Origin of the sequence: Collimonas sp. NPDC087041, from assembly GCF_044745265.1 — a bacterium.
GTDB lineage: Bacteria > Pseudomonadota > Gammaproteobacteria > Burkholderiales > Burkholderiaceae_D > Collimonas.
In genome coordinates this window covers 57,672-170,842 of sequence record NZ_JBIUZX010000002.1, presented here as the reverse complement: position 1 = coordinate 170,842, position 113,171 = coordinate 57,672, and the positions used below count along the sequence as shown (strand labels likewise).

At 58.2% G+C, this 113,171-nt stretch carries 111 protein-coding genes, 1 tRNA gene and 1 other RNA gene (1 of these 113 only partly in view); 50 read left to right on the top strand and 63 right to left on the bottom strand.

The window, feature by feature from the left end; translation table 11 throughout:
• Nucleotides 1–21: 21 nt before the first annotated feature.
• Nucleotides 22–1,308, top strand: coding sequence for a M12 family metallo-peptidase (locus ACIPF8_RS03860; RefSeq protein WP_400417262.1), 1,287 nt, complete (start codon nt 22–24; stop codon nt 1,306–1,308).
• A 71-nt stretch (nt 1,309–1,379) separates the two neighbouring features.
• Here the strand turns inward: ACIPF8_RS03860 and ACIPF8_RS03855 are convergent, their stop codons facing one another.
• Together ACIPF8_RS03855 and ACIPF8_RS03850 are read right to left on the bottom strand one after the other, a co-directional pair.
• Nucleotides 1,380–2,066, bottom strand: a complete 687-nt coding sequence (locus ACIPF8_RS03855) for a DUF2461 domain-containing protein (protein WP_400417259.1) — start codon at nt 2,064–2,066, stop codon at nt 1,380–1,382.
• 12 nt (nt 2,067–2,078) lie between these two features.
• On the bottom strand, nt 2,079–3,254 hold the full coding sequence (locus tag ACIPF8_RS03850; RefSeq protein ID WP_400417256.1) for a S1C family serine protease: 1,176 nt from the start codon (nt 3,252–3,254) through the stop codon (nt 2,079–2,081).
• A 15-nt stretch (nt 3,255–3,269) separates the two neighbouring features.
• Between ACIPF8_RS03850 and ACIPF8_RS03845 the strand changes: the two genes are divergently transcribed.
• From ACIPF8_RS03845 to ACIPF8_RS03795, 11 genes are all read left to right on the top strand, one after another.
• The gene (locus ACIPF8_RS03845) at nt 3,270–4,037 is read left to right on the top strand and encodes a Nif3-like dinuclear metal center hexameric protein (protein ID WP_400417253.1); all 768 of its coding nucleotides are present in this window, start codon (nt 3,270–3,272) and stop codon (nt 4,035–4,037) included.
• Between the two features lie 22 nt (nt 4,038–4,059).
• Nucleotides 4,060–4,482 (top strand): RNA-binding S4 domain-containing protein, encoded by a 423-nt coding sequence (locus ACIPF8_RS03840; protein ID WP_400417251.1) that lies wholly within the window; start codon nt 4,060–4,062, stop codon nt 4,480–4,482.
• Nucleotides 4,483–4,804: 322 nt separating this feature from the next.
• Complete coding sequence (locus ACIPF8_RS03835; protein ID WP_400418173.1) at nt 4,805–5,473, top strand: TetR/AcrR family transcriptional regulator; 669 nt, start codon at nt 4,805–4,807, stop codon at nt 5,471–5,473.
• Nucleotides 5,474–5,498: 25 nt separating this feature from the next.
• The gene (locus ACIPF8_RS03830; protein ID WP_400417249.1) at nt 5,499–7,289 is read left to right on the top strand and encodes an acyl-CoA dehydrogenase C-terminal domain-containing protein; all 1,791 of its coding nucleotides are present in this window, start codon (nt 5,499–5,501) and stop codon (nt 7,287–7,289) included.
• Nucleotides 7,290–7,375: 86 nt separating this feature from the next.
• Complete coding sequence (locus ACIPF8_RS03825; protein WP_400417246.1) at nt 7,376–9,763, top strand: 3-hydroxyacyl-CoA dehydrogenase/enoyl-CoA hydratase family protein; 2,388 nt, start codon at nt 7,376–7,378, stop codon at nt 9,761–9,763.
• Between the two features lie 143 nt (nt 9,764–9,906).
• Entirely contained in the window at nt 9,907–11,103 is a 1,197-nt protein-coding gene (locus tag ACIPF8_RS03820) for an acetyl-CoA C-acyltransferase (protein WP_061532136.1), read from the top strand.
• Between the two features lie 242 nt (nt 11,104–11,345).
• Nucleotides 11,346–12,110, top strand: coding sequence for an enoyl-CoA hydratase (locus ACIPF8_RS03815; protein ID WP_400417242.1), 765 nt, complete (start codon nt 11,346–11,348; stop codon nt 12,108–12,110).
• A gap of 646 nt (nt 12,111–12,756) precedes the next feature.
• Nucleotides 12,757–13,197: a hypothetical protein gene (locus ACIPF8_RS03810; RefSeq protein ID WP_400417240.1), complete on the top strand. Its 441-nt coding sequence runs from the start codon at nt 12,757–12,759 to the stop codon at nt 13,195–13,197.
• Between the two features lie 185 nt (nt 13,198–13,382).
• Nucleotides 13,383–13,961, top strand: a complete 579-nt coding sequence (locus ACIPF8_RS03805; protein WP_400417239.1) for a class I SAM-dependent methyltransferase — start codon at nt 13,383–13,385, stop codon at nt 13,959–13,961.
• A gap of 124 nt (nt 13,962–14,085) precedes the next feature.
• The gene (locus ACIPF8_RS03800; protein WP_400417237.1) at nt 14,086–14,367 is read left to right on the top strand and encodes a hypothetical protein; all 282 of its coding nucleotides are present in this window, start codon (nt 14,086–14,088) and stop codon (nt 14,365–14,367) included.
• Nucleotides 14,368–14,429: 62 nt separating this feature from the next.
• Nucleotides 14,430–14,816 carry a hypothetical protein gene (locus tag ACIPF8_RS03795; protein WP_400417235.1) on the top strand — a complete coding sequence of 129 codons (387 nt, stop codon included), beginning with the start codon at nt 14,430–14,432 and terminating at the stop codon, nt 14,814–14,816.
• An 834-nt stretch (nt 14,817–15,650) separates the two neighbouring features.
• Here ACIPF8_RS03795 and ACIPF8_RS03790 read toward each other — a convergent pair.
• The 8 genes from ACIPF8_RS03790 to ACIPF8_RS03755 form a co-directional block, all read right to left on the bottom strand.
• Nucleotides 15,651–16,301: a glutathione S-transferase family protein gene (locus ACIPF8_RS03790; protein ID WP_400417233.1), complete on the bottom strand. Its 651-nt coding sequence runs from the start codon at nt 16,299–16,301 to the stop codon at nt 15,651–15,653.
• 39 nt (nt 16,302–16,340) lie between these two features.
• Nucleotides 16,341–16,820 carry an SRPBCC domain-containing protein gene (locus ACIPF8_RS03785; RefSeq protein WP_400417231.1) on the bottom strand — a complete coding sequence of 160 codons (480 nt, stop codon included), beginning with the start codon at nt 16,818–16,820 and terminating at the stop codon, nt 16,341–16,343.
• Nucleotides 16,817–17,173 carry an ArsR/SmtB family transcription factor gene (locus tag ACIPF8_RS03780; RefSeq protein ID WP_400417229.1) on the bottom strand — a complete coding sequence of 119 codons (357 nt, stop codon included), beginning with the start codon at nt 17,171–17,173 and terminating at the stop codon, nt 16,817–16,819. Before ACIPF8_RS03780 ends, ACIPF8_RS03785 begins: the two co-directional genes overlap by 4 nt.
• Before the next feature lie 272 nt (nt 17,174–17,445).
• Complete coding sequence (locus tag ACIPF8_RS03775) at nt 17,446–18,162, bottom strand: hypothetical protein (RefSeq protein ID WP_400417228.1); 717 nt, start codon at nt 18,160–18,162, stop codon at nt 17,446–17,448.
• Nucleotides 18,163–18,347: 185 nt separating this feature from the next.
• The gene (locus tag ACIPF8_RS03770; protein ID WP_400418170.1) at nt 18,348–18,467 is read right to left on the bottom strand and encodes an entericidin A/B family lipoprotein; all 120 of its coding nucleotides are present in this window, start codon (nt 18,465–18,467) and stop codon (nt 18,348–18,350) included.
• A 174-nt stretch (nt 18,468–18,641) separates the two neighbouring features.
• Nucleotides 18,642–19,313 (bottom strand): MarC family protein, encoded by a 672-nt coding sequence (locus ACIPF8_RS03765; RefSeq protein ID WP_400417226.1) that lies wholly within the window; start codon nt 19,311–19,313, stop codon nt 18,642–18,644.
• A 149-nt stretch (nt 19,314–19,462) separates the two neighbouring features.
• Nucleotides 19,463–20,380 carry an ornithine cyclodeaminase family protein gene (locus tag ACIPF8_RS03760; protein ID WP_400417224.1) on the bottom strand — a complete coding sequence of 306 codons (918 nt, stop codon included), beginning with the start codon at nt 20,378–20,380 and terminating at the stop codon, nt 19,463–19,465.
• 10 nt (nt 20,381–20,390) lie between these two features.
• A complete protein-coding gene (locus tag ACIPF8_RS03755) occupies nt 20,391–21,659 on the bottom strand; it encodes a D-amino acid dehydrogenase (RefSeq protein WP_400417222.1) in 1,269 nt (422 codons plus the stop codon).
• Nucleotides 21,660–21,895: 236 nt separating this feature from the next.
• On the opposite strand from ACIPF8_RS03755, the gene rnpB reads away from it, so the two are divergent.
• The 12 genes from rnpB to ACIPF8_RS03695 all read left to right on the top strand — a co-directional run bounded on the left by rnpB (nt 21,896) and on the right by ACIPF8_RS03695 (nt 32,389).
• An RNA gene (gene rnpB / locus ACIPF8_RS03750) (RNase P RNA component class A) lies at nt 21,896–22,221 on the top strand.
• 148 nt (nt 22,222–22,369) lie between these two features.
• Nucleotides 22,370–22,924 (top strand): fasciclin domain-containing protein, encoded by a 555-nt coding sequence (locus ACIPF8_RS03745; RefSeq protein WP_400417220.1) that lies wholly within the window; start codon nt 22,370–22,372, stop codon nt 22,922–22,924.
• Between the two features lie 213 nt (nt 22,925–23,137).
• Nucleotides 23,138–24,298: an acyl-CoA dehydrogenase family protein gene (locus tag ACIPF8_RS03740; protein ID WP_400417218.1), complete on the top strand. Its 1,161-nt coding sequence runs from the start codon at nt 23,138–23,140 to the stop codon at nt 24,296–24,298.
• Nucleotides 24,295–25,083, top strand: coding sequence for an enoyl-CoA hydratase (locus ACIPF8_RS03735; RefSeq protein ID WP_400417216.1), 789 nt, complete (start codon nt 24,295–24,297; stop codon nt 25,081–25,083). Before ACIPF8_RS03740 ends, ACIPF8_RS03735 begins: the two co-directional genes overlap by 4 nt.
• Entirely contained in the window at nt 25,083–26,255 is a 1,173-nt protein-coding gene (locus ACIPF8_RS03730) for an enoyl-CoA hydratase/isomerase family protein (RefSeq protein ID WP_400417214.1), read from the top strand. Before ACIPF8_RS03735 ends, ACIPF8_RS03730 begins: the two co-directional genes overlap by 1 nt.
• A gap of 68 nt (nt 26,256–26,323) precedes the next feature.
• The gene (locus tag ACIPF8_RS03725) at nt 26,324–26,773 is read left to right on the top strand and encodes a DsrE family protein (protein WP_400417212.1); all 450 of its coding nucleotides are present in this window, start codon (nt 26,324–26,326) and stop codon (nt 26,771–26,773) included.
• Nucleotides 26,774–27,105: 332 nt separating this feature from the next.
• Nucleotides 27,106–27,645 carry a DUF2244 domain-containing protein gene (locus tag ACIPF8_RS03720; protein ID WP_400417210.1) on the top strand — a complete coding sequence of 180 codons (540 nt, stop codon included), beginning with the start codon at nt 27,106–27,108 and terminating at the stop codon, nt 27,643–27,645.
• Nucleotides 27,646–27,677: 32 nt separating this feature from the next.
• Entirely contained in the window at nt 27,678–28,850 is a 1,173-nt protein-coding gene (gene coxB, locus ACIPF8_RS03715) for a cytochrome c oxidase subunit II (protein ID WP_400417209.1), read from the top strand.
• A gap of 16 nt (nt 28,851–28,866) precedes the next feature.
• Entirely contained in the window at nt 28,867–30,477 is a 1,611-nt protein-coding gene (gene ctaD / locus ACIPF8_RS03710; protein ID WP_400417208.1) for a cytochrome c oxidase subunit I, read from the top strand.
• A 159-nt stretch (nt 30,478–30,636) separates the two neighbouring features.
• Nucleotides 30,637–31,221: a cytochrome c oxidase assembly protein gene (locus tag ACIPF8_RS03705; RefSeq protein ID WP_400417206.1), complete on the top strand. Its 585-nt coding sequence runs from the start codon at nt 30,637–30,639 to the stop codon at nt 31,219–31,221.
• Nucleotides 31,222–31,248: 27 nt separating this feature from the next.
• Nucleotides 31,249–31,464: a DUF2970 domain-containing protein gene (locus tag ACIPF8_RS03700; protein ID WP_400417204.1), complete on the top strand. Its 216-nt coding sequence runs from the start codon at nt 31,249–31,251 to the stop codon at nt 31,462–31,464.
• A 58-nt stretch (nt 31,465–31,522) separates the two neighbouring features.
• The gene (locus ACIPF8_RS03695; RefSeq protein ID WP_400417202.1) at nt 31,523–32,389 is read left to right on the top strand and encodes a cytochrome c oxidase subunit 3; all 867 of its coding nucleotides are present in this window, start codon (nt 31,523–31,525) and stop codon (nt 32,387–32,389) included.
• 96 nt (nt 32,390–32,485) lie between these two features.
• Here ACIPF8_RS03695 and ACIPF8_RS03690 read toward each other — a convergent pair whose 3' ends face one another.
• Complete coding sequence (locus tag ACIPF8_RS03690) at nt 32,486–32,686, bottom strand: twin transmembrane helix small protein (protein WP_061532147.1); 201 nt, start codon at nt 32,684–32,686, stop codon at nt 32,486–32,488.
• Between the two features lie 43 nt (nt 32,687–32,729).
• Here ACIPF8_RS03690 and ACIPF8_RS03685 point away from each other — a divergent pair, with 43 nt between their 5' ends.
• From ACIPF8_RS03685 to ACIPF8_RS03665, 5 genes are read left to right on the top strand one after another with little or no spacing between them, the layout of a single operon-like run.
• Complete coding sequence (locus ACIPF8_RS03685; protein WP_400417201.1) at nt 32,730–33,491, top strand: SURF1 family protein; 762 nt, start codon at nt 32,730–32,732, stop codon at nt 33,489–33,491.
• A complete protein-coding gene (locus ACIPF8_RS03680; protein WP_400417199.1) occupies nt 33,445–34,104 on the top strand; it encodes an SCO family protein in 660 nt (219 codons plus the stop codon). The genes ACIPF8_RS03685 and ACIPF8_RS03680 overlap by 47 nt, the downstream gene beginning before the upstream one ends.
• A gap of 7 nt (nt 34,105–34,111) precedes the next feature.
• Nucleotides 34,112–35,266: a heme A synthase gene (locus tag ACIPF8_RS03675; protein ID WP_400417197.1), complete on the top strand. Its 1,155-nt coding sequence runs from the start codon at nt 34,112–34,114 to the stop codon at nt 35,264–35,266.
• Nucleotides 35,263–36,147 carry a heme o synthase gene (gene cyoE / locus ACIPF8_RS03670; protein WP_400417195.1) on the top strand — a complete coding sequence of 295 codons (885 nt, stop codon included), beginning with the start codon at nt 35,263–35,265 and terminating at the stop codon, nt 36,145–36,147. The genes ACIPF8_RS03675 and cyoE overlap by 4 nt, the downstream gene beginning before the upstream one ends.
• An 8-nt stretch (nt 36,148–36,155) precedes the next feature.
• Nucleotides 36,156–36,788, top strand: coding sequence for an SCO family protein (locus ACIPF8_RS03665; RefSeq protein ID WP_400417193.1), 633 nt, complete (start codon nt 36,156–36,158; stop codon nt 36,786–36,788).
• A gap of 107 nt (nt 36,789–36,895) precedes the next feature.
• On the opposite strand, the gene rpoH is transcribed toward ACIPF8_RS03665, so the two are convergent.
• From rpoH to ACIPF8_RS03620, 9 genes are all read right to left on the bottom strand, one after another.
• On the bottom strand, nt 36,896–37,795 hold the full coding sequence (gene rpoH, locus ACIPF8_RS03660) for an RNA polymerase sigma factor RpoH (protein ID WP_400417191.1): 900 nt from the start codon (nt 37,793–37,795) through the stop codon (nt 36,896–36,898).
• A 241-nt stretch (nt 37,796–38,036) separates the two neighbouring features.
• On the bottom strand, nt 38,037–38,414 hold the full coding sequence (locus ACIPF8_RS03655; RefSeq protein ID WP_400417189.1) for a GTPase: 378 nt from the start codon (nt 38,412–38,414) through the stop codon (nt 38,037–38,039).
• The gene (locus tag ACIPF8_RS03650; RefSeq protein ID WP_400417187.1) at nt 38,411–39,133 is read right to left on the bottom strand and encodes a response regulator; all 723 of its coding nucleotides are present in this window, start codon (nt 39,131–39,133) and stop codon (nt 38,411–38,413) included. The genes ACIPF8_RS03655 and ACIPF8_RS03650 overlap by 4 nt, the downstream gene beginning before the upstream one ends.
• A gap of 157 nt (nt 39,134–39,290) precedes the next feature.
• Nucleotides 39,291–41,588 carry an ATP-binding protein gene (locus ACIPF8_RS03645; protein WP_400417185.1) on the bottom strand — a complete coding sequence of 766 codons (2,298 nt, stop codon included), beginning with the start codon at nt 41,586–41,588 and terminating at the stop codon, nt 39,291–39,293.
• A gap of 2 nt (nt 41,589–41,590) precedes the next feature.
• Nucleotides 41,591–42,121: a DUF4390 domain-containing protein gene (locus tag ACIPF8_RS03640; RefSeq protein ID WP_400418167.1), complete on the bottom strand. Its 531-nt coding sequence runs from the start codon at nt 42,119–42,121 to the stop codon at nt 41,591–41,593.
• 88 nt (nt 42,122–42,209) lie between these two features.
• Nucleotides 42,210–43,523: a 16S rRNA (cytosine(967)-C(5))-methyltransferase RsmB gene (gene rsmB, locus ACIPF8_RS03635; protein ID WP_400417183.1), complete on the bottom strand. Its 1,314-nt coding sequence runs from the start codon at nt 43,521–43,523 to the stop codon at nt 42,210–42,212.
• Between the two features lie 48 nt (nt 43,524–43,571).
• Complete coding sequence (locus tag ACIPF8_RS03630; RefSeq protein ID WP_400418164.1) at nt 43,572–44,210, bottom strand: LysE family translocator; 639 nt, start codon at nt 44,208–44,210, stop codon at nt 43,572–43,574.
• Between the two features lie 185 nt (nt 44,211–44,395).
• A complete protein-coding gene (locus ACIPF8_RS03625; protein ID WP_400417181.1) occupies nt 44,396–45,301 on the bottom strand; it encodes a lysophospholipase in 906 nt (301 codons plus the stop codon).
• Nucleotides 45,302–45,303: 2 nt separating this feature from the next.
• Nucleotides 45,304–45,648, bottom strand: coding sequence for a DUF1840 domain-containing protein (locus ACIPF8_RS03620; RefSeq protein WP_400417180.1), 345 nt, complete (start codon nt 45,646–45,648; stop codon nt 45,304–45,306).
• Between ACIPF8_RS03620 and ACIPF8_RS03615 the strand changes: the two genes are divergently transcribed.
• Complete coding sequence (locus tag ACIPF8_RS03615; protein WP_400418221.1) at nt 45,605–45,805, top strand: hypothetical protein; 201 nt, start codon at nt 45,605–45,607, stop codon at nt 45,803–45,805. The genes ACIPF8_RS03620 and ACIPF8_RS03615 overlap by 44 nt on opposite strands.
• Here the strand turns inward: ACIPF8_RS03615 and ACIPF8_RS03610 are convergent.
• The 6 genes from ACIPF8_RS03610 to ftsY all read right to left on the bottom strand — a co-directional run bounded on the left by ACIPF8_RS03610 (nt 45,802) and on the right by ftsY (nt 51,239).
• Complete coding sequence (locus ACIPF8_RS03610) at nt 45,802–46,347, bottom strand: hypothetical protein (protein ID WP_400417178.1); 546 nt, start codon at nt 46,345–46,347, stop codon at nt 45,802–45,804. The genes ACIPF8_RS03615 and ACIPF8_RS03610 overlap by 4 nt on opposite strands.
• A 37-nt stretch (nt 46,348–46,384) precedes the next feature.
• The gene (locus ACIPF8_RS03605) at nt 46,385–47,350 is read right to left on the bottom strand and encodes a DMT family transporter (RefSeq protein WP_400417176.1); all 966 of its coding nucleotides are present in this window, start codon (nt 47,348–47,350) and stop codon (nt 46,385–46,387) included.
• A 171-nt stretch (nt 47,351–47,521) separates the two neighbouring features.
• A complete protein-coding gene (locus ACIPF8_RS03600; protein WP_400417175.1) occupies nt 47,522–48,358 on the bottom strand; it encodes an AraC family transcriptional regulator in 837 nt (278 codons plus the stop codon).
• Between the two features lie 28 nt (nt 48,359–48,386).
• Nucleotides 48,387–49,313 (bottom strand): permease-like cell division protein FtsX, encoded by a 927-nt coding sequence (ftsX, locus tag ACIPF8_RS03595; protein ID WP_400417173.1) that lies wholly within the window; start codon nt 49,311–49,313, stop codon nt 48,387–48,389.
• Entirely contained in the window at nt 49,310–50,002 is a 693-nt protein-coding gene (locus tag ACIPF8_RS03590) for a cell division ATP-binding protein FtsE (RefSeq protein WP_400417171.1), read from the bottom strand. The genes ftsX and ACIPF8_RS03590 overlap by 4 nt, the downstream gene beginning before the upstream one ends.
• A gap of 79 nt (nt 50,003–50,081) precedes the next feature.
• A complete protein-coding gene (gene ftsY, locus ACIPF8_RS03585; protein ID WP_400417169.1) occupies nt 50,082–51,239 on the bottom strand; it encodes a signal recognition particle-docking protein FtsY in 1,158 nt (385 codons plus the stop codon).
• 214 nt (nt 51,240–51,453) lie between these two features.
• Here ftsY and rsmD point away from each other — a divergent pair, with 214 nt between their 5' ends.
• From rsmD to ACIPF8_RS03570, 3 genes are all read left to right on the top strand, one after another.
• Nucleotides 51,454–52,080, top strand: coding sequence for a 16S rRNA (guanine(966)-N(2))-methyltransferase RsmD (gene rsmD / locus ACIPF8_RS03580; RefSeq protein WP_400417167.1), 627 nt, complete (start codon nt 51,454–51,456; stop codon nt 52,078–52,080).
• 77 nt (nt 52,081–52,157) lie between these two features.
• Nucleotides 52,158–52,646, top strand: coding sequence for a pantetheine-phosphate adenylyltransferase (gene coaD / locus ACIPF8_RS03575; protein WP_061535139.1), 489 nt, complete (start codon nt 52,158–52,160; stop codon nt 52,644–52,646).
• An 85-nt stretch (nt 52,647–52,731) separates the two neighbouring features.
• A complete protein-coding gene (locus ACIPF8_RS03570; protein WP_400417165.1) occupies nt 52,732–53,010 on the top strand; it encodes a YfhL family 4Fe-4S dicluster ferredoxin in 279 nt (92 codons plus the stop codon).
• A 1-nt stretch (nt 53,011) separates the two neighbouring features.
• Here the strand turns inward: ACIPF8_RS03570 and ACIPF8_RS03565 are convergent, their stop codons facing one another.
• Together ACIPF8_RS03565 and gcvA are read right to left on the bottom strand one after the other, a co-directional pair.
• Nucleotides 53,012–53,860 (bottom strand): MOSC domain-containing protein, encoded by an 849-nt coding sequence (locus tag ACIPF8_RS03565; RefSeq protein ID WP_400418161.1) that lies wholly within the window; start codon nt 53,858–53,860, stop codon nt 53,012–53,014.
• A gap of 24 nt (nt 53,861–53,884) precedes the next feature.
• Nucleotides 53,885–54,775, bottom strand: coding sequence for a transcriptional regulator GcvA (gene gcvA / locus ACIPF8_RS03560; RefSeq protein WP_400417163.1), 891 nt, complete (start codon nt 54,773–54,775; stop codon nt 53,885–53,887).
• A 123-nt stretch (nt 54,776–54,898) separates the two neighbouring features.
• On the opposite strand from gcvA, the gene ACIPF8_RS03555 reads away from it, so the two are divergent.
• Nucleotides 54,899–56,134 carry a nitrate/nitrite transporter gene (locus ACIPF8_RS03555; RefSeq protein WP_400417161.1) on the top strand — a complete coding sequence of 412 codons (1,236 nt, stop codon included), beginning with the start codon at nt 54,899–54,901 and terminating at the stop codon, nt 56,132–56,134.
• Here ACIPF8_RS03555 and ACIPF8_RS03550 read toward each other — a convergent pair.
• The 8 genes from ACIPF8_RS03550 to ACIPF8_RS03515 form a co-directional block, all read right to left on the bottom strand.
• Complete coding sequence (locus ACIPF8_RS03550; RefSeq protein WP_400417160.1) at nt 56,121–56,939, bottom strand: M55 family metallopeptidase; 819 nt, start codon at nt 56,937–56,939, stop codon at nt 56,121–56,123. The two genes, ACIPF8_RS03555 and ACIPF8_RS03550, sit on opposite strands and share 14 nt — an antisense overlap.
• A gap of 20 nt (nt 56,940–56,959) precedes the next feature.
• Nucleotides 56,960–57,994: a P1 family peptidase gene (locus ACIPF8_RS03545; RefSeq protein WP_400417158.1), complete on the bottom strand. Its 1,035-nt coding sequence runs from the start codon at nt 57,992–57,994 to the stop codon at nt 56,960–56,962.
• Entirely contained in the window at nt 57,994–58,908 is a 915-nt protein-coding gene (gene gsiD / locus ACIPF8_RS03540) for a glutathione ABC transporter permease GsiD (protein ID WP_400417156.1), read from the bottom strand. The genes ACIPF8_RS03545 and gsiD overlap by 1 nt, the downstream gene beginning before the upstream one ends.
• 8 nt (nt 58,909–58,916) lie before the next feature.
• Nucleotides 58,917–59,837 (bottom strand): glutathione ABC transporter permease GsiC, encoded by a 921-nt coding sequence (gene gsiC, locus ACIPF8_RS03535; protein WP_400417154.1) that lies wholly within the window; start codon nt 59,835–59,837, stop codon nt 58,917–58,919.
• A 215-nt stretch (nt 59,838–60,052) separates the two neighbouring features.
• Nucleotides 60,053–61,606 (bottom strand): glutathione ABC transporter substrate-binding protein GsiB, encoded by a 1,554-nt coding sequence (gsiB, locus tag ACIPF8_RS03530; protein WP_400417152.1) that lies wholly within the window; start codon nt 61,604–61,606, stop codon nt 60,053–60,055.
• A 63-nt stretch (nt 61,607–61,669) separates the two neighbouring features.
• Nucleotides 61,670–63,532 carry a dipeptide ABC transporter ATP-binding protein gene (locus tag ACIPF8_RS03525; RefSeq protein WP_400417150.1) on the bottom strand — a complete coding sequence of 621 codons (1,863 nt, stop codon included), beginning with the start codon at nt 63,530–63,532 and terminating at the stop codon, nt 61,670–61,672.
• Between the two features lie 50 nt (nt 63,533–63,582).
• Complete coding sequence (locus ACIPF8_RS03520) at nt 63,583–64,572, bottom strand: isoaspartyl peptidase/L-asparaginase family protein (RefSeq protein ID WP_400417148.1); 990 nt, start codon at nt 64,570–64,572, stop codon at nt 63,583–63,585.
• Nucleotide 64,573: 1 nt separating this feature from the next.
• Nucleotides 64,574–65,578 (bottom strand): MurR/RpiR family transcriptional regulator, encoded by a 1,005-nt coding sequence (locus ACIPF8_RS03515; protein WP_400417146.1) that lies wholly within the window; start codon nt 65,576–65,578, stop codon nt 64,574–64,576.
• Between the two features lie 347 nt (nt 65,579–65,925).
• Here ACIPF8_RS03515 and ACIPF8_RS03510 point away from each other — a divergent pair, with 347 nt between their 5' ends.
• Nucleotides 65,926–66,429: a cupin domain-containing protein gene (locus tag ACIPF8_RS03510; RefSeq protein ID WP_400417144.1), complete on the top strand. Its 504-nt coding sequence runs from the start codon at nt 65,926–65,928 to the stop codon at nt 66,427–66,429.
• A 93-nt stretch (nt 66,430–66,522) separates the two neighbouring features.
• Here the strand turns inward: ACIPF8_RS03510 and ACIPF8_RS03505 are convergent, their stop codons facing one another.
• From ACIPF8_RS03505 to ACIPF8_RS03495, 3 genes are all read right to left on the bottom strand, one after another.
• Entirely contained in the window at nt 66,523–67,800 is a 1,278-nt protein-coding gene (locus ACIPF8_RS03505) for a dicarboxylate/amino acid:cation symporter (protein ID WP_400417142.1), read from the bottom strand.
• Between the two features lie 184 nt (nt 67,801–67,984).
• Nucleotides 67,985–69,073 carry an exo-alpha-sialidase gene (locus ACIPF8_RS03500; protein ID WP_400417140.1) on the bottom strand — a complete coding sequence of 363 codons (1,089 nt, stop codon included), beginning with the start codon at nt 69,071–69,073 and terminating at the stop codon, nt 67,985–67,987.
• A gap of 2 nt (nt 69,074–69,075) precedes the next feature.
• Nucleotides 69,076–69,345: a MoaD/ThiS family protein gene (locus ACIPF8_RS03495; protein ID WP_400417138.1), complete on the bottom strand. Its 270-nt coding sequence runs from the start codon at nt 69,343–69,345 to the stop codon at nt 69,076–69,078.
• A gap of 338 nt (nt 69,346–69,683) precedes the next feature.
• Between ACIPF8_RS03495 and ACIPF8_RS03490 the strand changes: the two genes are divergently transcribed.
• Nucleotides 69,684–71,276, top strand: a complete 1,593-nt coding sequence (locus tag ACIPF8_RS03490; protein WP_400417136.1) for an AbgT family transporter — start codon at nt 69,684–69,686, stop codon at nt 71,274–71,276.
• A gap of 92 nt (nt 71,277–71,368) precedes the next feature.
• On the top strand, nt 71,369–72,844 hold the full coding sequence (locus ACIPF8_RS03485; RefSeq protein ID WP_400417134.1) for a PLP-dependent aminotransferase family protein: 1,476 nt from the start codon (nt 71,369–71,371) through the stop codon (nt 72,842–72,844).
• Nucleotides 72,845–72,873: 29 nt separating this feature from the next.
• On the opposite strand, the gene ACIPF8_RS03480 is transcribed toward ACIPF8_RS03485, so the two are convergent.
• The 7 genes from ACIPF8_RS03480 to pcaH all read right to left on the bottom strand — a co-directional run bounded on the left by ACIPF8_RS03480 (nt 72,874) and on the right by pcaH (nt 82,701).
• A complete protein-coding gene (locus ACIPF8_RS03480; protein ID WP_400418159.1) occupies nt 72,874–73,167 on the bottom strand; it encodes a helix-turn-helix domain-containing protein in 294 nt (97 codons plus the stop codon).
• A gap of 13 nt (nt 73,168–73,180) precedes the next feature.
• On the bottom strand, nt 73,181–75,484 hold the full coding sequence (locus ACIPF8_RS03475; RefSeq protein ID WP_400417133.1) for an FdhF/YdeP family oxidoreductase: 2,304 nt from the start codon (nt 75,482–75,484) through the stop codon (nt 73,181–73,183).
• 267 nt (nt 75,485–75,751) lie between these two features.
• A complete protein-coding gene (locus tag ACIPF8_RS03470; RefSeq protein WP_400417131.1) occupies nt 75,752–78,442 on the bottom strand; it encodes a TonB-dependent receptor in 2,691 nt (896 codons plus the stop codon).
• 253 nt (nt 78,443–78,695) lie between these two features.
• The gene (pcaD, locus tag ACIPF8_RS03465) at nt 78,696–79,958 is read right to left on the bottom strand and encodes a 3-oxoadipate enol-lactonase (protein ID WP_400417129.1); all 1,263 of its coding nucleotides are present in this window, start codon (nt 79,956–79,958) and stop codon (nt 78,696–78,698) included.
• A 55-nt stretch (nt 79,959–80,013) separates the two neighbouring features.
• Nucleotides 80,014–81,405 (bottom strand): lyase family protein, encoded by a 1,392-nt coding sequence (locus ACIPF8_RS03460; protein WP_400417127.1) that lies wholly within the window; start codon nt 81,403–81,405, stop codon nt 80,014–80,016.
• Nucleotides 81,406–81,452: 47 nt separating this feature from the next.
• Nucleotides 81,453–81,971, bottom strand: coding sequence for a protocatechuate 3,4-dioxygenase (locus ACIPF8_RS03455; protein WP_400417125.1), 519 nt, complete (start codon nt 81,969–81,971; stop codon nt 81,453–81,455).
• A gap of 37 nt (nt 81,972–82,008) precedes the next feature.
• Nucleotides 82,009–82,701 (bottom strand): protocatechuate 3,4-dioxygenase subunit beta, encoded by a 693-nt coding sequence (pcaH, locus tag ACIPF8_RS03450; RefSeq protein ID WP_400417123.1) that lies wholly within the window; start codon nt 82,699–82,701, stop codon nt 82,009–82,011.
• A gap of 340 nt (nt 82,702–83,041) precedes the next feature.
• Between pcaH and ACIPF8_RS03445 the strand changes: the two genes are divergently transcribed.
• Nucleotides 83,042–83,791 carry an IclR family transcriptional regulator C-terminal domain-containing protein gene (locus ACIPF8_RS03445; RefSeq protein ID WP_400417121.1) on the top strand — a complete coding sequence of 250 codons (750 nt, stop codon included), beginning with the start codon at nt 83,042–83,044 and terminating at the stop codon, nt 83,789–83,791.
• A gap of 58 nt (nt 83,792–83,849) precedes the next feature.
• Here the strand turns inward: ACIPF8_RS03445 and ACIPF8_RS03440 are convergent, their stop codons facing one another.
• Nucleotides 83,850–84,635, bottom strand: a complete 786-nt coding sequence (locus tag ACIPF8_RS03440; protein WP_400417119.1) for an IclR family transcriptional regulator C-terminal domain-containing protein — start codon at nt 84,633–84,635, stop codon at nt 83,850–83,852.
• Between the two features lie 127 nt (nt 84,636–84,762).
• On the opposite strand from ACIPF8_RS03440, the gene ACIPF8_RS03435 reads away from it, so the two are divergent.
• From ACIPF8_RS03435 to shiA, 7 genes are all read left to right on the top strand, one after another.
• Nucleotides 84,763–85,647 carry a 4-hydroxyphenylpyruvate dioxygenase gene (locus tag ACIPF8_RS03435; protein ID WP_400417117.1) on the top strand — a complete coding sequence of 295 codons (885 nt, stop codon included), beginning with the start codon at nt 84,763–84,765 and terminating at the stop codon, nt 85,645–85,647.
• On the top strand, nt 85,640–86,488 hold the full coding sequence (locus ACIPF8_RS03430; RefSeq protein ID WP_400417115.1) for a shikimate dehydrogenase family protein: 849 nt from the start codon (nt 85,640–85,642) through the stop codon (nt 86,486–86,488). Before ACIPF8_RS03435 ends, ACIPF8_RS03430 begins: the two co-directional genes overlap by 8 nt.
• Complete coding sequence (locus ACIPF8_RS03425) at nt 86,485–87,372, top strand: sugar phosphate isomerase/epimerase family protein (RefSeq protein WP_400417113.1); 888 nt, start codon at nt 86,485–86,487, stop codon at nt 87,370–87,372. Before ACIPF8_RS03430 ends, ACIPF8_RS03425 begins: the two co-directional genes overlap by 4 nt.
• 76 nt (nt 87,373–87,448) lie before the next feature.
• Nucleotides 87,449–87,922: a type II 3-dehydroquinate dehydratase gene (gene aroQ / locus ACIPF8_RS03420; protein WP_400417111.1), complete on the top strand. Its 474-nt coding sequence runs from the start codon at nt 87,449–87,451 to the stop codon at nt 87,920–87,922.
• 104 nt (nt 87,923–88,026) lie between these two features.
• Complete coding sequence (locus ACIPF8_RS03415; protein ID WP_400417109.1) at nt 88,027–89,148, top strand: porin; 1,122 nt, start codon at nt 88,027–88,029, stop codon at nt 89,146–89,148.
• An 81-nt stretch (nt 89,149–89,229) separates the two neighbouring features.
• Complete coding sequence (locus ACIPF8_RS03410) at nt 89,230–90,576, top strand: MFS transporter (protein WP_400417107.1); 1,347 nt, start codon at nt 89,230–89,232, stop codon at nt 90,574–90,576.
• A gap of 112 nt (nt 90,577–90,688) precedes the next feature.
• A complete protein-coding gene (shiA, locus tag ACIPF8_RS03405; protein ID WP_400417106.1) occupies nt 90,689–92,050 on the top strand; it encodes a shikimate transporter in 1,362 nt (453 codons plus the stop codon).
• Between the two features lie 81 nt (nt 92,051–92,131).
• Here the strand turns inward: shiA and ychF are convergent, their stop codons facing one another.
• Both ychF and ACIPF8_RS03395 read right to left on the bottom strand, forming a co-directional pair.
• Nucleotides 92,132–93,223: a redox-regulated ATPase YchF gene (ychF, locus tag ACIPF8_RS03400; RefSeq protein ID WP_400417104.1), complete on the bottom strand. Its 1,092-nt coding sequence runs from the start codon at nt 93,221–93,223 to the stop codon at nt 92,132–92,134.
• Between the two features lie 263 nt (nt 93,224–93,486).
• The gene (locus tag ACIPF8_RS03395) at nt 93,487–94,917 is read right to left on the bottom strand and encodes a DUF6056 family protein (protein ID WP_400417102.1); all 1,431 of its coding nucleotides are present in this window, start codon (nt 94,915–94,917) and stop codon (nt 93,487–93,489) included.
• A 249-nt stretch (nt 94,918–95,166) separates the two neighbouring features.
• Between ACIPF8_RS03395 and ACIPF8_RS03390 the strand changes: the two genes are divergently transcribed.
• Together ACIPF8_RS03390 and ACIPF8_RS03385 are read left to right on the top strand one after the other, a co-directional pair.
• Complete coding sequence (locus tag ACIPF8_RS03390; RefSeq protein ID WP_400417100.1) at nt 95,167–96,156, top strand: glycosyltransferase family 2 protein; 990 nt, start codon at nt 95,167–95,169, stop codon at nt 96,154–96,156.
• Entirely contained in the window at nt 96,098–96,577 is a 480-nt protein-coding gene (locus ACIPF8_RS03385) for a GtrA family protein (protein WP_400417098.1), read from the top strand. The genes ACIPF8_RS03390 and ACIPF8_RS03385 overlap by 59 nt, the downstream gene beginning before the upstream one ends.
• A 40-nt stretch (nt 96,578–96,617) precedes the next feature.
• On the opposite strand, the gene pth is transcribed toward ACIPF8_RS03385, so the two are convergent.
• The 7 genes from pth to ACIPF8_RS03350 all read right to left on the bottom strand — a co-directional run bounded on the left by pth (nt 96,618) and on the right by ACIPF8_RS03350 (nt 102,805).
• Nucleotides 96,618–97,205: an aminoacyl-tRNA hydrolase gene (gene pth, locus ACIPF8_RS03380; RefSeq protein WP_400417096.1), complete on the bottom strand. Its 588-nt coding sequence runs from the start codon at nt 97,203–97,205 to the stop codon at nt 96,618–96,620.
• A gap of 206 nt (nt 97,206–97,411) precedes the next feature.
• The gene (locus ACIPF8_RS03375; protein WP_400417095.1) at nt 97,412–98,032 is read right to left on the bottom strand and encodes a 50S ribosomal protein L25/general stress protein Ctc; all 621 of its coding nucleotides are present in this window, start codon (nt 98,030–98,032) and stop codon (nt 97,412–97,414) included.
• Between the two features lie 126 nt (nt 98,033–98,158).
• Nucleotides 98,159–99,109 carry a ribose-phosphate pyrophosphokinase gene (locus ACIPF8_RS03370; RefSeq protein WP_061532195.1) on the bottom strand — a complete coding sequence of 317 codons (951 nt, stop codon included), beginning with the start codon at nt 99,107–99,109 and terminating at the stop codon, nt 98,159–98,161.
• A gap of 173 nt (nt 99,110–99,282) precedes the next feature.
• Nucleotides 99,283–99,359 (bottom strand) — tRNA-Gln (locus tag ACIPF8_RS03365).
• A gap of 81 nt (nt 99,360–99,440) precedes the next feature.
• Nucleotides 99,441–100,319, bottom strand: a complete 879-nt coding sequence (gene ispE, locus ACIPF8_RS03360; RefSeq protein ID WP_400417093.1) for a 4-(cytidine 5'-diphospho)-2-C-methyl-D-erythritol kinase — start codon at nt 100,317–100,319, stop codon at nt 99,441–99,443.
• Between the two features lie 6 nt (nt 100,320–100,325).
• On the bottom strand, nt 100,326–100,961 hold the full coding sequence (locus ACIPF8_RS03355; protein ID WP_400417091.1) for a lipoprotein insertase outer membrane protein LolB: 636 nt from the start codon (nt 100,959–100,961) through the stop codon (nt 100,326–100,328).
• A gap of 17 nt (nt 100,962–100,978) precedes the next feature.
• Nucleotides 100,979–102,805 (bottom strand): tetratricopeptide repeat protein, encoded by a 1,827-nt coding sequence (locus tag ACIPF8_RS03350; RefSeq protein ID WP_400417089.1) that lies wholly within the window; start codon nt 102,803–102,805, stop codon nt 100,979–100,981.
• A gap of 380 nt (nt 102,806–103,185) precedes the next feature.
• Here ACIPF8_RS03350 and mutM point away from each other — a divergent pair, with 380 nt between their 5' ends.
• The 3 genes from mutM to mutY all read left to right on the top strand — a co-directional run bounded on the left by mutM (nt 103,186) and on the right by mutY (nt 107,141).
• Nucleotides 103,186–104,007: a bifunctional DNA-formamidopyrimidine glycosylase/DNA-(apurinic or apyrimidinic site) lyase gene (mutM, locus tag ACIPF8_RS03345; RefSeq protein WP_400417088.1), complete on the top strand. Its 822-nt coding sequence runs from the start codon at nt 103,186–103,188 to the stop codon at nt 104,005–104,007.
• Nucleotides 104,008–104,035: 28 nt separating this feature from the next.
• Entirely contained in the window at nt 104,036–105,970 is a 1,935-nt protein-coding gene (locus ACIPF8_RS03340) for a dynamin family protein (protein ID WP_400417086.1), read from the top strand.
• A 64-nt stretch (nt 105,971–106,034) separates the two neighbouring features.
• The gene (mutY, locus tag ACIPF8_RS03335) at nt 106,035–107,141 is read left to right on the top strand and encodes an A/G-specific adenine glycosylase (RefSeq protein WP_400418156.1); all 1,107 of its coding nucleotides are present in this window, start codon (nt 106,035–106,037) and stop codon (nt 107,139–107,141) included.
• An 8-nt stretch (nt 107,142–107,149) separates the two neighbouring features.
• Here mutY and ACIPF8_RS03330 read toward each other — a convergent pair whose 3' ends face one another.
• From ACIPF8_RS03330 to ilvA, 7 genes are all read right to left on the bottom strand, one after another.
• The gene (locus ACIPF8_RS03330) at nt 107,150–107,776 is read right to left on the bottom strand and encodes an LON peptidase substrate-binding domain-containing protein (RefSeq protein ID WP_400417084.1); all 627 of its coding nucleotides are present in this window, start codon (nt 107,774–107,776) and stop codon (nt 107,150–107,152) included.
• A 59-nt stretch (nt 107,777–107,835) separates the two neighbouring features.
• Nucleotides 107,836–108,699 (bottom strand): RNase adapter RapZ, encoded by an 864-nt coding sequence (gene rapZ / locus ACIPF8_RS03325; RefSeq protein ID WP_400417082.1) that lies wholly within the window; start codon nt 108,697–108,699, stop codon nt 107,836–107,838.
• 163 nt (nt 108,700–108,862) lie between these two features.
• The gene (hprK, locus tag ACIPF8_RS03320; RefSeq protein ID WP_061536943.1) at nt 108,863–109,810 is read right to left on the bottom strand and encodes an HPr(Ser) kinase/phosphatase; all 948 of its coding nucleotides are present in this window, start codon (nt 109,808–109,810) and stop codon (nt 108,863–108,865) included.
• A 90-nt stretch (nt 109,811–109,900) separates the two neighbouring features.
• Nucleotides 109,901–110,377, bottom strand: a complete 477-nt coding sequence (locus tag ACIPF8_RS03315) for a PTS sugar transporter subunit IIA (RefSeq protein ID WP_061532204.1) — start codon at nt 110,375–110,377, stop codon at nt 109,901–109,903.
• A gap of 364 nt (nt 110,378–110,741) precedes the next feature.
• On the bottom strand, nt 110,742–111,353 hold the full coding sequence (locus ACIPF8_RS03310) for a hypothetical protein (RefSeq protein ID WP_400417080.1): 612 nt from the start codon (nt 111,351–111,353) through the stop codon (nt 110,742–110,744).
• A gap of 136 nt (nt 111,354–111,489) precedes the next feature.
• Nucleotides 111,490–112,329: an NADPH-dependent 7-cyano-7-deazaguanine reductase QueF gene (gene queF / locus ACIPF8_RS03305; RefSeq protein WP_400417078.1), complete on the bottom strand. Its 840-nt coding sequence runs from the start codon at nt 112,327–112,329 to the stop codon at nt 111,490–111,492.
• Between the two features lie 145 nt (nt 112,330–112,474).
• Nucleotides 112,475–113,171, bottom strand: the final stretch of a protein-coding gene (gene ilvA / locus ACIPF8_RS03300) for a threonine ammonia-lyase, biosynthetic (RefSeq protein WP_400417076.1). Its footprint extends 830 nt past the window's final position; the window shows 697 of its 1,527 coding nt (coding positions 831–1,527); the start codon falls outside the window, past its right edge — the gene reads right to left on this strand; the stop codon is at nt 112,475–112,477.

The following is a 113,171-nucleotide window of genomic DNA, read 5'->3' as shown; positions in this document are numbered from 1 at the left end:
TAACATCATTGGAAAATCATCATGAAAATTTTTCGGTCACTGTCAGATGAAGATTTACGATTTACGCTCAAGCCGGTGGTTGCCCTGCTTGTCACCGCCTCGTTTGCCGCCATAGTCCCGGCGCATGCGGATCAGAGCAATCAGTTGTTCTCTCTTGAACCTGTTGTCCAGCGCCAAAAGATGCAGGCGCAAGCCTTCGGTCGGCTTGCCAAGATGCTGTCCGAGCCGACCAGCGCGGAGCTGCGTCTGGTTAGCGTCCGGTCATCCGTCATCGAGAAAACCATGCAGGAAATTACGGTACCGATTGCCGACAACAAGACCGCCACGTTTCGTCAGCGCAAATTTGAATCCACAAACGGTGGCTTGTTGGTTTGGAGCGGCGATGCACCGTCCAACAGAAAAGACCGTTATAAATGGCCCAATGAGGTGGACTTCGATCCACTCAATAATGCGACGTTTGTACGCGACGGCAGTAAACTGACCGGGACCTTAAGGGTCGATGGCCAGTTATACAGTCTCAAAGCCCTGGAAAACGGCAGGCATGTGATCATCAAGATGGATGAGTCCAAATTTCTGCCTGAGGCGAAACCGATCTTGAGCGGGGCGCCTGGCCAGGAGAGCACGGCGGGCCGGATTACGGCGGCCCACAGTACCATACGCGTGATGATTGTGACCACGAATCAAGCCAGGGCTGAGGACCCGAACTTAAACGCCAGCATTACGCAGGCATTAACTGTGGCCAATCAGGCCAACGCCAGCAGTGGGGCTGACATCACATTCGAACTTGCCGCCGTGGTCGATCAGAACTATAACGAGAGCGGTGAGCAAACCGACATGCTTGGCCAGATCAGGGATCTGACTGATTCGGGGCTCGGGGCTCCGGTTGCGCAGGCACGAGATTTATATCGGGCGGACCTGGTGGTCATGATTCTTGCTACCAGTGGGGCTTGCGGGACGGGCTATCTTAATGCAACCAAGGCCAATGCATTCTCAGTCGTGAACTATAGTTGCCTCGACGCGAAATCGCTACCGCATGAAATGGGGCATAACATCGGCCTGCAACATAATTGGGAGGAGGGAAATGCAATTCCAACGCCTTCTTACCGGCATGGATATCGCCAGCAAGTCGCCAATCCCAAATTCCGTACCATCATGTCTTATAACTGCACCGGCGGCTGCCCGCGCTTAGACTACTGGTCAAATCCCAATCGAACCTATCAGGGTCTGCCTATGGGTACAGCGCAATATCACGACGCTGTTCGCCGCATCAATGAGCGCCGCGAGATTGTTGAAAATTTTTATCCTTAACGGCGATTGGGGCGCACTGGAACTGTAGATGTTCGGCGTTGAAGCCTGAGCGGCAAAGCCGCCGCTCGGGCTTACTCTGTGATCGGGGTTTTGATCTGCCTTAGCCAGCTGACCAGCGGAAACGCATCCTTGAAGCTGGTCACCAGTTCTTTTTCCAGGGCATCGGACAGCATTTTCTTCAAGGGCTGTTCTTTCCAGACGATGAAATTTTTCAGCTTGATGTATTCGATGTGCGGCAGGTCCGCATCGAAGCCCTTGGGTGGGCGCGTCAGTTGGCCTTCCGTTTGCAGGTCGCCGTAAGTTCCCATCAGTTTCTTGTTTTTCAGCAGCTTGCCGAAACCGCTGGCGTCATCAACGATGTGGCGGCGAATCGCGCGCAGCCGATCCGATGGCGGCATGTACTCGCCGCCCGCGACCAGCAGGGTGCCGCTAGCGTCGATATGGAAGTAATACGACGGCCCACCACCCTGGCTTGGCTTCTTCAGGCCGCTGGCCGTGATGGATGCCGAGAAGTGCGTCTTGTATGGGCTCTTGTCGTGCGAAAAGCGCATGTCGCGATTGATCCGGAACAGCGCCTTCTTTGGATTGCAGCTGGCGATTGCGGGATCGAACTTGCTGATTTCCGCAATCAGGCGGACCACCAGTTCGAGGAACTCGGCGCGCAGGATATCGTAACGCGGCTTGTTCATGACGAACCAGGCGCGGTTGTTGTTTTCCGATAGTTCGGCAAGGTATTGCGTGAGGTCGCGTACGTGCATTGCGTTGTTCCCTTATTCCGACTCAGCCTGGCGTTTCACCGGCGGCCGTTTGCCGATGACCGCTTCCAGCGTTGATTCCTGCGTCTTGCGCAATACGGTCAGCTTGGCCTTGGTGCCAGGCTGCAGTTGGGCGATCTGATTCATCATGTCGGTGGTGTCGGCAATCGGCTTGCCTTCGACGGCAACCAGGATGTCGCCCGGCTTCAGGCCTGCCTTGTCGGCCGGGCCGTTTTTCAGCACGCCGGCAATGATGGCGCCGGTCTTGCGGGTCAGGCCAAAGCTTTCCGCCAGTTCCGGCGTGATGTCCTGCGGCTCGACGCCGAGGTAGCCGCGCACTACGTGGCCGGTATTGATGATTGATTCCATCACGGTCTTGGCAGTTGTCATCGGAATCGCAAAGCCGATCCCGAGCGAGCCGCCGGTGCGTGAATAGATCGCGGTGTTGATGCCGAGCAGGTTGCCGTTGGTGTCGACCAGCGCGCCGCCGGAGTTGCCGGGGTTGATCGCGGCATCGGTCTGGATGAAGTTCTCGAATGTATTGATGCCGAGATGGTTGCGGCCAAGCGCGGAAATGATCCCCATGGTCACGGTCTGGCCGACGCCGAATGGATTGCCGATCGCCAGCACCACATCGCCGACGCTGGCCTGGTCGGCGTGACCGAGCGTGATCGCAGGCAGGTTCGGCAGATCGATCTTGATCACGGCCAGATCGGTTTCCGGATCTGCGCCAACCACTTTGGCAGTTGCGGTGCGGCCGTCGGCCAAAGCCACTTCGATTTCATCCGCTGATTCAATCACATGATTATTGGTCAGGATGTAGCCTTGCGAACTGACCACCACGCCCGAGCCAAGGCTGGATTGCTTGTCATCCGAGTCGTCGCCGCGGTCGCCGAAGAATTTTCTGAGCAGCGGGTCTTCCAGTACCTGCGGCGGAGTGCTCGGCTTGGCATCCTTGCTGGTGAAGATGTTCACCACCGATGGCATCGCCCGATGCGAGGCGTCACGGTAGGAGCCTGGTGTCGGCGTTCCTGGCGCCACCTCCTGCAACGGCACCTTCGATGCCGCGATATGCAGAGGCGAGCTTGTCAGCGATCCGGTTGCCCAGTCGGGCTTCAAGGTCGTTACAATGAACCAGATCGCTAAACCGATGGTTACGGTTTGCGCAAATAACAGCCAGAAACGTCGCATAGTGGGAGTCTTTAAATGAGTCAAAAGTCGGTAAATCGCACCGAACTGGCAAAATATCTTGCCGAAGCATTAAATATTACACAGTTCCGAGATTATTGCCCAAATGGCTTGCAGGTGGAAGGACGCACTGAAATTAGCCGGCTGGTGACGGGCGTCACCGCCAGCCAGGCGTTGCTGGAAGCCGCGCTGGACAGCGGTGCCGACGCAATCCTGGTGCATCACGGTTATTTCTGGCGCGGTGAGGATGCGCGTGTGATCGGCACCAAATACAAGCGCCTGAAGTTGCTGTTGACGCACGACATCAATATGTTCGCCTATCACCTGCCGCTCGATGCGCATCCGCTCTTCGGCAACAATGTCCAACTGGCGCAGCAACTCGGCTTGACGCCGACTGGTCGCTTCGGTGACGACAACCTGGGCTGGCTCGGCAACGTCAGCGATGCCGGGGTGCGTACGGTCGGCGACCTGGCCACGGTGATCGAACGCCAATTGCAGCGGACTCCGGTGCTGATCGGCGATCCGGATCAGCCGCTGGCGCAAGTGGCCTGGTGTACCGGCGCTGCCCAAAGTCTGCTGGGTGACGCCATTGCGGCCGGAGCCGGCGTATTTATCAGCGGTGAAATCTCTGAACCGACCGTGCATCTGGCGCGGGAAAGCGGCGTCGCCTACCTGGCGGCGGGGCATCACGCGACCGAGCGTTACGGCGTTCAGGCGCTGGGCAGCCATCTGGCCGAGCATTTCGGTTTACAGCACCAGTTCATCGATATCGACAACCCTGTGTAATTGCGCAGCGGCAAATCAACGTATGAGTAAAACAGTCAGCAAAACGGCAGGCAAGGCAGTGAGCAAGACCGTGGACGCGGTACGCATCGACAAATGGCTCTGGGCAGCGCGGTTTTTCAAGACCCGCACCTTGGCCAGCGATGCCGTCGATAACGGCAAGGTCCGCTTGAACGACGAACGCACCAAGCCGGCGCGCAATGTGAAGGCCGGCGACATGCTGGCGATCGACAATGGCGCCGGCATCTGGGAAGTCGAGGTGCTGCTATTGAGCGATACGCGCAGTGCGGCGGCGATTGCACAGACGCTTTACCGCGAAACCGAGGAAAGTGTTGCCTTGCGTGGAAAACTCGCCGAAGACCGCAAGTTCTTCCGCGAGCCGACCATCGAAATCAAGGGCCGGCCGACCAAGCGCGACCGCCGCTTGCTGGACAAGGCGCAATCCTGATGCGCCCAAATTCGATGGTAATTTGATATCGCATACACCTGTTTTTCCGGGTAGCGTGAGAGTGCCCAGAGGATTTTCCAAGCGCGCAGCGACCAGCAATTCTGACGCCTGGCGGTGTAAACCGACGTGCAATAAATTTCGAATGAGTTCTCGGTAGAACTTGCGCTCTAAGTCGCTGTTTGACATTTTGATTCTGGTGCATAATAGTACGAGCGTTCGCATTCTTGCAGGCAGCTGTCATCAAGCGAGCAAACGCCAATACCAACCAGACAGAGACAGGACTATCGTGGCACATCCGATCACTGACACGCCGCCGAAATTCATGCGTAAAGGCGAAATGACGCGCGCAGCGATTCTCGACGTCGCCATTACTCTGGCAAGCCGTGACGGCCTTGAAGGTTTGACGATTGGCCTGCTGGCCGAAAAAATGAACATGAGCAAATCCGGCGTGTTCGCGCATTTCGGCTCGCGTGAGGATCTGCAGATCGAAGTGGTGAAGTTGTACCACCGCCAATTCGAGCAGGAAGTATTCTATCCCAGCATCAAGGAAGCACGCGGCTTGCCACGCCTGGAAGCCATGTATGCGCGCTGGATCCGGCAGGTGACGATTGAAATCGCCTCGGGTTGCATCTACATCAGCGGCGCCGTCGAATACGACGACCGTCCTGGTGAAATCCGCGAGCAATTGGTCAGCATGGTGCGCACCTGGCAGCAGGCGCTGCATCGCTGCGCGTTGCAAGCCATTGAAGCAGGTCACCTGCGAGACGATACCGATGCCGATCAGCTGGTCTACGAAATGTACGGCCTGATTCTCGGGCTGCATCACGACGCTCGCTTCCTGAAGAAGGTCGGCAGCGTCGAACGTGCGCAAAAGGGCTTCGATCGCCTGATTGACAGTTACCGCAATACCGCGCAGGTTTCCAAGCCGGTTACAGCGGCAAAGAAATCCACGCAAACGAATCAAAAAATCTCTGCCAAGACGGCAGCTTGAAAAATTTAATCATCAGGAGAGCACCATGGGTCAATACGTCGCGCCACTGCGGGATATGCAATTCGTCATGCACGAGTTACTGCATGTAGAAGATGAGTTGAAACAATTGCCGAAGCATGCCGAGATCGATGCCGACATCATCAATCAGGTGCTGGAAGAGGGCGGGAAATTTACCTCCCAGGTATTGTTCCCGCTGAACCATTCCGGCGACCGCGAAGGCTGCCACCACGACAAGACTACGCACACCGTCACTGCACCAAAAGGCTTCAAGGAAGCCTACAAGCAGTACGTTGAAGCCGGCTGGCCTGCGCTCTCCTGTGATCCAGAATTCGGCGGCCAGGGCCTGCCGCTGGTGATCAACAATTCGTTCTACGAAATGATGAATTCGGCCAACCAGGCCTGGACCATGTACCCGGGCCTGTCGCACGGCGCCTACGAGTGCTTGCACGCACACGGTACGCCGGAACAGCAAGCGCTGTACCTGCCTAAACTGGTTTCCGGCGAATGGACCGGCACCATGTGCCTGACCGAATCGCATTGCGGCACCGACCTCGGCATGCTGCGCTCGAAAGCCGAGCCGCAAGCCGACGGTTCTTACAGCATCACCGGCAGCAAGATTTTCATTTCGGCCGGCGAGCACGACATGTCGGAAAACATCATCCACCTGGTGCTGGCGCGCCTGCCTGGCGCACCGGAAGGTTCCAAGGGCATCTCGCTGTTCCTGGTGCCGAAATTCCTGCCGAATGCAGATGGTTCGCTGGGTGCACGCAATCCAATCACTTGCGGCGCCATCGAAGAAAAAATGGGCATCCACGGCAATTCGACCTGCCAGATGAATCTGGACGGCGCGACCGGCTGGCTCATCGGTGCTCCGCACAAGGGTTTGAACGCGATGTTCGTGTTCATGAACGCCGCCCGCCTGGGCGTCGGCATGCAAGGCCTGGGTTTGACTGAAGTGGCTTACCAAAACGCTTTGGTGTATGCGAAAGACCGTATCCAGATGCGCAGCCTGTCGGGCATCAAGGCGCCGGACCGGCCAGCCGATCCGATCATCGTCCATCCAGACGTGCGTCGCATGCTGTTGACCGCAAAGGCGTATGCTGAAGGCGCGCGCGCTTTCTGTTCTTACGTGGCGCTGCAGCTGGACAAGGAACTGAACCACCCGGATGAGCAAGTGCGCAAGGATTGCGCTGATGAAGTCGCTCTGCTGACACCAGTGGTCAAGGCTTTCATTACCGACAATGCGTGGACTTCGACATCGGAATGTATGCAGGTGTACGGCGGCCACGGTTTCATCGCCGAGTGGGGCATGGAGCAATATGTGCGCGATGCCCGCATCAACATGATCTACGAAGGCACCAACACCATCCAGTCGCTCGATCTGCTGGGCCGCAAGGTGTTGATGGACAACGGCGCCAAGCTGAAGAAATTCGGCGCCAAGGTGCAGGCGTTCATCGAAGAGAACGGCGCCGACGAAGCGCTGTCGGAATTCATTACGCCGCTGGCCGACCTCGGCGACAAGGTCAGCAAGCTGACCATGGAAATCGGCATGAAGGCTTTCCAGAATCCTGACGAAGCCGGCGCAGCAGCAGTGCCTTATCTGCGCGTAGTTGGCCATCTGGTGTACGCCTACTTCTTTGCGCAAATGGCAAAGATCGCTTTGGCCAAGCAAGATTCAGGCGACACGTTCTACGTTTCCAAACTGGCGACCGCACGTTTCTACTTCGCCCGCCTGCTGCCGGAAACTGCAATGTTGATTCGTCAGGCACGTTCCGGTTCGGGCAGCCTGATGGCGCTGGAAGCAGATTTGTTCTAATGGATTTGTTCTAAATAAGCCGTAGGGTGGGCCTGGCGCGATCAGCGCGGGTCCACGCTCCCAACAGACTGACCAAGGAGAAACAAGTGTCGAATTTCATCGTTAAAAAAGTCGCCGTGCTCGGCGCCGGCGTGATGGGTGCGCAAATCGCCGCCCACTGCCTGAACGCCAAAGTTCCGGTGGTGCTGTTCGATCTGCCGGCCAAGGAAGGCCCGAAGAACGGCATCGTCCTGCGCGCTATCGAAAACCTGAAGAAGCTCAGCCCTGCGCCGCTCGGCAACAAGGATGACGCTTCGCTGATCGAAGTCGCCAACTACGAAGACAATCTGGATGTGCTGGCTGGTTGCGATCTGATCATCGAAGCCATCGCCGAACGCATGGACTGGAAGCATGACCTGTACAAGAAGGTCGCACCGCACATTGCGCCAAACGCGATTTTTGCATCCAACACATCCGGCCTGTCGATCACTGCATTGTCGGAAGGCTTCGACGCCGAACTGAAAGCACGCTTCTGCGGCGTCCACTTCTTCAACCCACCGCGCTACATGCACCTGGTGGAACTGATCCCGACCGCCACCACCAAGCCAGAGATCCTCGATCAGCTGGAAGGCTTCCTGGCGACCACGCTGGGCAAGGGCGTGGTCCGCGCTAAAGATACCCCTAACTTCATCGCCAACCGCGTAGGCGTGTTCGGTATCCTGTCGACGGTTCATCAAGCTGAAAAATTCGGCTTGTCGGTGGATGTTGTCGATGACCTGACCGGCGCCAAGCTGGGCCGCGCCAAGTCCGGTACTTTCCGTACTGCTGACGTGGTCGGCCTGGACACCATGGGTCATGTCATCAAGACCATGCAGGACAACCTGAAGGACGATCCTTTCTACGGCGTGTACGCAACGCCGCCGCTGCTGGCCAAGCTGGTCGAGCAGGGCGCGCTGGGGCAGAAGGCCGGCGCCGGCTTCTACAAGAAGGTTGGCAAGGACATCCTGCGCATCGACGCCGCCAAGGGCGAGTACGTGACCGGTGGTGGCAAGGCCGACGAGCTGGTGGCGCGCATCCTGAAAGACAAGGACCCGGTCAAGCGCATGAAAACCCTGCGCGAATCGACCAATCCGCAAGCGCAGTTCCTGTGGGCCATTTTCCGTGACGGCTTCCACTACATCGCCGTCCACATGGAATCGATTGCCGACAATGCACGCGACATCGATTTCGCCATGCGCTGGGGCTTCGGCTGGAGCGTAGGTCCATTCGAAATCTGGCAAGCCGCCGACTGGAAGCAGATCGCCGGCTGGGTCAAGGAAGACATCGACGCCGGCAAGGCGCTGTGCAATGCACCGCTGCCAGCCTGGGTCTTCGACGGCCGCACCGGTGTGCACGCTGCCGACGGTTCCTTCTCGCCAGCGAAGAAGGCGAACGTTGCCCGCTCCACTCTGCCAGTCTACGAGCGCCAGGTATTCCGTGCGCCGCTGCTGGGTGAAGGCGTGGCTGACGGCAAGACTGCCGGCACTACCGTTTTCGAAGACGACTCGGTACGCGCATGGCACCAGAACGACGACGTCCTGGTCCTGTCGTTCAAGACCAAGATGCACGTGATCGGACCTGGCGTTATCGCCGGCCTGAACAAGGCAGTCGCTGAAGCCGAAAAGAACTACAAGGGCCTGGTCCTGTGGCACGCGGATGCAGCCGAAGGCGGCGCATTCTCCGCTGGCGCCGATCTGCAATCGATGCTGCCGTTGTTCATGTCGGGTGGCGCCAAGGCGATCGAGCCGATGGTCGCCGAATTGCAGCAAGCCTTCATGGGCCTCAAGTACGCCAGCGTACCGGTAGTGGCTGCAGTGGCCGGCCTGGCGCTGGGCGGTGGTTGCGAGCTGGCCTTGCACACAGCCAAGCGTGTGGCATCGATCGAATCGTATATCGGCCTGGTTGAAGTTGGCGTTGGCCTGATTCCTGCCGGCGGCGGTTTGAAGGAAGCGGCAGTGCGCGCGGCCAACGACGCCAAGGGCAACGACATCCTGCAATTTCTGAAGACCTCCTTCATGAATGCGGCGACTGCCAACGTCTCGAAATCGGCGTTGCAAGCCAAGAGCATGGGCTACCTGAAAGCCGACGACGTGATCGTGTTCAATGCCTACGAGCTGCTGCACGTAGCCAAGGTTGAGGCACGCGCCATGTTCGATGCCGGCTATCGTCCACCATTGAAGGCGCAGATTGCAGTGGTCGGGCGCAATGGCATCGCTACCATCCTGGCGCAGCTGGTCAACATGCGTGACGGCGGCTTCATCTCGGCACACGACTACAAACTGGGCCACATGATTGCCAACATCGTTTGCGGCGGCGAAGTGGACGAAGGCAGCATCGTGAATGAACAATGGTTGCTGGACCTGGAACGCAAAGCGTTCGTCGAACTGCTGAACAACCCTAAGACGCAAGAGCGGATCATGGGCATGATGCAGACCGGTAAGCCAGTGCGAAACTAATCCATTGGGGACAGAGTTTAAGAGCCACCGAAGCGTGGCGAATTACCCTGTCCTCAACTGACTAGATAAAACGGTTAAATTGCAAAGAAAATTGCAGGACGGAGTTTACAAACACTCCGTCCCCAACTGATCAGGAGATCAAAATGAGCAAACAACTTCAAGAAGCGTACATCGTCTCCGCGACCCGTACCCCAATCGGCAAGGCGCCGCGCGGCATGTTCAAGAACACCCGCCCGGACGACCTGTTGGTGCGCGTCATGCAATCCGCCATGGCGCAAGTGCCTGGTCTGGATCCTAAACTGGTGCAGGACGCCATCATCGGCTGTTCCTTCCCGGAAGGCGCGCAAGGCCTGAACATGGCGCGTAACGCCGTGCTGCTGGCTGGTCTGCCAAACACTATCGGCGGCGTCACCGTCAACCGTTACTGCGCATCCGGCATCACCGCCATCGCCATGGCTGCCGACCGCATTCGCGTCGGTGAGGCTGACGTCATGATCGCCGGCGGCGCCGAATCAATGTCGATGGTGCCGATGATGGGTTTCCATCCTTCGATCAATATGAACGCCTTCAAGGATGAAAACGTCGGCATGGCCTACGGCATGGGTTTGACTGCAGAAAAAGTCGCCCAGCAATGGAAAGTCTCGCGCGAAGCGCAAGACGCGTTCGCGGTCGAATCGCACCGTCGCGCCATCGCTGGTCAGCTGGCTGGTGAGTTCAAGGATGAAACCACTTCCTACGACATCATCGATCGCGCACCGAACCTGGCTACCGGTCAGATCGACCTGAAGACCCGTACCGTTGACCGCGACGAAGGCGCACGCGCCGAGTCGAGTATGGAAACCCTGGGCAAGCTGAAGGCAGTGTTTGCCGCCAAAGGCACGGTCACAGCAGGTAACAGCTCGCAAATGTCGGACGGCGCTGGTGCGCTGATCCTGGTCAGCGAAAAAATCCTCAAGGAACACAACTTGACTCCGCTGGCTCGTTTCGTCTCGTTCGCGGTGCGCGGCGTACCACCAGAAATCATGGGGATCGGTCCTAAGGAAGCGATTCCAGCAGCGCTGCGCGCCGCCGGCCTGACCCAGGATCAGCTGGACTGGATCGAACTGAATGAAGCATTCGCAGCGCAAGCGCTGGCAGTGATCCAGGATCTCGGCCTCGACCCATCCAAGGTCAATCCGTTGGGCGGCGCCATTGCACTGGGCCACCCGCTGGGCGCAACCGGCGCCATCCGCGCCGCTACTGCGATCCACGGCATCCGCCGTCGCAACCAGAAGTACGGCATGGTCACCATGTGCGTTGGCGCAGGCATGGGCGCTGCAGGTATTTTCGAACGTATGTAATCGTTGGAATTAGTAGATTGTCATAAGCAATCGTAAAAAACGAAAAAGCCGTGCAGCCATCCCCGCACGGCTTTTTTGTCTTCCAGTTCACCAGAGGCGCGATAACTGCGTTGCATGGCCCTTGCCGTGCTCGCGCACTGTCTGCGAGTCATGAACCTTGTTCTCCCACCTCTGGTGAACTGGAAGATGTTGGGTTTGCGATTTGCTCTATCGAACTTGTGTAGTGATAAATGGAGTAACAGATGGATATCTTGACCAGCAAGGAAAACGGCATCCTGACGATTGAATTCAATCGTCTCGAAAAGAAGAATGCCATCACAGCCGCCATGTACCAGACCATGGTCGATGCGTTGAAAGATGCGGAAACCGACAGTGCGGTGCGGGCGATTCTGTTTGTCGGCAAACCGCAGATTTTCAGCGCCGGCAACGATCTCGAAGATTTCATGAAGAATCGTCCGACAGGCAGCGACAGCCCTGTGTTCCAGTTCCTGTGGCAGATCAGCCATGCGAGCAAGCCGATGGTAGCGGCGGTGGCGGGTGCTGCGGTAGGGATCGGCACCACGTTGTTGATGCATTGCGACCTGGTGTACGCAGCTGACAACGCGCGTTTCTCGATGCCGTTCACGCAGCTGGGCTTGTGTCCGGAAGCTGCCTCTAGCCTGATCCTGCCGCAGATCGCCGGCTATCAGCGCGCAGCCGAAAAGCTGCTGCTGGGCGAAGCCTTCACGGCAGAAGAAGCCGCCGCCATGGGCTTGGTCAACAAGGTAGTTCCGGCTGAAGAACTACTGGCATTCGCGCAGGCGCAAGCGGCGAAACTGGTGGCTTTGCCGGCAGCGTCGATCCGCATCACCAAGAGCCTGATGAAAGGCGCTCAGACCGCTGCGGTGGAAGCGCGGATGGCGCAGGAGATCGAACACTTTGGCGCGATGCTGAAAGCACCTGAAGCAGCTGAGGCATTCACTGCATTCTTCGAGCGGCGTAAGCCTGATTTCAGCAAGTTTTGCTGATTGGTGTTTTCACCGCAAGAATAAAGAGCCCGACTATAAGTCGGGTTTTTTATGGGGACTCAGCATGTCCGCATGTCGGAATACTGCGTGGTATCGATTTCTGTAACACACGCCGGATAGTGGCACCAAGTGTAGTATCTCAAACTTGACCTGATATCAGATGTCAGGTCAGGTTCGGAGCGCCCCTCAATGCTATCGGCTGGAATCGGTCATGAAGGGCGGTCGAGATGTCGCTCCGAGTAGCTGAAATTCTGGCTGCACGATGTGCCTGTAAAACGTCGCTCGTGTTTCCCGCAATCGCTAGAAATTATTTGTTTTAATTGGAATAATCAAATGCGTACTACAGCACTCGTAGCTACGATCGTCAGCGTAGACGGATGTGCAAACACCGGCCCCGTTCCTATCGGAAAAGATGCGTACACAGTGTCAGTGCGCGTACCGTTCTCAGGTCCATTTGGAGCGAAGGTGGATGCATTGAAAGAAGCGAATACATTTTGTATTTCGCAAGGAAAGCGATTGCTGTTGCAGACTCAAAATTCGTCTGAGTGCGCGTTGCATGGCGGATGCGGGGAGGCTGAGATCACGTTCTTGTGTTTGAACGAGAATGACCCGCGTTATACGGCTGCCTACCAAATGCATAAGGACAATGGAGTCACTGCCGTCGAGAATAGGTGAGCGTCCGTTGCCGGCCATTAGCTGCCGCTGGATTAAATACTCAAATATTGAAAATAATTTATTGCAAAAGATACTTATGGATTCGCAACGACTAAGAAATTTGGTAACAGAGCTAGAAGCGTTGACACTTCCCGAGTTTGTTGATGTTGTAAATGTTGTAGCTGAGAGCCTTTCAGAAAAAATTACTTTGGAAATGGGCCAAGGACAATGGCGCTTATGTTTGGCAGAGCTTTATAAGGATGCCGAGAGCGATTGGGATTTGGGGCTGGCAGCTAGACATCACGCGCCGTTTGACTCGACAACCTTAGGTACACTATTGTTTCAAGGTACGGCATGCTGTGGCTTTTCGATTTACTCTTGCTCAAAACAGTGCGTATGTCCTGTATGCGGGAAAAAACTTTCTGCAACTTGATAAAACATTGAGTACTCATCGTTTCGAGCCCTGACTTTTGCGACAGGCCGTATGCGGCCAGTAGCGGCCCTTCACCAAGTTGGGCGGTGGCAATAAGTCAGTGCGAAGTAGCGCAGTGACTCGGCATCAACCACGAAAAAATTGCGGAAGCCATTTAAAAAAGTGAGCTGAAAAATATGAGTCCCATGTTCCCCGATCCTTGGCTCGACCGATGGCTGAGCTTAATTAAGACGCGTTCTGGAGATCGGCCCGTGCTCGAAATTGGCTGCGGCTATGGTGATGACACCTCCATCTTGGCGAACGCCGGCCTGCAGGTTATTGGCTTCGATCTGTCATCCGAAGCTGTAGCAGCGACGAGGAGCAGAGTACCCTCTGCGCACGTCGAACAAAGGGACGTCCGCGATCAACTTCCTGAAGAAGCCATCAATCTTGGAGTTACCTTGGCTAGCCTGTCTCTGCACTATTTCACTTGGGATGACACCGTGTCGATTGTGAACCGTATCAGGCTATCACTTCGTCATGGCGGCATCCTTCTATGCCGACTGAACTCGACAGAGGATAAAAATTTTGGCGCGGACGGCGGCGAGGAAATAGAGTTAAATTACTTTCTGGTGAAGGGTAAATCGAAGCGCTTCTTTGATGAAAGCACCCTGCGGCAGCTCTTTTCGAACGGATGGAACATCCTTTCTTTGGAACACATTACAACGAACAAGTATCAGAAACCCAAAGCAGCGTGGGAAATCGTTCTCGAACGAGCTCTTTGATTTTTAACGGACGCGGCCTGAATAGCTGTCCGCTACCGGCCAATTGCAGACGGTCGAAAGTATCGGCCAAACTGATGGCGATTCATTATGAAAAAACGACTTCGATAACAATGTGGAAGACGCCATGAGCGATCAACATTACGTAGAGTGCTGCGACCATGGCAAACAAGCCGCCACCTATGTCTGCCAGCACATTCTTCAAACGCTGCGGGACAGCAAGCCGCGTGGTTTTTGGTCTGCGGAGATTGGGCCTAGTGAGTTGCACCCAGATTCTTGGTGTAGTGAGTGTGAAGCTATGGTCAATGCTGTCGGTGAGTGGAATGGCGAAACCGAAGCCAAAGCTGGCATTTCGTTGATTTGTAGTGTCTGCTATGAGAGAGCAAGAGATCTCAACCACGGCACCTAAATGGGCAGGAAGCAACAGTCAGAGCAATAAATCCGATAATTTAAATTCTCTAAAAGAAAAACATGTCGATTTCGATCTACTACAGTGCGCAGCGTAAGAAGGAGCTATCGCTGTCGGAAATAAAAGCGATAGAAGAAATAGCTAGTAGGTATTCGGTCAATGCCCAAATAGAAAACTTAGTTGCAACAGGAGTCGGACTGAATTGGGAATCCTTTCATTTTCTGACCAACACTGAGCGGCCTAGCTTATTTAAAAAAGCCATGGTTTTCTCGGGCTCGACGAAACTTCCAGACAACAGCGCTGATGCAACGTGGATTGGAGTTCAGCATTGGTGTGAATGCCTTTCTGAATTACGTCAGCTATTAAACACGTGTGATTGGTCAGTATCGGTAGATGACCACAATATGCATTGGGATCCGCAAAAGCTAGCCTACGACCCATCAAAATGAGCATGTACGTATTGGACCGAAAACGGCCAATTGCGGACAGTAGAACTGTTTGCCATTCTGATGGTGCTTTACTTTTTATATCTATTCAAATATTCAGCACATGTACTGCCCCACATTTTTGACTAGCCATTCTTGGAGGTTTTCGTGATCGCTCTAGGTTGCAGTCGCCGTCCTATTTCTCAGCCCCTACGGAATAAACCATATTATTTTTCAGAAAGGACCGACGCTTGCTAGCGCTCGGACTCATGCTCGTGGCGCTCGCTACTGCGGCTATCTATCCGGGCTGGCAGAGGGGCCGACGTTTCGACAGCACTGGCATTGAGATATTATTCCTGCCTATGGGGGCAATCATGAGTTGGATTGCTCTTACCATTGCCAACATTGGGGGGCAGAGTATGTCGAATTTGGTAGAGTTATTACCAGTCACGTGTGTGGCGGTTGTGATCGCGTACATTTGCTTTGCCGCCCGGCGCCGCCAGCCTCACCTTAGTCGAGTCTGGTCGCTGATGGCATTTGGTGGAGTTCTTTTGTTCGTTGTATCGGTCAGACTGCTCATGCCTTTGCTGCCCGAATGAAGCGGACCTTTTGAGTAAAAATATTAGCTTGCCGATGACGCAATACGGCCCTTTCGGACACTCGACCTCTACATCCAGATCGTCGACAATCGCCGTCGCATCTCATGTAAAGCGATATATCGACAAGGCTGATAACGGCCAGCATGCTATCCGTTGTGATGCAGTCCGCGTTAGGTCGGCTGCTTTCGGCCATGAAGAGACGTTCGCCGATGTTGCTTTGGACGACCGCTCTTCGGGCCAAAGCGGATACTGGTGTTGCTTAGTCTGCCGCTGCAAAATGCGCCATCTGGTCTGCGTGTGCCTTCACAAAGGACGGGCGGGCCGTGGCGCGCGCGACATAGTCACGACAGGCGGGATGTCCCGCCAGCCCGTCGAACCGATCCACAAGTCGCAGCACGTCCGCCATGAGTATGTCGGCGATGGAGAAGGTTCCCGCCAGCCACTCGCGTCCTGCCACCACCGGCTCTAGGTGCTGGAGTCGGGCTTTGAGAAACTCGTTCAAACGCTTCCATCCCGGCGTATCACCGGTATCACCTGAGAACTGGAATATGGACCAGGGCAGACTTGCCATCTCGACTGAATTTAGCGCCGCGAAAAGCCACTCCAAAGTCTCGCAACGACTGCGCGAATCGGTAGGCATCAGTGCATCACTTCGCTCACCTAAATAAAGCAGGATCGCGCCGCTCTCGAAGATCGAAATGTCCCCATCGGTCAACCACGGCACCTGGCCGAAGGGCTGGTGCGAGAAATGCTCTGCATTCCGAGCGTCAAATGGCACGCTCTTGACGCGATACGGTAATCCGGCTTCTTCCAGTGCCCAACGCACACGTATGTCGCGCACATACCCCCGCGGCACCTCGGGAACCCAATCGAAGGTGGTGATGGTGATCGGGTTCATTGGCTTGTTCATCAGGTGTACTCCTTCAATAATTTGTTTGTATGGAAGTGCTCAGCGCGTGAGAAGGTCTTCCAGCAATTCAAGCGCCTGCGTCCAGCCCTGAACGTGGGAGCACCCGGCGTGATGGTCGGGCATGCGCTCGTGTGTGAGTACGATCTCGGTGCCGCCACTGGCGGCGTTGAACTCCACCGTCACCAGCGTTTCGGTGTGGTGCGTGGCGTCGGAACACCAGGTGAAGATGAGCTTCTTGTTGCGCTCGATCGTGCGATAGACTCCATAGTGGCGCAACGGGCCGTTCGGGTGGTGCATCACCACGTCAAAGGTACCGCACACGCGCGCATCCACGCGCGCTGTGCTGCGCGCGGTAGTGCCGGGGTGCATCCACTGAGCAAGACTCTCCGGATCCAGCCAGGCGTCGAATAGCTCGTCGACGGTCGCGAGAATGGTGCGCTTGACCACGATCGTGCCGGTCTTGCTGCCGTCGACGGGAACGGTATCAGCTTTGGTGCTGCCGGTTTGTGTCTGTGTCATTGCCTGCCCCTGAGTTTGTCCGTGCTGCGTTTTTTGAGGACGAAATCTTCCAGTGCGGCTAGACGGTCTTCCCAGAAGCCGCGGTAGAACTCCATCCACTCAGCGGCTTCTGCCATCGGTGCGGCGTTAAGGGAGAGGACATGCTCGCGCCCCTGCACCGAACGCGTGACCAATCCCGCGCGCTCGAGAATGCGAATGTGTTTGGAGGTAGAGTTGAGCGAAATCGGAAATGCGCTCGCCAGCTCCGTCACCCGCGCATCCGACTGCGCCAGCCGTGCCAGAATCCCGCGCCGTGTGCCGTCGGACACCGCCGCGAACAGCTCATCCAGCCTTGTTGATTTATATTCATCCATAAGGGTGAATATAGGTCTATGAGAAACGGGAGTCAAGTAGTTTCGAGGTAATGCAGGTCAGCGGCTGTGGCTCCACTCTTGAAAGCTGACGTTGCCATAGCTGTATTTGCCTCCTTGCTGACAGTCAGGAATAGCCGAACACCGGACGTTCGACGGCATCGGCGTGTATGACCGCATGGGGTCGTTTGCGGACGAAAATTCCTGTAACGAATGCAAGCTCAAGTCTGAGCTAAGACACATAACGAGAAGTGAGCAATTTCAACATCGGCACCTCATTTTCCCAGCAGCTCCAGAGAATGATTCCATTCCGCAGCCCATGCGTGCAAAAAATCATGGGCATGAAAAACTCTTTTCAGCTGCGGTATTGGCACCCGATATACATCGTTTAATCCCAGTGCCAAGGTGACCGGGTTCCACACGGCCTTGTTCTTTGCTCTTTTAGCGCTGCTTTTAACCCTCGCACCTTCATCGCCGAAGATGCCGCCGGCATCGCTAAGAGCCTGAGCCAGATCAATTTTCACCAGGCTGGAAAATGCGATCAGCACCTGTTCTTTGTTGATGCCAGTCTGTGATTCCATTACCGCTTCAATCTTGACTGGCTGGGACTTGGCTTCGGCCTCGCGCTTGAGCTTGCCTGGCATGCGCTCCAGATCCTTCTTCAGAAAGCGCAACTCATGCAGAGCCCTGCGAAAACCCGGCGGCTTGAGTTGTGTCACGATCTTATAGACGTCTTTGGTGATCGTGATCAGCACATCTGCGCTTCCGGCTGCGAGTCGTTTGGTGTCGCCTTCGAAAAAAATCGGCGCCGCATAACCGCCGTTGGCGTCGCCGAAGAGTGCTGGATAGTCGGCGTCATAGCCCAGCCAAACGTAAGGGATCAAGCCGTTTTCCAGCATGCGCGCCAATGTCCACGGCTCGCCGGTTTGCTGCGCGAGCCAATGGCAAGCCTGCTCAGTTGTTGCCCGAAAAGGCAGTTCGGTGATCGTCATTTTGGGTGGTTGGAACGTCTCTAAAAGAGGACGTATATAGATGCGATTGGCGCAGCCAAATGCGGGATGAAGTTTTGTCAGAGTCCGATTTACGAAGCGACTCTTACTAACCAGATATTGTTGAAATGGGGGCCGGCACGGAGCGACCGCAAGCACTGCTCGTTCTCGTGCCGGTCCACCCGAAATTACATTTTCTTCTGCACGTCCTGCGCAGCGTCTTGCACCTTCTCGCCACCGGATTGCACATCCTTGCCCATGCCTGCAACAGTATTACAAGCTGACAGCGCGCCGAACATGCCGAACATTGCTGCGATCACCATTACTTTTTTGACCATCGTGTTCTCCTTCATGGGTTGGTAACGGGCTAATCTTATCACCAGCTTTTGGATTGTCCATGCCGTAATAGCATTTTTCCGAGCGCGTTAGATGACTTTACAACATGCTTGTGTGCCGGCGGTTGAATCGTCAAACAGGATTGCTCAACGAGATTGCAATAACTGCAATAACCCGCTGATGCCGTCCCACAGAATCTGCACGCCGATGCAGAGCAGAATGAACGAAGTCATGCGCTGCATCACGGTGGTGCCGGTTTCTCCCAACAGGCGTATCAGTACACCGGCAAAACGATTGCACAAGTAGACCACCATCGCCGCCAAGGCGAGGCCAACGACAGCCGCAATCAGTGACAGCGGCAGCGGTACATTCGGCACGCGTACGCCGGCGCCGAGGGTGATCGCGACCGAGATCGAGCCGGGGCCGACGGTGAGCGGAAACGCTAATGGATAGAAGGCCTTCTTCGACGCCAGTTCCTCGGTCCAGAGCGATTCGGGCACCGCTTCGCCTTTGGGCATTTCGTCGGAGTTGAGCATTTTCCAGGCCGTAGCAACGACCAGCAAGCCGCCCGCGACCTTGACTACCGGCAGCGACAGGCCAAAAAATGCCAGCACGTGAGTACCGATGAACATGCCGCCTACCAGCAGCAGGAAGGAGTTGGTCGCCACGCGCCGCGCCAGCGAATTGCGGGTGGCGTCGGAGGCGGTGATGGTCAGCGAGTGGAAAATCGGTGCGCCGCCGGGCGGGTTCATGATCGGCAATAAGGCCGCCAGCACGAACAGCACCGTCTTCAGGAAGCTAAGTAAATGAAATTCCATGTGCGCTGTTGTTAGTCATTGTGAGTAAATCGGACGCGGCAAGCTAGCCAGGATGCGATAGTTCGCAGCGCGTGCCCGATTCTAGACTGACAACATAGCCGCCGCAAGCGCCGCTTTCGAGCGGCCCTGGCGGCATTGCCGGCTTAGGCTTACCAGCCGAAACGTTCGCAGGCGCGGCGATATACCAGGCCGGACAGCGCGATGTCTTCGACGCCGACGCCGATCGCCTTGTAGATCACCAGGTCGCTTTCCTGGCGTGCGTAAGCGCTGCTGCCATCGACGATCTGACCCAGTTCCCATACCTGGTCCCAGGAAAAAGTTCCGGGTTGGCACAGCAGCAGATCGCCGGCTTCCTGTTGCGCCTGCGGTTTCCATTCGACCACCAGCGCATTGGCGCGGGCGATGGCGCGATCATCCAGTTCGCGCACATTGCCCTTGCTGGCGCCGACTGCGGCGACGAACGCGCCGGGTTTGAGCAAACTGCCGGAGAACAGTGGTTCCGCTGAACGCGTCACGGTGACCACGACGTCGCCGCCCGCAGCCGCATCGTCAATGCTGACGGCGCGCGTCGGTACGCCGGTTTGCTGCGCGACTTGTTCGGCAAATTGCTGTTGGCCGCTGCGGCCGGCAATCAGGATTTCCTTGAACTGCCTTACCTGGAGCAGCGCTGGTACATGCGAATGCGCCTGGGTGCCGGTGCCGATGATGGACAAGGTGTTGACGTCGCGGTTGGCCAGGTGATCGGCGGCTACTGCCGTCGCGGCGGCGGTGCGGAAGCCGGTCATGGTGTCGGATTCGATGGCGGCCAGCGGTTTGCCATCTGCGGTCGAAAACAGCACGGTGACGAAATGGAATTTACCGTTGATCGTGGTGTACACCTTGTAGCCGGCGATGCCAGCCGCGGGCAGCAGGGCGCCCATGCTGGACATCATGACCGGGCCGGCACTGGTGCGGATGCGGGCTTGCTGCGCGCCCTGTCCGATGCCGGCGAATGCGCTGCGCATGGCGTCGATGGCATCGGCCGTCGTGATCAATTCGGCGACTTGCTGGTTGGTGATGAGTTTCATGTTTGTTTTCCTATGCGCTGAATGAAAAAGGGCTGGCATCGATTGACGTACGCTGACCGTCAATCAATTCTGCCAACAAGGTGGCGCTGCCGTGCGCCAGGGTCCAGCCGAGGCTGCCGTGGCCGATGTTCAAATACAGGTTCTTGACCGGGGCGGCGGCAATGATCGGCACGCCGCTTGGCGTCGCCGGCCGGAAGCCGCTCCATGGCGACAGCGTGCTGTTGTCGGACAGGTCGCCGCAGCCAGGGAACAGCTCGTCAACGCCGCGTTTCAATTCATCGATTGCGCTTGTCGGAATACTGCGATCCATGCCGAGCAGCTCCACCCGGCCGGCAACGCGCAGGCGATTTTCCAGGCGCGCGTAGACGATTTTTCGCGAGAGGTCGGTGATCGATACCTGCGGTGCGGCGGCCTGGTTGGCGCTGTCGAGCAGTGGCACAGTGATGCTGTAGCCCTTGAGCGGATAGAGCGGCAATGTGAATCCGACCTGGCGCGCAAAGTCGGCGCTTTCTGCGCCGAGAGCCAACACGAATGCATCGGCGGCAATCTGCTCTTGGCCGGCATGCACCGCGGTCAGTGCACCACCGCGCATTTCCACTTTGCCGATGCGTTGCGAATGGGCGAAGCGGAAGCCCGGACGCTGCGTCATCGCATCCACCAACTGTCGGCAAAACAGAGCGCAATCGCCAGCTTCTTCGCTCGGCGTGTAAACGCCGCCCGCCCAATCGCGCTTGGCGTTGGCCAGCGCCGGCTCGATCTGCAGGCAGCGCGCGGCATCGATGATTTCCTGCTGGCAGCCGTGCTGCGCCTGGAAATCAATTTGCCGGCGCGCGCCCTCCAGGCCTTTGGCGTTGGTGTACATCACCAGTTTGCCGGCAGTACGGTGCTGGAAATCGAATGGAATCGCCTGCGTCAATTGTTGCAATTGGTCGCGGCTGAAGAATGCCAGTTTCAGCAGATCGACGGTGGTCTGTTGCACGCGATTGGCGTTGCAGGCCGCCAGGAATTTGAGTAGCCAGCGCCATTGCGCCGGATCCATTTTCGGCCGCAGCGTCAGCGGCGAGTCGCTGCTGAACAGGTATTCGGGCCAGTGCGTCCACACCGATGGATCGGCCAGCGGAGCGACGTAGGAGTAGCTCAGTTGTGCACCGTTGCCAAGGCTGGTCTGGCTGCCCGGCAGCGCTGCGGCGTCGACCAGGGTTACTTGATGGCCGGCTTCCAGCAGGCGGTAAGCGGAAGTCACGCCGATGACGCCAGCACCTAGTACGCAAATGTGCATGTGTTCTGTCCTGTTGCGGAAATGTTTAAGTCGATGATCTTTGTTGTCGGCACGGCCGATGCCGTTGGGTCGGCTGCCGTCTGCGGCTTGCAGGTTTGCGTTGCAATAGTTTGAATACTATACGTATGTCGCCGCCGTATGTCTCATGCTGTTTTAGCATCATCTGAGTGCGTTTTTACGAGGCGCCGCAACGAAATACAGCGGGTCGCATCGCGCATTGCGGTAGAATGCCGCCTGAAGTAAGCCAGACAGCCGCTGGCTGGCGCTGCAAGGCGCCGGCGGGAGGAAGGTCCGGACTCCATAGAGCAGGGTGACGGTTAACGGCCGTCCGCCGTGAGGCGAGGAATAGGGCCACAGAGACGAGCGTATTAAGTTACGGTGAAACGCGGTAACCTCCACTCGGAGCAATCTCAAATAGGCACGCGTTGATGTTGCTCGCGGAGCGTGCGGGTAGAGAGCTGGAGCGCTGGAGCAATTCAGCGCCTAGAGGAATGGTTGTCATAACGCGAGGGTGCAAGCCTGAGCGTCGTAACAGAATCCGGCCTATCGGCTTACTTCATTTTCTTTTCAGGTAGTTGCCGCGATCGCGGCAGCGCCATCATCCCCTCGATTTTTTGCAAGATTTTTGAATCCGGCGAATCCAGTTCCCTGGCAGCCTCGTATATGACTGTGCAGGCTCCGAAAACTGACTCACTTTCAAAGGAATCATCATGCGCAAACTTACTTATGCTTTGACTTTGTCCGCCGCTTTGATCGCCGCCAGCGCGGCTTATGCAGAAGACACCGTCATGGTGGGCGGCCAGCAAATGTACCCCAGCAAGGACATCGTCGATAACGCCGTCAATTCAGCAGATCACACAACCTTGGTCGCCGCCGTAAAGGCCGCCGGCCTGGTCGATACGCTCAAGGGTAAAGGCCCGTTCACCGTCTTCGCACCAACCAATGCCGCCTTCGCCAAGCTCCCGGCCGGCACCGTAGAAACTTTGGTCAAGCCTGAAAACAAGGCGACCCTGACCAAAATCCTGACTTACCACGTCGTACCTGGCCGCTACGGTTTTGCCAAGCTGGAAAGCGAAATCAAGAAGGGCGGCGGCAAGGCTGAACTGGCAACCGCCAGCGGCGGCAAACTGACTTTCATGCAGAACGGCCCGCATAACATCTACATCGTCGACGATGGTGGCCATATCGCCAATATCAGTACCTACGATGTGAATCAGTCGAACGGCGTGATCAACGTTATTGATACTGTGTTGTTGCCAAAGTAATTAAGGTAGGCGGCAATCGCCAAATTTAGTAATCGGGTGGCAGCGAGTTAGGGCAACGGAAATCTCCACGTTGCCCTTTTTTTCGTCCAAATGATTTGAGTGACGTTTACGTTAACGTCAATTATTGTTATTCTGCCGTAAGGGCAATGCAGACCGCATCGACGGTGCATCGACAATAAATTCAACACTCATCCGCTTTGGAGACAAACCACCATGGACTTTGAATTATCAGAGGAACAACGCGCCTTCCAGCAGACCGCGCGCGACTTTTCAATTGGAGAACTGGCGCCGCATGCGGCCAGATGGGACGCCGAGGCGATCTTCCCGACTGATGTGATCGCCAAGGCCGGTGAGCTGGGTTTTTGTGGTTTGTACACGCCGGAAGAGGTGGGCGGCTTGGGTTTGTCGCGGCTGGATGCGACCATCGTGTTCGAGGAGCTGGCGCGCGGCTGCACTTCCACTACGGCCTACCTGACGATTCACAATATGGTGAGCTGGATGATCGCCAACTGGGCCACGCCGGCAGTGAAAGAGGCCTGGTGCGGGAAACTGGCGAGCGGACAGAAGCTCGGTTCGTATTGCCTGACCGAACCTGGCGCGGGTTCCGATGCCGCTTCCTTGAAAACCAGCGCTGAACTGGTCGGCGGCGAGTATGTGATCAACGGTTCCAAGGCATTCATCTCCGGCGCCGGTGCGACCGACGTGCTGGTGCTGATGGCGCGCACCGGCGGCGCCGGTTCGCATGGCGTGTCTGCATTCGTGGTGCCGGCCGATGCACCGGGCATCAGCTACGGCCGCAAGGAAGAAAAGATGGGCTGGAACAGCCAGCCGACTCGCACCATCAGTTTCGACAATGTGCGAATCCCCGCCGATCACCTGCTGGGCCAGGAAGGCGAAGGCTTCCGGCTGGCGATGCGCGGCCTGGACGGCGGCCGTATCAATATCGCGACCTGTTCAGTCGGCACCGCGCAAGCGGCGCTGGATGCCGCGCATGCCTACATGAGCGAACGGCGCCAGTTCAACCGGCCATTGTCGGATTTCCAGGCGCTGCAATTCAAGCTGGCCGACATGCAGACCGAATTGGTCGCAGCGCGGCAGATGGTGCGCCTGGCGGCCTGCAAGCTGGACGCAAAAGACCCCAACGCGACTACCTACTGCGCAATGGCGAAACGCTTCGCCACCGATATCGGTTTCCGGATCTGCAACGAGGCGCTGCAAATCCACGGCGGTTACGGCTACATCCGCGAGTATCCGCTGGAGCGGCACTTCCGCGATGTCCGCGTACACCAGATCCTGGAAGGCACCAATGAAATCATGCGCGTCATCATCGCGCGTCAGTTGTTGAGCAACGCATCCAATGAGGACATCCGATGAATAGCGTGAATTACACCAACTTGAAGCTGGAAACGATCGGCCACACTGCGGTCGTGACGATCGCCAATCTACCGGCCAATACCTGGACCGGCGACGCCTTGCGCGACTTGACGCGCTTGGTGAAAACGCTCAACGCCGACGACAATATCTACAGCATGGTGGTCACCGGCGAAGGCGAGAAATTTTTTTCCGCCGGCGCCGACCTGAAATTGTTTGCCGACGGCGACAAGGTCCTGGCGCGCGAGATGGCGCGCCGCTTTGGCGAGGCGTTTGAAACCTTGTCCGGTTTCCGTGGCGTGTCGATTGCTGCCATTAACGGTTACGCAATGGGCGGTGGTTTGGAATGTGCGCTGGCTTGCGATTTGCGGATCGCCGAAGAGCATGCGCAACTGGCGTTGCCGGAAGCGGCAGTTGGTTTGCTGCCGTGCGCCGGCGGCACCCAGAACCTGCCATGGCTGGTCGGCGAAGGCTGGGCCAAGCGCATGATCCTGTGCGGCGAACGCGTCAATGCCGAAACGGCATTGCGCATCGGCCTGGTCGAGGAAGTTGTGAAAAAAGGCGAAGGCCGGCAACGCGCATTAGCGCTTGCTGCACAAGTCGACAAGCAAAGCCCGTCCAGCGTCACCGCTTGCAAGAAACTGATCCAGGGCGCGCGCGCCAATCCGTTGGCAACCTTGCTGCCGATCGAGCGCGAATTGTTCCTGGATCTGTTCGATACCCAGGACCAGAAGGAAGGTGTGAACGCATTCCTGCAGAAGCGTCCGGCACAATGGAGCAATCAATAATGACGGAACTGAATCTGCAGCAAGCGGCTCCTCACGCCTTGTTCGAAGAACTGCACACCGACAACGGCAAACGGATCGGCGTCGCCACACTGAATGTGGAAAAGACCCTGAATGCGATATCGCTGGAAATGGTGGATCTGCTCGACCATCAGTTGCGCGCCTGGGCCGCCGATCCGCAAGTCGCGCTGGTGGTCATGCAGGCTGCTGGCGAAAAAGCCTTTTGCGCCGGCGGCGATTTGCAGCATCTGTACCGCACCATGCTGGACCAGCACGCCACCGACCAGCGCGAGGATATTCGCAGCAATACCTACGCTTGCGATTTCTTTGAACGCGAATATCGGCTGGATTACCTGATCCATACTTATCCCAAACCGATCCTGGCCTGGGGCCATGGCATCGTGATGGGCGGCGGCATCGGCCTGATGGCGGGCGCCAGCCATCGCGTGGTTACCGAGAAATCACGGCTGGCCATGCCGGAAATTACCATCGGTTTGTATCCCGATGTCGGCGGCACCTGGTTCCTGAATCGGATGCCGGGCCATGTCGGCCTGTTCCTGGCGTTGACCGGCGCTTCCTTCGGCGCGGCCGACGCCGTCTTTGCCCGCCTGGCCGACTATCAGCTGGAACATGGCCAGAAGCAGGCACTGCTGGCAACCTTGCTGAATCAGCCGTGGGATGGCAAACAGGACGATGTGCTGCTGACGCGAGTTTTGCTGGCCGCAGAGCAGCAGGCGAAACCCGCGTTCGCCGTCGCACCGGCGCCGTTGCGCCAGAACTTCGAATTAATCAATCAGCTGTGCCGCGCACCGACGCTGGATGAGGTCGTGCAAAACATCGTCGGCTTGCAGACTGACGACGCCTGGCTGCAAAAAGGCATCGCTACCCTGGTTGCCGGCAGTCCGGCTTCGGCCTGGCTATCGCATGCGCTGCAACGGCGCGCGCTGCATATGTCGCTGGCTGAGGTGTTCCGGCTGGAGTATGTGGTGTCGTTGCATTGCGCGGCCCGCACCGATTTTGCAGAAGGCATACGGGCGCTCATCGTCGACAAGGACCGCCAGCCGAAATGGCAGCCGGCCAGCCTCGCGCAAGTCAGCACGGAATGGGGCAACGGTTTTTTCGATGATCCGTGGTCGGAGAGTGATCACCCGTTGGCGGATTTGGGCTTACGTTGATTGCGTGGCCGGCCTTGAACAGGGTCGGCTTGGTTTATCCTGTTTCTTTTTTCCTACCGGGAGTGAAGATGCAACGACGCAGCATTCTATGGACCATGTTTTCATCGATCGGCGCGGCTTCCGTACTGGCGGCGACCGCCAGGCCAGCGCATGCCGCCGCTGCGGACAAGGCCAAGGTTGCCTATCATTTGAGCGAGCAAGGCCATGTCGCCTTTGTACTCGCCAATATCCAGAATCACTTCGATGGTATGGGCGGTCCGGACAATGTGAAAATCGTGCTGGTAATACATGGCCCGGCGCTCAAGGAGTTTCATGCCGCGCAAGCCCGCGCGGAAATCGTTGCGCAGGTCGCCCAACTGGCAAAAGCCGGCCTGAACATGAACGCTTGCATCAACACCATGAAAGCGCAGGGGATTCGGCTGAAAGACCTGCTGCCGGGCTTCGGCGTGGCTGAAAAGGGTGGGGTGGTGATGCTGGCAGAGCTGCAAGGGCAGGGCTACGCCTATTTGCGGCCTTGATGCCGCTCCTTTTCCTGACGGAATCGATCGGCATGACGTCTGCCAGCAGAAATTCGACTCTGACCCTAATTATTTTATAGACGAATGCTTAGGGTGGTAATTGTAATTTAAGCATGTTGCAGCACCGCATGTATTCTGGGATCTAAAGGTCTGTTGTCAAAATGTCGGCAGGGTGCTGCTTTCGGTCGTATTGATATACAGAATGGCAGATAACGGGTATCTTGGGGCAGCGATATTTGCATTGCTATGCAGCATGCGAATCGGCTGCAAAGCCGCATGAAATCAAGGGCTGGCACGCTTGCACGGAGGCTTTTCCGGCGCTTTGATTCTCCTTGATAACAAGTTCGGTTACCCCTTATACTTCGAAGGTTTTAGCTTGTGCATACAAGCAACTTGCCGCGGGTGGATGGTGCGCCATGGTGAAGCGAGAATGGGACTTGAGGCGTAACTGCGCAATCGCGCCGCGCCAGCTTGGCTTTTTCTATGCGATCCTCTGTGCGACTTCGTTTGCCGTGGCAATCGGTTTTACTTTGCGCGGTGCCTGGTTTGTCTTGCTATTTGCAGTGGTTGAGATGTCCGCAGTTGCTGTCGCATTTCTCATCTATGCCCGGCACGCCACAGACCGCGAGCACATCGCAATGTTGGACGATTATCTGCTTGTAGAATTGATACAAGCACAACAGGTACGGCAGTTTAAACTCGATTTACGTTGCATCCGGATTGCGGTGCTCGATACCGGCCGGGGCCTGGTAGGCCTGGAAGCGCTCGGCACCAGGGTTGAGGTTGGACAGTTCCTGACGGAATGGAAACGGCGCGAATTTGTACAGGAGTTGAGGCAGGAACTACAGCGCGTGTCTGCGTCTGCTGGTTAACATAATTATAATTTTGGGCTTTTGAGGAAAACATGGAATATGCGAAGCGCCTTATATCGTTGACGCTCGGTGCGTCGCTCCTGTCGGCAGCCATGCCTTCATGGGCGGTAGTCGATAGTCCGGGTGGCCCTAAAGTACTAGGGATGAACTTTCAACCGCCAGTGACGCAGATTGCGCAGCAAATTTATGATCTGCATAACCTGATGCTGATTATTTGCCTGGTGATCTTCCTCGCTGTTTTTGGCGTGATGTTTTATTCGATCCTCAAGCATCGCAAGTCGCTGGGCGCCAAATCGGCCAGTTTCCACGAAAGCACCGGCGTTGAAATCGCCTGGACCGTGATCCCTTTCCTGATCGTCATCGGCATGGCGCTGCCAGCCACCAAGACCGTGGTGGCAATGAAGGACACCTCCAATGCCGACATCACGATCAAGGTCACCGGCATGCAATGGAAGTGGGGCTACGATTACCTCAACGGCGACGGCGCCGGCATTTCCTTCCTCTCCAACCTTGCAACACCGCACGAGCAAGTTGTCGACTCGACCAAGGTCAAGAACGACAACTACCTGATCGAAGTCGATAATCCGATGGTGGTGCCGGTCAACAAGAAGATCCGCATCATCACCACCGCCAACGACGTCATTCACTCCTGGACCATCCAGGCGTTCGGCGTCAAGCAGGATGCGATTCCCGGCTTCGTGCGCGATACCTGGTTCAAGGCTGAAAAAATCGGCACCTACCGCGGCCAATGCGTTGAGCTGTGCGGCAAGGACCATGCGTTCATGCCGATCGTGGTCAATGTCCTGAGCGAAGCCGACTACAAGGCCTGGGTCGACGGCAAGAAAAAGGAAATGGCTGCGCAAGCGGATGATCCGAACAAGACCTGGACCATCGACGAATTGAAGCAACGCGGCGAAAAAGTTTACACGGCCAATTGCGCCGCCTGCCACCAGGCAACCGGCAAGGGTGTACCTGGCGCGTTCCCGGCGCTTGACGGCGACCCGGTTGTGAACGGTCCGCGTGCGGCCCAGATCAATGTGGTGTTGAACGGCAAAACCGACGGCGCCATGCAGATGCCGGCCTGGAAAGCCGTGTTGTCGGATACCGAAATTGCTGCGGTGATCACCTACACCCGCAACAACTGGTCCAACAAGGCACAAGAAAATATTGTTCAACCGGCTGAAGTGCTGGCTGCGCGTAAGTAATTCCTAGGAGATTGAGATGAGCACTACCGCAGTCGATCACCCACACGATCATTCTCACGACGACCACGCGCACGGTCACGAACATGACCATCCACACGGCTGGCGGCGCTGGTTGTTCGCAACCAATCACAAGGACATCGGTACCCTGTACCTGTGGTTCTCCTTCACCATGCTGCTGTCAGGCGGCGTGCTGGCATTGCTGATCCGCGCCGAGCTGTTCCAGCCAGGCCTGCAATTCTTCAAGCCGGAATTCTTCAACCAGCTGACCACGATGCACGGCCTGATCATGGTGTTCGGCGCGATCATGCCGGCCTTCGTCGGCTTCGCCAACTGGATGATCCCGCTGCAGATCGGCGCATCCGACATGGCTTTTGCGCGGATGAACAATTTCTCGTTCTGGCTGATGCCACCGGCCGCATTGCTGCTGCTGACGTCGTTCCTGGTGCCGGGCGGCGCGACTGCAGCCGGCTGGACCTTGTACGCTCCGCTGTCGACCCAGATGGGCCCTGGCATGGACATGGCGATTTTCGCGATTCACATCATGGGTGCGTCGTCGATCATGGGTTCGATCAACATCATCACTACCATCCTCAACATGCGCGCGCCTGGCATGACGCTGATGAAGATGCCGATGTTCTGCTGGACCTGGCTGATCACCGCCTACCTGCTGATCGCCGTGATGCCAGTGTTGGCCGGCGCCATCACCATGACCCTGACCGACCGTCATTTCGGCACCTCCTTCTTTAACGCTGCCGGCGGCGGCGATCCGGTCATGTACCAGCACATCTTCTGGTTCTTCGGCCATCCTGAGGTGTACATCATGATCTTGCCGGCGTTCGGCATCGTCTCGCAGATCATCCCGGCTTTCGCCCGCAAGCAATTGTTCGGCTACGCATCGATGGTGTACGCCACCGCATCGATCGCGATCCTGTCGTTCATCGTCTGGGCGCATCACATGTTCACCACCGGCATGCCGGTGACAGCGCAGCTGTTCTTCATGTACGCAACCATGCTGATCGCGGTGCCGACCGGCGTCAAGATCTTCAACTGGATCGCGACCATGTGGCGCGGTTCGATGACTTTCGAAACCCCGATGCTGTTCGCGATCGGCTTCATCTTCGTGTTCACCATGGGCGGCTTTACCGGCCTGATCCTGGCGGTGACGCCAATCGACATCCAGATGCAGGACACCTACTACGTGGTGGCGCATTTCCACTACGTGCTGGTGGCCGGTTCCTTGTTCGCGCTGTTCGCCGGTTACTACTACTGGGGTCCGAAATGGACCGGCTTCATGTACAACGAAACCCGCGGCAAGATCCACTTCTGGAACTCGCTGGTCTGGTTCAACGTGACGTTCTTCCCGATGCACTTCCTGGGCCTGGCCGGCATGCCGCGCCGCTACGCCGACTATCCGGCGCAGTTCACCGATTTCAACATGGTGGCATCGATCGGCGCGCTGGGCTTTGGCCTGACCCAGGTGTACTTCCTGTTCTTCGTCATCATCCCATCGATCAAGGGCGGCAAGAAAGCAGCCGACAAGCCATGGGAAGGCGCCGAAGGCCTGGAGTGGACTGTTCCTAGTCCTGCACCGTTCCATACGTTCGAAACACCGCCGGTCTTTAAATAATGGCAGCGGCGGGGGCAAGCGCCGCCCGCCAGCTCCGCATAGGTGTCCAACATGAATCAGCAGAAAAAACCGAATAACTTGCGCACCGGCTTGCTGGTGGGCTTGCTGGCCTTGAGTTTCTTTATTGCGATCTTCGTCAAGATGTTGTGGTTCAAATAAATGACTACTCCTGCGGGCAACGATAACGATGGCGTCAAGGCTCAATCAAGAAAACTGAATTGGCAGATGCTGGGCAAATTGATGGTGATTGCCGTCATGATGTTCGGTTTTGGCTACGGCCTGGTGCCGGTGTACAAGAAGATCTGCGAAATCACCGGCGTCAATTACCTGACGCCCAAGGATGGCACGGTGGCAGCGCCGGCCAACACGCAGGTCGACAAGAGCCGCACCATTACGGTTGAGTTCGATGCCAATTCGCAAGGTCCATGGCGCTTCCGGCCGACTGTCAGTAGCGTGCAGGTGCACCCGGGTGAAATGACCACGGTGGTGTATGAAGTGGTGAACAAGCAGGCGCGCAAGATGGACGCCCAGGCGATTCCGAGCTACGCGCCGATGCAGGCGGCAGAATTTTTCAAGAAGGTCGAGTGTTTCTGTTTCACCCAGCAGACCCTGGGACCGAACCAGGCCAAGGAAATGCCGGTGGTGTTTTATATAGATCCTGCTATACCTAAAGATGTGAAACTGATTACGCTGTCGTACACGTTTTTTGAAATTGCGGGCCAGCCGGACAAGCCGGCAAGTTAATCTGGTTGGGCCAAGCAGAGGAGTCGCATGTCGGATCTGAAGGAAGCAAGTCGCCGCAAAGCTTCATTTGGCGCCGCCATGAAAGCGGTATTCTGGTCATTCTTCGGCGTGCGCAAAAAGAAGGATTATGAAAGCGATGCGGCGGGTTTGAGCCCGGTGCACGTCATCATCGCCGGGATACTGGGCGCCCTGATTTTTATTGCGATCCTGATCACGATAGTGAAGCTGGTGGTCGCCAAGTAACTTGCAATACAGAATGCAGTGATGAATTAAAAATTGTATCTAAAAATTGTATCGGGAGATGGACATGAGTTCTCAACAAGGCAATGCACCTTACTATTTCGTCCCTGGCCCGTCCAGATGGCCGGTGCTCGGCGGCGTTGCGCTATTGGCGACAATGGCCGGCGCCGCGGCGTGGGTCAATAGCGTAGTGTGGGGCCCGGAGCTGTGCGTGATCGGCATCCTGTCGTTCCTGACGGTGCTCTACAAATGGTTCGGTGACGCCATCCGCGAATCGGAAGGCGGCCTGTACAGCGCCCGCATCGACACCTCGTTCCGCTGGAGCATGAGCTGGTTCATCTTCTCCGAAGTCATGTTTTTCGCTGCATTCTTCGGCGCCTTGTTCTATGCGCGCAGTATCTCCATGCCTTGGTTAGGCGATCTCGACAACAAGATCCTGTGGCCTGATTTCTCCGCCCATTGGGGTAATGCCGGTCCGGCCGGCACGGTCGAATCGTTCAGCACCATGGGACCATTCCCGATTCCAACCATCAACACCGCCTTGCTGTTGACTTCCGGCGTGACCCTGACGATTTCCCACCACGCGCTGCGTGCCGGCCATCGCGCCAAGACCGCGATCTGGCTGTTTGCGACGATCTTGCTGGGCGCCACTTTCATGGGCTTCCAGGCTGCTGAATACATGGAAGCGTATACCGATTTCAACCTGAAGCTGACCTCCGGCGTCTACGGTTCGACCTTCTTCCTGCTGACAGGCTTCCACGGTTTCCACGTGACGATCGGCGCCATCATGCTGTCGGTGGTGTTGTACCGGGTGCTGAAGGGACATTTCACGCCAGATCACCACTTCGCCTTCGAAGGCGCCGCCTGGTACTGGCACTTTGTCGACGTCGTCTGGCTCGCTCTTTACGTAGTCGTATACTGGCTGTAGTCACTAAAGAGGATTTTGGCGCGTAAAAAAAAGGCCACACTTCGGTGCGGCCTTTTTTACTGCAACAAGTGACAACGTGCTGCGCTAAGCTGGCGATCAGTGCAGTCCGGTTGGCTGGATGTATCCCAGTTTGTACAGCACCAGCAGCAAGATGAACAAGGCTACCGAAAAGCCGACGCGTAGGGTCAGGGCTTGCACGGTGCGGTCACTCTTGCCCTTGTCGCGCATCAGGAACAGCAGCGCTGAAAACAGGCTGCCAATGATCAGGATGAAAGCAACGGCGACGACGATTTTCATTTTATGGCCGGCATGAGCGCTAACTAAGTAAGGTTGTATTGTAATGCCAATCAGATTCCGTTTTCGCCTGATTCCGTTCATCGTGACCGTGTTGTTGGTCGCGCTCGGCATTGCGCTTGCGCAATGGCAAACCAGGCGTGGCGATCAGAAGCAATTGATCGAAACCAGGTTGCTGCAACGGCATGCCGAGCCGACGCTCGATTTGAGCGCGCTCTTGCACGCAACGCCGGTGCCAGATGTTGATCAGCTCGAATATCGGCGCGTTGCCGTTCGCGGTGAATTTATTCCTGCCTGGCCGGTCTATCTCGACAATCGTCCGTTGAATGGCGTCGCCGGGTTCTATGTGCTGATGCCATTTAAAATAGTGGCGTCGGACGAATACGTGCTGGTGGCGCGCGGCTGGTTGCCGCGCGATCCGGCCGACCGCACCAGGTTGCCGTCATATCCAACACCGGCCGGGACGGTCGAACTGGAAGGGCTGGCCAGGCGCGATTTCGGTCATGTCCTGCAGTTGGGCGATGCCGGTCCATTGCGGCCTGGCGTCATTTTGCAGAATCTCGGTATTGCCGAATTTGCTGCCGCCAGCAAGCTCAAGCTGCAGCCATTCGTCATCGAGCAGACCAGCAACGCGGAAGATCATCTGCTGCGCGATTGGCCTCGGCCTTCGCTTGGCATCGAAAGACATCGCGGCTACGCATTCCAGTGGTATGCGTTGGCCGTCATGGCCCTTATTTTTTTTGTTGTGACAGGATTCAGACGTGGAACAAAAAACAGCAACAAGCCAGCCGGCCAGCAATCCGGCTGACAGCAAGAACAGCAATAGCATCCAGGCGGACAACCGGCAGCGCCGCTCAGGCCGCTGGAAGCTGTTTGCCGTCATCGCGGTATGCGCGGCGCCGATGATCGCCTCGTATTTCACCTATTACGTGATCAAGCCGCAAAGCCGCACCAACTACGGCACGCTGATTGATCCGCGCAATTATCCGATTCCCGATCTCGGCAGCACCGCGCTGGACGGCAAGCCGCTGGCGCTCGATGCCTACAAAGGCAAATGGCTGATGGTGCAGGTCGACGGCGGCGATTGCCAGAAGGCGTGCCAGGAAAAACTGCTCGACATGCGCCAGCTGCGTCTGATGCAGGGCAAGGAAATGGAGCGCATCGAACGGGTCTGGCTGATCACCGATGACCAGCCTTTGCAAACCATGGTGATGCGCGAATATGATGGCACGCGCCTGTTGCGGGTCAAGCCGGAGCTGCTGAAAGCCTGGCTGCCAACCGAAGCCGGCACCACAGCTGCCGATCACATCTATCTGATCGATCCGCGCGGCAACCTGATGATGCGCTTCCCCAAGGACGCCGATCCGAACCTGGTCAAGAAAGACCTGTCCAAGCTGCTGCGCGCTTCGGCCATCGGATGAGACAGCCATGACGACACCGATGTTGATTCAACTGGGCAGCATGGGCGTGCTGGTTGCCGTGCTGGCGTTCTGCGTGGTCTGGGTTTCCAGCGATACCAACAAGTATCGCAAACTGGTCTGGGTGACGTTGTTCCTGACCTTCGACCTGATCATGTTTGGCGCGTTCACCCGGCTGACCGATTCCGGCCTCGGCTGTCCCGACTGGCCGGGATGCTATGGCCATTCCAACCCGTTGCAGGCGCATGAACATATCAGCGCTGCGCAGGAGGCAATGCCGACCGGGCCTGTCACCGTGATGAAAGCCTGGATCGAGATGACCCATCGTTATTTTGCGATGGGAGTCGGGGTGCTGATCATCGCCTTGATGGCGATTGCCTGGATCCGCTGGTTCAAGTCAACCCCGGCGCAGCGCCAGCCAAAATTTTCCCCCTGGTATCCGAGCCTGCTGTTTTTCTGTGTTTGCCTGCAGGGCGCCTTCGGGGCCTGGACCGTGACGCAGAAATTGCAGCCGGTGATCGTCACCACGCACCTGTTGTTAGGGCTTACTTTGCTGGCCATGATGACCTGGCTTGGCGCGCGCCAGAATGACCACGCGCCGGTAGCGGCAGCCGGCGCTGGGCTGGTCAAGCCGGCCATGATCGGCCTGGTGCTGTTGGTGATTCAGATCGCGCTCGGCGGTTGGGTGAGCACTAACTATGCTGCGCTGGCTTGTACTGACTTTCCCCTATGTCATGGCGCGCTGGTGCCGCAGATGGATTTCGCCAATGGCTTTACGCTGTGGCGGCATCTCGGCATGACTGCGGATGGCGATTTCCTGACCTTCCAGGCGCTGACGGCAATCCACTGGACGCATCGCAGCTTTGCCTTCGTGGTGATCGCCTTCATTGTCTGGCTTGCATGGAAAGCGCTGCATATGGCAGGCCTGAAAAATACCGGGCGCTGGCTGTTAATTATTGTTGGATTGCAATTGCTGACCGGCTTGTCTACCATTTACTTTAACTGGCCGTTGGCGATAGCGGTCGTCCACAATGGCGGGGCGGCTCTGCTGCTGGTTTTGCTGGTCATGTTAAACTATAAGGCTAGACTTGCCCCGGGACCGAATCAGGTCGCGGCGGCTGCAAGCCCACCAGTAACTGCTGATCGCCTCAACCCGCACCCATGACCGCTTTGACCGTACCACCTAATCGAATTGCCCAGTACTGGGCGCTGACCAAGCCGCGGGTAACGCAGCTAGCAGTGTTTTGCGCGGTGATCGGCATGTTCCTGTCTACATCGGGATTGCCTGATTGGCAACGTGTGGTGTCAGCCACGATCGGTATCTGGCTGTTGGCCGGCGCTGCTTTTGCCGTCAATTGCCTGGTCGAGCGGGAAATCGATTCGCGCATGGCGCGTACCGCGCGGCGGCCGATGGCGCGCGGCGAAATCACCGTCAGCCAGACCCTGGTCTTCTCCGGCGTCATCGGCGGCCTCGGCATGTGGGTGCTGTACAACTTCGTCAATCCGCTGACTATGTGGCTGACCTTCGCCACCTTTGTCGGCTATGCCATCATCTACACCATCATCCTGAAACCGGCGACGCCGCAGAATATCGTCATCGGCGGCCTGGCTGGCGCCATGCCACCGGCTTTGGGCTGGGCCGCGATCGCCAATGACGTGCCGATGCAGGCCTGGATCCTGGTGCTGATCATCTTTGTCTGGACGCCGCCGCATTTCTGGGCGCTGGCCATGTACCGTCGCGACGATTACGCAAAATCGGGCTTGCCGATGCTGCCGATCACGCACGGCATGGCATTCACCCAGTTCCAGGTCTGGCTGTACACGATCGCGCTGGTGGCCACCACCATGCTGCCGTTTGCAGTCGGCATGAGCGGTTTGATCTACCTGGCCAGCGCGGCGGTTCTCGGCGTGATCTTCCTGTGGTACGCCTGGCAGATCTACCGCCACTACACCGACCTGATTGCGCGCAAGACGTTTGCCTATTCGATCATCTACCTGTCGCTATTGTTCGCTGCACTGCTGGTCGATCACTATCTCAAATTCTGAAAGCAAAAATGAAGCGAGCCAAACTAGTCGTCTCCGTTCTTGCCGGCCTGCTGCTGGCCGTGTCTCTGGCCGCATGCGGCGACAAATCTGCTGGCGGCAGCCAGGAAATGGTCCTGTCGCCGGCCAAGAGCGCGTTCATCAATACCGATGTCACCGGCCTTGGCTATGCCCGTGATTTTGCGCTGACCGACCATACCGGCAAACCGCGTACGCTGGCCGACTACAAAGGCAAGGCGGTGGTGGTGTTCTTCGGCTACACCCAATGCCCGGATGTCTGCCCGACCACCATGGTCGAGATGGCCGACGTGATGAAAGAACTGGGACCGCTGGCCAGCAAGGTGCAGGTGCTGTTCGTTACTGTCGATCCTGAGCGCGATACGCAGGAATTGTTGTCCAAATATGTGCCGGCCTTCGATCCGAGCTTCGTCGGCCTGTATGGCGACCAGGCAGCGACCGAAAAGGTCGCCAAGGAATTCCGCGTGTTCTACCAGAAAGTGCCCGGCAAGACGCCCGGCAGCTACAGCATGGACCATACCGCCGGCAGCTATGTATTCGATCCGGAAGGCCACATCCGCCTGTTCGTACGGCATGGCCAGGGGCCGGATCCGATTGCGCACGACCTGAAATTGCTGTTGTCGTGAGCGCCGGCATCAGTTGCTGAGCAGATGAGAAACGGGCCCGGTATGCATATCGGGCCGCAATGAAAAAAGGCAGCCTCGGCTGCCTTTTTTGTTGGTGCAACAAGCGGTCAGGTAAATGCGACCAGCGAACCCTTCATTTTCTTCAGGGCAACCGCTTCGATTTGCCGGATGCGTTCGGCGGAGACGCCGAATTCATCTGCCAGCTCGTGCAAGGTGGCGCCGGAGCCGTCGTCGTTGGCCAACCAGCGGGCCTCGACGATACGGCGTGAGCGATCATCCAGCTTGCTCAGTGCCGATTCCAGACCTTCCGACTGCATGCGGTCGTACTGCTGCGCTTCCAGCACCTTGGTCGGCTCTTGCGATTCCGACGACAGGTAGGCGATCGGTGCAAACTTGTCGTCTTCGTCGTCAGTCGGCGCATCCAGCGCGATGTCGCGACCGGTCAGGCGGGTTTCCATCTCGATGACTTCTTCGCGCTTGACGTTGAGGGTCTTGGCCAATGCCTCGACTTGCGTCGGCGTCATCGCGTCCAGGCCTTCCTTGTGGCTGCGCAGGTTGAAGAACAGCTTGCGCTGCGCCTTGGTGGTGGCTACTTTCACCAGGCGCCAATTCTTCAGGATGTATTCGTGCATCTCGGCCTTGATCCAGTGCATCGCATACGACACCAGTCGTACGCCCTGGTCCGGATCGAAGCGTTTGACTGCTTTCATCAGGCCGATATTACCTTCCTGGATCAGGTCGGCGTGTGGCAAGCCGTAGCCCAGATAGCCACGGGCGATCGAGACCACCAGGCGCAAGTGCGACAGCACCAGCTTTTGAGCGGCGCCGAGGTCGTTCTTGTCGCGCAGTTGTTGTGCGAGGGAAATTTCTTCATCGTGCGTCAACATAGGCAACCGGTTGACGGCCGAGATATAGGCGTCAATATTCCCCAGTGTGCCGGAAAAACCGAGCGCCAAAGCATTTGATTCTGTTGGCATTAAAGCGGTGCTGACTGACGGATTCTTCATTCTTTCTCCTTGCTGTCCGGCTGCTTGTAGCAGCCAGTGGATCAACGATCAGACGTTTGACCTACAATATATTAGCACTCTCTATTATAGAGTGCTAATAGGATTTATTAAACGCCGGATATAGTTTGTTACTATTATTATTCTTTTTTTGATTGTTTGTAACAGGCTTATTAGACGGGGAAAACCTGCGAAAGTTGCGTTCCAACGAAACGAAATGCTGCACAGCCGCAGGAAACAACAACTATGCGGCGCAGCCCAGGTCGGGAGTCAGTTCGAGCAGGGCGTCGTAGGGGGCGCTGCTGAGGAAAGTGCGGATTTGCGGCAAATGTGTGCCGTCGGCAATACTGATGTAGAGCCGGGCCGGTGGTTTGCGCAGGATGCGATTCAGTGTCACGCGCAGCGTCAGGTTGCCAATGCAGCAAAAACAGCCAGGGGCGATGCGTTTGATATCGAGGCCGGGCGGCATGGTGGATTCAAACTTGCCGTCCGACAAGCCTTCCAGAATCAGTGCGGTGCTTTGCAGGCTACCTTGGGCGGCAAGATCGGCCTCGATTGCAGCGTGGATTGCGGCTTCGCGAGTGCTGGCCCGCGCGCCGCTAACCAGGGTGGTCAGTGTCATCCGCCCTTTTTGGACAGCTTTCCAGGATCAACGCCGAGCTGTTTCAGTTTGCGGTACAAGTGGGTCCGTTCCAGTCCGGTCTTTTCCGCTACCCGCGTCATGCTGCCGCTTTCGCGGATCAGGTGATATTCGAAATACGCGCGCTCGAAAGCATCGCGTGCTTCGCGCAGCGGCAGGCCGAAAGACGACGAGAACAGGTTGTCGGCGCTCGCCGCAACCGATGGCATGGCCGCCATGTGGGCCGGTTCCGACATCGAGGGATTGCTGAACGCGCCGGTCGTCACGACCACTTCATTCAGGTCGTTCGATGCTGTGGCCGGTTGTGGATACAGCGTTGGCGCGCGGCCGCCTTTTGGTCCTTGCGACAGGCCTTGCTGGACTGCTTTCAACAATTTTTGCAGGGCAATCGGTTTTTCCAGGAAGTTCAGGGCGCCGATGCGCGTGGCTTCGACCGCAGTATCAATAGTGGCGTGGCCGGACATCATGATGACAGGCATGGTCAGCAAGCCGTCGCGCTGCCATTCTTTCAGCAGCGTTACGCCATCGGTATCAGGCATCCAGATATCGAGCAGCACCAGGTCGGGTACGCCGCCCTGGCGAAATTCGCGAGCTTGTTGTGCATTCTCGGCGGCGGTCACGACGTGTCCTTCGTCACCCAAAATTTCCGAGAGCAATTCCCGAATTCCCATTTCGTCATCAACGACTAGGATGTTAGCCATGCGGTAGCCTTCCCATTTCCTGTTGCCTTAAATCCCACTGTGTGGACTGTTCGGATAGTCCAGTTAATTATCAATGTCTGTTGGTTTTTTGTCGGGGCCTGGATAGATGCTATATCAGTCGACTCTCAATTTGCATCTGTTCCAGGTCAAATTCATGTCAAATAATTGACGAATCATGATTCGAGGCTAACTTTAACAGCAAAATCAGGATTTTTGCGCCCTTTGTGTCGCTTCGATTCTGCAGATCGATGCGACCGCCGTGCTCGTCGATAATTTTTTTCACCATCGGCAGCCCCAGACCAGTGCCGCGCGGTTTCGACGTGATGTACGGTTCGAAGGCCCGCGCCAGGATTTTCGGTGCGAATCCTGAGCCGTTATCGGTGATCGAAAGGCGCACCGCGGTGCGTGACAGGCCGTCCGAGCTTTGGAAGCTGACGCGCTCGGTGACCACGTCGATGCGCGGCGGCGTCGGAGCGTCGCTGCGGTCCATCACGGCGTCTTGCGCATTTTGTAAAAGGTTGTGGATGACCTGGCGCAGCTGGGTGGCGTCGCCCATGATCTTCGGCAAATCGGGCGCCAGCGATGCATGGATCATGTCGCGCTCGTCGCCGGCCAGGTAGAGATGCAGGATTTCCGCCACCAGCACGTTCAAGTCCAGTTCGGCCAGCACTGCCGGCGGCGTCTTGGCGTAGTCGCGGAAATCGTCGACCATGCGTTTCATCGCCGCCACCTGGTTGACGATGGTATCCGTGCTTTTCTTCAGGATGGCGGCGTCCTGCGTCATCAGCTTGTCTTCCAGCTTCATCTGCAGGCGCTCGGCCGACAGCTGGATCGGCGTCAGCGGATTCTTGATCTCATGCGCCAGGCGACGCGCCACTTCACCCCAGGCGATCGAGCGCTGGCCGGAGATGACGTCGGAAATATCATCGAATACCACCACGTAGCCGGCGCGGTTTTCCACCGGCAGGCGCGAGCCGCGCGCCAGTAGTGTGATGTCGTCGGCGTCGCCGTTGGCGCCGCTGTCGACGCGCCGTGGAATCTCGATCTGTTGTTGCCAGTGCAGCAGTTCGGGGCCGATCTTGCCGGTGGCGAACTGTGCATTCTGTTCCGAGAATGCGTTGGTGATGACTTCGGCAAAATGCGCCAGGCCGTCGATGATGTTGAGCGGCTGGCCGATATGCGGGGAAAAATCATATTGCAGGATGCGGGCCACCGACTGGTTGCTGGTGACCAGCCGGAAATCGCCGTCCAGCACCATCACGCCTGCCGACATGTTGGCCAGCACCGATTCCAGGTAGGCCTTGGCGTTTTCCAGTTCGTTGCGGTTTTTTTCGACCGAGGCGCGCGCTTCGTACAGCTGGCGCGTCATCAGGTTGAAGGATTGGGTCAGCGTGCCCAGTTCGTCCGAAGTGGCGACGATCGGCCGCGGCGAGAGATTGCCTTCGGCCACCGCCTTGGTGCCTTCCGCCAGCAGCAGCAGCGGCTTGGCGAGGTCGGTGGCGATCAGGAAGGCGCTGGCGATGGCGCCGAATACCGCCAGCAGCAAGGTCAGCGTCAGCGTCACCAGATAAATTTTGCGTAACCCTGAGCGTCCCAGCGAGCGTTCCTGGTATTCACTGTAGGCCGAGCCGAGCGCATCGGCGTTGGTGGCGAGGTAAGTCGGCACCGGCTGGATCATTTGCAGGAAATGCGTTTCGTTTTGCAGCGAGGAGCTTTTCAGCGGTGGCGGGATCTCGACCACCACGTGCAGGCGCAAATCGGTGCCGTCGCTGGCGGCAGCTTGCGCCGCGCGAGTGGAGTCGGGATTATCGAGATCGCTCTCGATCGCGGAAAAACCGCGCGGCAGTCTTGCCTGCTGCAGCATGCTGGCGGTGGGCAAATTGGGAATCAGCGTGCCCAGGTGGCCGCCAACCGAAGCGATCACCTGGCCGTTGGCGGTGACGATCGAGGCTTCCAGGTTCTGGTCGCTGAGCCGGCCAAGCTGGGTTGCCTGCGCCGAGTTCGACAGCTCGGACCATTCGGCGGCCAGTGTGCGGGCCCTGGAGGTCAGGTCGTTGAGCGAGGAGTCTAGCGCCGCATGGCTGAGGTTGAGGCCGGATTGCAGCGCTGCTTCAACGTGGACATCGAACCAGGATTCGATCGAGCGCGAGACGAACTGCACCGACACCAGATAGATGATCACCCCCGGCAGGATGCCGACGAGGGCAAACATCAGCACCAGCTTGGCCATCAGGCGCGAACCGAATTTGCCGCGCTTGTAGCGGCTGTACAGCCGTCCCAGCAACAGGCAGACCAGACCCAGCAGGGCAACGGCCATCAGCGCGTTCAGGCCGAGCAGCCACGAGTAGTGCTTGTCGAAAAAATCCGAATTGGCCGAAGCCGAGGCAAGCAGGAACAGCAGGATGCTGACGATGGCGCCACCAACCACCAGCAGATACCGAAGCGCGCGCGACACGGTTATTCAGCCTTGTAATTGAAGCGCTTCCAGTCGGAAGAAAAACGCCAGTCGCTGTTATTCAGCGCGTTGACCTGGAATGGCTTCGACAGCAAGCCCAGATCCAGCCCCATGCGTACCGCAACCTGATAGACCTCGCCGCTCTTGAGCGCACCCTTGTCGGCAATCAGCCAGCGATTGGGGCGCCGGATCAGCGCCAGCGCATCGTCGAGCGTGTTGAAGCTTTGCTGCAGGCTGCCGTTGATGGCGACGTTATAGCGCCGCGTCACCACGTTGTATTGCAGGCGAATGGTCTGGGTGGCGGTGATGGCTTTTTCGTCAAACCAATACCAGCGCGGGCGGGTCAGTTCGACGTCGGTCGTGAAATACAGGGACACGCCACGGTTGATGACTTCTTCCAGGCCGCGGTTGAGATCGAAAGAGAAGGTTGCCGACAGGCGATAGCCATCGTCGCCTGCTTCGATATGGGCCTGACTCAATTCAACGCCATCCGACGCAAAGCTCGAAGCATGGCTAAAAGACAGTGCCAGCATCAGGGCCAGCAGCCAGTATTTTATGAATTGAGGCAATGGTCGTGTCACTGGTTTCGGGTAAGGTAAAAGTTGGTGGCGGAACAGCGGCTCAGCACTTCTGGAACAGTGCGTAAAACAAGCCATCGTGATCGTGTTCGGCGTCGGCCGTCGGCAACAGCTGTCCGGGCGCCGGCAACCGGCGTGCATTCGCATGCCGCGTTGCAAAGGCCACTGCCTGGGCTTCCGATTCCTGCGGCCAGACGGAACATGTTACGAGTAACAATTTACCATCCGGGCGTAGCATCTGCCAAAGATTGTCCAGAATCTTTGCCGAAAGTGTTGCTAGTTGCTCGGTGTCGGTCTTGCGGCGCAGCCAGCGAATGTCGGGATGGCGGCGCACGATGCCGGAGGCGGTGCAGGGTACATCGGCCAGGATCCGGTCGAATGGCACACCGTCCCACCAGCCGCCGCCGGCGCTGCCCGTGCTGGCATCTCCTTGCTGCAGTTTGGCCTGCAATTGCAGGCGTTGCAGGTTTTGGGTGATGCGCTGCAAGCGTTTGGCATTGTTGTCCAATGCGGTCAGCTCGACATCGGCGATTTCCAGGATGTGGCCGGTCTTGCCGCCCGGTGCGGCGCAGGCGTCGAGCACCCGCATGCCGTCGTGCACGTCCAGCAATGGCGCCGCCAGTTGCGCACCGGCGTCCTGCACCGATGACAGGCCATCTTCGAAACCGGGAATCTGCGCTACCGGCAGCGCGTTGTCGAGGCGAATCGCATCGGCGCCGATCTGCCTGGCGGCGATGTCATGCTGGGCCAGGGTTTGCAGGTAATCGGCAACGCTGGTTTTGCGGCGGTTGACGCGCAGGGTCAGCGGCGGCGGCGCGTTGCCGGCCGTCAGGATCGCTTGCCATTGCTGCGGATAGGCGGCCTTCATGCGATCGATCCACCAGACCGGATAATTCCACATGCCGAGCGGCGTCTTGACGGCGCTGGCCATCAGCGCTTCGCGCTCGCGCAGGAAACGGCGCAGCACGGCATTGACCATGCCCTTGGCGTGCGCCATCTGCGGATCGGAATCGACGGCTGTCACCGCCTGGTTGACCACGGTGAAATTTTCGTAGGCGGGGTCATCGACATCGGCCAGCAGGCACAGTGCGACGCACAGCAGGCAATGCAGCAGTGTCGGTTCCGGCGGCCGGCTGGCGAGGTTGCTCAATAACGTTTCGGCGCGGCCGACGCCGCGCATGGTGCGATAGGCGATGTCCTGTATTGCACCGCGGGTCGGCGCCGGTGCGGCCGATTGGGCAAATACCTGGGTCAGCGCCTGCGGCAGTGCGGCGCCGTCGCGCACCAGCGCAACGGCTTGGGCGGCGCCCAGCAGGCTAAAGGCGAGAGAATCTTTTTTTAAGGTTGAATAAGTCACAAGTTGTTCAGGTCGGTGATGCGTAAGCAGCTTTGATAAATTGTCCAGTCAGTTCCTGGTCGTCGCCAGTTTGATGCCCAGTGCGATAAAGGCGGCGCCGACAGTGCGTTCCAGCCATTGTTTGACATGGGGATTGTTGCTTGCATGCCGGGTCAGGGTGCCGGCCAGCATTGCCGTGCCGCTGTTCCAGCATAACGACATGGTAGCAAACACCGCCCCCAGCAACAAAAAAGCCAGGATCTTGTGCGGCGAGTCATGGTTCACGAACTGCGGGAAAAATGACAGGAAGAACAGGATTACCTTGGGATTCAGTACGTTGGTGACCAAGGCCTGCACGAATATCGTCTTGTGTGGCCGCAGGGCCAGCGCCTCGCGATTTTTGGCGGCGGATGATTGCTTGCTGAATAACATTCTGATGCCGAGATAGACCAGGTAGGCGCCGCCGGCCAGCTTGACCGCCATGAATGCCGTGGCTGAGGCCGCCAGCAGGGCGGTCAGGCCGAATGCCGACAATGTCGCATGGATGCAGCAACCGACGGTGATGCCAAGCGCAGACATCAGGCCGGCACGGCGTCCTTGCGCCACGCTGCGGCCGACGATATAGGCGGTGTCCGGGCCGGGAGTGGCGTTCAGGAGCAGGACGGCCATCAAGAACAGGCCAAAATTGGTGATGCCGAACGATGTCATGGCGGCGTAGCTCGACAGGTTGGTCAGAATGGTGAGATTGTAACGGGGATAGGGGGCAAGTGTGACTGGAAAAACGTCGGGTTTGCTCAATATCCCTGGTGGCGATGTCGATTGTTGTTAAAATGACACCGTTGAGGATGATTTCCTTGGTGCAACTTTGGCAATTTGTGTTGATGAAGCCGGATTTATGCCGCCGGGACCAGGACCGGGGTCGGCGTTTGCAGGGTTTTCAGCATTTGTTGCGCATCCAACCAGCGTCGAAGATCGGCAAATACCCGTTCCGAGCCAATTTCGTTGAATAGCTCGTGATACATGCCTTCGTAGTCGTGGAAGGTGCCGACGCCGGGCCGCAATGCATCGAAGAAGCGCTGGCTGCCTTGCGGATCGACCAGGTGGTCGTCGCCGGCTACCAGTAGCAGGGTCGGGATAGCCAGTGTCGGCGCGTGGGCCAGGGAAAACTCACCGGCTTCCAACATGCTGTTCAACAGACGCGCGCTGATCTTGTCATGCACCAGCGGATCGTTGCTGTAGGCCGGAGCGACCGCCGGGTCGTGCGACAGGTGATTGGTCGAGAGGCCGTTTGGCACGGCCACGCCGGGAGCCAGCATCGACATCACCTTGAGCAAACCACGCTGGATGGCGCTCAACGGCAAGGCCAGGCCGGGCGAAGACAGGATCAAGCCGCGTAGCGGCGACAGGTGGGCGGTGGCAAAGCGCGCCGCAAACACGCCGCCCATGCTATGACCGAACAGCAATGGCGCTGTCGGCGGCAATTCGGGATATTCCAGGGTTTGCTGATGAGCAAAGTCATCCAGCACCAGCTTGGCGTCGTGCAAAATGGTGGTGCTGTCCGGTACGTCGCCGCGCTTGCCGCCGGAGCGGCCGTGGCCACGGTGATCGTAGCTGCGCACCACCAGGCCGCAGCGATTGAAGAAGCGCACTACATGGGCATAGCGCCCCGAGTGTTCGCCCAGTCCGTGCATCAGCAGGATACTGCCGGCAACCGGCACGCCGGGAGCCAGCGGCCAGTCGGTGACGAAGAGAGAGACGCCGTCGCCGGTCGTAAGCTGCTGCTCACGAACTGAGGTCATTATCAGACGCCCCAGAGTACGTCGTTGTTGTGCTTGCGGGCTTCGCGCAGCATTTCCAGCAGTGGGTAGATCTTGTTGGCGAAGTTCACCGTTTGCACCGGCTCGTGGCCGCTGTCGTCGCCGGCTTCGTTGTGGTGGGCGGCGATGTCGCGCTGGACGCTGTCGGATGCTGGGTGAGCGCGGCTTTCCGATGTCTCGGCTTCCAGCTTGGCGATGGCATCTGCACCTTCGGCTGCGGTGATGACGCCGATCTTGACGTCTTTATTCAGCAGGTCGAGGATGCGCTTGGCGTCGTGTTCGAACATGATCACTTCGGCTGACGCTTTGGATTTGAAAGTAACTAACATAAAACCTCAAGATATTGTTTTTGATAAAAAGGACATTGTACAGAATACTTCTTTGTCGGGCGGTTTGCCACCGCTGTCACCGCTGGTTACAGTGCTTGCGGCGGCGATCCTGTCCCGATTGAAATGTGGCCGCAATGATAACGTTTTCCGCTGCTAATTGTGTTTGAACGAGGCGATGAAGGTTTCGGCGTTTTCGCGTGAAACGGCCTTTTCCGGGCCCATGACGATGACCTGGTAGATTTCCTTGTCCTGGCTGACAAAGTGTCCGTACAGGATTTCCGCGTTGCCATCGCGAGTGCTGCCGACGGCTTCGACGTCGACGCTGGCCGACGATCCTTGTGCATTTGCGACTGCGCTGGCTTTCTCTGATTTGACTGTACCGTTGATGTTTTTCACCAGTGCAGTTTTCATCGCGCTCAGCGCCGCCTGTGCCTTGGCGGCGTCGGGCAGGCTGGCGCTGCCGACGGCAAATACCGTATCGTCGACCTTGGCGGCGGTCATGGTCATCGTGACCTGGGTGCCGTCGAGATCGATTTGCCGCGCAAATGTCGACGGTTTGGCCGGCAGCAGCACGCTGTAGGAAGCATCCTTGCCGCGCACTTCACGCCAGTTGAACTTGGGAGAGCAGGCGCCGAGCAATAGTACGGCGCCGGCGCACAGCAACAGGGAGCGGACAGGAAAGGTCGAGGCAGATTTCACGAGATCGCGCAGCGGGCTGCAAAAATGGAAGCAGCCGCTATGGTATCTGATGCTGGAAGGTGCGCACACCGAAAACGATGCCGATGCACAACAGCACGATCCCCGCCACTACCTGCAGGCTGGGCGCGGCGCCGCGGAAAATGAACGCATACAGCAGCGCCGACAGGGTTTCGAACACGATCAGTTGCGCCAGCAGGGCGGTCGGCAGGTGCTGGCTGGCCTTGTTCCACAACAGGATACCGATCCATGATGCACACAGGCCTATGACCAGCATCAGGCCGACGAATTGCAGCGGCCGCGGGCCGAACGGGAATGCGTAGGCGCCGCCCGCCAGTTTCAGGTAGGCGCCGTAGCCGAACAGGCCGACCAGGGCCAGCGGCAAAGTGGCCAGGCCTTGCGCAGTAGCCCAGGTCGATGAACTGATATGCGGATTGGCGCGCAGGTAGCGCGCGTTGACGATCGGGTACCAGGTCCACGCGGCGACACCGCCCAGTGCCAGCAGGCAGCCCAATACATAGTCAAACATGGTGCGGGTGTTGCCCGGCTCGCTGGCTGCAGCGCGCATGTGCGCCAGCTCGGCGGCGTTGACGCACAGGATGCCGACCAGGATGATGGTCAGCGATGGCGCCAGCCGGCGCCAGGCAACGCTCTCCGCGGCGTGTCCCGGTGACCAGTTGGAAAATACCGAAATCACCACCGGCAGAGTGCCAATCAGCATGGTCGGCAGCGGCGCGTCGGCTAACTGAATGGCCGTCGCTAGCGCGGCGTAGTAAAGCAGATTGCCGATCAGCGACAGTTTCAGCGCGGCGCGCCAGTCGGCCTTGGTCAACACGGCGACGCGCTTGCGGTCGAGCAGGGCCGGCACCAGTGCGATCAGGCCGAAGGCGACATAACGCCCGAACGACAGCATGATGCCGGGGTAGTCGGGCAGCATCAGCGGCGCAATGAACACCAGTCCCCACATCAGGCCGGCGCCGAGCGCGCATAACAGGCCGGTCAGCATGGCGAGATGTCCTTTATGGACAGACAACGTTGCGCATGATCCGGTGTACGGCAGGCGGGTGATACGGTAATGATTAAGGATGACATGGGTATTTTGCAGGGCAATCGATCTCGTCGTCCGGCAAACAGTCACAACGACCGCCGACTACGACAAACGCTATCATGCCCGGCCTCAGCTCAGCGGTCTTGTACCAATTTGCTGTTGATACTGCGCCGGCGTGACGCCATAGGCGCGCTTGAACCAGCGCGTCAGGTGGCTTTGATCGGTCAGGCCGACCGCGGCGGCGGCATCGGTCGGAGTGCTGCGCTGGGACAGCAGGGTCTTGGCGCGGGTGGCGCGGCGCGCTTGCAGGTACTGATGCGGTGTCGCGTGGAACTGTGCCGAGAATGCCCTGACGAAATGAAATACCGACATGCCGGCTTCCGATGCCAGCGTGTCGATATGCAAGGTCTGGTCGAGATTGGCTTCGATGCAATCGAGCACGCGCCGCATCGCCAGCATGCGTTGCGGACGACTGCTCGTTGCGCTGGCGAGCGGGCGCAGGTTCTTGCCGTAGCGTTGCGTAACAGCGTCGATCAACTGCGTGAAGTGCGAGATGAAGGCGAGGTCGTCCGGCGCCTGCCACATGCGCCGGAACAGCAGCTGGAAACTGTCGGCCAGTTGCGGATCGTGGGCGGTGGCGTCGGCAAAGTAGGCTTCGCTGCCTGTCAGTTCGCGCAGCACCTGCGGCTCAATGAACAGCATCTGATAAGTCCAGCCGGCGGCGACTTCAGCATGGCCGTCGTGCAATTCGTCGGGATTCAGCAGCACCAGCGTACCGGCCGGCGCTACGTGTTCGGAACCTTTGTGGCGAAAACGCTCGACCCCGGTTTCAATCGCACCCAGCGAATAGGCGTCGTGCACATGCGGCGCAAACGCGTGGTCAACCAGGCGTGCCGAATACAATTCCACGCCCGGCAGATGCGGACTGGTCTTGAAGGTGACGAATTCGGACGGATGATGGAACACGCTGGCGCACCTTGTTAGTCAGGACGGATCAGGCCAGGCGCGCCAGATGGCGGCGCACGGAAAGTACGGCGCCGATCAGGCCGAGGCCGGCGCTGATTGCCAGCAGTGCCAGGATGGCGGTCCAGTTCAGTGGCAGCAGACGGAATTCCGATGCATACAGGCGGGCGAATTCGGCGATCGCCTGGTTCAGCGGCTGCATGCCGAGCGCCACCGCACCCAGCGCCAGGCCGCCGGCGCACAGGCCGAGCAAGGCGCCGGTGTAATAGAAGGGGCGATGGATGAAGGCGTCGGTCGCGCCGACCAGCTTGGCGACGGCAATTTCTTCGCGCTGCGTCAGCACCTGCAGTCGCACAGTATTGAATACCACCGCCACCACCACAACCGCCAGCGTCGCCGCCAGGAACAGCAATACCAGCCGCAGGATCGCCAGCAGCGCGGCCAGGCGCTTGACCCATTCCGAGTCGACCTGCACCGTGTCGACACCAGGCAGTGCCTTGAGATCGGCGGCAATCACATCGATACGCCCGGCGTCAGGGGCATCGTGGAAACCGGCCAGCTTCAGCACGTAGGCGTCTGGCAGCGGGTTCTGGCCCAGTGTGGTCAACGCATCGTCCATACCGGTCTTGTTCTTCAGGCTGATCAATGCATCTTCACGCGGCATGAACAAGACCTTGGCGGCGCTGTGATGTTTCTGCAGCACGGCGTCGATCGGCTTGGCCAGCGCGGTGGCCTTGTCGCGCGCGGTATCGAGCGCCATGAAGATGCTGATCTCAGGCTCCACAGCGAGCTGTTCGGAGATCGGGCGCACGTTTTCCATCAGCGTCAGGCCGCCGAACGGCAGCGCCAGCGCAATCGCCACCACCAGTACATTGAGCGCAAAGCCGCCGGGCGACTTGAGCAGGTGCGTGAAGGCGTCAGTGAGAGCAAACCAATGCTGTCGCAGCCAGATTTTCATGCTGCACCTCCGTTCGAGCGCAGCGCTGAATTCTGCCAATGGTCGACAATCTGTCCCTGGTCGAGGAACACCACGCGGTTGGCGCTGTTGAGGAATTGCTCGTCATGGGTCGAGATCAGGCAGGTCACGCCGACCGCGTGAAACGACTTGAGCGCGTCCAGCACCTTGTTGGCGTTGTCGCGATCGAGGTTGGCGGTGGGTTCATCGGCCAGGATGATTTGCGGGCGATTGACGATGGCGCGCGCAATCGAAACGCGCTGCTGCTCGCCGCCCGACAATGCCTGCGGATCGCTGGCGCCCTTGTCCAGCAGGCCAACCTTGTCGAGCGCGGCTTGCGCGCGCTTTTCAGCTTCGCTGCGCGTGGCGCCGGTGACCAGCAACGGCAGCATCACATTGGCCAGCACCGTGCGGTCCTGCAGCAGCTTCTGCTGTTGCAGGATCAGGCCCAGGTTGCGGCGCAGGTAAGGCAGGCCGGAGGATTTCAGCTTGCCGACATTGGCGCCGCTGACAGTCAGCGTGCCGCTGCTGGGACGTTCGATGGCAGCAATCAGGTTGAGCAGGGTCGATTTGCCGGCGCCGGATGGACCCGCCAGGAAAATCAGGTCGCCCTTGTTGACCGTCAGCGTGATATCGCGCAGCGCGACCACGTCACGCGCGTATTTTTTGGATACCTGGTTGAATTCAATCATTGCGATAGATTTTTTCTGTCGGTGGTTTCGGCAACGCGTGGGCAAAACGTCTTGCCCACCCTACACGCTTGGATCGAGATCAGGCAAGCAAAGCATCTACGAATTCGGTCGCATCAAACGGCTGCAAATCTTCAATCTGTTCGCCGACGCCGATGAAATATACCGGGATTGCGCGGTTAGTGGCAATCGCCGCCAGCACGCCGCCCTTGGCGGTGCCGTCCAGCTTGGTGATGACCAGGCCGGTCAGGCCGAGCGCATCGTCGAAAACCTTGACCTGGGTCAGCGCGTTCTGGCCGGTGTTGCCGTCGATGACCAGCAGCACTTCATGCGGTGCGGTCGCCATGCCTTTGCCGATCACGCGCTTGATTTTCTTGAGCTCGTCCATCAGGTGCAACTGCGTCGGCAAGCGGCCAGCGGTATCGACCATGACCACGTTGATGCCACGCGCTTGCGCCGAATGCACGGCATCGAAGGCCACTGCGGCCGGATCGCCGGATTCCTGGGAAATCACGGTGACATTGTTGCGTTCGCCCCAGATCGTCAGTTGCTCGCGCGCAGCGGCGCGGAAAGTGTCGCCTGCCGCCAGCAGCACCGATTGATTGTGCGCTTGCAGGTGTTTGGCCAGTTTGCCGATGGTGGTGGTTTTGCCGGCGCCGTTGACGCCGGCGATCATCATCACCAGCGGCTTGTGCTGATCCAGCACCAGCGGCTTTTGCAACGGCGTCAACAAATCGATCAGCAAGGTGCGCAGCGCCGCCTTGACCTGGGTCGCTTCGGTCAGTTTGTCTTCCTTGACCTTCTTTTTCAGGGCATTGAGCAGGAAATGGGTCGCTTCGACACCGGCGTCGGATACCAGCAGCGCCGATTCCAGCTCTTCATACAGGTCTTCGTCGATCTTGGCGCCGACGAACAGGGTAGTCAGGTTGGATGAGGTCTTCGACAGCCCGGTTTTCAGGCGCGACAGCCAGGAGCGCTTTTGCTCGGCGGCGACCGGCGCGGCGACGATTTCGGCTTCGGTTTCGGCGACAGGTGCGGGCGCAACCTCCACGGCTGCAGTTGGCGCGATCATCGACGTGACTGCGGGCGTGACTGCAGGCGTGACTGCGGGTGGGGCAGCCACGGCGCTTGCCGGCGCTACGGCTGGTGGCAATGCGGCAGGAGTAGCAGGTTCTGCCACTGGCGTTTCTGACACTGGTGCGGGTTCGGCTTTTGGTTTTTTCTTGAAGAAACTAAACATCTGAGGCCTGGTCTGGAAGGCGGTGAAATAGGGCGTTACGGCGGCCCGCTTCGGGCTGCCGGACAAGAGGTACAATCACCGGCATTCTATCAGAGCGACGCGCTTCGAATTCGGGAACGTCTTGCCGTTTGTGCCAGTATCCGGGTATCTTCGGCGGCCAAATGCGATCGGATGCTCGAAATCCGAGCAAAGCTCCCCATTTTTATTAAGATTAATGAAAAAGCAAAGTTCCAACAAAACGCCGGTGCATGCCGGCAAAGCGCCGTTGGCGCGGCAGGTCAGGATTATCGGCGGCGCCTGGAAGCGCACGCCGCTGGCGGTATTGGATAGCGAAGGTCTGCGGCCGACGCCGGACCGGGTACGCGAGACAGTATTTAATTGGCTCACACACTTGCTTGATGGCAACTGGGGCGAGGTGCGCTGTCTGGATTTGTTTGCCGGCACCGGTGCGCTTGGTTTCGAATCGGCCAGCCGCGGCGCAGCGGCAGTGACGATGATCGAACACAATACGCCCGCAGTACGCCAACTGGAAGCCACCAAGGCCAAGCTGGACGCGGCCCAGGTGCAGGTACTGCGCAGCGACGCGGCGACCTGGCTCAGCAAGGCGGCCGGCGATGCGGCGCGCTATGACCTGATCTTCCTGGACCCGCCATATAACCAGGGCTGGCTGGAAAAGACGGTGCCGCTATGCGGCGGGTTGCTGAGCGATTACGGGCTGTTGTATCTTGAATCCGAATTCGCGCTGCTGCCGGAAGAATTGCCGACATGGCTGGCCGGGTGGGAGTTGCTGCGAGCAGACAAAGCTGGCATGGTGTTTTATCACTTGCTTAGAAAGCAATAAAATTCTGTCCGATGCGAATTGTGCCTGAGGTAAATTCAGGCATAATGCGCGATCTGATTGGGTGCAAGGGGAAGAAGATGGTCACTGCAGTTTATCCGGGAACGTTCGATCCACTCACGCGTGGTCATGAAGATCTGGTGCGTCGCGCATCCGGGCTGTTCGACAAGCTGGTGGTGGGGGTTGCCGACAGCAAGAACAAGAAACCGTTTTTCTCCCTCGAAGAGCGCCTGTCGATTGCCAACGAAGTGTTGGGGCATTATCCGAATGTGCAGGTCGAGAGTTTTTCCGGCTTGCTCAAGGATTTCGTGCGCCAGCATGATGCCAACGTGATTGTGCGCGGCTTGCGCGCCGTGTCCGACTTCGAATTCGAGTTCCAGATGGCCGGCATGAACCGTTATCTGCTGCCGGATGTGGAAACCCTGTTCCTGACGCCGTCGGATCAGTATCAGTTCATCTCCGGCACCATCGTCCGTGAAATCGCGACGCTCGGCGGCGATGTCTCCAAATTCGTTTTCCCTTCGGTCGAAAAATGGCTGAAAGAAAAACTCGACGCCCAGCAGTCCTGAGCGGCAAGTCGCCAATCGGCATAGAATGGTGCAGTAAAGCGGGATCGCCTGATCCCGCGGCAACCTGATTTAAAAGAGTAGTGCAATGGCTTTATTGATCACCGACGACTGTATTAATTGCGACGTATGCGAGCCCGAGTGCCCGAACGGTGCGATCTACATGGGGCCGCTGATTTACGAAATCGACCCGCATAAATGCACCGAATGCGTAGGCCATTTCAATGAGCCGCAGTGTCAGCAAGTGTGTCCGGTCAGTTGCATTCCGCTGGACCCGGCCTGGCACGAATCCAAGGAACAGCTGCAGGCCAAGTATGAGCGCCTGCAAGCCGAAGTGGCTGCGACAGCTGCCGCCAAGGCGCAGTAAGCTAGAACGCCAGTTCCGGTTCGATTTCCTGGCCCACGCGCAGGATTTCTCCCTCTCCCTCCAGCAAGATCACATTGACGCCGAAGGTGATGCCGTCATTGACGCGTGGATTGATGCGATAGGTCATCAAGATGTCCAGCGGGTCGGGACCGTATTCGCCGGTGGCCTGGTCGATCGACGGCATCGGGCAGCGCGCACATGGCTTGACCGGTTGCAGGCTGATGTTGCCCGCCTGGATAGTCGCTACGAAATCCTCTTCAAATGCATCCACGCCATCGATCACGATATTCGGCCTGAAGCGATTCATCGGCAAGGCGGCGCGGCCCTGCGCCTGTAGCTTGTGGTTCAGGTCATCCAGCGATCCCTGCGAGATCAGCAGCATTGGATAGCCGTCGGGAAAATGCGTCGGCACATCGATGTCGTTGGTCCATTTCTTACTCGCCAGGCGCTGTGCGGCGGGATTGAAACGCACCAGCCGGCACGCCGTGCCGAGCACCTGCGAAAACCAGGCTGTGGCTTGGTCTCCGCAATCGTGCGCCGCGACCGTGTCGTCCCAGATGGTGACGGCAAGCGTTGGCGTGTCCGGCGCCAATGGCGTGCTTGGAACGGTCAGCGGTGGCATGCCCGGCGCCTGCACCAGCATCGTATCCGCCTGCACGGTTGGCACAATTAACGCCATCGCAGCATGCGAGCGCTGCGACAGGAATTGCCCGGCGCTGTCGACTACCATCCATTCACGATCATGGACTTGCAGATGGCTGAGGCCGAAGGCTGTGACGGCTGCTTCCTGCAGGTCAATGCCGCGGCAGGATTTGATCGGGTAGAGCGTCAGGGTGGTGATGGTTGGCATCGTATTCATTCTTCTTTTTTTCAATTACGGTTGGGGCAGGATATGGCCCAGCCAGTCCTGGAATTCAGTAATCGCAGCTTCCTTTCGGGTATCGAACGGCGACACCAAAAAATAGCTGCCACGCGCCGGCGCCTTGATGTCGAACAAGCGCAGCAGGCGGCCGCTTGCCAGGTGATTGTGTGCCAGGCAGCCGCGCGCCAGCGCGATGCCCTGGTCGGCGGCTGCTGCATCGAGCAGATGCATCGGATCGTCGTACAGCGCACCGGTTTGCGGTTCACCGTGTTTGATCCCGGCGGCAGCAAACCATTGCTCCCAGCCGCGATGATGGGCGAAGCGCAGCAACGGATAGCGCGGCAGGTCTTGCGGCGTGATGTGCGGGTGAGCGGCCAGGAAGGCCGGGCTGCAAACCGGGAAAATCACTTCTTGCAGCAGGCGCTGGTAGCGGAAATTCTTGTGGCCGGCGCGGCCGTACCAGATGGCGACATCGGCATCGCTGAAATCGAGCTCGTTCAGTTCATGCGTGCTGCGCAGGCTGATGTCGATATGCGGATGTGTGCCGTGAAATGCCGCCAGCCGTGGCACCAGCCAGGCGCTGGCGAACGATGGCGAGACGCTGACGCGCAGTGTCTGTCCGCTGCGCTTGCGCTCGACCCGGCCCAGTTGCAGCGCCAGATCCAGTGCCGTCAGGGCTTGTCGTACTTCTTCCGCCAGCAGCCGGCCGCTGTCGGTTAGCACCATTTGCCGGCCTTCACGCTGGAACAGCTTACGCCCGGTGCGTTGTTCCAGCGCACGGATCTGGTGGCTGATGGCGCTGTGCGTCAGGTGCAGTTCTTCCCCGGCCCGGGTGTAATTGCCCAGCCGCGCAGCGGCTTCAAAGGCGCGCAGGGTCTGGGTTGGCGGCAAGCGTTCGAACATATTGGGCTGAGTTAAATGGCAATCGGTTAGTTTCATTCACATATAAGGATAAAACACTTCGTTGGCTTTCGTGCGGATTGCTTCTTAATATCGACATATCCCGTTTTTATTTTGCGACCGACCATGAAGCTTGCTACCCGTGTGTTCCTGATATTTTCATCAGGCTATTTCATTTCCTACCTGGCGCGCGGCATCAATTTGCCGCTGGCGCCGCTGCTGAGCAGCGAACTCGGCTTGTCGCCGGCTCAACTGGGCCTGCTCACCAGCCTGTATTTTTTCGCCTTCGCTGCTTGCCAACTGCCGCTCGGCATCCTGCTCGATCGCTTCGGCCCGCGCCGGGTGCTGGCCTGCCTGCTGCTGCTGGCCGCTGCCGGTGCGGTGGTCTCGGCCAATGCGCACGGATTCGGCATGCTGATGCTGGGTCGCCTGCTGCTGGGAGTTGGCACTTCGGCATGCCTGATGGCCGGTCTCAAGGCCATCGTCGCCTGGTTTCCGCAGGATCACTTGCCGTTGATGAATGGCGCCATCTACGCGATTGGCGGGCTGGGCGCCGTAGCGACCGGTACACCGATTGCATGGGCGCTGGGCTGGACCAGCTGGCGCGTGTTGTTCGTGGTGGTGGCGGTGCTGATTCTGCTGATAGTGCTGGCGCTATTTACGCTGGTGCCGGAAAAGGACGAGCAGCATCCGAAGAGCAGCCTGGCGGCGCAACTGCGCGATATCGGCGGGATATTCAGGAGTCGCGTGTTCTGGCGCACGGCGCCATTGGTGATGGCCAGCCAGGGCGTGTTTCTCGGCGTTCAGGGCTTGTGGGCCGGGCCATATCTGCGCGATGTCAGCCAGCTGCCTGCTTCAGCTGCCGCGAATATCGTGGCGCTGGTCGGTTTGGCGATGGTGCTGGGGGCGGTCGGCTCCGGCTGGCTGGCGCGTCGTTTGCAACAACGTGGAATTTCATTGCACACCACGGCGGGCAGCGGGATGTTTCTGTTCATGCTGGTGCAGTTGCTGATCATGCTCGGCGCGCCGCTGCCGAATTGGCTGCTGTGGGGATTGTATGGCTTGTGCGGCACCGCCGGCGTGTTGTCGTATGCGGCGCTGGTACGGGAATTTCCGGCACATCTGGCGGGACGTGTCAGCACAGGTTTGACGCTGGTGCTTTTTGCCGGCGCGTTTATCGTGCAGTATGGATTTGGCGTGCTGCTCAATCTCTGGCCGCAGGACGGCGGGCATTATGCGGTTGCCGCGCATCGGACTGCCTGGCTGATTGCCTTGCTGGTGCAGTTGGTTGCCGGTATCTGGTTTTGCCGGCCGTTGCGGAAAACCACAACGCCGGCAACAGATCCGCTTAGCGCAACATGAACGACATGGCCGACAGGCTGTTCAAGATGCGTACCGCATATTGCACCGATGGCGCGGCAAATTCGACGCTGACGCCATCGATCCGCTGCAACAGCGGCAGTTGGCAGAACAGGTCGGCCAATGCAGGGCTCTGGATTTGCAGGCGGCAGGTAAGCGGCGTTTGCAGGACGAATGGCTTGGCCTGACCGACGGCGGCGATTGCCGCTGTGGCGTTCTCGGTCAGCAATGCGTTTGCCCGTTGCGGCGACAGTGACACACCGCTGGTGTTGCCATCGGCGGTCTTGATCGCCACCAATTTGGCGTGCGGGAACAGTGCCTGGTTTTCGGCGACGAAGACATCGTCGCCGCTGCCGAAAATCACCGGCACGCCGAATTCACCGGCGAGCGCACCGTAGATGCCGGCTTCGCCGAGTTCCATGTCGTTCAGCCAGACGCGTGAAAATGCGAAGCTGTTGATGGTGTGAGCGAGGATGCCGCGGCTTTGCGAACGGCCGTGGTAGCCGACCATCATGACAGCATCCACACCGCTTTCCACGCCGCTCATCATGCCCAGCAGGCGTGGCTTGCCGAGGATGGCGCTGGCGGCCGGATGCAGCAGGTCCGGCAGCAGGTTGCGGAAGCCGCCGTGCGAATCGTTGACCAGGATTTCGCTGGCGCCGCCGGCCAGCGCACCTTCGATGACGGCGTTGGCTTCTGCCGTCATCAGGCGCCGCGCGCGTTCATATTCCGGATTGCCGGCGCGGGTTTGCTCAGGATGGAAGACGCCGGCAATGCCTTCGATATCAACGGAAATCAGTATTTTCATGATGTGTTTTTGAGAGAGAACTAGGCCGGAAGATTGGCCGATGCATCGCGCAGCGACTGACGTTGATGACCATCGCGGCCGGTCACGGTTTCGGCGGCAAACAAGGCGTTGACGATTGCCTGCTCGGTGCTGTCAACCACGGCTTCGAACAAGGGATCGAGAAAGCTGTCGTGCAAGGATGCGCTTTGATGCATCGCCTGACCCGGGCGATACGGCAGGGTTTGTGCGGTGGAAAAGGCCAGCGCCAGGTCGCCGCTGCCGTGGCCGTAAATCGAACCGGTGCGGCCAAGGCCGACGCCGCAGCGGGTTGCCAATCGGCCCAGCTGGCGCGCATCGAGCGGCGCATCGGTAGCGATGATCATGATGATCGAACCCATTTCAGGGACATCTTCCAGCGGCTGCCGCAGGCGCAGCAATTCTTCGCCGACGCGACGTCCGGCCAGCGTTAATGCTGCCAGCTTGCCGAAATTGGATAGCACCAGCGCGCCAACGCAATATTGCTTGCCACCGACTTGTGCCAGGCGTGAAGCCGAGCCGATGCCGCCCTTGAGTTCGAAGCTCGACATGCCGCGTCCGGCGCCGACTGCACCCTGTGCAAAATCGGCGGCGGACGCGGACAAGGCTTGCCGGTAATGATCGGCAGTGATTGCCAGCGCCTGGATATCGTTCAGGTAGCCGTCATTACATTCGAATACCAGCGGATTGACGGTCGGGTCGCTGCGGCCGATTTCCGGGTTGTCGCCGATGGCAGAAATGATCTGGGCGGTGGCGACGCTGCCGACCGACAGGGTATTGGTCAGGGCAATCGGCGTCTCCAGTACGCCCAGCTCCTGCACCTGCACCAGGCCGATGCTTTTGCCGAAACCGTTGAATACGGTAGCGGCTGCCGGCACCTTGTCGCGGAATGGATCGCCGCCATGCGGACGGATCACGGTGACGCCGGTCTGGATCGATCCTTGCGCCAGCGTCGCATGGCCTACGGTAACGCCGGCGACATCGCTGATGGCGTTGCGTGGGCCGGCCGGCAGCGTGCCGATATGAGGAATGTTCAGCATCAGCGACGGTCGATTTTAGGGTCCAGTGCGTCGCGCAAGCCATCGCCCAACAGGTTGAAGGCCAGCACCGTCAAGAAGATCGCCAGGCTCGGGAACACGGCGATATGCGGTGCCGTCATCATGTCGGCGCGCGCTTCGTTGAGCATCGCGCCCCATTCCGGCATCGGCGGCTGCGCGCCCATGCCGAGGAACGACAGGCTGGCTGCGGTGATGATCGAAGTGCCGATACGCATCGTGAAGTACACCACCACGGCCGACACCGTGCCCGGGAAAATATGGCGCAGGATGATGGTGCGGTCGTTGGCGCCGATACTGCGCACCGCTTCGATAAAGGTCAGATGCTTCAGCGCCAGCGTGTTGCCACGCACCAGGCGGGCGAAGGTCGGGATGCTGAAGATGGCGACCGCGACGATCACGTTAGACATGCCGTTGCCGAGGATCGCGACGATGCCGATCGCCAGCAGGATGCCGGGGAAGGCGAACAGCACGTCGCAAATGCGCATGATGATGCGGTCGGCCCAACCTTCGTAATAACCGGCGATCAGGCCCATCAAGGTGCCGATCACGGCGCCGACGGCGACCGAGGAGAAGCCGGCGGTCAGCGAAATGCGGGTGCCCATCAGGATGCGGCTGAAGATGTCACGCCCAAGTGAATCAACACCGAACCAGTGCGCCAGAGACGGTCCGGCATTCAAGGCGTCGTAGTCGAAGTAGTTTTCAGGATCGTAAGGCACCAGCCAGGGCGCGGCAATCGCGACCACGATCAGCAGCAATACGAAACAACCGGCGGCAACCGCCAGGTGCTGTTTCTTGAATTTGCGCCAGAACTCGCTCCACGGCGTGCGGATTGTGTTCGGTAGCGGCGCGGCAGCAACAGCGGTGACTGGAGAGACTGGGCTTGATGGAGTAGTCACGGGCGGCCTCACTTGTAACGGATGCTCGGATTGATGACGGCGTACAGCACGTCGACAATCAGATTAATGAAAATGAATTCCAGCGAGAACAGCAGGATCTCGGCCTGGATGATCGGATAGTCGCGCATCTCGACAGCGTCGATCAGCAAGCGTCCCATGCCGGGCCAGTTGAACACTTTCTCGACCACGATCGAACCGCCCAGCAGGAAGCCGAATTGCAGGCCCATCATCGTGACGACTGGAATCAGCGAGTTGCGCAGGCAGTGTTTGAGCACCACGACCATTTCCGACAAGCCCTTGGCGCGGGCGGTGCGGACAAAATCTTCCTGCAGGATTTCAACGAACGAGGAACGGGTAAAGCGCGCCATCACCGCTGCTACCGCGGCGCCGAGTGTCAGCGACGGCAGGATGTAATGGCGCCAGCTGTCGGCGCCGATAGTCGGCAGCCAGCCCAGCTTCACGGAAAACAGTTCCATCAGCAGCATGCCGAGCGCAAACGATGGAAACGAAATACCTGATACGGCGAGTGTCATGCCAAGCCGGTCCGGCCATTCATTGCGCCACACCGCCGAGACTATGCCGATGAACAGGCCGAACAATACCGCCCACACCATGCTGGTCACGGTCAGCCAGAAGGTTGGCCAGAAGCGTTCGGCAATCTCGGTGCTGACTGGACGCTTGGTGCGCAGTGAGGTGCCGAAATCGCCGCGCAGGGCATTGCTGAAATAGCTGATGAATTGTTCATGCATCGGTTTGTCCAGGCCGAGGTCGTGCCGGATCAGCTCCACGGTCTGGGAGTCTGCTTCAGGTCCGGCGACCAGCCGCGCCGGATCACCCGGCAGCATGTGGACAAACAGGAATACCATGACTGCCACAATCAGCAAGGTCGGTATCAGGCCCATCAGGCGTTTTAATACGTAAGGAAACATGGGGCGCTCTGCTAGTTGGCCGGCCTGTCGGAACAGACCGTACTCGGATTATGTATCTCACAAGGTCTTTGCCTTGTTTTACCTATATGTGGGTGGTGGGGGACAAGGTGATTCTTGATCCCGCCGCCGTTCTTTGCAAATCAACCGTCTTATCTGATTAGTTGGGGACAGAGTAATTCGCCGCGCTACGGCGGCTCTTAAACTCTGTCCCGCAATTATTTAATTTCAATTTCATCGAAATTAAACGAACCGTCAGGCATCACATAAATGCCTTTCAGATTTTTGCTGCGTGCATACAACAACTTCTCGGTGACCAGGAAAGCCCACGGTGCATCTTTCCAGATTTCCGTTTGCGCATCCTTGTAGAGCGCGGTCTTTTCGGTGCGATCGGTGGTGGTCAGCGCCTTGGCGATATCTGCATCAACCTTGTCGTTCTTGTAGTAAGCAGTATTGAAAAGCTTAGACGGGAACGATTCGGATGCCAGCAAAGGACGCAGGCCCCAATCGGCTTCACCGGTCGAGGACGACCAGCCGGTGTAGTACATGCGTACCGGGGCAGTTGCCGGATTCGGTGCGCTTTCCACTTTCTCCACGCGTTGGCCAGCTTCCAGCGCCATTACCTTGGCCTTGATGCCGACCTGCGCCAGTTGCTGCTGCACGAACTGGATGACTTTTTGTGCGGTGGTGTGGTTGTAGGCCGACCACAACTCAGTTTCGAAACCGTTCGGATAACCGGCTTCAGCCAGCAACTGCTTGGCCTTCTTCGGATCGTAAGGCCATGGCCCGGTCTTCAGTGCATAGTCGACGCCTTGCGGCAGCACGCCATCCTGCGGCATCGCGTAACCGGAGAACGCAACCTTGACCAGTGCATCCTTGTTGATCGCGTAGTTGATCGCTTGTCGTACCTTCGGATTGTCGAAAGGCTTTTGCAGCACATTCATCGAGAGGTAACGCTGGATGATGGATGGCGAAGTGATCAGGTCCAGGTTCGGTTTGCCCTTCAGCAGTTCGGCTTGCTCGTACGGCAGCGGGAAGGCGAATTGCGCTTCGCCGGTTTGCATGATGGCGCTGCGAGTGTTGTTGTCGACCACCGGTTTCCAGGTGATGCTGTCGATCTTCGGATAACCCTTCTTCCAGTAGCCGTCGAACTTGCTGACCTTCAGATAGTCGGTCTGCTTCCATTCTTCAAATTTGAACGGGCCGGTGCCGACTGGATGGAAAGCGATATCCTTGTTGCCGTATTTCTTGAGCGCAGTCGGCGAAATCATCGCGGCCGAGGAGTGCGCCAGCGTGTTGATGAACGGCGAGAACGGTTCTTTCAGCGTGATCTTGACTTCGTAATCGTTGACGATGTCGACCTTGGAAATGCGGTTGAACAGATTGAAACGCTTGAGCTTGTTGTCCGGATTGATGACACGTTCCAGCGACATCTTCACTGCATCCGCCTTGAAATCGGTGCCGTCCTGGAACTTCACGCCCTTGCGCAGGCGGATGGTGTAGACCAGACCGTCCTTGCTGACTTCATAGCTTTCGGCCAGCACATTGACCAGTTTCAAATCCTTGTCGAAGCCGAACAGGCCCTGGTAGAAAGACTTGATCGCCGCTTGCGACAGTGTGTCGTTGCTGTCGTAGGGATCCAGCGTGGTGAAGGTCGAGGCGACCGCCAGCGTGACGTCCTTGGCCGCAAAGACCTGGCCGGCCGTGAATTGGGCGGTCAGTGCAACGGCAGTGGTAGCGAGGACCTTGCCGAAATATCGAGTAGTGCGCATGTGTTACTCCCCTGGTTCAAAGATCAATGAAGGTAGACAAACAAAGCAAAAAACACTTACAAATTAAAAAGCGCCGGAAATCCGGTGGGTTGCTACAAAGTGTCCGGGGCCGACCTGTTTCAACGGTTCGACTACGGGCAGGTCATCTATATTGCGGATCGGGCTGGGTATCTCTTCCGGCAGCATCTCGCGCTTGCGATGACGCTGGTTCGGATCGGCAACCGGCACCGCCGCCATCAGCTTCTTGGTATATGGGTGTTGCGGATTTTCAAAGATCGCACGGCGCGGGCCGATCTCGACAATCTGGCCGAGATACATTACCGCCACCCGATGGCTGATGCGTTCCACCACGGCCATGTCGTGCGAAATGAAAATGAATGAAATGCCCAGTTCCTGCTGCAGATCCAGCATCAGGTTGACGATCTGCGCCTGGATCGAAACGTCGAGTGCCGATACCGATTCATCGGCGATCACGATCTTCGGATTCAACGCCAAGGCGCGAGCGATACAGATGCGCTGCCGCTGGCCGCCCGAGAATTCATGCGGATAGCGTTGGGCGTGTTCCGGCAGCAGGCCGACGCGCTGCAGCAGCGCCGCCACTTTTTCTTGCGCGCCTTCGGCCATGCCGTGCACCAGCAGCGGTTCCATGATGGAGTAGCCGACGGTCAGGCGCGGATCGAGCGAGGCAAACGGGTCCTGGAAAATGAACTGGATTTCGCGGCGCAGCGAGCGCAATTCCGAACGCGGCAACTTGGCCAGATCACGGCCGCCGAATTCGACGCTGCCGCTGGTGATGTCGACCAGCCGCAATAGTGAACGACCGGTGGTCGATTTACCGCAACCGGATTCGCCAACCAGCGCCAGCGTCTCACCCGGATACAGATCGAAATTGATTTGTTCAACCGCATGAACGCGTTGTTTGACACGGCTGAAGATGCCGCTCTTGACGTCGAAACGAGTGGTCAGGTTGCGTACTTTCAGCAGCGGCTGTTGTTGCGGATCGGCGCCAGGAATAGTGCGGATGATCTTGGCTTCCTCCGCCAGATCTGGATTGACGGCTTCGCCTACAATCGCGATGCGCTCCGGTAAATCGGTGCCATGCATCGCTCCCAGGCGCGGCACTGCTGCGAGCAGGGCGCGTGTGTAAGGATGCTGCGGTGCTTCAAAGATCGCATGGACGTTGTTTTCTTCGACTTTCTCGCCGCGGCACATGACCACTACGCGGTCGGCGATCTCGGCCACCACGCCCATATCGTGCGTGATGAAGATCACTGCCATCTGCATCTCGTCCTGCAGCGCGCGGATCAATTGCAGGATCTGCGCCTGTATCGTGACGTCGAGTGCGGTAGTCGGTTCATCAGCGATCAGCAGCGACGGTTTGCACGACAACGCCATCGCAATCATCACCCGTTGCCGCATGCCGCCGGAGAGTTGGTGCGGATGACGATCCAGGATGCGCTTTGCTTCCGGGATGCGCACAATTTCCAGCATGCGCAAGGCTTCGGCGCGCGCCTCGGCCATGCTCTTGCCCTGATGCAGGCGGATCGATTCGGCAATCTGCTCGCCGACCGTGAACACCGGGTTGAGCGAGGTCATCGGCTCCTGGAAAATCATGGCGATTTCCGAGCCGCGGATGTGGCGCATGGTGCTCTGGTCGGCGCTGGCCAGGTCGACGATGCTGCCGTCGCGACGCTGGAAATTCATGGTCGAGCCGCTGATCTTGCCGCCGCCGTAGTCGATCAGGCGCATGATCGATTGCGAAGACACCGATTTGCCCGAGCCTGATTCGCCGACGATCGCCAGCGTTTCACCGGCATCGATATGGAAGGACAGGTTGCGTACCGCATCCACCCGGCGTTCGGAGGTGGTGAAACTGACGTTCATCTGATCTACTGTCAGTATCCGGCGTGCTGCTTGATTGTTCATGTAATCACTTCCTTCTGCGGCTGTGTCGTTTCGCGCATTATCTGTGCTTGTTACTTGTAAATTGCCGTGACCGGAGCTGCGCCAACCTTGGCGTAGCCGCGATACATGCCTTCGGTATTGAACGGCAGCGTGACGTTGCCCTGGGCGTCGATGGCGATAAGGCCACCGCGTCCGTTGTAACGCGGCAGCAGTTCCATTACCACTTGAGCGGCTGCGTCTTCTAGCGAAGCGCCCGCATATTCCATGCGTGCCGAAATATCATAGGCAGCAACAGTGCGCATGAATGCTTCGCCGGTGCCGGTCGTGGAAATGGCGGCAGTGCGGTTGTTGGCGTAACAGCCGGCGCCGATCAACGGCGAATCGCCGACGCGGCCGACGCGTTTGTTGGTAATGCCGCCGGTCGAGGTAGCGGCTGCCAGGTTGCCGTGCATGTCGAGCGCAACGGCGCCGACGGTGCCGAACTTGTTGTCGGGATCGATCGGGGCGATTTCCTGAGCTGCCTTTGCCGCAGCCTGGCTGGCGGCGTCGTGGTCGAGCAGCAGCATGCCGCCTTTTTCCTGGGCGCGCAGCCATTGCGCATGGCGCGCTTCAGTATGAAAGTATTCCGGCTCCACCAACGCCACACCATGTTCGGCGACGAAACTTTCGGCGCCGGCGCCAACCAGCAGGATGTGTTCGCTATGTTCCATGACTGTACGCGCTGCCCGGATCGGGTTGCGCACGTGCGCGACGTTGGCAACGGCGCCGGCGGCCAGTGTTGCACCGTCCATGATCGCCGCATCCAGTTCATGCGTGCCGGCGTGCGTGTAGACCGCACCTTTACCGGCGTTGAACAGCGGGCAGTCTTCCAGCATGCTGACTGCTGTGGAGACGGCGTCGAGCGCGCTGCCGCCGTCGGCCAGGATCGCCTGGGCGGCGCTGAGGATGTCGTTCAGTGCCGCGTGATAGGCCTTTTCCTGTTCGCTGTTCATGGCGCTGCGCAGGATGGTGCCGGCGCCGCCGTGGATGGCGATGGTGGCGATGCTGTTTGGTGTGCTCACGTTATTTCGCTTTCGATACGGATTTGGTAGTTGTCGCAGGGATTGCCGCGCTGCTTGCCTTTTTGCCGCCAGCAATCTTGGCTGCCGCTTTGGCAGGGCGTGCGTTGGATTTATTTTTGCCATCGGGGTAATGTAGCCATGGCAAAACGAATTCGGTCATTTGCGATGCAGCGTGCACCGAGCGGTTGGCGCGATGCGCTACGGCGTCGCATATCGCCTGGATCAACGCCAGCGCGGCAGCATCCGAGGTGGGCGACAGTTGTCGCTCGGTTTGTGCGTAGAGCGTGATGTCGGCCAACGGCACCAGCGGCGATGTCGGCGTGTCGGTGATCGCCAGCACTTGTGCATTGCGTTCCTTGGCGCGCGTGGCCAGCGTCAGCGTATCGGTGACATAGCGTGGAAAAGCCAGCGCAATCACCAGGTCGCGTTGATCGATCTTGAAGAACTGACGTGCGGCCTGCGATGGGCCGCCAGGGCCGGCTACCGACATCACGGTGCGGCAGTACGGTTCCAGCGCATGCGCCATGATGCCGGCCAGGTGGCCGCTGGCGCCGAACCCAAGAATGTAGATGCGCTCGGCGTTGAGGATCATGTTGATCGCTTGGTCGCATTGCGCCGGCGCCAGCGTGCGGCGGGTGGCTTCCAGGTTCTGGATATCGGCAGTGAGGGCGGCGGCGATGATTTCGGCGCTGGTGGCCGGACGCTGGACCTGGTCACGCAGTTTTTCCACCGGCGCCAGCGACGAGGCAAAACCCTGCACCAGCGCTGCGCGGAATGCCGGGTAGCCATCGAAGCCGAGGGCGTGGGCAAAGCGGTTGGCGGTCGCCAGCGATACGCCGACCGCATCGGCCAGTTCGTCGATGGTCATGGTGGCGGCGCGGAACACATTGGCGAGAACATAATCGGCTGCTTTGCGATGCGCTTTGGACAGTTCGGGATACACCTTGCCGATGCGTGCAGCGACGGCGCTTTCACGTTGCCATGTTGTTATTGCGGAGTGTTGCACCGTCTATCCCCTTGAATCATATTTTCTAATTTGTGTAAATATATTTACATTTACTTTCCAAGTAAAGGAAATTTATTTTCTTTTTTGGATGTGTGCTTTGCTGGTGCGAAGATGTAGCAAAAATGCGGCTATGCACCATTTTTGCAGGGGTTGCGTCCGCAAATGGTGCGCATAAACAAGGGTGTTTTCGGCAATGATGATGTCGAGTTGCTACGCCTTTCTGCGTACGCCGATTCGTAACGATACGGAAGCCGCTCGATAGGCAGGAAGAAGAAAATCGGAGGTGTCGTTGTTGGCGTAGCGATGTATGCTAACGCGTTCCTGTACGGCAATTTACGGAGAGAAGAATGAGTGGAAAAGCAGAAGATTTGAGGCAACGCCTGATTCGGAATTTCAACACGGTACCCACCAAGCACGACTTGCGCGAGCCTCTGTACGACGCGCTTACCGCCCGTCTTGCAGTTGGCACGGCGGCCAGCAAGCTGGGCGCCAGCATCGATATTGTCGCGCCTGGAAAAATAACCTGCCCCTACCATTTCCATTATGCGCAGGAGGAAATGTTTGTCATCCTGGAAGGCGAGGGTACCTTGCGCGTCGCCGGGGAAATGTTGCCGCTGACGGCGGGAGATGTGATCTTCATTCCGCCTGGACCGGAGTATCCGCACCAGATATTGAATACGTCGGAGAAGCCGTTGAAGTACCTGTCGATCAGCACCAGGGAGCAACCCGAGGTGTGCGAATATCCCGACTCCGGAAAATTTCTGGCGTCCGCGACAGCGGGTGGAGAACGGGTATTTGATGTGGTGCAGCGCAGATCGAACGATCTGGATTATTGGGATGGTGAACCTTGAAGAAACGTAGGGTGGGCATATCATGCCCACGCGGTTCGCATGCTGCTATCAAAGGTGGGCGCGATGTGCCCACCCTATTTCATTGGCAGCAGATCAGGCAGCCGCACTGCCGTTCTGATCCAGGCCGACATCGCTGTTGGCCGCATTGTAGATGTCCAGATCGAGCAAGCCTTCTTCCTTGGCCACCAGCACCGGCACCAGCATCTGGCCGGTGACGTTGGTCATGGTGCGCATCATGTCGAGGATGCGGTCGATCGCTACCAGGTAGCCGATGCCTTCCAGCGGCAGGCCGGCCGAGCTCAGCACCAGTGTCACCATCACGATCGCTGTACCGGGCACGCCGGCGGTGCCGAACGAGCCGAGCACCGACGCCAGCATGATGATGAAGTACTGCGACATGTCCAGATGCAGGCCGAAATACTGCGCCACGAAAATCGAAGCGATGGCCGGGTAGATCGCGCCGCAGCCATCCATCTTGATGCTTGCGCCGAGCGGTACCGCGAACGCTGCGTATTCCTGTTTGACACCGAGGTTATGCACCGCGCTACGCAAGGCGATTGGCATCGACGCAAAGCTCGACGAGCTGGTGAACGCCACTTGCATCGCTGGGAAAGCGCCGCGGAAAAAGCGGATCGGATTCAGGCGATGCGTCAGCAGCAGGCCGCCGTACACCACCACGATATGCAACGCGCAAGCGAGGTACAGCGTGAACACGAAATTCCCTAACGGCAGCAGCCGTTCAAAACCGTAAGAACCGACCAGGGCGGCGATCAGGCCGAAGGTGCCGAGCGGTGTCATTTCCAGCACGAAGCGGGTGATCTGGATCATCGCGCTGCTGGCTTCGCCCATCAGTTCACGCACTTGCTTGACCTTGTCGCCCAGTTTGACCAGCGCCATGCCAAGCAGGCCTGCGAAGAAAATTACCTGCAGAATCTTGCCTTCAGATAATGCCTTGAACGGATTCGACGGCACCACGTCCAGCAACACCTGGATCGGCGTCGGCACTTCACGCACCGTGTAATCGGCGGCAATCGCCAACTGGCCGAGATTCTGGCCGGGGTTGGTGAAGCTGGCGACCGCCAGGCCGACACCCACCGCCAGCACGGCGGTGATGGCGAACCAGAGGAAGGTCTTGCCGCCCAGCGCCGCCACGCTCTTCATGCCGTGCAGGCTGGAGATACTGTTGGTGACCGCAAAGAACACCAGCGGCACCGCGATCATCTTGATCAGCGTGACGTACAGCTTGCCGAGCGGGCCGAACCAGGTTTCGGCCGGTGCGCCGACCAGCCAGCCGGCCAGTGCGCCAAGTACAAAGCCGCCCAGTACGCGTTGCCAAAAGGGGATACGGAACCACAAAGAGAAAATGTTCATAGGGTAATCATTGGAATATCAGGATGCGCGTAGGTTACCGCGGCGGAAGAAAAGCTGACTGCAGGCCAGGCCACAAATAGGGCCTTTGGAAACGACCCGCGAGTATCCTGGAAATCGCACGGCCGCGTCCAATACATTTTGGCTCTATCTATATGCCTTGATGATCTATTGATAATTTTTGGCGTTAACCAAAGCAGACCGCATAAGCCGGCGGCATGGTATTGGAAATGGTCTGCCAGCTGTCGCCGGCATTTTCGGACAGCCAGACACTGCCTGTCGTCGAGGCCATCAGCAAGGTACGCCCATCGTCCGCAACCGCCAGTCCATGCCGATATATTAAGTCATAGCAATGCTGTTGAGGCAGGCCGTTGCGTAGCACGCTGAACGATTTGCCGCCATCGACGGTGCGCGTGACGGCCAGCGCCGCATCCACCGGAACCCGGGTCTGATCGGCCACGGCGGGCACGAACCAGGCAGTGTCGCCGTCGTGCGGATGAACCGCCACCGCGAAACCGAAATTCGACAACGGCACCTGGTTGATTTCCTGCCAGTCCGCGCCGGCGTTGGTGGAGCGCCAGATGCCGTTGTGATGCTGGCACCACAATTTATCCGGCGCGCCGTCGGCCCGCACAATCCGGTGCGGGTCCTGGATCCGCTGGTCATCGGCCCGCTCCGGCGGCATGTAGGTGGCGCGCATGCCTTTGCCGCTGGTTGACCAACTGGCGCCGCCATCATGCGTGACCCAGGCGCCGCCGCAGGAAATGCCGACCAGGACATGGCGGCTGTCGCGCGGATCGACGCAAATGCTGTGCAGTCCCGGCACGTCGTAGCCGCCGCCGAACCATTCGCTGCGTTCCGGGGCTTCCCACAAGGATTGCACCAAGGTCCATGAAGCACCGCAGTCAGTTGACCGGAACAAGCCACCCGGCAAGGTGCCGGCCCAGAGCACGCCAGGCTCGTCGGCGCCGCCGCAGGCCAGCGACCAGATGAACCTGACGGTCCAGTCGGCCGGGTCGGTACTGTCCGGTGGCTTGGGCGGATAGCTGGGGGCGGCTATTTCTGTCCATTGTCCGGAATTGGCATCGCGGCGATGCAGTTTGACGCCGAAGTGTCCGAGATTGAGCGCTGCATAGATCGCGCCGTCGCGCGGATCCGGCAACACCATCGTGACCGGTTCACCGAGAAACGCTGTGGCAGCGAAGTTCCATTTTCCTGCGCGGCGAACCAGTTCAAATAATCCCTTGCGAGTGGCAATCCAGGCGCGGTCGCTCATGATCAACCTCCAGAAAGTGCTTGCAGAACGTGAACTGTACTGTCGATCCCAAGCGGGATGTCGAGATGGACCCGATCACGTACGGTATGGCCATCGATGAAAATCGCGACATTCGGGCGCAGGCGCCCCTGGTCGTCGAGCAAATAACCGCGCAGGCGCGGATTGACCGAGAACGCGCTCTCCAGTCCGTCACGCAGGGTGGCGGCATCGGTCTGGATCTGTGGCACCTCGGTAAAGCGCGCCAGCTGCGGTGTAAAGATGAGAGTCGCCATGGCGTCTCCGGGGTTGCGGAATGTGCTCGCTCTGTGCTCGAACTGTCGAGCCGACGGCGTCGTCCGTTGGAGGAATATTCTGATATGAAAAATAGAAATAAGCCACATCAATTTCGGACTTGTCTCATATACGCTCATCAGCTTCCAACTTAGTATTTTGGCCAGATAGCAGAGTGCATCTGGCCAAGCCAGAATCACGAGGCGCAAAAAAAACCTTACCGTAGTTGTGCGCGGTGAGGGTTTTATACAAAGTCCATTTAAACAGTTAATGGAAAAACGCACTACCACCTCTAAAGAATCAGTTCGTTACACAAGCTGAATGCGATGAAAGATACCTGATGCCGACAACAACTAAACACCACGAAATATCGGCACACGAAGACAAACGCTGGATGACGCGTTTCCTTAACACCGTTGAATGGCTAGGCAATTTACTGCCGCATCCGATTACTTTGTTCGTACTGCTGTCGGCGGCGGTGGTTGTGTTTTCCGCAGTGGCAGCCTATTTCGGATTGCAGGTTCCCGATCCCAGACCTGAGGGGGCAGCGGGGCGCGCTGCCGACGGCATGATTACCGTGATCAGCTTGATGAACGGCGAAGGTCTTGCCAGGATTGTCAATAACCTGGTAAAGAATTTTACGAACTTTGTGCCGCTTGGCACGGTGCTTGTTGCGATGCTGGGAGTCGGCGTCGCCGAACATTCCGGAATGATATCCGCGGCGATGCGCGGAGTGGTGGTGGCCGCTCCGCGCCGCATCGTGACTTTGGCGATTGTCTTCGCCGGCATCATGTCGAACACCGCAGGCGAGCTGGGCTATGTAGTGCTGATCCCGATGTCGGCGATGATTTTCCACTCGCTTGGCCGACATCCGCTGGCGGGGTTGGCGGCGGCGTTTGCTGGCGTGTCGGGCGGCTATAGCGCGAATCTGGTATTGGGTACCGTTGATCCGCTATTGGCCGGCATTACCCAGACCGCCGCGCGCCTGATCGACGCCGGATATGAAGTCGGTGCCGAAGTGAATTGGTATTTCATGGCGGTCAGCACGCTGGTCATTTCGGTGCTGGGGGCGGTCGTCACGGAAAAGGTGGTGGAGCCGAAATTAGGCAAGTTTGAATCTGAGGCGGACCTCGCGCCATGTGAAGAATTGACGCTAACCGCCATCGAAAAAAAGGGTTTGCGTGCGGCCGGCTTTGCATTGCTGATCTGTAGCGCGCTATTGTTCTGGGCTGTGTTTCCTGAAGGTGCGCCGCTGCGCAATGCGAAAACCGGGTTGCTTGCCCACTCGCCATTCCTGAACGGCATCGTCGCCTTTATCTTCGTGTTCTTCCTGATTCCAGGTTTTGTGTATGGCCGGGTGGTCGGCAGCATGAAAACCGATGTCGACATCATCAATGCGATGAGCAAATCCATGAGCGGCATGGGCTTGTATATTGTCCTGATATTTTTTGCGGCGCAATTCGTTGCCTTCTTCGGTTGGACCAATTTCGGCTCGGTGATTGCCGTCAAAGGCGCGACAATCCTGCAGGACAGCGGACTCACCGGCCCGGCGATGTTCTTCCTGTTCATCGCTTTATGTGGCTTCATCAATTTGATGATCGGCTCAGCCTCGGCGCAATGGGCGATCACTGCTCCCATATTCGTGCCGATGCTGATGCTGATCGGCTACGCACCGGAAACGGTGCAGGCGGCCTATCGCATCGGCGATTCGGTGACCAACCTGATTACGCCGATGATGAGTTATTTCGGCTTGATCGTCGCCATGGCGGCGCGCTATCAAAAGAACCTGGGCCTGGGCACGTTGATCGCCATGATGCTGCCGTACTCCGTCGTGTTTGCGGTGTGCTGGAGCGTCTTTTTCTATCTGTGGGTATTCGTGCTGCACTTGCCTGTCGGGCCGGGAGCGGCCACCTATTATTCCGTTGCGCCTTAGGGATTTTCGAGCCTCTCGCTTACCGGCGAGCAACTCGTCAGGATTGATTGTCTTTATAATGAGGCAGTCATCGATCCTTGCGAGCGCCCCGCTTGAAAACTTCCCGCCGCCAACCGCTGTACCAACGCCTGGCCGAGCAGGTGAGTGCTTCCGTACGCAGCGGCGTGTTGCGGCCCGGTGACCGTATCAGTTCGGTGCGGCAGGCCAGCCAGCAACACGGGATGAGCATCACGACCGTGGTGCGTGCCTATGAATTGCTGGAGAGTAGCGGAGTCATCGAAAGTCACCCGCAATCGGGTTATTTTGTGCGGCCGTTGTTTGGCCGTGTCGGCGCTGCGCCAGCGCAAGCATCGCTATCCGAGCATGCTTCACCGGCTGAGCCTGAGCGCTCGGAGCCGCTGCCGGTGTCGGCCGAAGTGGATGTCAGCCGTCATGTGCTGGCGACGCTTAAATCGATACATCAGAACGATGCAATCCCGCTCGGCTCGCCGTATCCCGATCCGGCCTTGTTTCCGGCGCGCCGCATCAGTCAATATAACGGCGCGATCCTGCGCAGCGGCGGTCCGCTCGGCGTGCTCGACGATTTGCCGCCTGGCCATCCGGACTTGATCCGGCAGATCGTCAGGCGCCACCTGGAAACCGGGTTGAGCGTCGATCCTAGCGACGTGGTGATCACCGTCGGCGCCACCGAAGCCATCAATTTGTGCCTGCAGGCCGTGGCGAAAGCCGGCGATACGATTGCAGTGGAATCGCCGACCTTCTATGCGATGCTGCATGCGATCGAACGGCTTGGCATGCGCGCCATTGAAATTCCAACCGATCCGCGTCAGGGAATCGATGTCGCCGCTTTGAAAACCATCATGCAGACCCAGCCGATTGCCGCCTGCATGGTGATGCCGAATTTCCAGAATCCGCTGGGTTTTGAAATGCCGGAGGAAAACAAGCGGCAACTGGTTGAGCTGGGCGCGCGCTACAACATGCCGATCATCGAGAACGGCGTCTACAACGAGCTGTATTTCGGCACGGCCCATCCGAGCGTGCTGAAGACCTACGACAAGCGCGGCATGGTGCTGTATTGCTCGTCGTTTTCCAAGAGCCTGACCTCCGCCTACCGCATTGGCTGGACCTTGCCGGGACGTTATCGGGAGCAGGTGGAGAAGCTGAAGTTCCTCAACACGCTCAGCACCTCGACGTTGCCGCAACGGGCGATTGCCGCCTACCTGACCGCCGGCGGCTACGATCGCCATCTGCGCCGGGTGCGCAGTACGTTGATGCAGCGTTGCGACATCATGAGTGCGTTCGTTGGCCGCTTTTTTCCGGCAGGCACACGCATCACGCGGCCGGCCGGAGGGTATGTGTTGTGGATAGAATTGCCGGCGGCGATTGATTCGATGGCCTTATACCGACAGGCGCTGGCGGAAGGCATCACGATTGCGCCGGGGCGGTTGTTCTCGACGTCGGATGCGTATCGCAGCTTCATCCGCTTGAACTACAGCTATAGCTGGACACCGGAAATCGAGCAGGCGATGCATCGCCTGGCCGAGATGCTGGCGGCGATGCTGAGCTAGTCAACTAGCGAACTAGTTATTGCGGGCGATCAAGCAGCTTCTGCTGCGCTTGCCCGGCTCTCGTCCAAGGCATCGAAAATCGCCATGCCGAGCGGCGTCAGGGTAGCGCGTCCGGTGCCGTCATCGTTGACGATCACGCTCACGATTTCGGCATCTTCCAATGCGCTGAGATGACGCCGCAAGGTACTCATGCGTAGTTCAACCCGTTTGCTGAGTTTCGCCAGCGACAAACCCGCCTCGCTGTGGCCGGCGCGTTCGCCGGTGGCATCGGCATGCAGTGCCGCCAGAATCGTCAGCACTGCATCATCGAGTTCTTGTTCCATGTTCACGGCCGGCTCAGGCTGCGATCGCTGCCGAACGGCGCAGCAACACGGGAATCGACTTCGACGTCGGCGTGCGCGCCTTGTCGGCAAAGCTGTTGAGCGGCACCAGCGGATTGGTTTCCGGATAGTAGCTGCTGATGCAGCCGCGTGGGATGTCGAATTCAACCAGCAGGAAACGGTCGGCGCGGCGTTCGATGCCATCTTCCCAGACGCCGATCAGGTCAACCCAGTCGCCCGGCGCAAAACCCAGCATCTGGATATCCAGCAGATTGGCAAACACCACGCGGCGCTGGCCGAACACGCCGCGATAACGGTCGTCCATGCCGTAGATGGTGGTGTTGTACTGGTCGTGCGAACGCGTCGTCATCAATGTCATCAACTCGGGACCGTACTTGCGGCGCGCCCGATGGAGCGGCGTGTCCTTGGGAATCTGCAGGACCTTGAACTGGGCGCGGCCGCTGGCGGTTTTCCAGACCCGATTACGCGAGGCGACGCCCAGGTGGAAGCCTCCGGGTTGCTGGATGCGGGTGTTGTAGTCCTTGAAGGCGTCGTACACTTTTTCAATGTCGTCGCGGATCAGTGCGTAGTCCTTCACATATTCCAGCCAGCCGATGCGGCTGTGCGGCAGTGTCGCATGCGCCAGGCGCGCAACGATATCGATTTCCGACAAACAGGTCTTGGCGATCGGCTTGTTGATGCCGTACGAAACGTGCACCATGCTCATCGAATCCTCGACCGTCACGCCTTGCGGGCCACTTTCCTGCATGTCGATTTCGGTACGGCCGATGGTCGGCAGGATCAATGCATCCTTGCCGTGGATCAGGTGGCTGCGATTGAGTTTGGTGGTGATGTGCACGGTCAGCGCGCAGGATTGCAGCGCTTGCCAGGTGCGTGGCGTATCGGGCGAAGCCATCGCAAAATTGCCGCCGAGTCCGATGAACACCTTGACCTGGCCCTGTAGCATCGCTTCGATGGTGCCGACCACATCCAGGCCATGCTCGCGCGGCGGCTTGAAGCCGTAGACTTGTTCGATGCGATCGAGGAAAGCGGCGGTCGGTTTTTCATCGATGCCGACGGTGCGGTCGCCTTGCACGTTGGAGTGGCCGCGCACCGGGCACAGGCCGGCGCCGGGGCGGCCGATATTGCCGCGCAAGAGCATCAGATTGGACACCATCTGGATCGTATCGACGCCGTGCTTGTGCTGGGTCAGGCCCATGCCCCAGGTGGCGATGACGTTCTTGCCGCGCACATACACTTGCGTCAGGCGTTCGATGTCGTCGCGGCCGACGCCGGATTCGGTGATGATGTCATCCCAGCTTTCGGCGCGGATGTCGACGGAGAATTCGTCGAAATAGGCGGTGTGCTTGGCGATGAACTCGACATCGATGATGCGTTCCGTACCGTCTTGCAGCGCCAGGTCGTCCAGCTCCAGCACGCGCTTGATGACGCCCTTGACCAGCGCCAGGTCGCCGCTCAGGGTCGGGCGGATGAACATGCTGCTGATCGTGGTGCCGGCGCGCGACAGCATATCGGATGGGTGTTGCGGGCTGGAGAAGCGTTCCAGGCCGCGCTCGCGCAATGGATTGATGGAGACGATGGTGGCGCCGCGCTTGGCGCATTCGCGCAACTCACCCATCATGCGCGGATGGTTGGTGGCCGGATTCTGACCGAAGATGAGCAGGGTGTCGGCCAGGTCGAAATCGTCCAGCGTCACGGTGCCCTTGCCGACGCCGACTGTTTCCGGCAAGCCGACACTGGTCGGCTCGTGGCACATGTTGGAGCAATCGGGGAAGTTGTTGGTGCCGTATTCGCGCACGAACAATTGATACAGAAACGCTGCTTCGTTGCTGGTGCGGCCGGAGGTGTAGAACGAGGCCTGGTTTGGATCGTCGAGCGTGTTCAGGTGCGTGGCCATCAGCGAAAATGCATCCTGCCAGGAAATCGGCTGGTATTTGTCGCTCTCGGCGTCATACACCATCGGCTCGGTCAGGCGGCCGTGTTCTTCCAGTTCGTAATCCGATTGCAGCATCAGTTCAGCGACGCTGTGCTGCGCAAAGAATGCGGCGGTGACGCGCTTGGAGGTGGCTTCAGCCGCGACCGCCTTGACGCCGTTTTCACAAAACTCGAAAGTCGATGCGTGATCGCGGTCCGGCCAGGCGCAACCGGGACAGTCGAAGCCATCCGGCTGGTTTTGCTTCAGCAAAGTGCGCACACCGCCGCCCGGCACTTTTTCCTTGAGCAGGTGTAGTGCAACATATTTCAGCGCGCCCCAGCCGCCGGCCGGGTGGTTGTACTGCTCGATTTTCTCGTTGCTCAAAGTTATTCCTTGTAGTGCTGCCGAAGCCACGCAATGCCGATTGCGCAAAATGCGCAGGATATGTGGAGTGTAGTTGGCAGCTTTCTAGCCCGGCATATACAGTGAGTACGGTAGATTTAAAGCACAGTTACAAATATCGATTAAGCTGTGCTTTATTTGTTTTTCCCTGAGCGGAAAAAAGGAAGGATTGTGTTATTTAATGAGCAATAAAGACATGCCAGGCGCGATGTCTGGCATGTCTGTTTCGAGCGTGCAGCGGCCGGGTGATTAAAAGAACTTATAGTTGGCCCGTACGAAGAACGCTCGGCCTATCGCATCCGCATAACGCGCATCGTAGCCATACTGGAAGTTGTCGGTGACGTTGGAAGCCGGCGGATCGGTGTTGAGCAGGTTCTTGATGCCTGCAGTCAGGGTCAGGTTCTTGAACCCGGTGTAGCTGCCCGATACGTTATAGCGCGTATAGGAGCCGACCTGATGATTCCTTTGGGCCTCTGCCACTTGCGAACCGTTCTGGTCGCGATAGCCGGTGCTATAAACTTGTTGCACGGCGGCGCTCCAGGGGCCTCGGCTCCAGTTGAGCGTAGCGGAGTGACGCCAGCGGAAAATCACGCCGCCGCCCGAGTAGACCGCAAGATTGTTCAGGTAATCGCCGCCGGCTTCGGTTTGGTAGTCGTATTGGCTGACGTAAGTGCCATCCAGAGCCAGGCCGAAATTACCCCATGCGGTCTTGGGCAGGCGCCACGCAAAGCCAAGATCGAAACCGGAGGTATGCACATTGCCGAGATTGACATAGGTATTGTTGATATGGCTCAGCGAACCGTCTGGGTTACGCACAAAATCGGCGGCGTACTTGACCGGATCGCCAAAGATATCGCTTTCGGGAATAACCGAAATCTGATCTTTGATCCTGATGTTCCAGTAGTCGACAGAGGCGGTGATATTCGGATGCGGTTCGATTACCATGCCGAGCGTGAAGGAATTGGATTTCTCCGGCCGCAGATTTTTATTGCCGCCTTGCTGCTTCAAAAACTGCTGCCCGCAGTCGCGCGCGGCAATCCCGCCCGCCGCAACGCTGCCGCCCGGGCACAGTATCGGATCGTTGTATGGCGCCGCTGTATAGGTGTTGGCATTCGGATCGTTCAACTCATACAGGCTGGGCGCGCGAAAGCCGGTGCTGTAGGAGCTGCGGAACAAGATTTCCTTGGCCGGCTGGAAGCGCAATGCAAGCTTGGGGTTGATGGTATTGCCGACGTCGCTGTAGCCGTCGTAACGCAAGGCCATCTGCGCCTCCAGGGATTTGAGGATGGGGACATTGAGCTCGGTGAACAATGCCTTCACATTGCGGCTACCGGAGGCCGACTTGGAGTCGGCCGAGCCGCTGCTCTCGACGACATCGGAGCGTTCATGGTTGACATTGAAGTTGGCCTGCTCCTTGCGGAATTCGCCGCCCAGCGCAAAGCCCAGCGGTCCGGCCGGCAACTGGAACAGTTCGCGGCTGGCTGTGAAATCGAGTGAGGTCACCTGCGTCTTGGCGTCGAGGATAGCGCCGCGCACCTGTGCATCCTTCAGATAAGCCAGGCCGGCTTCGCTTTGCGGACCGAAGGGATTGAGGATGCCGCCCAGGAATCCTTGCCTCACCTTGTTACTGTCCAGGTAGCCGCCGACCAGGTTGTCGCTGGCCTTGCTCATGGAGTAAGCCAGGCCGGTCTTGTAATCCCAACTGCCCAGTGTACCGTCCAGGCTGAGCAGCAAGCGATCGGTGCTGTTTCTGGATTCGCTGATGCGCTGGCCGGCATCTACCGAACGCCAGTTCAGCGACAGCGGGCCGCCGCTGACGCTGCCCGGCGTAATGCCGTTGCCAGGGTAGTAAGGGCTGTTCGGATTGATGATGTAGTCGGTGCTGCTGCCGCTGGCATCGCCAGAGAAGACGTCAGGCGCGACATAGGTTTTTACCTTGCTTTCCGAATGCAGGTATTCGATCGATGCGGTATTGTCGGCATCCAGTTTGAAAGTGCCTTTGCTGATCAACGCGATTTCTTCCGTCTTCGGAATGATGCCGATCAATGCCTGGGTGTTGTAGCGGCAGACGCCGCCTTGGGTAAATGCATAGGGCGGCAGGCAGCCGGACGCCGCATACGGATTGCCAGAGCGGTCGGCATCGATGTCGTAGTAGTTGGCCGGGTAGCTATTGCCGCTGCCAGCATTCAGTCCTATTCCCGGATTCTGCCCGCCCGGCGCCGAGAAGCGGCGGTCGCTGGCCTTGACCGCGTTCTGGCTGTGATAGTCGATGACGCCAAAGAAGTTGTAGCCGTCTTTGTCGAGGTCGCCGATGCCGCCCGACAGGTTGAAACGTTTTTCCGCACCGCCGCTCTGTTCTGGCGCGATGCCTTCGGCGCTCAGGTTGAGGCCGGTGTAAGAACGCTTGGTGATGAAGTTGATGACGCCGCCGATGGCGTCGGTGCCGTAGATGGCGGATGCGCCGTCGCGCAGGATTTCGACGCGCTCCAGCGCAGCTATCGGGATCACATTCAGATTGACTGCGGAACCATCGAACGCGCTGTTGGCGAGGCGCCGGCCATTCAATAGCACCAAGGTCTTGTCGGGCCCCAGGCCGCGCAGGTCGGCGGCGGCGCCCACGGTCCTGCCGGCGCCGACGTTGGCGGAGGTCGTGTAATTTGTCTGGTTGCCGGAGATGTTGGATAGCACCTCGGCAGCAGTCGTTGATCCTTGCTTGATGAAATCATCCGCCTTGATGATCGTGACCGGTAACGCCCCTTCTGCGACCAGGCGCTTGATCGACGAGCCGGTAATTTCGACTCGTTGCATCTGCTGCGGCGCTTCCTCTTCCTTGTCACCCTCCTGTGCCAGCACCGGCGAGGCCAACAGGCCCAGGCCGACTGCCATGCTTCCTGAAAACACCATCCGTAGCGCCTGCGGTAGTCTCCGTTCCTTGATCATGCTCAAACTCCTCCTATGGGTAGCTGATGTGATTTTTTTCGTGATCCCCCTGTGCAGGACATAGCGAATTCGACGGAATCGGCTAAGACCGAACGTTCAGGGAATGGCCGGAAGTATTGCAATTCGGTGCTTTTATGGCAACAAATGCTGTGCGATTCAGGTAATGCTTATGGCGGAAGGATGTGTCGGGAGAGGAGGGGGCACGCTAAGGGAGCGCATCCCATAGCGTGATCTATTGGTGAGGATTGTGAGGTTACAAGGTCTGCAGGAATTCCTGAACGGCATCGGCGAACGCTTGCGGTTGTTCCATGGCGCTCAGGTGCGAAGCGTCTTGCAGCACAAGCAGATGCGCCTGTGGAATTTTCTCGGCCAGCGTTTGCGCCATGACCAGTGGCGTGCCCTGATCCAGTTCGCCGGCGATTACCAGTGTCGGTACAGAAATTTGCGGCAGACGCGCGGTCGTATCTACCGTGCCAACCGCATGGCAGCAGCCGACATAGCCATCGGCATCAGTGGTGGTCAAGCGTTGCCGGAAGCGCGTGACAGTAGCGCTGTGTTGGGTACGGAAATGGTCATGGAAGTATCGCCCCATGACAGCATCGGCAATCGTTTCGATGCCCTGCGCGCGCACGGTTTCGATGCGCTGTTGCCAGGCGTCGCGTGCGGCTGCCGGGTAAGCAGAAGTGGTGTTGGCAAGCGCCAGCGCCGCTACCAGGGATGGATGGCGCAGCGCCAGTTCCTGGCCCACCATGCCGCCCATCGACAGGCCGATCCACACCACCGGGCCGGAATCCAGTTCACGCAAGAGTCGGGCGGCATCGTCGGCCAGTTCGGCAATGCTGTACAAGCCTGGCGGCGCATCCGAACTGCCATGGCCGCGATGGTCGTAGGCGATCACGCGGCAGTCGGCAGCGAGCTGGTTGGCCAGTTCGTCCCACATCGTCAGATCGCAGCCCAACGCGTGGCTGAGTACAATGGTATGGCGCGGCGTCTTGCCGTTGCGCGGCGTGCGCACGCTGTAGTGCAGCGCCGGCTTGCTGCGGCTGGCATTTTCCCTTCCGATGCCGGGATGGACCGAAGCCGCGGGCGCCAGCGGTGCCAGCGTGTAGCCGATCTGCTCGCCGATTTCGCTCAGGATTTTTTGTGCATGCGTGAAAGCGGTGTTGGCCGCCGGTACGCCGGCATAGATGGCCGACTGCATCAGCACTTCCTTCATTTCATCCGGCGTCAGGCGCGTCTCGGCATCGCCCAGCAATGCGGCGCGTACATGCAATTCGAATTCTTCCCAGCGGCCGAGTGCGATGGTCGTTGCGAGCACGATTACGCGACGGATTTTGGCGTCCAGTCCGGGGCGGCCCCAGATTTCATTCCAGGCAAAACGCGAAATCAGATTCTGGAATTCTGCGTTGAAGCTGGTGGCGTTGGCAACCGAACGGTTAACCCAGTCGTCGCCAAGTATGCGGCGGCGGTTCTGCATGCCACGTTCGAAGTCGTGGTCAATCGGATCGTAGCTCATTAATTATTCACTCATTCATGTCTATAGTTGTAACGACGAATGCCATACTGCAGTTTCAGGCCAGCGCCGCAGGTGGCTGCATTGCCGTCATCATGGCGCGCAAGGTCTGTAGCTGGCGGCGCGCAAGCGTCTCTGCCGGAGCGGTCGCAGCGACTGCATCAAATAGCGTCAGCAACTGCGCGATGTCGATTTTTTCGCGCAGACGGACATCGGCTTCTACCGCATCGGTAACGACTTCAGCCAGTTGCTTGCCGCTGGCGACGGTCTGTTGGGTCAATTGCTCCATCAAGGTGTGCGCCAGCGGCCGGCCAATTGCGCCGGCCAGGTAAATCGATACTGCTTCCGCGAATACCAATCCTTGGAGCGCATCGATATTACGACGCATTCTTGCTGTGTCGACGTGCAGTCCGGCCATCGCTTCGACCAGTGCCGTCAATGCGCCATGGGCGCTGAGGAACAAGCCCGGCCATTCCGCCAATTCGGCCTGCCAGTTGCCCAGCCCGCGTTCATGTTGTTGGCCCATTACTGCCAGTAGCGCAGCCGCATGTTGCGGCGTGCGTGCGGCGGCGGCCAGTGCAATCATGGCCGACACCGGATTGCGTTTGTGCGGCATGGCTGACGAGCCGCCGCGGCCGTTACCGGATGGCTCTGCCAGTTCGGCGATTTCGCCTTGCGCCAGCAAGCTGAGATCGGTCGCAATCTTGCCGAGGCTACCGACCAGGACAGCCACTTCCAGGCCGAGCCGTACCCATTCATCGCGCTGGGTGTGCCAGGCGGCGTCGGCGACTGCCAGTCCCAGTTCGCCGGCCATCCGATGCGCGACAGCTTCACCTTTGTCTTCCATCACCGCCAGCGTGCCGACTGCGCCGCCGAGCTGCAATTGCAGCGCGCGTTGTGCGGTTTCGCGCAACTGCAAGCGGGCGCGCAGCAGCGGCGCCGCCCAGCCGACCAGCTTGAAGCCGAAGCTGGTCACCTGGGCCGGCTGCATCAGCGTGCGCGCCAGTATCGGCGTCGCTAGGTGTTGTTCCGCCAGATCCAGCAAGCTCTCTATCAGTGTTTGCAGGCCGCTATCGATCAGGCCAAGCGCATCGCGGGTGACCAGCACCATCGCGGTGTCCAGAACATCCTGGCTGGTGCTGCCCCAGTGCACATGCGTCGCCGATTCCTGGCTGTACAGCGCCACGGTCTTGGTCAGCTCTTTCACCAGCGGAATCGCTAGGCTGCCGGCCCGGCGGCCGGCATGCACGATCGCCGGAATATCGTATAGCTGGGCGTTGCAGACGCCGGCGATGGCTTTGGCGGCAGTTTCGGGAATGATGCCCTCGGCCGCCTGGGCGGCTGCCAGCGCTTCCTCGAAACGGAACATTGCCTGCACCACGGCGCTGTCGTCAAATACCGCGATCATGTCCGGGGTGGTGAGAAAACTGTCAAATAGGGAAACGCTCACTGCTGCTCCGTTCGATTAATGACGATAGATGCGGTTTGCGGATGCGTTTAAACGTAATCGAAAAATACGGTTTCCTTGTCGGTCTGCATCCAGATATCCCAATGGTATTGCGCGTCGCCCAGCTTACGTGCAATCAGCGTTGCACGCCGATCTGCCGGGACTTGCGCCAGAATCTCGGATTGCGCCAAGCCGCTGTCATCTTCCAGAAAGACGGCAGTGAACTGGTGCTTGACCAGGCCACGCGCAAAGATGGTTGCAAACAGTAGCGGCTTGCCGGCGGTGGCCGGCGTCGGCAACGATACTTCGATGCAGAAGGCGCCGTCGTCGTTGCTGGGGATGCGCCGAAAACCGGGTATCGCCTGTGCGGATTCGGCGGCGACTGCATCAGGCAGCCAGGCCTCAATCCAGCCATCGTTGATCGGCGCACCGTTGCCGTCGCGGATCACGCCGCTGATAGTGACGGTTGGCGCGCTGCTGACCAGCGCGCTGCTGGCGTCGATGCCCCAGCGCCAGGCTTCATGCGGGAATGGGCCGATGGTCTGTGAAGTAGTGATGTTGGAAGCCATTTTTTCTCCGTTTTAAAGTTCCGTTTTAATGGTCCGTTCAAAGACCCATCGGCGTGGCATCGCGGCCGCGCAGCACGATATCGAACTCATAGCCCAGCATCTTGTCGTCGACTGTTTGTTCCAGGCTGAAGCGGGCGATCAGCCGTTGCCGCGCAGCGAGGTCGGGGATGCTTTGAAAGATCGGGTCGTAATCGAACAGCGGGTCGCTTGGGAAATACATTTGCGTGACCAGACGTTGTGCGTAGACGCTGCCGAACAGCGAAAAATGAATATGCGCCGGACGCCAGGCCTTGTGGTGGTTGCCCCAGGGATAAGGACCGGGTTTGATTGTGACAAAGCGGTAGCGGCCTTCGTCGTCGGTCAGCATTTTGCCGAAGCCGTAGAAGTTGGGATCGAGCGGCGCATCGTGCTGGTCACGCTTGTGCCAATAGCGGCCAGCGGAGTTGCATTGCCAGACTTCGAGCAGCGAATTGCGCACCGGCTTGCCATCTTCGTCGAGGACGCGCCCGGTGATGACGATTTTTTCACCAAGCGGCTCGCCTTGGCCGTGCCTGGTCAGGTCGGTATCGTGCGGCAGGATCAGTTTGCGCGAGACCGCAATATTAGTCTGCACCGGCTCGGCGGCGCGTATGCGCAACGGTTCCTGAGTCGGACCGCGCTTGGCGGTGGACGCATACGGTGGATAAACCAGGGTGGGGTAGACGCCGGTTTCTACGGAATCGAATCTCACGTCAGTGTTCCTTATCGGTTGGGTGGCACGGTGCGTTGCGCGATTTGTTTGCAATGTCTTTTATCGTCCGGCATTGACGGTGAAAAATTCTTTTCCAGCCTTCAATGGGAGTTGCGCGAATGTCGCGCAAGCGAGCTGGTTTTGATGGAGCGATTGCATGATAGGTCTCGCCAATTTGGCTAACAAGACGCTTTTGTGCTGTAGTATCCGCATATCGCCCATATTGTGCGATATGCGCCCAAAGAGGGATGTAATGTCTGAAAACTCAAAAAATCAACGTGCGAATCCAGGCGTCGAAGCTGCTGCATCCGCTGCTTCAGCGCCCGCGGGAGACGAACCCTTGAAGCGAGATCTGGTTGCCGGCCTGGAAAAGGGTTTGCAGGTTATCGAAGCCTTCGACCAGGAGCGCTCACGGCTGACGATCAGCGAGGTTGCGCAGCGCGCCAATCTCACGCGTGCAGCGGCCAGGCGATATCTGATTACATTGACCCATCTGGGATATGTCCGGCATGAACAGAAAGTGTTTTCGCTGACGCCCAAAGTATTGCGGTTGGGGCAGTCGTATCTGCATTCGGCGCGTTTGCCGCGGATTGTTCAGCCCATGCTTTATCGCCTGGCTTACGCGTTGGAAGAGGCCGCATCGGCTGGCGTACTGGATCACGACGACCTGGTTTGCGTAGCCGCCGTCAGTGCCGGTCGCCTGGTGTCGACGACGCTGCAGCCGGGAACCCGGGTGCCGGCGTTTTGTACCGCCAACGGTCGCGTGTTGCTGGCCAGCTTGCCACCACAGCAGGTTGAGGAGATCCTGGCGCGATTGTCGCTGGAGCCGATCACCGAGCACACCATCGTTAACAAGGAACGGCTATTGCTGGAAATTGCGCGGACCCGGGCTCAAGGTTATGCGGTGGTGGATCAGGAGCTTGAACTGGGCTTGCGGACGATAGCCGTGCCGCTCAAGAACTTTCGAGGATTCACGGTCGCCGCGATGAACGTCAGCGTGCACGCTGCGCGAATACCTGTCGAAGATATCGTCGAGCGCTGCCTGCCGGCGTTGCTGAAGGCGCAGGTTGAACTGACTGCGTTGCTGTAATTTTCTGCTGCTTGTTGTTCCGGTGCCGCGTCAGATGTTGCGTCAGATGTTGCGCCGGTTACACCCACAGCATCAGGGTATTGGCGGTGGCTTGTAACGCGGGTACGCAGCGCGCGGCCGCTTCGGCTTTGGAGCAGCTCGATGTCATCATCGATACGCTCAAGGCGCCGATCAGCGCGCCGCGCCGGCTCTTGATCGGCACTGAAATGCCGCGGAAGCCGATTTCATACTGGTTTTCGGTGATACTGAAACCGTCCTCGCGAATCGCCACCAGTTCGCGGAACAACTGCTCCTTGTCGACCACGGTCAGGTGCGTGTAGGCGATCAGCTCGACCCCATCCAGATAGGCCCGCAACTCGTCATCCGGCAGTGCCGACAGCAACACCCGACCGGCAGTCGAGGTGTAGGCCGGCAAGCGCGTGCCGGGCTCGAAGCCGGTGGTTAACTGCTGCGGCGCATTGACGCGGCTGACGTAGACCACGTCATGGCCTTCCAGTACCGAGTAATTGGTGGATTCGTGCAATTGCAGGGTCAGCCGCTGCAGGAACGGCACGATGGCACGCGGCAGCCGCGCCGAATCCAGATACGAACGGCCCAGATTGAGTACCTTGGGCGTCAGCCAGAAACTGCGACCGTCAGTCGCCGCCAGGCCGATATGCACTAGCGTCAATAAATAACGGCGTGCCGCGCTGCGGCTCAGTGCGACCTTTTCCGCCAGTTCGCTGGCGGTCAGGCGCACCGTATCGTCATTGAATGCGGTGATGACATCGATGCCTTTGATCAAGCCATCAATCAGATCGCGCTTGGCCACTTCCACTTCATGCAATTCCGGCTTTTTCATCATAAATAATCTCAAAAATGCGCGCTAATCGCTCCATTTGCGCGATTAGCGCAGTATGGCAGGTTTTTCACACTATTTTTCTCTGTATCGCGTTCCTATACTGGGCCTGACTATTTAGCCAAGGACCAGCATGACCGTGCAAGAACACAATCCGGAACCGAACAATCCACTCGGCATCGACGGCATCGAATTTGTCGAATATGCAACCGCGCAGCCGCTGGCGCTTGGCGCCTTGCTCGAACAGATGGGCTTTGTCGCCACCGCCCGCCATCGATCGCGCGAAGTGACCTTGTATCGCCAGGGCACGATGAATGTGATCGTCAATGCCGATCCGTCGTCCTTGCCGCAGTCCGACATCGACCCGCAAGCCACCGTCATCAGCGCCATCGCCTTGCGGGTGCGCGATGCTGACGCCGCCTATCGCCATGCAATCGAGATGGGGGCTTGGGGCATTCAAACTCGCGCCGGCGTGATGGAACTGAATATCCCAGGCGTACATGGGGTTGGCGATTCGATCCTGTACTTTGTCGACCGCTTCCGCGATTTCTCGATCTACGACGTCGACTTCAAGCCGATCCTGAACGCCCCGGCGAACCCGCCGGCATTGGCAGGCCTGCATTTTTTCGGAGTGGTGCAAACCATAGGCCGCGATCGCTCACCGGAGTGGATCGATTTTTATCAGCAACTGATGGATTTCCGGCCGCTGCCGCAAGGCCGCTATTTCGGCGTGTTGCCCAAAGGGGTGTTGCTGGAAAGCCCTTGCCATCGTTTTTACCTGCAACTGGTAGAGCCGCCGGAGGGCGCCGCCGGTCTGCAATGGGACGAACAATTGATCCGGGTCGGCCTGGGTGCGCCAGATGTGCTGGAAGCGGTGCGGCAACTGAAGCAGCGCGGTATTGTTTTCATCGACCGCGAACCGGCGCAAGCCAGCGAAAAGGGCGCATTGACGCAGCTGTACAAGAGCGGCATCAGTTTCGAGTTGGTGGTCAGCCGTCAGGAGAGCCAGCATGCTTGAGATTTCCGGCACTACGCGTATTTTCCCCGTCATCGGCTGGCCGGTCGAGCAAGTCAAGGCGCCGGCATTGTTCAACGCCTACTTCAAACGTCACGATATCGACGCCCGCGTCGTCCCGTTGAAGATCGCCCCGGCTTCTTACATCGCGGCGGTACGCCTCCTGATGGCGGCGGAAAACGTGGGCGGCATCCTGGTGTCGATTCCGCACAAGCCGATGAGCGTCGAAGCGGTTGACCAGCCGACTTCCCGCGCCGTGCTGGCCGGCGCCTGCAACGCGATCTACAAAGGCGCGGATGGCCAGACCTTGATCGGCGACCTGATCGACGGTGAAGGATTCATCCGGGCATTCGATCGCACCTGCGCCGGCACGCGCTTCGATTGGCCGAACGCCAGAGCCTTGGTAGTCGGCAGTGGCGGTGTCGGCTGCGCGGTGGCGGCAGCGTTGGCGGCGCGCGGCATCGGCCATGTGGCGATTTATGACACGCGCATCGAGCAGGCCGAAGCGTTGCGTCAGCGCCTGCAAAAAACCTTCTCGACAACGGAAGTGAGCATCGGCGCGCCAAGCGCCGAAGGCTACGACCTGGTGGTCAACTCAACTCCGCTCGGCATGGCCGAGGACGATCCACTGCCGTTTGACCTGAACGGCATCAAGCCGTCCTGCATCGTTGCCGACTGCGGCATGAAAATTGAAATGACCCGCTTGTTGGTGGAAGCGCAGCGGCTTGGTTGCCGTATCCAGAAGGGCCGCGAAATGATGATCGAGCAGGCGCCCCTGTATCTCGAACTGTTCGGTTGGCCCGGCGTGTCATCCGATGCATTCCGTGCGCTGGAGGCGATATGAACCTGAGTAACTTTGGCATGGACAGCATTACCCTGGCCGGCCCACTGGAGTCGAAGCTGAGTGCTTCCAAGGCTGCCGGATTTTCGCAGATCATGTTGTGGGCCAAGGATTTGGCCGGTCACCCCGGCGGCCTGGAGCAGGCTGTACGCCTGGTCAAAGCGAGTGGGATACGCGTAACCGGCATCCAGGTCATGCGCGATTTTGAAGGCTTGTCCGGCGCTTTGCACGAATACAAACTCGACATCGCCAAGAACATGCTGCAGGTGTGCAAGGCTGTCGGCGCGCCGTTGCTGATGGTGTGCTCAAGCACATCCAGCCACGCTAGTGGCGACATGCCGGTGATCGCGCGGCACCTCGCCAAACTGGCGACCTTGGCGGTGCCGCTTGGCGTGCGCGTTGGTTACGAAGCGTTGTCCTGGGGCCGTCACGTCAACCAATATACGCAGTCGTGGGAAGCGGTTGAAATGGCTGACCACGCCAACCTTGGCGTGGTGATCGATTCCTTCCACATGCTTGCCAACCAGGCTGATCTGGATGGTTTGGAAGATATTCCCAGTCACAAGATTGCAATGGTGCAGCTGTCAGATTTCATGTGGCGCGATATCCGCAGTGCCGAAGAGCGGCTGGAAACGGCGCGCCATCTGCGCGTGTTTCCTGGCGAAGGCGCGCACTCGAAGGAATTGTCCGACTTGCTGCGGCGCCTGGATCGAGGCGGCTATCGCGGCGATTACAGTTTCGAAGTATTCAATGACGATTACCTGCAACTGTCGCCGGACATCGTCGCCCGCCGCGCGCATCGTGCCGCCAAATGGGTCACTGATCAGGTCCTGAGGCGCAGCTTGCAGGTGCGCCAACCAACGGCGGGGCATCCGACGATGGCATAGGCGCCAGACATTCATGAAAGCAGCTGCCAATAACAAAAACAATGCAGCGCCATAAAGCTAAAAATCAGGAGACAGCATGACCCCGCACCCAAAATCCGTTCTGGTTCTGAACGGACCTAATCTCAACCTGCTCGGCCGCCGCGAACCGGCCGTATACGGCGCGCAGACACTGGCCGACGTCGAAACCGTATGTCGCGAGGCATGCCGCACGTATGGCTTCACGCTCGATTTTCGCCAGTCCAATCATGAAGGCGTGCTGATCGACTGGATCCACGAAGCGGGCGTCGCTCAGGCTGCAGGTATGTCGGCAGGCGTAGTGTGCAATGCCGGCGCGTACACCCACACGTCGGCAGCACTGCATGACGCAATCAAGGGCGCCGCCGTACACCTCATCGAATTACATATCTCGAATGTCCATGCGCGCGAAGCGTTCCGCCAGCACTCATGGCTGTCGCCGGTAGCGCAGGGAGTGCTGGCCGGCTTCGGCGTCAACGGCTATGCGTTGGCGATTGCCGCACTGGCCATGCAGCCGGCCGGATCAAAGCAGTAGGTAATACGGAGGCCTCTCGCTTCGTGGTTCCGAGGGGAAACCGCTGCACGCGTCTTGCAGTGCAGCGGAAGATCAAACATAAAAATAAATCATACGGAGATGTCATGAAGAGAAAGTTAGTCGTTGCCGGCTGCCTCGCCGGTTGTTCGGCGTTTGCGCAGGCCGATTCCAACGTCACGTTGTACGGCGATATCGACCAATACATCGGCTACATCCACAGCAGCAGCGGCAACAGTGTCACCGGGCTGAACGATGGCGCCATCCTGCGCAGCCGCCTTGGCTTGCGCGGCGTGGAGGATCTGGGCAGCGGTTACCAGACCAAGTTCACGCTGGAACAGGGATTGAACGCCAACACCGGCGCGGCAGCGGACTCCAGCCGCCTGTTTGACCGCCAGGCCTGGATCGGCATGAATACGCCGCTGGGTGAGTTTCGTATCGGACGCCAGAACACCATCATTTTCTTCATCGGCGGCGCCATCGATTACACCGAACGCACCACCTACGGCTCAGTCATCAATACCTTCGGCGTGCCGTCGCGCTATGACAATGACATCTCTTACAAGTCACCACGCATTGCAGGTTTCCAGGCCGATGCCCACTACGCGCTCACCGAAACTGCGGGCGAAAGTGTCGGCACGCGCGGCGTGTACCAACTGGGACTTGACTATACCAATGGCCCGTATCGCGCAGGTTACGCCGGATTGTGGGCCAAGCCGGCAGCGAACGCTACCTATTCGCAGATGGTGGTCTATCACAATGTCTACGCCGACTACGATTACGGCCACGGCAAACTGTACTTCGCCTATGTCCGCAGCAACAACGTGACGGCCAGCGCCAGCGGCAATACCGCAGCAGCCATCCTCAACAATGTCAGCATCCCGAATAATGCATTTCCTGGCACCAACGCCAGTGTGCAACGCATGTACAACATCTATCAGGTATCGGCCGACTATCGCATCAATCCACAACTGCGGATCGGCGCCCTGTACGGTGTGATCAAGGATTCGTCTGGAGGAGATGCCGGCGCGCAGGGTGGCAACGTCGGCGCGTATTACGATTTGTCGAAGCGCACTACCTTGTACGGCTTTGGCAATTACATGAAGAACGATGCCAATGCCGGTTTCCGCTTCAGCGGTTCCGCCGGCCCCACGGCCAACCTGGCAGGGGCCGATATCAACGGCAAGAGACTGATCGGCTTGCAAGCCGGCATCCTGCATCGTTTCTAGACGGGTTTTTCAATGCCGGCATGACGAAAATCACCACACGGCATGCCAAGAAAATATACTCACAGTTCACAGAAGGTCGTTATGTCTACCTCTACACTATCGCAACAAAAAATGCCCGCCAAGGCCGCTGCCGAGGCGACACAGCCGGTAACCGCGCACTCTCCGCGCAAGGCGGCGCTGGCCAGCTGGATCGGCAGCGCCGTCGAATATTACGATTTCTTTATCTATGGCACTGCCGCAGCACTGGTGTTCGGCAAGATATTTTTCCCGTCGTTCGATCCGGTAGCCGCCACCGTCGCCGCGTTTGCTACGTTCGGCGTCGGCTATGTCACGCGGCCAATTGGCGCCGTGTTGCTGGGCCATATCGGCGACCGCTACGGTCGCAAGAAAGTGCTGACCTTCACCTTGCTGTTGATGGGTGTTTCCACCTTCATGGTCGGCTTGCTACCGACCTACGGTCAGATCGGCATTGCTGCGCCAATCATGCTGGTCGTCCTGCGCATGTTGCAAGGCATATCGGCGGCGGGCGAGCAGGCCGGCGCCAATTCGATGACACTCGAACATGCACCATCGCATCGGCGCGCTTTCTTCACCAGTTTCACCTTGAGCGGTACCCAGGCCGGGCTGATCCTGGCAACCCTGGTGTTCCTGCCGATTTCGGCGTTGCCGGAAGATCAGTTGCTGTCCTGGGGCTGGCGCATTCCATTTTTCCTGAGTGCGATCGTGGTGCTGGTCGGTATCTGGGTGCGCCGTACCTTGCCGGAGACGCCCGCCTTCGAACAGGAGAAATCGAATAAGAAGAACAAGCTGCCGCTTGCGGTGCTGTTACGCGATCACAAGAAGAGTCTGGCGCGGGTCATCTTCGCCGCCCAGATCTCGGTGGTGAGCACCATCTTCAGCGTATTCACGCTGTCATACGCGGTCAACACCATGCACATTGCGCGCGCAACGATGCTGACGGTGCTGATCCTGGCCAATGTTGTGGCGCTGGCCGCAATCCCTGCCTTTGCTGCACTATCGGACCGCATTGGCCGTAAGCCGGTATTCATTTTTGGTGCGCTTGCCTCGGCCTGCCTGATCTGGCCCTATCTGTGGAGCATCAGTCACGCGAATATCCCGCTCATCTTTGTGTTCGGCCTGCTGTTGTCGGGCGTCGTCTATAGCGCCGCCAACGGCATCTGGCCATCCTTGTACGGCGAAATGTTCAATACCCAGGTGCGCCTGTCAGGCATGGCAATCGGCACCCAGATCGGTTTTGCGCTGGGCGGTTTTGCACCGACGATCAGTGCGGCAATCCTGGGAGACGGCGTACACGGCTGGATGCCGGTGGCGATATTCGTGAGCGCTACTTCAATCATTTCCGCGATCTCGGTGGCGACGGCGCGAGAAACCTATCGCACGCCGATGAGCGAACTGGGAAAAAGTTGAGCCTCCGCGAAATCATCGGCGTTCCGTGGTTGGGATTGCGCACGTGATGTGTCGCAATCCCAGCGATAATGATGTTAAGGGTGCATGATTCCGTATGTCTGGAGACGCAGCAATGACAGCAAAAAATATGAAGGCCGAACAAATCAGTGCGAATCGAAAATCCCGCAAGGCGGCATTCGGCAGCTTCGTCGGTGCAGTGGTCGACTGGTATGATTTCCTGCTTTACGGCATTACCGCAGCACTCGTATTCAACACGCAGTTCTTTCCCAATGCCAGCCCGACGATCGGCACACTTGCCGCGTTTGCCACGTTCGGCGTCGGCTTTCTGTTTCGGCCGCTGGGCGGCATTGTTTTCGGACATTTCGGCGACAAGCTGGGTAGAAAACGGATGTTGGTGATCACGGTGATGATGATGGGCGTCTCCACTGCGCTGATCGGATTGCTGCCAACCTACGACAGCATCGGCTGGTATGCGCCGCTGGCGCTGGTCGTGCTGCGGGCGCTGCAAGGTTTCGCGGTGGGCGGCGAATGGGGCGGGGCCGCGCTGATGGCGGTTGAAAGTGCGCCGGAAGGCAAGAAGGCGTTTTATAGCAGTGGGGTGCAGGTCGGCTACGGCGTTGGTCTGGTCCTGGCAACAGGTATCGTCTCGATTCTTACCCATACGCTCGGCAACGATGCATTCATGTCGTGGGGCTGGCGCATTCCTTTCCTGGTCAGCATTGTCCTGGTACTGGTTGCAGCATGGATTCGTTCGACGATGGAAGAGTCCGAGGAGTTTGTCAAAAAGGTGGGCATCCACGGTGAGCGTACCGAGAAGATACCGGTGCTGACCGCACTGCGCAATCATCCCGAGAGCTTCTTGCTGATCATCGCGCTGCGTATGGCCGAAATGTTCACGATGTATATCGTGACCGCCTTCGCACTGGCTTATTCGACCAAGAATCTGGGCATGTCGCGCGATCTGTTCCTCAACATCAGCCTGCTGGTTGGCGCAGTGAGTTGCGTGACGATCCCGTTCTTTGCCATTCTGGCTGATCGGATTGGTCTGAAGCGCGTGTATCTCACCGGCGCCATCATCGGCCTGCTTTCGTCGGTGCCATTTTTCATCGCGATGGAAGCGCGTTCGATCGTCTGGATCGTGATCTTTTCCGTGTTGCTCGCCAATATTGCGCACGACATGGTGGTGAGTGTGCAGCAACCTCTGTTTACCGAGTTGTTCGGCGCCGAATATCGTTACAGCGGCGCCGGCGTCGGTTATCAATTCGCCAGTGTGGTCTGCGGTGGTTTCACGCCGTTCATTGCGACCGCACTGCTTGGCGTCGATGGCACATGGCATGCCGTGGCGGCGTATCTCGCCGGTGGCTGTCTGCTGTCGGTAATCGTCTCCTGGCGCATGAAGGCAGGAAGTTCCGAGCCGCAAGTCAAGGTAACTCGGTCTTACTCACATTCGGCCGGATCGAAATCAGTGATCTGATTCGCTGGCATCAAATGAAAAAAGCCCGCTGCGATACCCTGTTTCCAGGGAGTCGCAGCGGGCTTTTGCAGATACGCTAAATCAGACGTTGAACAGGAAGTTCAACACGTCGCCATCCTTGACCACATATTCCTTGCCTTCAGCACGCATTTTGCCGGCTTCCTTGGCGCCTTGCTCGCCCTTGTGAGTGATGAAGTCGTCATAGGCGATGGTTTGCGCGCGGATGAAGCCGCGTTCGAAATCGGTATGGATCACGCCGGCTGCTTGCGGGCCGGTGTCGCCAACGTGGATGGTCCAGGCGCGCACTTCCTTGACGCCTGCGGTGAAGTAGGTTTGCAGGCCGAGCAATTTGAAGGCAGCGCGGATCAGGCGATCCAGGCCCGGCTCTTCCATGCCCATGTCGGCCAGGAATTCCTGCTTGTCGGCTTCGTCGAGGTCGGCGATTTCAGATTCGATCGCAGCGCAAATTGCCACGATAGGTGCATTCTGTGAAGCCGCGTAAGCGGTCAGTTGATCCAGCAGTGGATTGTTGGTGAAGCCGTGGTCGGAGACGTTGGCGACATACATCGCTGGCTTGGCGGTGATCAGGCACAGCGGCTTGATCAGGGCCATTTCTTCAGCGTCGAGGCCGCAGGCGCGGACCGGCTTGGCCTGGTCCAGTTCCGGCATCAGGCGTTCCAGCAGGGCTACCAGCTTGGCGGCATCTTTATCGCCGGAACGGGCTTTCTTGTTTTCGCGATGAATCGCTTTTTCCACCGTGCCCATGTCGGCCAGCGCCAGTTCGGTCTGGATGACGTCGATGTCGTCGAGTGGATTGATCTTGCCGGCGACGTGGATCACGTTGTCGTCTTCAAAGCAGCGCACGACGTTGACGATGGCGTCGGTTTCGCGGATATGCGCGAGGAACTGGTTACCCAGGCCTTCGCCTTTGGAGGCGCCCGCCACCAGGCCGGCGATGTCGACAAATTCCACGGTCGCCGGCAGGATGCGCTCAGGCTTGACGATTTCGGCCAACGCCTTGAGGCGCGGATCCGGCACTTCGACCATGCCGACGTTCGGCTCGATGGTGCAGAAAGGGTAGTTTTCCGCCGGGATGCCCGCTTTGGTCAGGGCATTGAAGAGGGTCGATTTGCCGACGTTGGGAAGGCCGACGATGCCGCATTTGAGACTCATGGAAAAACTTTCTAAATCAATAGGTTAGCTGTGTTTTATATTCGTTTTGCGAGCCAACTGCGGTTGAGTTCGGCTGAATTCTGAAATTGCACAGTGGAAATTAATGTGGAGGCAGTATCCGATAATGATATCGGATGGCGATACAGCTACTTTCGCCGCTTTCGCGCCCATCCGCTCCCAAAACCTCAATTGTAACTCTCCCGGACCCGCTTATCCAAAGGCAGGCGGCAAACCGCTGTTGTATATTGCGCCATCTAGCCGGTTTATTCAGGTTTTGCCTTGAGGCGTACCTCGGTCAATCCGAAATATTGTGAAAAACAAACGTTTTCCCATTCTGCCGGATTTGCTTTGATCTCATTGAAAAAAGTGATCGGCTTAGGTTCGTGAACGTAGCCTGCAACTTCCAGCGCGACGCCCTTTGCCCGTTTGGCAGCATCAAAACGCGCCAACATCAGCGATTGCAAATCGGCGGATGCGGTCAAGCCCTCGACAACCGGCCTCCAGGTGTGATTTGGATAGAGTGCGAAACTCGCCACAACAGCGATGATGCCGACCACCAGACCGCCGGCCATCAGGGATTTACGTCTGGTTGCCTTGGCAGGACGCGGCCTGGCGTGAAGGTATGCCGCAACCAGGAAGCCCAGCACGTTCACCAGCATGAAGTCGATGGTTCGCGCACGTTCAGGGCCCAGGTCGTTCATTACAAATGTTCTGGCAAAAATGCTGGCCCACAGAGCAAAAAACAGGAATACCGAGAAGCCGACTACGAAGCGTCGCGAGAATGCGATTTCTTTGCGCGGGCGGGTGATTGCGAAGACGCAGTAAAACAGCAGCAGGCTCACTAAAAACGAAGCAACGTATTTCAGCAGGATCAGCTTGAGCGCAACGGCGGCCGCCAATAGCACATTGATATGTTGCGGCATTGTCGCCGCGCGCAAAAAATTGCCGGGAGCGCTAGCCGAAATGATGGCGCCAATAATGGCCGCTGCCAGGATAAAGGCGGTAGCTCGGTGTGTTTTGCGGACGAAGCAGCAAATCACGAGGGGAAACAGCAGTGCGATATGGGCCAGCATGACTGTTTCGTTAAAGCTGGCCAGCAATACGCTGGCCAATGACAATACTGCGACGCGCTTTGTTGAGAGTGCGAAATTGCCCTTGAATATGCGCAGCTCTTCGGCGATGAGCGCCAGGAACAGCGCGCATGCAATACCGTAAGTGGCGCCGCCCGCGAGCCAGAACAAGGATTCCCGCATGCGAAACGTTGCCATCAAAAGGACGAAGAACAGCAGTGTGAAGGCGGCGCTGCGCACCCCGGTCACCGACAAAAAATGTCGCACCGCCAGAAAATTCAGGGCGAGGATAAGCAGCGGAACGATGTAGTAGTGGTGCAGCAGCAGCTCATCCGAAACCGCAAATACACCGATCAGGAAAGCGGGCGTATAACGACCTCCCCAAGTCAAATATTCTGTCACCACGTTTTGCAGGACGCCTCGGGTACGTGCGCCGAAGCCATAGCAGAAATCGTCAGCGGCGGGGATGGCGTGAAACGCGTTCCAGAGTATCCACAGCAGGAATATGATGCCGATCGTCAGCACGCCAATGCGGACAAAACTGGTCAAACGATCGCTGGGAGTATCAAATACACGGTTTTCTTGCGTGCTAAAAACTCCTACCTCTTCAGTCTTTAATTTCATTTCTTTTCTTGGTTGTGTTGCATCAAGCGGAGCTTGCGCTGGCCAAATTGTATTCGGCAAACACCGGAACATGCAATTCGGCATAGCCTGTCCGTGGTTTGATGTCCGATCCGAATCAGGAAACGGGTAAATAAGCGTGAATTTGCGGGAAATAACAACAGGAAGTATCGGTCAGCTCTCTTTTTTCAGTAGAATGCGCTGAATTCACCGATGGATTACGGGCCGGTACGGCATTGGAAAAGTATATTAATGGCAACGAAAAAACGAATCGTTTCGATAGTGGCGCCCTTCTACAACGAAAGTGGCGGTATCGGTCATTTTCATCAAGCAATTCGTGAAATCATTAATGCGATTCCTGAATTCGATTTTGAAATCGTCTGTGTCGACGATGGCAGCAGCGACGACACATTGCAGAAACTGGTGGCGCTCGTTGCCAAGGACAGTTGTTTCCGCGTGGTCGAACTGTCACGGAATTTTGGCAAGGAAGCGGCGCTGACCGCCGGGATTGATGCTGCAACTGGCCATGCAGTGATCCCGATCGATGCCGATCTTCAGGACCCGCCGGAACTCATACACCTGCTTATCGCGGAGTGGAAGAAGGGCGCAGAGATCGTACTTGCAAGACGCGTCGACCGTAGTTCGGATACATTCCTGAAGCGCAAGACGGCCGAGTTGTTCTATCGCATCCACAATCGCCTCACGCATATCAAGATCCCGGAAAATGTCGGCGACTTCCGCCTGATGGATCGCGTCGCAGTTGATGTCCTTAAAGCCCTGCCGGAGCGCCAACGCTTCATGAAGGGCTTGTTTGCATGGGTGGGTTTCAAGACCGCGGTGGTCGACTATACGCGGAATGCGCGCACTGTCGGCAACACCAAGTTCTCGGGATGGAAGCTCTGGAATTTTGCGCTTGAGGGAATAACCAGTTTCAGTACGGCGCCACTCAAGCTGATGACCTACGTCGGCGCCGGCGGCACGGCGATTACGCTTTGCTACGCCTTATATATCGTTTTCCGGACCCTGATTCACGGTATCGATGTGCCGGGCTATGCCTCCCTGCTGGTCGCAATTTTATTTTTCGGCAGCCTGCAATTGCTCGGCATCGGCATCCTGGGAGAGTATATCGGCCGCATCTATATGGAAAGCAAGCAAAGGCCGATCTATGTTATTCGCAAACATCATGGCCACACCGAAGATGTGGCAAGCGAAACCAGCCCGGATGCGCAAGCTTATGGGTGATATGCGCGACGCCGAGTCCGTGGCAGCAGCCAGCCGTCTCTCCCTATTACAATTCGTCGTATTCGCCGTGGTCGGTGCGACGGGGACGCTGATTCATTATGCGATTCTGTTGTCGTTGGTCGAACTGCTTGGCCGCAGCGCCATGGTCGGCACCATCGCTGGATCAATAGCCGGCGCGATATGGAATTTTTTCCTGAATCACCGGCTCACCTTCAAAAGCAAGCAGCAATTCCATCAGACCGCTCCGCGTTTCTTTTTGATCGCCGCAGTCAGCCTGGCGCTCAATGCCGGGCTGATGTATCTGCTGGTAGAGCGCATGCATGTGAACTACCTGATTGCCCAACTCGCGGTGACGATTTTCATCTTGTGCGTTAACTACATTTCCAACGCACTCTGGACGTTCAACCGATCGGCCAGGTAAGCAACTGCTACAGCGGCGCTGCTCAGCGGTGTTAGCGGTGTTACTTGGCGGCCGTATGCAACTGCATCGTCGCCGCTTCGAATTTGCCTTCACACAGCATGGGAATGATTTTCAGGCTGGCCGCAATCGCATCGTCGATCAGCGGCTGTTCATCCTTGCGCGGGCGGTGCAATACGAAATCGGCGACTACCTGCTGCAGGTTCAATGTACGCGGATGGCCGATGCCCAGTCGCAGGCGCCAGTAATCCTGGGTGCCGAGCGCTGCCGTGATGTCCTTCAAACCGTTGTGGCCGCCCGAAGAGCCGCCCTTTTTGAGCTTGGCGCTGCCGGGCGGCAGATCCAGTTCATCGTGCACCACCAGGATTTCTTCGGCGGCGATCTTGTAGAAGCGCGCGATCGCGCCGACCGACTGGCCAGAGCGATTCATGAAGGTTTGCGGCTCCAGCAGCCACACTTCCTGGCCGGCGATGCTGGCCTTGGCGGCGAACGCGTTGAAGCGGGATTCGCGGGCCAGGTTGCGGCCGAGATCGTTGGCCAGGTTGTCGACCAGCCAGAAGCCGGCGTTATGGCGGGTTTGTTCGTATTCCGGGCCGGGATTGCCGAGGCCGACGATGAGACGGATTGACATGGTGTTTTCTCTTTTTTCTCTGGAGCGACAGGGCAGGGGAATGGCCTGTTTCGAGCTGATCCAGCAACAGCGCCGATTATCGCGGATATTGCATGCTTCCGTCCATTCGGTGTGCGCTCCTGCCAGGCATGCAGCCGGCAATAAAAAAACCCGCCACGGAGGGCGGGTTTTTCAGCCGGGATACGCTCCGGCAAATACGACGATGATTACTTCTTGTCAGCAGCGTCAGCGGCTGGTGCAGCTGCTGCGGCAGGCGCATCAGCTTCAACTTTACCGGCTGGGATCGATGCAGTAGCGATCGTCAGGTTTTCTTGCGATACAGCGGAAACGCCCTTTGGCAGCTTCAGGTCAGCCAAGTGGATCGAGTGACCGACTTCGATGCTGGTCAGGTCGACTTCGACGAACTCTGGCAGATCAGCTGGCAGGCAGGAGATGTCCAGTTCGGTCAAAACGTGGCTGATGATGGCGCCGGACAGCTTCACTGCAGGAGCGACTTCTGCATTGATGAAGTGCAGAGGCACTTTAACGTGGATAGCTTGTTTAGCGTCGACGCGCTGGAAGTCAGCGTGCAGGACCAGTTGCTTGTATGCGTGGACTTGGAAGTCGCGCAGCAGAACTTTCTGTACCTTGCCGTCGATTTCGAGATCGAGGATCGAGGAGTGGAAAGTTTCTTTTTTCAGCGCGTGGTACAGCGCATTGTGGTCCAGCGAGATATTGACCGGCGCGTCGGAACCACCATAAACGATACCTGGTGTTTGGCCAGCATTGCGCAGGCGGCGGCTCGCTCCGGTCCCCTGCTCTTTGCGTACAAATGCGATTACTTTCATTTTGAAGCTCCATTGTGTGCCGGACTATTTACGATGGCCCGGCGGTAAAAATCCCCCGCGACCAGGGGATTTAAGGTCATCTCTGCACCTGTTGCCAGATACAAAAACAATAAAACCTATAAAAACTTATTCTGCAAACAGCGACATCACCGAGTCGCCCTTGGTAATACGCTTGAACGTTTCAGCCAGCAACTCCGCACACGACAACTGGCGGATCTTGCCGCAGGCCTTGGCTTCTGCCGACAGTGGAATCGTATCGACCACCACCAGTTCGTCCAGCGGCGAATTGACGATGCGCTCAAGGGCAGGGCCGGACAAGACCGGGTGCGTACAGTAAGCAACCACTTTCTTGGCGCCGCGCTCTTTCAATACTTCGGCTGCCTTGGTCAGGGTGCCGGCGGTATCGACCATGTCATCCATGATCACGCAGTTACGGCCGTCGACTTCACCGATGATGTTCATGACTTCCGACACATTAGCCTTCGGACGGCGCTTGTCGATGATCGCCAGGTCGCAGTTCAGGCGTTTTGCCAGTGCGCGGGCACGAACCACGCCGCCGACGTCCGGCGATACGACCAGCAGGTCGTCGTAGTTCTTGCTCACCAGGTCGCCCAGCAAAATCGGCGACGCGTAGATGTTATCTACTGGAATATCAAAGAAACCTTGAATCTGGTCAGCGTGCAAATCCATGATGATGACGCGTTCGACGCCTGCTTCCTGCAGCATGTTGGCGACGACCTTGGCCGAAATCGCAACCCGTGCCGAGCGTGGGCGGCGGTCTTGACGCGCGTAGCCATAATAAGGAATTGCAGCGGTAATCCGGCCTGCCGAAGCGCGCTTCAGGGCATCGACCATCAACATGATTTCCATCAGGTTGTCATTGGTCGGCGCGCAAGTCGATTGCAGCACGAATACGTCTTTGCCACGTACGTTCTCGTTGATCTCGACCATTACTTCGCCGTCGGAGAATTTGGTAACGTTGGCCTTGCCTAGCGGGATACCGAGTTGCTTGGCAACTCCAATAGCTAGTTCCGGGTTTGCGTTGCCGGTAAAAACCATCAGGTTTTCGTTTGCCATGGAGATCCCTGGATACAGTCGTTAAAAAGTTGAAAAGCCGACAATGCCAGACTATTCTAGTCTTGCGTTGGCGGCTTATGTGTTCGCTATGAGCTGTTTTTGTATTTTGATGCGGCCTAACAAATCTGCCGCTGTGATGCTACTTGCTGCTGGGCATTATTGCCCTTGTTTAATGGCAGGGGAACAAGGATTCGAACCTTGGAATGCTGGAATCAAAATCCAGTGCCTTAACCAGCTTGGCGATTCCCCTACGCAACTTGTTGTCTACCATAAATCCGCGCTGATACTGCCTGATGCGCTTGAATCTGATGCTAAACCGAATTCTGTACAACTAGTTTTTTAACAATCCAGCGAGCGGATGTTCCTGCATCGCCTTGGCTTTCCATGCTTTCCACTGGCTTGGCACTAATTTCAGCACCTTGTCAGCTTCGTGTTCTTCGGTAAACGCACAAAAAACACATGCACCTGAGCCGGTCATCCTGGCTTCTCCAAAATTGCCTAGCCAGTTGATGGCCTCTGCAACTTCCGGGAAATTACTAACAGCCACGGCTTCCAGATCGTTTTTTCCGAAAAGTTTTTTAGTACCTATCGAAAAGTCCGTCATTTTGACGGGTTTCGTATTCCTTGTCAATTCCGAAGATGAAAAAATTATTGCTGTCGGAATTGCTACGCCGGGCTGAATTATAACGAACCATAGGGCAGGGGTGTCAAGCTTTTGCAGCGATTCTCCGATTCCTTCAGCAAATGCATTCCTGCCGAACAGGAAAAACGGTACATCGGCTCCCAATTGCAGGCCCAAAGCCATCAGTTCCTCGCGCGACAGGCCGCCTTGCCAGAGGTGATTCAGCGCCATCAGCGTGGTTGCCGCATCGGACGAGCCACCACCCAATCCGCCGCCCATCGGCAATTTCTTTTCGATACCGATATTCGCGCCCAATGCCGTTGGGGCGGACGTACCCTTGGCCCGGATCGCGGATTGCAGCAGTTTGGCGGCGCGCACAATCAGGTCGCTTTCTTCCGGTACGCCCGGAATATCGGTGCTGCGCCGGATCTGATCGTCGTCGCGCACTTCGAAATGCAGGAGATCGTTGAAGTCGACCAGCTGGAATACGGTTTGCAGCAGATGGTAGCCATCCGGACGGCGTCCGGTAACGTGCAGGAATAAGTTCAGCTTGGCCGGGGCCGGGCAGTTGTTCAGCGTACGGATCATTGCAGATTAATGTGGTTGGCGGCTGTCGATGACGATGCGGATCGCAACGTCGCCGGCCTGGGTGGCATTGCGCGCCAGGTCTATCCGTTTCGGGTAGCTCTCGGCGGCGTTATCCTGATCTTGCCAGTTGGTATATTGGAGGCGCCAGTTGTCGGCGGTGGTGACGTTATAGGCGTCGCTTGCCGGGGTCGCGATAAAGCGCTGGCCCGCGGCGTTCTGGCCGAAACCTTGCAGCCAGTCGCGCAAACCGGCGATCGGCAGCGGCCAGCCCAGCGCCTGCACCGTCAGCGAATCGACATCACTGGCGCTGCGCAGCGGCTGGCCGGCTTGCGCCAAGGTTGCCTGGTCGGCGCCGATATTGATGGTGGCCAGGGTTTGTCCGAGCGGCGACAGCAGGGTCACAACGGTGTCCGGGCCGTTTTGCGACCAGGTGAAACTGCCGTGCAGCGCCTGCTCCTTGCCGTCCTGCTCATAGCGCACAGACAAGCGGCCGCTGACATCGATCAACTGGTGGTACTGGCGTGCGGCGCCGCTCACGGCATTCGCTGCTGTGGCGCCAGTGTTCGACTGTTGAAAAGTGCTGCAGCCGCTGATTGCCAAGGCCAACGCCATCATGGACGCCAGGCCGAGGCGGCTTGCCATATTGCTTGAGCGCCGCATCATAGGTTGGCGCGCAGCCGCGCCAGGGTGCTTTTCAAGGTGTCGTTCTGCGGATCCTTGCGCTGCACTTCACGCCAGAATTTTTGCGCATCGGTTTTTTGTCCCTTGACCCACAGGACTTCGCCCAGATGCACGCCGATTTCGGGATCCGGCAGCAAGGTGTAGGCATCGCGCAGATGCGATTCCGCTTCGCCCAGGTTGCCCAGTCGATATTGCACCCAACCCATGCTGTCGACGATGAACGGATCGTGCGGCGCCAGCGACAGTGCTTTCTGGATCAGCGTCAGGGCTTCCGGCAGGCGGATATTGCGGTCGGCCAGCGAGTAGCCAAGCGCGTTGTAAGCCTGCTGGTTTTCCGGCGCCAGCGCGATCAGCTTGCGCAGCGCGCTTTCCATGGTGCTCAGATTGTCGAGTTTTTCCGCCGTCATGGCGTAGTCGTACAGCAGGTCGGGATTGTTGGGATCGGTCTTGAGCGCGGTTTCCAGGACCTTGAACGCTTCTTGCGGATGATTGGCGTCGCGCAGCAATTGGGCTTCCACCTGGGTTACCTGGGTTTTTTCGCGATCGCCATTGGTTTCGATTTCAGCCAGCACCTTGCGTGCGGCATCCAGGTCACCACGTTTGGACAGCAGTTGCGCACGGCGCAGCTGGGCATCCAGGTAAGCGTCGCCCGGCTCTACCTGCGACAGCCATTTCAGGGCGGCGTCGGTGTCGTTGCGGTCGGCGGCGATCTGCGACAGGATCAGCAGCGCCTGGGTGGTATCGCGCGACTCGTCCGGATGCTTGCTCAATTGATCAAGATAGGCGATCAGGTAGCGTTCGGCAGCCTTGGTGTCGCCAATCTGTGCATTCAGCAGGCCGAGCGCGAGCAACGTGGTGGCGTCCTGCTTGTCGCCTTTCAGCAGGATTTCAAACTGGCTGCGGGCTCTTTCATACTGCTTCTGATCGATCAGCGTGCGCGCGTAGGCCACGCGTACTTCGCGCGAGCCGGGATATTTATTCAGGAAGTCGGTCAGGATGCGCTCGACTTCACCATTGTCGGCAGCGACTTGCGCGGTGGTCAGGATCGCCAGCTCGGAATCGGGCTTCAAATTCAGTGCGATCTGCGCTTCCTCGCGCGCCCGGATACTGTTGCCGGTGCTGAAGGCTTCCTGCGCCAGCGCCAAGTGGGCTTCCGAAATCGACGTGTACGGCGCCACCAGCTGCTCCAACAGCGTGAAGGCGGCGGCCTTGTCCTGTGCTCGCGCCAGCAGCCGCTGGATTTGCAGCATCATGATGCCGCGCGCCTGCGGCAGCGCGTCCTTCAGGCGTTGCTCAAGGATTGGGCGGGCTTCAGCCAGATTGTTGCTGAGCATGATGAAGCCGAGATAGTACTGGGTGGCTTCTTCCGATTCCGGCGCCAGTTCGCGCCAGAGCCGGATTGCGACCAGCGCTTCGTTGGCCTGCTTGGCGCTCAACGCCATTTCAGCGGCGCGCCGGGCCAGGCGCGGATCACGGGTCTGCTGCGCGGCGCCCAGCAGCGTCACATAGGCGGATTGCCAGTTGCCGCGCTGGAAAGCGATTTCCGAACTGAGTACCTTGAACAGCAATTCCTTGGTCAGCGGGACCGCCGGCAACTGTTCTTCAGGCGGCTTGACCGGCATCGCCCGCGGCGCAAGTTTGCGTGCCGCCAGCTGATCGGAGCTGGCAGCCGCTGCAGGTGTCGCCTCGGGTGTTGCAGTTGCCGTCGTGGCGGAAGCGTTATCTTTGCTGTCGCTGCCTGGCGTTACGCCGGCGCATGCCGACAACAAGGAAGAGAGCGTTACAATGGCAAGGGCTTTTTTCAAGAGATATCCTGGCTTGGCAAGCATTTGTATGGATCTGAAAACAGATCCCTGGTCATTTCCCCAAATTCGCCCCCACTTATTTACGGTGTGAAAGCTGGTTACGAATTTTCAGGACTAGCCCTGATTTTACGCCCAACCAGAGTGCAATGCGTAGTGAGGGGCTCGGGATTTGTTTCAAGAAGTATATGGAATGCATTTTGCACAGGCTGGTGACGCTGGTGCCGCGTAAAGCGATTTGACGGCGCCGCTGCGATGTTTAAAGGTTTTCAGTATTTTTTTCTCTGGCAGTTAGCCCGTTTTAAGTAGGGCGGGCAAGAAGACGCGCCCACCCAACCGTGGTTCTCAAATTCTGTTTCGCACTTATTTATTTTTTTTGAATCATGCCAGAACTCCCTGAAGTCGAAGTCACCCGGCGCGGCGTTGCGCCGCATCTGGAAGGGCGCACTGTGACAGCAGTCACCTTCCGCCATGCCGGATTGCGCTGGCCGTTTCCGTTGGATCTGCCGACCTTGCTTGCGGGCCGCACGATACGCGACATCGGCCGGCGCGGTAAATATCTGCTGCTGCGTTTCGATCATGGCACCGTGATCATCCATCTCGGCATGTCCGGCCATCTGCGCATTCTCGATACCAGCGTCGCGCCCAAAAAGCATGACCATTTCGACCTGGCGGTCGGTAGCCATCTGCTGCGTCTGTCAGATCCGCGCCGCTTTGGCGCGGTGCTCTGGCATGCCGCGGAAGACGGTCCGGTAGAGCAGCATGTCTTGCTGGCGGGCTTGGGACTGGAACCGCTGGAAGAAGTGTTTTCCGCGCAAATCCTGTATCAAAAGACGCGCAACCGGGCGGCGCCGATCAAGCAGGTGCTGCTGGCCGGCGATATCGTGGTCGGGGTCGGCAACATCTATGCATCGGAAAGCCTGTTTCGGGCCGGCATCAATCCGAAAACCGCGGCCCATCGGATCAGCCTGGCGCGTTATGAACTGCTGGCTGATGCCATTCGGATAATTCTTGCGGCTGCAATTGACAAGGGTGGCAGCACTTTGCGCGATTTTATTGGTGTAGATGGTCAATCTGGCTATTTCCAACAGAGTTATTTCGTCTATGATCGTGCTGGGTTGCCGTGTAGAAATTGCGGCACATTGATTACGCAGATAAAGCAGGGGCAGCGCTCTACGTTTTATTGTAAAAAATGTCAGAAGTAAGTACTGAAAAGAATAGGCGAGTGAGATAGTGAGCAATCTAGTTCAAAAATTCCAGGAATACAGTGAATGGCGTACTGCCGTGGCCAGCGCGTTGCGGCGTTACCAGACGTGGGCCAGCGCCTCGAAGCTGTCCGATGTCGCCAGCGACCAGCGCATCAGCCGGGCACTGGCGCGGCTGACTGACGATAAATTGTCGATTGCTTTCGTCGCCGAATTCTCTCGCGGAAAATCGGAACTGATCAACGCCATCTTCTTCGCCGATTACGGCCAGCGCATCCTGCCGTCGGCGGCCGGCCGCACTACCATGTGTCCGACCGAGCTGCTGTATGACGAAACCTTCCCGCCCTGCATCCGCCTGCTGCCGATAGAAACCCGGGCCGAATCGCAATCGACCAGCGATTACAAGGGCGCGCATCACGTCTGGACTGTGCTGCCTCTGGATACCTCATCGACCGACGGCATGCTGGAAGCCTTCAAGCAGGTCAGCCTGACCAAGTGGGTGCCGCTGGAAGACGCAAAACGATATGGCCTGTATGACGAAGACGATCCGGATGCCGCCGTCGCGATTGATGTGTTGGGCCGAGTCGAGATTTCACAGTGGCGCCACGCCATCGTCAATTTCCCGCATCCGCTGCTGAAAGAGGGGCTGGTGATTATCGACACGCCGGGCCTGAACGCGATCGGTACCGAGCCGGAACTGACGCTCAACCTGATCCCGAACGCGCACGCGGTGCTGTTCATCCTGGCTGCCGATACCGGCGTCACCAAGAGCGATATCGATGTCTGGCGCCATCACATCGGCAACGGCGCCGGCCGCATGGTGGTGCTCAACAAGATCGACAGCATGTGGGATGAGCTGCGCTCGCCGTTCGAAGTCGAGCAGCAGATCAGTAAGCAGGTTTCCAGTGTGGCGCATACGCTCGGTCTGTCTGAGGCCCAGGTGTATCCGGTCTCGGCGCAGAAGGGGCTGGTCGGCAAGATCAACGGCGAGCCGGCCTTATTGCAGCGGAGCCGCCTGCCGGCTTTGGAAAATGCGCTGTCGCACGAACTGATCCCTGGCAAGCGCGAAATCATCCGCGCGCAGCTGATTGGCGACATCCACGACCTGACAGTGTCCAAGCAGGCGTTGATGTCGGCGCATATCCGCAGCGTGGTCGAGCAGTTGCTGGAATTGAAGAGCTTGCGTGGCAAAAACACCTCGATCATCAGCCACATGATGAAGCGCATCGATATCGAGAAAAAGGAATTCGATGAAAGCCTGCTGAAGCTGCAGGGCACGCGCATGGTGTTTGCGCGTTTGTCGGCCGGCGTATTTACTACGCTCGGCATGGGGTTGCTGAAGGAAGAAATCCGCAAGACGCGGGAAGCGATGGAAGGCAGCATGTTCACCGCCGGCTTCCGCCACGCGGTGAAGGATTTCTTCGACAAGGCCCAGGAAAACCTGACCTTGTCGGGACAGAAGACCGATGAAATTTCGGAAATGATGACCATCATGTACCGCAAGTTCTCGACCGAGCACGGTCTGGCGCTGTCGACGCCGATGCCATTTTCGCTCGACAAGTATCGCAACGAGATCAAGGTCATCGAAACCGCTTATCATCGCCAGTTCGGCACCGTAACGCTGGTCAAGACCAGCCAGGTGGTGCTGATGCAGAAGTTCTTCGATTCGATCGCCTCGCGCGTCAAGCAAAGCTTCCTGCAGGCCAACCGCGATGTTGACGCCTGGCTCAAGGTGGTGATGGCGCCGCTGGAGGAGCAGATCCGTGCGCACAAGTCGCAGCTCAAGCAACGCACCGATTCGATCGAGCGCGTGCATGTGGCGATCGACAGCCTGGAAGAAAAGATCCATGCGGTAGAGATGCTGCAAAGCGAACTGATCGCGCAAAGAAATACGCTGACCACGCTGGAGAACGATTTGAAGAGCGTGCTTGATTCCGAACTGGCGACGATGAAAGTGGCTTGAACCATCGCGGGGCGGCTTTTAGCGAGCCGCATCGCCTGACATATTTTGTGAGAAAGCATTGAAGATTCTTAGTAGTACGGCGAGTGAACTTGCAGCAAATGAATTTGCCGATCCGTCCTTTTCCGCGACGGTGATCGCATGGCAGAAGAAGCACGGCCGCCATGCGCTGCCGTGGCAGCAGACGCGCGATGCCTATCGCGTCTGGCTGTCGGAAATCATGCTGCAGCAGACTCAGGTTAGCGCCGTCATTCCCTATTACCAGCGGTTTTTATCGAGCTTCCCTGATGTGCAATCGCTGGCGGCGGCGCCGAGCGAAGAGGTGATGGCGCACTGGAGCGGTCTCGGTTATTACACCCGTGCCCGCAACCTGCATCGCTGCGCACAGCGGGTTGTGGCGGAACATGGCGGCGTGTTTCCACGCGATCCGGCCCTGCTGCAAGACCTGCCCGGCATCGGCCGTTCCACCGCAGCGGCCATCGCAGCATTTTCATATGGCGTGCGGGCAGCAATCCTCGACGGTAACGTCAAGCGCGTGTTTGCGCGGGTGTTCGGGATCGATGGCTTCCCCGGTTCCAAGCCGATCGAAGACGCGATGTGGCGGCGCGCGGTAGCGTTGCTGCCGGAGCAGGGAGTGGAATCGTATACGCAGGGATTGATGGATCTTGGCGCGACGCTGTGTGTGCGCGGCAAGCCATCCTGCAACACTTGCCCGCTGGCGCAGCGCTGCGTCGCGCTCGCTACCGACCGGGTCGGCCAACTGCCGGAGCGCAAACCGAAGAAGGCAATTCCTGAAAGACAGACCAGCATGCTGGTGATTGTCGATCAACGCCATGTCTTGCTGGAACAGCGTCCCGACAGCGGTATCTGGGGCGGCTTGCTGTCGCTGCCGGAAATTGCAAGCGGCGACAATGTTGACGCAGCAGTCGCACGGGCGACGGCAAGCATCGGCGAAGTCTCTTCATGCGAAGCGCTACAGCCGTTCACCCACGTTTTCACGCATTTCAAATTACAGATATCGCCTTTCCAGATTGCGCTGGCGCGGCGCGCCGACGGCGTTGCCGAAGCCGGCCAGGTCTGGTATCCGGCCGAGCGCTTGGCCGACGCGCCGTTGCCGGCGCCGGTCAAGAAATTGTTGCTGGAAGTATTTCGCGAAGCCGATCTGTTCGCCTGAAATGCGTTCTAGATGATGTTGTGCTGCAGGAGATACTTGTGCACGATGCCCAGCCGCTCGCTGCTGTCGGTCAGTTCCAGCAGCGCTTGACGCGCTTTCATCGGGATCGGCAGGATTTCGCACCAGCGGTTGGCAACCCAGCCGGCGTTGTCGAATTGCAGCGGTAGCGCAAACGGGCTGGCGTAGTTGGGACCGTGCGTGGTGCGGCCTTTGTTGTTGATGTCGTCGATCACCAACTTCAGGGTGCTGGCGCATTGCAGGTGCGCCTGATCCGGCTTGCCGGGCTGGTCTGCCTCTATCAGTTCTATCTGCGCTTCCAGCCGCTGGTCCGGCAACACCCGCTGCTGCAGGATGCGGAAGCGCTGGCTGCCTACCGTGCGCAGCATCATCACGCCCAGGTCCTGCATGTCCCATTCGGTGATCTGTGTCAGGCAGCCGACGTTTTCCGGTTCAGCGGCGACACCCACTTCCTGTCCCGATTTGATCAGCACCACGCCGAACTGCTGTTGCTTCTTCATGCACTCGCGCAGCATGTCGAGGTAGCGCGTTTCGAATACCTTGAGTGGCAGCACGCCGCCGGGGAACAGGACCGTATTAAGCGGGAACAGCGGAATCCAGGAATGATTGTCGGGCATGGCAAAGAAATCGTATCGACGACGCGGCGTAATTGAGGGCGGGGGAGTTATCGCTGGTGCTAGCCGAGTTCGCGATGACGGCGGACCACGCGTTCGGAAACCTGGAAATATTCCGCCAGCTGTTCCACCATGTAGACCGAGCGATGCTGGCCGCCGGTGCAGCCGATTGCCACCGTCAAGTAGCTGCGGTTATCGTCCTTGAACGACGGCAGCCATTTCTCGACAAAGTTGCGGATATCGTCGAGCAGGTCGGTGACCTTGGGCAAATCCGCCAGGAAAGCGATCACTTCCGGATCGCGTCCGGTCAGCGGGCGCAGTTTGGCATCGTAATGCGGGTTTGGCAGCATGCGCACATCGAACACCAGGTCGGCATCCAGTGGCACGCCGCGCTTGAAGGCAAACGATTCGAACAGCAGCGTCAGCGGCGCCGGTTCGGTATCGACCAGTTCCTTGATCCAGCCGCGCAAGCGGTTGGCGCTGACGTCGGAAGTATCGATCGCATGGCCGAGGCCCTCGATCTCGACCAGCATCTCGCGTTCATTCAGGATGCATTCAGTCAGAGTCAGGCGGTCACCCGGATTCTGGCCGGGCAGCAGGCGATGCGACAGCGGATGGCTGCGCCGGGTTTCGGAAAAGCGGGCGATCAGGGATTCGGTCTGGGCAGTCAGGAAGAACACTTTGACATCATGTCCTTCGGCTTTCAGTTGCTGGATATCTGACGGCAGCCCTGCCAGCGAGTCGGCGCTGCGAGCATCGGTGGCGACCGCCAACATCTGCGCGCCCTCATGCTGACGCGCCGCGACCAGTTCCCGCAACAGTGTCGGCGGCAGGTTGTCGACGCAAAAATAACCCGCGTCTTCAAGAACGCGGAGAGCGACCGATTTGCCGGAGCCGGAGATCCCGGTGATAAGAATTATGCGCATCGCTCAATGATACCGTAACTACGATGATCGGTAGCGTGGGGTGCAGGAGTAGATGTAGGGTGGGCAGGTTTTTTGCCCACGCGTGACCGTGAACAGGTGAGTGGTGCAAGTATCCGATAACAGCTAGCGGAACAATGGTGGGCACTCGTGCCCACCCTACGGTTTAGAGATCACTGTCGCTATCCATAGCCAACCGCTGCCGCGCAATGAAATCCTTGAGCGTATCGATGCCGCGCAATTGCAGGATGGTGTTGCGTACCGCGGCTTCCAGCAGCACCGCGATGTTGCGGCCGGCGGCGACCGGGATGATGACTTTGCGGATCGGCAGCCCCAGCACTTCCTGGGTGTGGGCGTCGAGCGGCAGGCGTTCGTAATTTTCTTCCAGCGTCGCGCGCCGCACCAGGTGCACGATCAGCTTCAGGCGCATCTTGCGGCGTACTGCGGTTTCACCGAAGATGGTCTTGATATCGAGCAGGCCCAGGCCGCGCACTTCCAGCAGGTTTTGCAGCAGATGCGGGCAGCGCCCCTCTATCATGTTCGGCGCAATCCGCGCGAATTCGACGGCATCGTCGGCCACCAATCCGTGGCTGCGCGAAATCAGTTCCAGCCCCAGTTCGCTTTTACCCAGTCCGGATTCGCCGGTAATCAGTACGCCGACACCCAGCACGTCCATGAATACGCCGTGCATGGTGATCCGTTGCGCCAGCTTTTTCGACAGGTAGACGCGCAGGTAGTCGATCACCTGCGCCGCCGGCAACGGCGTCGAAAACAGCGGGATGTTTTTTTCGTCGCAGACTTCCAGGATATTCGGCGGTGTCGCCAGGCCCTGCGCAATGATGAACGCGGGCGGTGCACCGGCCACCAGTTCGGCGGTCTGGTAAGTGCGCGAAGTGGCGGACAGGCGCTTGTAGTACTCGGTTTCCTGGTGGCCGAATACCTGGATCCGGCCAGGGTGGATCAGGTTCAAGTGGCCGACCTGGTCGGCGGCCGAAGCGGCGTCACCCGAAATCAGACGCTCGCCGCCGGGAAACCCGGCAAACCAGCCTAGTTGCAGCGATTCGCGGTTTTCGTCGTACAGCTGCTGAATCGATAGGGGCGTGGATGAGGGCATGGTGTGCGTCTGACGTGGTTAGGTGTGACGAGGCAAGGTCGCCGGGTAGCGATTGGTGATCGCAGACACGATCCGGTGTCCTACATTAAATTATGTCGCATTTTCCGTGCCCATGGGCTGCCAGGCGACGATGTGGGAATGCACTGACGCCGGATCGGGATCGGTTGCGAGAATGGCGCGGAAGGTGTCGCTGGAAAACATTTCGGCGATTTCCGACAGGATTTCCAGATGTTGCTGGGTGACGTTGTCCGGGATCAGCAGGAATACCAGCAGATTGACCGGCTGGCCATCCGGCGATTCGAATGGAATCGGTTCAGCCAGGCGCACAAAGGCAGCCAGCGGCGCTTTCAATCCTTTGACACGGCCATGCGGCACGGCGACGCCATGGCCGAGACCGGTCGAACCCAGGCGCTCGCGCGCAAACAGGTTGTCGGAGACGGTGGAACGGGCGATTCCGCAGTTATTTTCGAAGAGTAGGCCAGCTTGTTCGAATGCGCGTTTTTTACTGGAGACTTCCAGATCCAGCGCCACATTTTGTGCGGGCAGGATTTTTGCAAGATTAGTCATAATACAAATTGGTATGCGGCACGATACGGGTAGTTGTGTCTAACGGATTGCTCCAAAGCGAATCAGGCAGTAATGCATCTCCAATCGCATCCCCAACCATCTTGTTTTTGGAACAACCTCCAGGTTATTGTAAGCCACCACTAAAAACTGCCACGGCGTTTCGAAAAAACACCAATTTCAAGGCTGCGCTGCCAGTTGTCACGAACATGATCGCAGTCACTGCTACAACGTCTCCCTTGATTTTGGCCCAAGTCAGCATCGCTGAGGCTACGGTGTTGATTACACCTATCCCCGAATTATAGACTTGATTCAGGCCAACAACACCAACTTGCAAGCATGGCCATGTGCACCGGCAGGCCGGTAATTATTTGACTTCGACGCGGAAAAACATCAGCAGCACATCGCCGTTGCCCTTGTTGGAGGACAGGCGCGGCACATAAGAAGCCATGAATTTGGCGCCTTTGACGCCAATCGACGCTACCGGCAGCGCGATCGGGAAGGGGATGCCGCCGAAGTAATCCTGGCGGCTCATCAGCATTGCGGTATAGCCGGCACTGACTTCGACCGGTGTCTTGGGAACGTTCCAGACCCATTCATAGGCATAGCCAGCCATGATTTGCGGCTTGAAATGGGAGTCGCGGATGGCGAACAGGTACAGCGATTCATCGTTGCCGCTCTCGTTACGGATGGTGCGGCCGCCGCCGAGGCCCCAGGCCTTTTCGTTCAATTCCCGGATGCGTTCCTCTGTATAAGTGTGGCGGCCGTGATAGGCGTAACCAGACAGATAGACTTCCTGATCGCCGTTTTCAACGATGTTGTCGAGACGGTCCTTGGTTTGCGAGAAGGTTTTGCTGAACCAGCCGGTGGTGTCCGGGGTTTCCTGAGCCTGGGCGGGAGCGCTCAGTGCGACCGCTGCCGTCAGGCCGGAAAAAAACAAGGCCCGCTTGGCGGAGTTGAAACGAGAAAAATTGGTCATGAGAAAGAAAATCCTTTACGTCGAGGCCGTACGACAAGCGTAGATCCGCGACGCATCAGTGTAGAGCAGTATAAAAATTGATATTTTGCCACCTTTGTGGCACTAAATTTTTTTAGATTTGTTTCAAGTTGTTAATTCATTGCCTGGCTTGGCGATTGTTCGATGGCGGCTGTGCTGTCGAGAAGTTGCTGCGCCACGGGTTGATATCGAGACCGCCGCGCCGGGTGTAGCGCGCATACACAGACAGTTTTTGCGGCGAACAGTTGCGCATGATGTCCATAAAAATGCGTTCAACGCATTGTTCGTGGAATTCGTTGTGGTCGCGGAAGCTGATCAGGTACTTGAGCAGGCTCTCCTGGTCGATGGCGGCGCCGACATAATGGATCTGCACGCTGCCCCAGTCCGGCTGCCCGGTGACCAGGCAATTCGATTTCAACAGGTGTGATACCAAAGTTTCCTCAATGACAACTTGATTCGGATCTGCCTTCAATAAAGATGGATTCGGTTGATACTGGTCGACTTCGATGTCGAGCCGGTCCAGCAGCAAGCCTTGCGGTTCTTGCAATTTCAGGCCGGAAAACGCCTCCGCGGCGGTCAGCGTTACATGCACCGGAGCGCCGAAACCGGCCGACAAATCCTGGCGCAACAGCTGCAGCAACGCATCGGCATCGGCCAGCTTGGTCTGGTTGAAGGAGTTCAGGTACAGCTTGAACGATTTCGACTCAACGATATTCGGCGAATCGGCCGGCACCGTGAATGTGGCGATGGCGACCTGCGGTTTGCCGCGCAGATTCAGCCATGAGACCTCGTAAGCATTCCAGATATCGACCCCGAAAAACGGCAGCGTGCCGCTAATGCCGATTTCTTCGCGCTTGCCGAGGCGGGCGATCGGAAACAGCAGCGACGGCTGGTATTGGGTCTGATAAGTGGACGGTTTGCCGAGCGGCGAAGCCTCGGGCGTAGTAGGTGTGGACATGGCTATTGATTCTGCTTAAAACCGACATTTTGCCAGATAAGCATCGCCAGCCTGATATTTGCCGCCTGATGCGGGTCATATCGAAGCGCTGTCGGGGTACTGAAAAACGGGAAGGGATGGCGCCGCGGCGCCATTCCCAAGACGGTCAGCCGAGGAACAGCTTGTAGACCGGATTGTCGCTTTCGTCCCAATAACGATAGCCGAGGCTGTTCAAAAAGCTGCGGAACGCCTTCATTTCCTTTTTCGGCACTTGCAGGCCGACCAGGATGCGGCCGACATCGCCGCCTTGGCTGCGATAATGGAACAGGCTGATATTCCAGTTCGGCGCCATCGAATTGAGGAAGCGCATCAAGGCGCCCGGGCGCTCCGGGAACTCGAAGCGATACAGCAGTTCGTCTTGCGCCAGCGGACTCTTGCCGCCGACCAGATGCCGTACGTGGACCTTGGCCAGTTCGTCGTGGGTCAGGTCGAGCGTGCTGAAACCGTGCTTTTCGAAATTCTTGGCGATCTGGGTCGCTTCGTCGCGGCTCGATGTCTGCACGCCGACGAACACGTGGGCGGTTTTCTCGTCGCTGATGCGGTAGTTGAATTCGGTGACATTGCGAGGCCCGACCAGTTCGCAGAAACGGCGGAAGCTGCCGCGTTGTTCCGGGATGGTGACGGCGAACACGGCTTCACGCAACTGGCCGATATCGGCCATCTCGGCGACGAAGCGCAGGCGGTCGAAATTCATGTTGGCGCCGGAGGCGATGGTGACCAGGGTCTGGTTCTTGATCGCCTTGCGCGTGCCCTTGACGCGTTCCACATAGGCCTTGGCGCCAGCCACGGCAAGTGCGCCGGAT

Bases quoted from the DNA above. Each gene is read 5' to 3' on its own strand.
- ACIPF8_RS03860 (WP_400417262.1), top strand. From the start codon at position 22: ATGAAAATTTTTCGGTCACTGTCAGATGAAGATTTACGATTTACGCTC.
- ACIPF8_RS03855 (WP_400417259.1), bottom strand. From the start codon at position 2,066: ATGCACGTACGCGACCTCACGCAATACCTTGCCGAACTATCGGAAAAC.
- ACIPF8_RS03850 (WP_400417256.1), bottom strand. From the start codon at position 3,254: ATGCGACGTTTCTGGCTGTTATTTGCGCAAACCGTAACCATCGGTTTA.
- ACIPF8_RS03845 (WP_400417253.1), top strand. From the start codon at position 3,270: ATGAGTCAAAAGTCGGTAAATCGCACCGAACTGGCAAAATATCTTGCC.
- ACIPF8_RS03840 (WP_400417251.1), top strand. From the start codon at position 4,060: ATGAGTAAAACAGTCAGCAAAACGGCAGGCAAGGCAGTGAGCAAGACC.
- ACIPF8_RS03835 (WP_400418173.1), top strand. From the start codon at position 4,805: ATGCGTAAAGGCGAAATGACGCGCGCAGCGATTCTCGACGTCGCCATT.
- ACIPF8_RS03830 (WP_400417249.1), top strand. From the start codon at position 5,499: ATGGGTCAATACGTCGCGCCACTGCGGGATATGCAATTCGTCATGCAC.
- ACIPF8_RS03820 (WP_061532136.1), top strand. From the start codon at position 9,907: ATGAGCAAACAACTTCAAGAAGCGTACATCGTCTCCGCGACCCGTACC.
- ACIPF8_RS03815 (WP_400417242.1), top strand. From the start codon at position 11,346: ATGGATATCTTGACCAGCAAGGAAAACGGCATCCTGACGATTGAATTC.
- ACIPF8_RS03810 (WP_400417240.1), top strand. From the start codon at position 12,757: ATGGAGTCACTGCCGTCGAGAATAGGTGAGCGTCCGTTGCCGGCCATT.
- ACIPF8_RS03805 (WP_400417239.1), top strand. From the start codon at position 13,383: ATGTTCCCCGATCCTTGGCTCGACCGATGGCTGAGCTTAATTAAGACG.
- ACIPF8_RS03800 (WP_400417237.1), top strand. From the start codon at position 14,086: ATGAGCGATCAACATTACGTAGAGTGCTGCGACCATGGCAAACAAGCC.
- ACIPF8_RS03795 (WP_400417235.1), top strand. From the start codon at position 14,430: ATGTCGATTTCGATCTACTACAGTGCGCAGCGTAAGAAGGAGCTATCG.
- ACIPF8_RS03790 (WP_400417233.1), bottom strand. From the start codon at position 16,301: ATGAACAAGCCAATGAACCCGATCACCATCACCACCTTCGATTGGGTT.
- ACIPF8_RS03785 (WP_400417231.1), bottom strand. From the start codon at position 16,820: ATGACACAGACACAAACCGGCAGCACCAAAGCTGATACCGTTCCCGTC.
- ACIPF8_RS03780 (WP_400417229.1), bottom strand. From the start codon at position 17,173: ATGGATGAATATAAATCAACAAGGCTGGATGAGCTGTTCGCGGCGGTG.
- ACIPF8_RS03775 (WP_400417228.1), bottom strand. From the start codon at position 18,162: ATGACGATCACCGAACTGCCTTTTCGGGCAACAACTGAGCAGGCTTGC.
- ACIPF8_RS03770 (WP_400418170.1), bottom strand. From the start codon at position 18,467: ATGTTCGGCATGTTCGGCGCGCTGTCAGCTTGTAATACTGTTGCAGGC.
- ACIPF8_RS03765 (WP_400417226.1), bottom strand. From the start codon at position 19,313: ATGGAATTTCATTTACTTAGCTTCCTGAAGACGGTGCTGTTCGTGCTG.
- ACIPF8_RS03760 (WP_400417224.1), bottom strand. From the start codon at position 20,380: ATGAAACTCATCACCAACCAGCAAGTCGCCGAATTGATCACGACGGCC.
- ACIPF8_RS03755 (WP_400417222.1), bottom strand. From the start codon at position 21,659: ATGCACATTTGCGTACTAGGTGCTGGCGTCATCGGCGTGACTTCCGCT.
- ACIPF8_RS03745 (WP_400417220.1), top strand. From the start codon at position 22,370: ATGCGCAAACTTACTTATGCTTTGACTTTGTCCGCCGCTTTGATCGCC.
- ACIPF8_RS03740 (WP_400417218.1), top strand. From the start codon at position 23,138: ATGGACTTTGAATTATCAGAGGAACAACGCGCCTTCCAGCAGACCGCG.
- ACIPF8_RS03735 (WP_400417216.1), top strand. From the start codon at position 24,295: ATGAATAGCGTGAATTACACCAACTTGAAGCTGGAAACGATCGGCCAC.
- ACIPF8_RS03730 (WP_400417214.1), top strand. From the start codon at position 25,083: ATGACGGAACTGAATCTGCAGCAAGCGGCTCCTCACGCCTTGTTCGAA.
- ACIPF8_RS03725 (WP_400417212.1), top strand. From the start codon at position 26,324: ATGCAACGACGCAGCATTCTATGGACCATGTTTTCATCGATCGGCGCG.
- coxB (WP_400417209.1), top strand. From the start codon at position 27,678: ATGGAATATGCGAAGCGCCTTATATCGTTGACGCTCGGTGCGTCGCTC.
- ctaD (WP_400417208.1), top strand. From the start codon at position 28,867: ATGAGCACTACCGCAGTCGATCACCCACACGATCATTCTCACGACGAC.
- ACIPF8_RS03705 (WP_400417206.1), top strand. From the start codon at position 30,637: ATGACTACTCCTGCGGGCAACGATAACGATGGCGTCAAGGCTCAATCA.
- ACIPF8_RS03700 (WP_400417204.1), top strand. From the start codon at position 31,249: ATGTCGGATCTGAAGGAAGCAAGTCGCCGCAAAGCTTCATTTGGCGCC.
- ACIPF8_RS03695 (WP_400417202.1), top strand. From the start codon at position 31,523: ATGGACATGAGTTCTCAACAAGGCAATGCACCTTACTATTTCGTCCCT.
- ACIPF8_RS03690 (WP_061532147.1), bottom strand. From the start codon at position 32,686: ATGAAAATCGTCGTCGCCGTTGCTTTCATCCTGATCATTGGCAGCCTG.
- ACIPF8_RS03685 (WP_400417201.1), top strand. From the start codon at position 32,730: ATGCCAATCAGATTCCGTTTTCGCCTGATTCCGTTCATCGTGACCGTG.
- ACIPF8_RS03675 (WP_400417197.1), top strand. From the start codon at position 34,112: ATGACGACACCGATGTTGATTCAACTGGGCAGCATGGGCGTGCTGGTT.
- cyoE (WP_400417195.1), top strand. From the start codon at position 35,263: ATGACCGCTTTGACCGTACCACCTAATCGAATTGCCCAGTACTGGGCG.
- ACIPF8_RS03665 (WP_400417193.1), top strand. From the start codon at position 36,156: ATGAAGCGAGCCAAACTAGTCGTCTCCGTTCTTGCCGGCCTGCTGCTG.
- rpoH (WP_400417191.1), bottom strand. From the start codon at position 37,795: ATGAAGAATCCGTCAGTCAGCACCGCTTTAATGCCAACAGAATCAAAT.
- ACIPF8_RS03655 (WP_400417189.1), bottom strand. From the start codon at position 38,414: ATGACACTGACCACCCTGGTTAGCGGCGCGCGGGCCAGCACTCGCGAA.
- ACIPF8_RS03650 (WP_400417187.1), bottom strand. From the start codon at position 39,133: ATGGCTAACATCCTAGTCGTTGATGACGAAATGGGAATTCGGGAATTG.
- ACIPF8_RS03640 (WP_400418167.1), bottom strand. From the start codon at position 42,121: ATGCTGGCACTGTCTTTTAGCCATGCTTCGAGCTTTGCGTCGGATGGC.
- ACIPF8_RS03630 (WP_400418164.1), bottom strand. From the start codon at position 44,210: ATGACATCGTTCGGCATCACCAATTTTGGCCTGTTCTTGATGGCCGTC.
- ACIPF8_RS03625 (WP_400417181.1), bottom strand. From the start codon at position 45,301: ATGACCTCAGTTCGTGAGCAGCAGCTTACGACCGGCGACGGCGTCTCT.
- ACIPF8_RS03615 (WP_400418221.1), top strand. From the start codon at position 45,605: ATGATCACTTCGGCTGACGCTTTGGATTTGAAAGTAACTAACATAAAA.
- ACIPF8_RS03620 (WP_400417180.1), bottom strand. From the start codon at position 45,648: ATGTTAGTTACTTTCAAATCCAAAGCGTCAGCCGAAGTGATCATGTTC.
- ACIPF8_RS03605 (WP_400417176.1), bottom strand. From the start codon at position 47,350: ATGCTGACCGGCCTGTTATGCGCGCTCGGCGCCGGCCTGATGTGGGGA.
- ftsX (WP_400417173.1), bottom strand. From the start codon at position 49,313: ATGAAAATCTGGCTGCGACAGCATTGGTTTGCTCTCACTGACGCCTTC.
- ACIPF8_RS03590 (WP_400417171.1), bottom strand. From the start codon at position 50,002: ATGATTGAATTCAACCAGGTATCCAAAAAATACGCGCGTGACGTGGTC.
- ftsY (WP_400417169.1), bottom strand. From the start codon at position 51,239: ATGTTTAGTTTCTTCAAGAAAAAACCAAAAGCCGAACCCGCACCAGTG.
- rsmD (WP_400417167.1), top strand. From the start codon at position 51,454: ATGAAAAAGCAAAGTTCCAACAAAACGCCGGTGCATGCCGGCAAAGCG.
- coaD (WP_061535139.1), top strand. From the start codon at position 52,158: ATGGTCACTGCAGTTTATCCGGGAACGTTCGATCCACTCACGCGTGGT.
- ACIPF8_RS03570 (WP_400417165.1), top strand. From the start codon at position 52,732: ATGGCTTTATTGATCACCGACGACTGTATTAATTGCGACGTATGCGAG.
- ACIPF8_RS03565 (WP_400418161.1), bottom strand. From the start codon at position 53,860: ATGCCAACCATCACCACCCTGACGCTCTACCCGATCAAATCCTGCCGC.
- gcvA (WP_400417163.1), bottom strand. From the start codon at position 54,775: ATGTTCGAACGCTTGCCGCCAACCCAGACCCTGCGCGCCTTTGAAGCC.
- ACIPF8_RS03555 (WP_400417161.1), top strand. From the start codon at position 54,899: ATGAAGCTTGCTACCCGTGTGTTCCTGATATTTTCATCAGGCTATTTC.
- ACIPF8_RS03550 (WP_400417160.1), bottom strand. From the start codon at position 56,939: ATGAAAATACTGATTTCCGTTGATATCGAAGGCATTGCCGGCGTCTTC.
- ACIPF8_RS03545 (WP_400417158.1), bottom strand. From the start codon at position 57,994: ATGCTGAACATTCCTCATATCGGCACGCTGCCGGCCGGCCCACGCAAC.
- gsiC (WP_400417154.1), bottom strand. From the start codon at position 59,837: ATGTTTCCTTACGTATTAAAACGCCTGATGGGCCTGATACCGACCTTG.
- gsiB (WP_400417152.1), bottom strand. From the start codon at position 61,606: ATGCGCACTACTCGATATTTCGGCAAGGTCCTCGCTACCACTGCCGTT.
- ACIPF8_RS03525 (WP_400417150.1), bottom strand. From the start codon at position 63,532: ATGAACAATCAAGCAGCACGCCGGATACTGACAGTAGATCAGATGAAC.
- ACIPF8_RS03510 (WP_400417144.1), top strand. From the start codon at position 65,926: ATGAGTGGAAAAGCAGAAGATTTGAGGCAACGCCTGATTCGGAATTTC.
- ACIPF8_RS03505 (WP_400417142.1), bottom strand. From the start codon at position 67,800: ATGAACATTTTCTCTTTGTGGTTCCGTATCCCCTTTTGGCAACGCGTA.
- ACIPF8_RS03500 (WP_400417140.1), bottom strand. From the start codon at position 69,073: ATGAGCGACCGCGCCTGGATTGCCACTCGCAAGGGATTATTTGAACTG.
- ACIPF8_RS03495 (WP_400417138.1), bottom strand. From the start codon at position 69,345: ATGGCGACTCTCATCTTTACACCGCAGCTGGCGCGCTTTACCGAGGTG.
- ACIPF8_RS03490 (WP_400417136.1), top strand. From the start codon at position 69,684: ATGCCGACAACAACTAAACACCACGAAATATCGGCACACGAAGACAAA.
- ACIPF8_RS03480 (WP_400418159.1), bottom strand. From the start codon at position 73,167: ATGGAACAAGAACTCGATGATGCAGTGCTGACGATTCTGGCGGCACTG.
- ACIPF8_RS03470 (WP_400417131.1), bottom strand. From the start codon at position 78,442: ATGATCAAGGAACGGAGACTACCGCAGGCGCTACGGATGGTGTTTTCA.
- pcaD (WP_400417129.1), bottom strand. From the start codon at position 79,958: ATGAGCTACGATCCGATTGACCACGACTTCGAACGTGGCATGCAGAAC.
- ACIPF8_RS03455 (WP_400417125.1), bottom strand. From the start codon at position 81,971: ATGGCTTCCAACATCACTACTTCACAGACCATCGGCCCATTCCCGCAT.
- ACIPF8_RS03440 (WP_400417119.1), bottom strand. From the start codon at position 84,635: ATGATGAAAAAGCCGGAATTGCATGAAGTGGAAGTGGCCAAGCGCGAT.
- ACIPF8_RS03435 (WP_400417117.1), top strand. From the start codon at position 84,763: ATGACCGTGCAAGAACACAATCCGGAACCGAACAATCCACTCGGCATC.
- ACIPF8_RS03430 (WP_400417115.1), top strand. From the start codon at position 85,640: ATGCTTGAGATTTCCGGCACTACGCGTATTTTCCCCGTCATCGGCTGG.
- ACIPF8_RS03425 (WP_400417113.1), top strand. From the start codon at position 86,485: ATGAACCTGAGTAACTTTGGCATGGACAGCATTACCCTGGCCGGCCCA.
- aroQ (WP_400417111.1), top strand. From the start codon at position 87,449: ATGACCCCGCACCCAAAATCCGTTCTGGTTCTGAACGGACCTAATCTC.
- ACIPF8_RS03415 (WP_400417109.1), top strand. From the start codon at position 88,027: ATGAAGAGAAAGTTAGTCGTTGCCGGCTGCCTCGCCGGTTGTTCGGCG.
- ACIPF8_RS03410 (WP_400417107.1), top strand. From the start codon at position 89,230: ATGTCTACCTCTACACTATCGCAACAAAAAATGCCCGCCAAGGCCGCT.
- shiA (WP_400417106.1), top strand. From the start codon at position 90,689: ATGACAGCAAAAAATATGAAGGCCGAACAAATCAGTGCGAATCGAAAA.
- ychF (WP_400417104.1), bottom strand. From the start codon at position 93,223: ATGAGTCTCAAATGCGGCATCGTCGGCCTTCCCAACGTCGGCAAATCG.
- ACIPF8_RS03395 (WP_400417102.1), bottom strand. From the start codon at position 94,917: ATGAAATTAAAGACTGAAGAGGTAGGAGTTTTTAGCACGCAAGAAAAC.
- ACIPF8_RS03390 (WP_400417100.1), top strand. From the start codon at position 95,167: ATGGCAACGAAAAAACGAATCGTTTCGATAGTGGCGCCCTTCTACAAC.
- ACIPF8_RS03385 (WP_400417098.1), top strand. From the start codon at position 96,098: ATGGCCACACCGAAGATGTGGCAAGCGAAACCAGCCCGGATGCGCAAG.
- pth (WP_400417096.1), bottom strand. From the start codon at position 97,205: ATGTCAATCCGTCTCATCGTCGGCCTCGGCAATCCCGGCCCGGAATAC.
- ACIPF8_RS03375 (WP_400417095.1), bottom strand. From the start codon at position 98,032: ATGAAAGTAATCGCATTTGTACGCAAAGAGCAGGGGACCGGAGCGAGC.
- ACIPF8_RS03370 (WP_061532195.1), bottom strand. From the start codon at position 99,109: ATGGCAAACGAAAACCTGATGGTTTTTACCGGCAACGCAAACCCGGAA.
- ispE (WP_400417093.1), bottom strand. From the start codon at position 100,319: ATGATCCGTACGCTGAACAACTGCCCGGCCCCGGCCAAGCTGAACTTA.
- ACIPF8_RS03355 (WP_400417091.1), bottom strand. From the start codon at position 100,961: ATGGCAAGCCGCCTCGGCCTGGCGTCCATGATGGCGTTGGCCTTGGCA.
- mutM (WP_400417088.1), top strand. From the start codon at position 103,186: ATGCCAGAACTCCCTGAAGTCGAAGTCACCCGGCGCGGCGTTGCGCCG.
- ACIPF8_RS03330 (WP_400417084.1), bottom strand. From the start codon at position 107,776: ATGCCCGACAATCATTCCTGGATTCCGCTGTTCCCGCTTAATACGGTC.
- rapZ (WP_400417082.1), bottom strand. From the start codon at position 108,699: ATGCGCATAATTCTTATCACCGGGATCTCCGGCTCCGGCAAATCGGTC.
- hprK (WP_061536943.1), bottom strand. From the start codon at position 109,810: ATGCCCTCATCCACGCCCCTATCGATTCAGCAGCTGTACGACGAAAAC.
- ACIPF8_RS03315 (WP_061532204.1), bottom strand. From the start codon at position 110,377: ATGACTAATCTTGCAAAAATCCTGCCCGCACAAAATGTGGCGCTGGAT.
- ACIPF8_RS03310 (WP_400417080.1), bottom strand. From the start codon at position 111,353: ATGACCAATTTTTCTCGTTTCAACTCCGCCAAGCGGGCCTTGTTTTTT.
- queF (WP_400417078.1), bottom strand. From the start codon at position 112,329: ATGTCCACACCTACTACGCCCGAGGCTTCGCCGCTCGGCAAACCGTCC.